The sequence below is a fragment of the Posidoniimonas corsicana genome (assembly GCF_007859765.1).
GTDB lineage: Bacteria > Planctomycetota > Planctomycetia > Pirellulales > Lacipirellulaceae > Posidoniimonas > Posidoniimonas corsicana.
Genome location: NZ_SIHJ01000003.1, coordinates 343611 through 458953 on the forward strand (window position 1 = coordinate 343611; position 115343 = coordinate 458953).

The 115343-nt window shown below is 68.3% G+C and carries 98 protein-coding genes (2 of these 98 cut by a window edge); 48 read left to right on the forward strand and 50 right to left on the reverse strand.

All coding sequences use genetic code 11. The annotated features are described in order from the left end of the window. Both KOR34_RS20775 and KOR34_RS20780 read left to right on the forward strand, forming a co-directional pair. Positions 1-1194, forward strand: the 3' portion of a protein-coding gene (locus KOR34_RS20775; RefSeq protein ID WP_197531634.1) for an AMP-dependent synthetase/ligase. Its footprint begins 330 nt before the window's first position; 1194 of the gene's 1524 nt are visible here — the last part of the coding sequence; its start codon lies off the left edge, out of view; the stop codon is at positions 1192-1194. Between the two features lie 110 nt (positions 1195-1304). Then, positions 1305-2273 carry a C-terminal binding protein gene (locus KOR34_RS20780; RefSeq protein ID WP_146567832.1) on the forward strand — a complete coding sequence of 323 codons (969 nt, stop codon included), beginning with the start codon at positions 1305-1307 and terminating at the stop codon, positions 2271-2273. Here KOR34_RS20780 and KOR34_RS20785 read toward each other — a convergent pair. Both KOR34_RS20785 and KOR34_RS20790 read right to left on the reverse strand, forming a co-directional pair. Further along, positions 2270-2605, reverse strand: a complete 336-nt coding sequence (locus tag KOR34_RS20785; protein WP_146567834.1) for a hypothetical protein — start codon at positions 2603-2605, stop codon at positions 2270-2272. The genes KOR34_RS20780 and KOR34_RS20785 overlap by 4 nt on opposite strands. A gap of 68 nt (positions 2606-2673) precedes the next feature. Next, the gene (locus KOR34_RS20790; protein WP_146567836.1) at positions 2674-4095 is read right to left on the reverse strand and encodes an alpha-L-fucosidase; all 1422 of its coding nucleotides are present in this window, start codon (positions 4093-4095) and stop codon (positions 2674-2676) included. Positions 4096-4322: 227 nt separating this feature from the next. On the opposite strand from KOR34_RS20790, the gene KOR34_RS20795 reads away from it, so the two are divergent. Both KOR34_RS20795 and KOR34_RS20800 read left to right on the forward strand, forming a co-directional pair. After that, the gene (locus tag KOR34_RS20795; RefSeq protein WP_197531636.1) at positions 4323-4709 is read left to right on the forward strand and encodes a hypothetical protein; all 387 of its coding nucleotides are present in this window, start codon (positions 4323-4325) and stop codon (positions 4707-4709) included. A gap of 57 nt (positions 4710-4766) precedes the next feature. Next, positions 4767-5147 (forward strand): hypothetical protein, encoded by a 381-nt coding sequence (locus KOR34_RS20800; RefSeq protein ID WP_146567840.1) that lies wholly within the window; start codon positions 4767-4769, stop codon positions 5145-5147. 69 nt (positions 5148-5216) lie between these two features. On the opposite strand, the gene pheT is transcribed toward KOR34_RS20800, so the two are convergent. The 7 genes from pheT to KOR34_RS20835 form a co-directional block, all read right to left on the reverse strand. Beyond that, positions 5217-7235 carry a phenylalanine--tRNA ligase subunit beta gene (gene pheT, locus KOR34_RS20805; RefSeq protein ID WP_146567842.1) on the reverse strand — a complete coding sequence of 673 codons (2019 nt, stop codon included), beginning with the start codon at positions 7233-7235 and terminating at the stop codon, positions 5217-5219. Between the two features lie 94 nt (positions 7236-7329). Further along, the gene (pheS, locus tag KOR34_RS20810; RefSeq protein ID WP_146567844.1) at positions 7330-8403 is read right to left on the reverse strand and encodes a phenylalanine--tRNA ligase subunit alpha; all 1074 of its coding nucleotides are present in this window, start codon (positions 8401-8403) and stop codon (positions 7330-7332) included. Positions 8404-8520: 117 nt separating this feature from the next. After that, positions 8521-8877, reverse strand: coding sequence for a 50S ribosomal protein L20 (gene rplT / locus KOR34_RS20815; RefSeq protein WP_146567846.1), 357 nt, complete (start codon positions 8875-8877; stop codon positions 8521-8523). A gap of 171 nt (positions 8878-9048) precedes the next feature. Beyond that, a complete protein-coding gene (gene rpmI, locus KOR34_RS20820) occupies positions 9049-9252 on the reverse strand; it encodes a 50S ribosomal protein L35 (RefSeq protein WP_146567848.1) in 204 nt (67 codons plus the stop codon). Positions 9253-9527: 275 nt separating this feature from the next. Beyond that, positions 9528-10565: a hypothetical protein gene (locus tag KOR34_RS20825; protein WP_146567850.1), complete on the reverse strand. Its 1038-nt coding sequence runs from the start codon at positions 10563-10565 to the stop codon at positions 9528-9530. A gap of 112 nt (positions 10566-10677) precedes the next feature. Next, the gene (locus KOR34_RS20830; protein WP_146567852.1) at positions 10678-15060 is read right to left on the reverse strand and encodes a tetratricopeptide repeat protein; all 4383 of its coding nucleotides are present in this window, start codon (positions 15058-15060) and stop codon (positions 10678-10680) included. 380 nt (positions 15061-15440) lie between these two features. Continuing rightward, positions 15441-17162 (reverse strand): TIGR03790 family protein, encoded by a 1722-nt coding sequence (locus KOR34_RS20835; protein ID WP_146567854.1) that lies wholly within the window; start codon positions 17160-17162, stop codon positions 15441-15443. 143 nt (positions 17163-17305) lie between these two features. Here KOR34_RS20835 and KOR34_RS20840 point away from each other — a divergent pair, with 143 nt between their 5' ends. The 5 genes from KOR34_RS20840 (at position 17306) to KOR34_RS20860 (ending at position 22622) form a co-directional block, all read left to right on the forward strand. Further along, positions 17306-18052, forward strand: a complete 747-nt coding sequence (locus tag KOR34_RS20840) for an ABC transporter ATP-binding protein (protein WP_146567856.1) — start codon at positions 17306-17308, stop codon at positions 18050-18052. Positions 18053-18109: 57 nt separating this feature from the next. Further along, a complete protein-coding gene (locus KOR34_RS20845; RefSeq protein WP_146567858.1) occupies positions 18110-20041 on the forward strand; it encodes a UbiD family decarboxylase in 1932 nt (643 codons plus the stop codon). 95 nt (positions 20042-20136) lie between these two features. Further along, a complete protein-coding gene (locus KOR34_RS20850; RefSeq protein ID WP_146567860.1) occupies positions 20137-20478 on the forward strand; it encodes a prepilin peptidase in 342 nt (113 codons plus the stop codon). 159 nt (positions 20479-20637) lie between these two features. Continuing rightward, the gene (locus KOR34_RS20855; RefSeq protein ID WP_146567862.1) at positions 20638-22023 is read left to right on the forward strand and encodes an MBL fold metallo-hydrolase RNA specificity domain-containing protein; all 1386 of its coding nucleotides are present in this window, start codon (positions 20638-20640) and stop codon (positions 22021-22023) included. A gap of 68 nt (positions 22024-22091) precedes the next feature. Continuing rightward, complete coding sequence (locus KOR34_RS20860) at positions 22092-22622, forward strand: hypothetical protein (protein ID WP_146567864.1); 531 nt, start codon at positions 22092-22094, stop codon at positions 22620-22622. A gap of 403 nt (positions 22623-23025) precedes the next feature. Here the strand turns inward: KOR34_RS20860 and KOR34_RS20865 are convergent, their stop codons facing one another. After that, positions 23026-23874, reverse strand: a complete 849-nt coding sequence (locus KOR34_RS20865; protein ID WP_146567866.1) for a phosphohydrolase — start codon at positions 23872-23874, stop codon at positions 23026-23028. Positions 23875-24068: 194 nt separating this feature from the next. On the opposite strand from KOR34_RS20865, the gene KOR34_RS20870 reads away from it, so the two are divergent. From KOR34_RS20870 to KOR34_RS20895, 6 genes are all read left to right on the forward strand, one after another. Continuing rightward, positions 24069-24953, forward strand: a complete 885-nt coding sequence (locus tag KOR34_RS20870) for an LOG family protein (RefSeq protein ID WP_146567868.1) — start codon at positions 24069-24071, stop codon at positions 24951-24953. Positions 24954-25058: 105 nt separating this feature from the next. Next, complete coding sequence (sppA, locus tag KOR34_RS20875) at positions 25059-26105, forward strand: signal peptide peptidase SppA (protein ID WP_146567870.1); 1047 nt, start codon at positions 25059-25061, stop codon at positions 26103-26105. Between the two features lie 173 nt (positions 26106-26278). Further along, positions 26279-26896 carry a hypothetical protein gene (locus KOR34_RS20880; protein WP_146567872.1) on the forward strand — a complete coding sequence of 206 codons (618 nt, stop codon included), beginning with the start codon at positions 26279-26281 and terminating at the stop codon, positions 26894-26896. A 28-nt stretch (positions 26897-26924) separates the two neighbouring features. Then, positions 26925-27980 carry a 23S rRNA (adenine(2503)-C(2))-methyltransferase RlmN gene (gene rlmN, locus KOR34_RS20885; RefSeq protein ID WP_228714722.1) on the forward strand — a complete coding sequence of 352 codons (1056 nt, stop codon included), beginning with the start codon at positions 26925-26927 and terminating at the stop codon, positions 27978-27980. Between the two features lie 142 nt (positions 27981-28122). Then, complete coding sequence (locus KOR34_RS20890; protein ID WP_146567874.1) at positions 28123-29949, forward strand: S8 family serine peptidase; 1827 nt, start codon at positions 28123-28125, stop codon at positions 29947-29949. A 109-nt stretch (positions 29950-30058) separates the two neighbouring features. After that, complete coding sequence (locus KOR34_RS20895; RefSeq protein WP_146567876.1) at positions 30059-30928, forward strand: DUF4142 domain-containing protein; 870 nt, start codon at positions 30059-30061, stop codon at positions 30926-30928. 127 nt (positions 30929-31055) lie between these two features. Here the strand turns inward: KOR34_RS20895 and KOR34_RS20900 are convergent, their stop codons facing one another. Next, positions 31056-31580 (reverse strand): helix-turn-helix transcriptional regulator, encoded by a 525-nt coding sequence (locus KOR34_RS20900; protein ID WP_146567878.1) that lies wholly within the window; start codon positions 31578-31580, stop codon positions 31056-31058. A 182-nt stretch (positions 31581-31762) separates the two neighbouring features. On the opposite strand from KOR34_RS20900, the gene KOR34_RS20905 reads away from it, so the two are divergent. Beyond that, positions 31763-32278 (forward strand): RrF2 family transcriptional regulator, encoded by a 516-nt coding sequence (locus tag KOR34_RS20905; protein WP_146567880.1) that lies wholly within the window; start codon positions 31763-31765, stop codon positions 32276-32278. 88 nt (positions 32279-32366) lie between these two features. Here KOR34_RS20905 and KOR34_RS20910 read toward each other — a convergent pair whose 3' ends face one another. From KOR34_RS20910 to folK, 6 genes are all read right to left on the reverse strand, one after another. Continuing rightward, a complete protein-coding gene (locus KOR34_RS20910) occupies positions 32367-33509 on the reverse strand; it encodes a PDZ domain-containing protein (RefSeq protein ID WP_146567882.1) in 1143 nt (380 codons plus the stop codon). A 70-nt stretch (positions 33510-33579) separates the two neighbouring features. Next, positions 33580-34275 (reverse strand): anti-sigma factor family protein, encoded by a 696-nt coding sequence (locus KOR34_RS20915; protein WP_146567884.1) that lies wholly within the window; start codon positions 34273-34275, stop codon positions 33580-33582. A gap of 32 nt (positions 34276-34307) precedes the next feature. Beyond that, positions 34308-34886 (reverse strand): RNA polymerase sigma factor, encoded by a 579-nt coding sequence (locus tag KOR34_RS20920; protein ID WP_146567886.1) that lies wholly within the window; start codon positions 34884-34886, stop codon positions 34308-34310. Positions 34887-35023: 137 nt separating this feature from the next. Beyond that, positions 35024-36271, reverse strand: a complete 1248-nt coding sequence (locus tag KOR34_RS20925; RefSeq protein ID WP_146567888.1) for a prolipoprotein diacylglyceryl transferase — start codon at positions 36269-36271, stop codon at positions 35024-35026. Positions 36272-36322: 51 nt separating this feature from the next. Next, positions 36323-37171, reverse strand: coding sequence for a pantoate--beta-alanine ligase (gene panC, locus KOR34_RS20930; RefSeq protein WP_146567890.1), 849 nt, complete (start codon positions 37169-37171; stop codon positions 36323-36325). Positions 37172-37245: 74 nt separating this feature from the next. Further along, positions 37246-37983, reverse strand: a complete 738-nt coding sequence (folK, locus tag KOR34_RS26890) for a 2-amino-4-hydroxy-6-hydroxymethyldihydropteridine diphosphokinase (RefSeq protein WP_197531637.1) — start codon at positions 37981-37983, stop codon at positions 37246-37248. Positions 37984-39009: 1026 nt separating this feature from the next. On the opposite strand from folK, the gene hemE reads away from it, so the two are divergent. After that, positions 39010-40905: a uroporphyrinogen decarboxylase gene (hemE, locus tag KOR34_RS20940; RefSeq protein ID WP_146568061.1), complete on the forward strand. Its 1896-nt coding sequence runs from the start codon at positions 39010-39012 to the stop codon at positions 40903-40905. A 69-nt stretch (positions 40906-40974) separates the two neighbouring features. Here the strand turns inward: hemE and KOR34_RS20945 are convergent, their stop codons facing one another. Both KOR34_RS20945 and KOR34_RS20950 read right to left on the reverse strand, forming a co-directional pair. Continuing rightward, entirely contained in the window at positions 40975-41517 is a 543-nt protein-coding gene (locus tag KOR34_RS20945; protein ID WP_146567892.1) for a hypothetical protein, read from the reverse strand. A gap of 265 nt (positions 41518-41782) precedes the next feature. Continuing rightward, complete coding sequence (locus KOR34_RS20950; protein ID WP_146567894.1) at positions 41783-42010, reverse strand: hypothetical protein; 228 nt, start codon at positions 42008-42010, stop codon at positions 41783-41785. 464 nt (positions 42011-42474) lie between these two features. On the opposite strand from KOR34_RS20950, the gene KOR34_RS20955 reads away from it, so the two are divergent. From KOR34_RS20955 to KOR34_RS20975, 5 genes are all read left to right on the forward strand, one after another. Next, a complete protein-coding gene (locus tag KOR34_RS20955) occupies positions 42475-44970 on the forward strand; it encodes a Tex-like N-terminal domain-containing protein (RefSeq protein WP_146567896.1) in 2496 nt (831 codons plus the stop codon). A 335-nt stretch (positions 44971-45305) separates the two neighbouring features. Further along, positions 45306-46265 carry a DUF1559 domain-containing protein gene (locus KOR34_RS20960; protein WP_197531638.1) on the forward strand — a complete coding sequence of 320 codons (960 nt, stop codon included), beginning with the start codon at positions 45306-45308 and terminating at the stop codon, positions 46263-46265. Continuing rightward, a complete protein-coding gene (locus tag KOR34_RS20965) occupies positions 46262-47044 on the forward strand; it encodes a polyphosphate polymerase domain-containing protein (protein ID WP_146567899.1) in 783 nt (260 codons plus the stop codon). Before KOR34_RS20960 ends, KOR34_RS20965 begins: the two co-directional genes overlap by 4 nt. A 13-nt stretch (positions 47045-47057) precedes the next feature. Further along, positions 47058-47720 (forward strand): DUF4956 domain-containing protein, encoded by a 663-nt coding sequence (locus KOR34_RS20970; RefSeq protein ID WP_146567901.1) that lies wholly within the window; start codon positions 47058-47060, stop codon positions 47718-47720. A 104-nt stretch (positions 47721-47824) separates the two neighbouring features. Next, positions 47825-48304 (forward strand): hypothetical protein, encoded by a 480-nt coding sequence (locus KOR34_RS20975; protein ID WP_146567903.1) that lies wholly within the window; start codon positions 47825-47827, stop codon positions 48302-48304. Positions 48305-48308: 4 nt separating this feature from the next. Here the strand turns inward: KOR34_RS20975 and KOR34_RS20980 are convergent, their stop codons facing one another. The 4 genes from KOR34_RS20980 to KOR34_RS20995 all read right to left on the reverse strand — a co-directional run bounded on the left by KOR34_RS20980 (position 48309) and on the right by KOR34_RS20995 (position 59330). Then, the gene (locus tag KOR34_RS20980) at positions 48309-51185 is read right to left on the reverse strand and encodes a sugar-binding domain-containing protein (protein ID WP_146567905.1); all 2877 of its coding nucleotides are present in this window, start codon (positions 51183-51185) and stop codon (positions 48309-48311) included. 108 nt (positions 51186-51293) lie between these two features. Then, entirely contained in the window at positions 51294-55340 is a 4047-nt protein-coding gene (locus KOR34_RS20985; protein WP_146567907.1) for a M56 family metallopeptidase, read from the reverse strand. A gap of 4 nt (positions 55341-55344) precedes the next feature. Beyond that, complete coding sequence (locus KOR34_RS20990) at positions 55345-55737, reverse strand: BlaI/MecI/CopY family transcriptional regulator (protein WP_146567909.1); 393 nt, start codon at positions 55735-55737, stop codon at positions 55345-55347. A 416-nt stretch (positions 55738-56153) separates the two neighbouring features. Next, complete coding sequence (locus KOR34_RS20995) at positions 56154-59330, reverse strand: autotransporter-associated beta strand repeat-containing protein (RefSeq protein ID WP_146567911.1); 3177 nt, start codon at positions 59328-59330, stop codon at positions 56154-56156. Positions 59331-59730: 400 nt separating this feature from the next. Between KOR34_RS20995 and KOR34_RS21000 the strand changes: the two genes are divergently transcribed. The 3 genes from KOR34_RS21000 (at position 59731) to KOR34_RS21010 (ending at position 65076) form a co-directional block, all read left to right on the forward strand. After that, positions 59731-60357, forward strand: a complete 627-nt coding sequence (locus KOR34_RS21000; protein ID WP_146567913.1) for a TetR/AcrR family transcriptional regulator — start codon at positions 59731-59733, stop codon at positions 60355-60357. Positions 60358-60407: 50 nt separating this feature from the next. Further along, a complete protein-coding gene (locus KOR34_RS21005) occupies positions 60408-61763 on the forward strand; it encodes an efflux RND transporter periplasmic adaptor subunit (protein ID WP_146567917.1) in 1356 nt (451 codons plus the stop codon). Positions 61764-61854: 91 nt separating this feature from the next. Next, positions 61855-65076: an efflux RND transporter permease subunit gene (locus KOR34_RS21010; RefSeq protein WP_146567919.1), complete on the forward strand. Its 3222-nt coding sequence runs from the start codon at positions 61855-61857 to the stop codon at positions 65074-65076. Between the two features lie 119 nt (positions 65077-65195). Here the strand turns inward: KOR34_RS21010 and KOR34_RS21015 are convergent, their stop codons facing one another. Beyond that, the gene (locus KOR34_RS21015; protein WP_146567921.1) at positions 65196-65900 is read right to left on the reverse strand and encodes a hypothetical protein; all 705 of its coding nucleotides are present in this window, start codon (positions 65898-65900) and stop codon (positions 65196-65198) included. 341 nt (positions 65901-66241) lie between these two features. Here KOR34_RS21015 and KOR34_RS21020 point away from each other — a divergent pair, with 341 nt between their 5' ends. Next, positions 66242-66427 (forward strand): hypothetical protein, encoded by a 186-nt coding sequence (locus KOR34_RS21020; protein ID WP_146567922.1) that lies wholly within the window; start codon positions 66242-66244, stop codon positions 66425-66427. Between the two features lie 26 nt (positions 66428-66453). On the opposite strand, the gene KOR34_RS21025 is transcribed toward KOR34_RS21020, so the two are convergent. Both KOR34_RS21025 and KOR34_RS21030 read right to left on the reverse strand, forming a co-directional pair. After that, a complete protein-coding gene (locus KOR34_RS21025) occupies positions 66454-66897 on the reverse strand; it encodes a hemerythrin domain-containing protein (protein WP_146567924.1) in 444 nt (147 codons plus the stop codon). Positions 66898-66954: 57 nt separating this feature from the next. Beyond that, a complete protein-coding gene (locus KOR34_RS21030) occupies positions 66955-67176 on the reverse strand; it encodes a hypothetical protein (protein WP_146567927.1) in 222 nt (73 codons plus the stop codon). Positions 67177-67582: 406 nt separating this feature from the next. On the opposite strand from KOR34_RS21030, the gene KOR34_RS21035 reads away from it, so the two are divergent. Further along, positions 67583-68566 carry a DUF1559 domain-containing protein gene (locus KOR34_RS21035; RefSeq protein ID WP_146567929.1) on the forward strand — a complete coding sequence of 328 codons (984 nt, stop codon included), beginning with the start codon at positions 67583-67585 and terminating at the stop codon, positions 68564-68566. A gap of 16 nt (positions 68567-68582) precedes the next feature. Continuing rightward, positions 68583-69020, forward strand: coding sequence for a hypothetical protein (locus tag KOR34_RS21040; RefSeq protein ID WP_146567931.1), 438 nt, complete (start codon positions 68583-68585; stop codon positions 69018-69020). 47 nt (positions 69021-69067) lie between these two features. Here the strand turns inward: KOR34_RS21040 and KOR34_RS21045 are convergent, their stop codons facing one another. Next, the gene (locus tag KOR34_RS21045; RefSeq protein ID WP_146567933.1) at positions 69068-71506 is read right to left on the reverse strand and encodes a hypothetical protein; all 2439 of its coding nucleotides are present in this window, start codon (positions 71504-71506) and stop codon (positions 69068-69070) included. Between the two features lie 289 nt (positions 71507-71795). On the opposite strand from KOR34_RS21045, the gene KOR34_RS21050 reads away from it, so the two are divergent. The 6 genes from KOR34_RS21050 to KOR34_RS21075 all read left to right on the forward strand — a co-directional run bounded on the left by KOR34_RS21050 (position 71796) and on the right by KOR34_RS21075 (position 76867). Beyond that, complete coding sequence (locus KOR34_RS21050; RefSeq protein ID WP_146567935.1) at positions 71796-73661, forward strand: DUF5060 domain-containing protein; 1866 nt, start codon at positions 71796-71798, stop codon at positions 73659-73661. A 94-nt stretch (positions 73662-73755) separates the two neighbouring features. Continuing rightward, positions 73756-74772, forward strand: a complete 1017-nt coding sequence (locus KOR34_RS21055) for an alpha/beta hydrolase (RefSeq protein ID WP_146567937.1) — start codon at positions 73756-73758, stop codon at positions 74770-74772. Positions 74773-74852: 80 nt separating this feature from the next. Beyond that, the gene (locus KOR34_RS21060) at positions 74853-75098 is read left to right on the forward strand and encodes a hypothetical protein (protein ID WP_146567939.1); all 246 of its coding nucleotides are present in this window, start codon (positions 74853-74855) and stop codon (positions 75096-75098) included. Beyond that, on the forward strand, positions 75091-75423 hold the full coding sequence (locus tag KOR34_RS21065; RefSeq protein WP_146567941.1) for a hypothetical protein: 333 nt from the start codon (positions 75091-75093) through the stop codon (positions 75421-75423). The genes KOR34_RS21060 and KOR34_RS21065 overlap by 8 nt, the downstream gene beginning before the upstream one ends. Positions 75424-75530: 107 nt before the next feature. Next, the gene (locus KOR34_RS21070) at positions 75531-76523 is read left to right on the forward strand and encodes a tetratricopeptide repeat protein (RefSeq protein WP_146567942.1); all 993 of its coding nucleotides are present in this window, start codon (positions 75531-75533) and stop codon (positions 76521-76523) included. A gap of 89 nt (positions 76524-76612) precedes the next feature. Beyond that, positions 76613-76867: a hypothetical protein gene (locus KOR34_RS21075; RefSeq protein WP_146567944.1), complete on the forward strand. Its 255-nt coding sequence runs from the start codon at positions 76613-76615 to the stop codon at positions 76865-76867. A gap of 179 nt (positions 76868-77046) precedes the next feature. Here the strand turns inward: KOR34_RS21075 and KOR34_RS21080 are convergent, their stop codons facing one another. The 3 genes from KOR34_RS21080 to KOR34_RS21090 form a co-directional block, all read right to left on the reverse strand. Further along, positions 77047-78198, reverse strand: coding sequence for a DegT/DnrJ/EryC1/StrS family aminotransferase (locus KOR34_RS21080; RefSeq protein WP_146567946.1), 1152 nt, complete (start codon positions 78196-78198; stop codon positions 77047-77049). 152 nt (positions 78199-78350) lie between these two features. Beyond that, on the reverse strand, positions 78351-78767 hold the full coding sequence (locus KOR34_RS21085; RefSeq protein ID WP_146567949.1) for a hypothetical protein: 417 nt from the start codon (positions 78765-78767) through the stop codon (positions 78351-78353). A 15-nt stretch (positions 78768-78782) separates the two neighbouring features. Continuing rightward, positions 78783-79289: a hypothetical protein gene (locus KOR34_RS21090; RefSeq protein ID WP_146567951.1), complete on the reverse strand. Its 507-nt coding sequence runs from the start codon at positions 79287-79289 to the stop codon at positions 78783-78785. 142 nt (positions 79290-79431) lie between these two features. On the opposite strand from KOR34_RS21090, the gene KOR34_RS21095 reads away from it, so the two are divergent. Both KOR34_RS21095 and KOR34_RS21100 read left to right on the forward strand, forming a co-directional pair. After that, positions 79432-79869 carry a hypothetical protein gene (locus KOR34_RS21095; protein WP_146567953.1) on the forward strand — a complete coding sequence of 146 codons (438 nt, stop codon included), beginning with the start codon at positions 79432-79434 and terminating at the stop codon, positions 79867-79869. A gap of 69 nt (positions 79870-79938) precedes the next feature. Next, complete coding sequence (locus tag KOR34_RS21100; protein ID WP_146567955.1) at positions 79939-81090, forward strand: hypothetical protein; 1152 nt, start codon at positions 79939-79941, stop codon at positions 81088-81090. Here KOR34_RS21100 and KOR34_RS26895 read toward each other — a convergent pair. From KOR34_RS26895 to KOR34_RS21120, 4 genes are all read right to left on the reverse strand, one after another. Beyond that, positions 81065-82690 carry an anti-sigma factor family protein gene (locus tag KOR34_RS26895; protein WP_197531639.1) on the reverse strand — a complete coding sequence of 542 codons (1626 nt, stop codon included), beginning with the start codon at positions 82688-82690 and terminating at the stop codon, positions 81065-81067. The genes KOR34_RS21100 and KOR34_RS26895 overlap by 26 nt on opposite strands. A 55-nt stretch (positions 82691-82745) precedes the next feature. After that, the gene (locus KOR34_RS21110; protein ID WP_146567957.1) at positions 82746-83381 is read right to left on the reverse strand and encodes an RNA polymerase sigma factor; all 636 of its coding nucleotides are present in this window, start codon (positions 83379-83381) and stop codon (positions 82746-82748) included. Between the two features lie 353 nt (positions 83382-83734). Beyond that, positions 83735-84301 carry a hypothetical protein gene (locus tag KOR34_RS21115; protein WP_146567959.1) on the reverse strand — a complete coding sequence of 189 codons (567 nt, stop codon included), beginning with the start codon at positions 84299-84301 and terminating at the stop codon, positions 83735-83737. A 51-nt stretch (positions 84302-84352) separates the two neighbouring features. Continuing rightward, positions 84353-84820 (reverse strand): hypothetical protein, encoded by a 468-nt coding sequence (locus KOR34_RS21120; RefSeq protein WP_146567961.1) that lies wholly within the window; start codon positions 84818-84820, stop codon positions 84353-84355. A 318-nt stretch (positions 84821-85138) separates the two neighbouring features. On the opposite strand from KOR34_RS21120, the gene KOR34_RS21125 reads away from it, so the two are divergent. Beyond that, positions 85139-85558, forward strand: coding sequence for an ester cyclase (locus KOR34_RS21125; protein ID WP_146567963.1), 420 nt, complete (start codon positions 85139-85141; stop codon positions 85556-85558). A 130-nt stretch (positions 85559-85688) separates the two neighbouring features. On the opposite strand, the gene KOR34_RS21130 is transcribed toward KOR34_RS21125, so the two are convergent. Next, entirely contained in the window at positions 85689-86036 is a 348-nt protein-coding gene (locus KOR34_RS21130) for a DUF2185 domain-containing protein (protein WP_146567965.1), read from the reverse strand. A gap of 42 nt (positions 86037-86078) precedes the next feature. Next, positions 86079-86828 (reverse strand): sugar phosphate isomerase/epimerase family protein, encoded by a 750-nt coding sequence (locus KOR34_RS21135; protein ID WP_146567967.1) that lies wholly within the window; start codon positions 86826-86828, stop codon positions 86079-86081. Positions 86829-87115: 287 nt separating this feature from the next. Here KOR34_RS21135 and mutY point away from each other — a divergent pair, with 287 nt between their 5' ends. Next, a complete protein-coding gene (gene mutY / locus KOR34_RS21140; protein WP_146567969.1) occupies positions 87116-88216 on the forward strand; it encodes an A/G-specific adenine glycosylase in 1101 nt (366 codons plus the stop codon). A 37-nt stretch (positions 88217-88253) separates the two neighbouring features. Continuing rightward, positions 88254-88808 (forward strand): GNAT family N-acetyltransferase, encoded by a 555-nt coding sequence (locus KOR34_RS21145; protein WP_146567971.1) that lies wholly within the window; start codon positions 88254-88256, stop codon positions 88806-88808. Positions 88809-88930: 122 nt separating this feature from the next. Here the strand turns inward: KOR34_RS21145 and KOR34_RS21150 are convergent, their stop codons facing one another. Next, entirely contained in the window at positions 88931-89332 is a 402-nt protein-coding gene (locus tag KOR34_RS21150) for an SMI1/KNR4 family protein (protein WP_146567973.1), read from the reverse strand. A 215-nt stretch (positions 89333-89547) separates the two neighbouring features. On the opposite strand from KOR34_RS21150, the gene KOR34_RS21155 reads away from it, so the two are divergent. Continuing rightward, complete coding sequence (locus tag KOR34_RS21155; RefSeq protein WP_146567976.1) at positions 89548-89970, forward strand: GCN5 family acetyltransferase; 423 nt, start codon at positions 89548-89550, stop codon at positions 89968-89970. Between the two features lie 115 nt (positions 89971-90085). Here KOR34_RS21155 and KOR34_RS21160 read toward each other — a convergent pair whose 3' ends face one another. The 6 genes from KOR34_RS21160 to KOR34_RS21185 form a co-directional block, all read right to left on the reverse strand. Then, positions 90086-91129 (reverse strand): mechanosensitive ion channel family protein, encoded by a 1044-nt coding sequence (locus tag KOR34_RS21160; protein WP_146567978.1) that lies wholly within the window; start codon positions 91127-91129, stop codon positions 90086-90088. Positions 91130-91293: 164 nt separating this feature from the next. Continuing rightward, entirely contained in the window at positions 91294-92493 is a 1200-nt protein-coding gene (locus tag KOR34_RS21165) for a hypothetical protein (RefSeq protein ID WP_146567979.1), read from the reverse strand. Positions 92494-92687: 194 nt separating this feature from the next. Further along, positions 92688-93872 (reverse strand): 8-amino-7-oxononanoate synthase, encoded by a 1185-nt coding sequence (gene bioF / locus KOR34_RS21170; RefSeq protein WP_146567981.1) that lies wholly within the window; start codon positions 93870-93872, stop codon positions 92688-92690. A gap of 170 nt (positions 93873-94042) precedes the next feature. Beyond that, positions 94043-94240, reverse strand: coding sequence for a hypothetical protein (locus tag KOR34_RS21175; RefSeq protein WP_146567983.1), 198 nt, complete (start codon positions 94238-94240; stop codon positions 94043-94045). Between the two features lie 174 nt (positions 94241-94414). Continuing rightward, positions 94415-97090, reverse strand: coding sequence for a M56 family metallopeptidase (locus KOR34_RS21180; RefSeq protein WP_146567984.1), 2676 nt, complete (start codon positions 97088-97090; stop codon positions 94415-94417). Further along, complete coding sequence (locus KOR34_RS21185) at positions 97087-97473, reverse strand: BlaI/MecI/CopY family transcriptional regulator (protein WP_146567986.1); 387 nt, start codon at positions 97471-97473, stop codon at positions 97087-97089. Before KOR34_RS21185 ends, KOR34_RS21180 begins: the two co-directional genes overlap by 4 nt. A gap of 224 nt (positions 97474-97697) precedes the next feature. On the opposite strand from KOR34_RS21185, the gene KOR34_RS21190 reads away from it, so the two are divergent. From KOR34_RS21190 to KOR34_RS21215, 6 genes are all read left to right on the forward strand, one after another. Then, complete coding sequence (locus KOR34_RS21190; RefSeq protein WP_146567988.1) at positions 97698-99020, forward strand: DUF748 domain-containing protein; 1323 nt, start codon at positions 97698-97700, stop codon at positions 99018-99020. Between the two features lie 472 nt (positions 99021-99492). Then, a complete protein-coding gene (gene glpK / locus KOR34_RS21195) occupies positions 99493-100989 on the forward strand; it encodes a glycerol kinase GlpK (RefSeq protein WP_146567990.1) in 1497 nt (498 codons plus the stop codon). A gap of 197 nt (positions 100990-101186) precedes the next feature. Beyond that, a complete protein-coding gene (locus KOR34_RS21200; RefSeq protein WP_228714723.1) occupies positions 101187-102761 on the forward strand; it encodes a glycerol-3-phosphate dehydrogenase/oxidase in 1575 nt (524 codons plus the stop codon). A 54-nt stretch (positions 102762-102815) separates the two neighbouring features. Next, positions 102816-103328 carry a hypothetical protein gene (locus KOR34_RS21205; protein ID WP_146567993.1) on the forward strand — a complete coding sequence of 171 codons (513 nt, stop codon included), beginning with the start codon at positions 102816-102818 and terminating at the stop codon, positions 103326-103328. A gap of 209 nt (positions 103329-103537) precedes the next feature. Next, a complete protein-coding gene (locus KOR34_RS21210; protein WP_146567995.1) occupies positions 103538-104407 on the forward strand; it encodes a ParA family protein in 870 nt (289 codons plus the stop codon). Positions 104408-104768: 361 nt separating this feature from the next. Continuing rightward, complete coding sequence (locus tag KOR34_RS21215) at positions 104769-106556, forward strand: hypothetical protein (RefSeq protein WP_146567997.1); 1788 nt, start codon at positions 104769-104771, stop codon at positions 106554-106556. A 144-nt stretch (positions 106557-106700) separates the two neighbouring features. Here the strand turns inward: KOR34_RS21215 and KOR34_RS21220 are convergent, their stop codons facing one another. Beyond that, the gene (locus tag KOR34_RS21220; protein WP_197531640.1) at positions 106701-107216 is read right to left on the reverse strand and encodes a TPR end-of-group domain-containing protein; all 516 of its coding nucleotides are present in this window, start codon (positions 107214-107216) and stop codon (positions 106701-106703) included. A gap of 478 nt (positions 107217-107694) precedes the next feature. Between KOR34_RS21220 and KOR34_RS21225 the strand changes: the two genes are divergently transcribed. After that, entirely contained in the window at positions 107695-108042 is a 348-nt protein-coding gene (locus KOR34_RS21225) for a hypothetical protein (RefSeq protein WP_146568001.1), read from the forward strand. 13 nt (positions 108043-108055) lie between these two features. Here KOR34_RS21225 and KOR34_RS21230 read toward each other — a convergent pair whose 3' ends face one another. The 6 genes from KOR34_RS21230 to KOR34_RS21255 form a co-directional block, all read right to left on the reverse strand. Next, complete coding sequence (locus KOR34_RS21230) at positions 108056-108409, reverse strand: hypothetical protein (RefSeq protein WP_146568003.1); 354 nt, start codon at positions 108407-108409, stop codon at positions 108056-108058. A 44-nt stretch (positions 108410-108453) separates the two neighbouring features. Then, a complete protein-coding gene (gene larC / locus KOR34_RS21235) occupies positions 108454-109632 on the reverse strand; it encodes a nickel pincer cofactor biosynthesis protein LarC (protein ID WP_146568005.1) in 1179 nt (392 codons plus the stop codon). Positions 109633-109678: 46 nt separating this feature from the next. Continuing rightward, on the reverse strand, positions 109679-110539 hold the full coding sequence (locus KOR34_RS21240; protein ID WP_228714724.1) for a serine/threonine protein kinase: 861 nt from the start codon (positions 110537-110539) through the stop codon (positions 109679-109681). Positions 110540-110716: 177 nt separating this feature from the next. After that, positions 110717-111946: an efflux RND transporter periplasmic adaptor subunit gene (locus KOR34_RS21245; RefSeq protein ID WP_146568009.1), complete on the reverse strand. Its 1230-nt coding sequence runs from the start codon at positions 111944-111946 to the stop codon at positions 110717-110719. 88 nt (positions 111947-112034) lie between these two features. Beyond that, the gene (locus tag KOR34_RS21250; RefSeq protein WP_197531641.1) at positions 112035-114404 is read right to left on the reverse strand and encodes an ABC transporter permease; all 2370 of its coding nucleotides are present in this window, start codon (positions 114402-114404) and stop codon (positions 112035-112037) included. Between the two features lie 102 nt (positions 114405-114506). Then, entirely contained in the window at positions 114507-115121 is a 615-nt protein-coding gene (locus KOR34_RS21255) for a hypothetical protein (protein ID WP_146568010.1), read from the reverse strand. Positions 115122-115294: 173 nt separating this feature from the next. On the opposite strand from KOR34_RS21255, the gene mddA reads away from it, so the two are divergent. Then, positions 115295-115343 carry the beginning of a methanethiol S-methyltransferase gene (gene mddA / locus KOR34_RS21260; RefSeq protein ID WP_146568012.1) on the forward strand. Its footprint extends 716 nt past the window's final position, so 49 of the gene's 765 nt are visible here — the first part of the coding sequence; the start codon lies at positions 115295-115297; its stop codon lies off the right edge, out of view.

Genomic DNA, 115343 nt, shown 5'->3' on the forward strand with positions numbered 1-115343 from the left:
GGGCAGCGGCGCCGGTTGCTGTCGGGCGAGCTGGTCCGGGTCGCGCGGCTGCCGCCGGAGCATCGCGTCGCGACGCTGGCGATGACCTCGGGCACCTCCGGCGAGCCCCTGGCCGCCATGCTGACGCAGGCCAACCTGTCGTCCAACGCCACCGCCGTGAGCGACGCCGTCGGCGGCGACGGCAGCGAGGTGCGGCTCTCATTCCTGCCCCACAGCCACCTGTACGCCCGGGTGTGCGACCTGTACGCGTGGGTCTACCGGGGCTCCCGATTGGCGCTGGCCGAGCGCCGCGAGACGCTGATGCGCGACATCAAGCTGGTCGAGCCGACATCGCTCAACGGGGTGCCGTACTTCTACCAGAAGGTGCTCGACCACTGGCGGGCGGACCGCGAGGCCGGCGGCAAGAGCTCGCTCCGCGAGGCGCTGGGCGGGCGGGTGCGGCAGTGCTTCTGTGGCGGCGCCGCGCTCTCGCCGGCCGTGCAGCAGGCGTTCGCCGACGAGGGCGCGCCGCTGATGAACGGCTACGGTCTGAGCGAGGCCGCGCCGGTCGTCGCCGCCAGCAGCCTGGCCGCCAACAAGGTTGGCACGGTCGGCCCGCCGCTGGCCGGCGTCGAGGTCCGCGTGGCCGACGATGGCGAGCTGCTGGTCCGCGGCCCGAACGTGATGCTCGGCTACTGGAACAACGACGAGGCCACCCGCCGCGTGCTGCGGGACGGCTGGCTCCACACGGGCGACCTCGGCGAGTTGGACGAGCAGGGCCGCCTGACTGTCACCGGCAGGAAGAAGGAGGCGCTCGTCCTCTCGACCGGCCGCAACGCGTCGCCCTCGCGGCTCGAGTCGCTTCTGTGCGCGTCGCCTTGGGTCGAGCAGGCGTGCGTCGTGGGCGATGGTCGCAAGCACCTGTCGGCGTTGATCGTGCCCAACCCGGACCGCGTCCGCGGCGAGATCCGCCAGCGGCGGCTGTGGGTGTTCTCCCGCCGGCAGGCCCTGCGGCACACGCACATCCGCGAGGTGTTTGCGCGCGAGATCGCGGAGCAGCTCACCGGTCTGCCGCAGCACGAGCAGATCGAGCGGTTTACGCTCATCCCGCGCGGGTTTAGCATCGAACGCGGCGAGCTGACCGCCAAGCTGAGCCTCCGCCGGAGCGGCATCGAGCAAAGCTTCCGCCGCGAGATCGAAGCGATGTACCACTAGCACCGCCCGCCAACAGCACCGCCCGTAGCCCCCGGCTCTGCCGGGGGCTGACAGTCGATAGGCTGGCCCGCAGAGTTGACGGGTACGCTACACCCACAAGTTCACTGCCGATGCCCAAGCACAAAGCCCTCTACACCGACTTCCCCTGGTCCGACCCCGATATCGAGCGCGCCGCGCTCGCCGAGGCCGACTGCGAGCTCGTCCTCTCTCCCGACAACAAAGAGGAGACCCTCATTGCGCAGGCGGCCGAGCTCAACCCGGTGCTGATCGTCACCTGCTGGGCGCCCACCACCGCGCGGGTGATCGACGCCGCGCCCAATTGCCGGCACATCGCTCGGACCGGGATTGGCCTGGACAACATCGATGTTGAGCACGCCACCGGGAAGGGCATCCTGGTCACCAACGTGCCGGACTACTGCGTCCGCGAGGTGGCCGAGCACGCGCTGGCGATGGTCATGGACCTGGGCCGCAAGCTGTCGGTCTGCCACCACGCGACCAAGTCCGGCGTGTACGACCTGGTCGCCGCCCAGCCCATCTACCGACTCAAGGGGCAGACGCTGGGGATCATTGGTCTCGGCGCCACCGGCACGATCCTCGCGGAACTGGCCCAGGCCATCGGCATGCAGGTGATTGGCACGAACCGCTCGCAGCAGGTCCCGCCGGGCGTCACGTGGAAGCCGCTCGACGAGCTCCTGGCCGAGAGCGACTACGTCAGCCTCAACTGCCCGCTGAGCGACGAGACGCACCAACTGATGAACGCGGAGACTTTTGCCCAGATGAAGCCTACCGCGTACCTGATCAACACCGCCCGCGGCGGCATCGTCGACCACGAAGCCCTGGCCGCTGCGCTCGACAAGGGACAACTGGCCGGCGCGGCGCTCGACGTGCAGACCCCTGAGCCGCCCGACCTGTCGCGGCCGCCTTACAATGATCCCCGCGTGATCGTCACGCCGCACTCTGCGTTCTGCTCGCCGCAGGCGATTACCGAGCTCCGCGAGAGGGTGGGGCGCCAGGCAAGGGAGTTCCTGTTAGGCAGGACGCCCGAGTGCGTGGTGAACCCGGAGGTGCTTGATGCTTAGCCAGCGCCGGGTAAATCTTCTACATACACCTCGACAGATCTTGCTTGCACAGCAATTGACTGCGCAACAATGCGAATGAGATTCCCACGGTCGTCCCAAAGCTCTAGATCGACGATTGCTCGTTGTTGATCCAAGGGGTAGGGCAGGCGGCCCTCGTAGACGGTGTCACCAATCCTGGCGACACCGTCTGACAGAGTCGTTGGAAGGGCGGCGAAGGGACGCACGATCGAAGCATCCCCCAGAATAACGTCGAGACTCAGCGAATAGACTTCGCCGCGGTCGATCCCGTCAGCACCTAGTGAACGGTGCAGCACGGCGTAGGCGAAGTGCATTCGGGATTCCCGGTTGAGGACTTCACATGCGGTGACGACAGAGTCGTGCAACTCAATGCAGCTCACCATTACTCTTCGTGCCTATCGCCTTTCGTCAGCTGGATCACCGGGACAAGCGAGTCGCCGGCGCCATCGGGGAGTCTCAGCCGTAGTGTTTCGCCGTCGCGGTCGAATTCGATGTCCATTTCGGTCCCCAAGAGCTTCCCCTGCGAGTACGCCGCCGGGACTCCCTCGATCAGGAGTTTGCCGTCCTCAGGCGTATCAAACACGCACAAAAAGATCGCATCGCCGTCGCGGCTGGCGGTGATCCGGCCCCAGCTGGGGTTCTTGATCTCGCTGAGGGTGGCGCCGTAGATCGCTGGGCTGTTGTCGTCCATCCACTCGCCGATGGCCTTCATGCACTCCACGCTCTCCTGCGGAACCGACCCGTCGCCGGTGGGGCCGATGTTCAGCAGGTAGTTGCCGCCCTTGCTGACGATGTCCACCAGGTTGCGGACGAGCGTCTCCGGCGACTTCCACGCGTCGTCGTGCCGGTTGTAGCCCCAGGTGGTGTTCATGGTCATGCAGGTCTCCCAGTCGAGGCCGGGCATGCCTTCTTCCGGCACGTGCTGCTCAGGCGTGATGAAGTCGCCGTACTTGGGGTCGAGCCGAGCCGAGATGCCCGCCATCTGCATGCTCTCCCAGCCCGCCTCGGGGATCCGGAACAGGCGGTTGTTCATGATCACGCCGGGCTGCTTGGCGCGGACCTTCCGCATCAGGTTGAACGCGTCCCACGCCTCCTCGCCCTGGTAGTCGATGGCGCTGTAGTCCCACCACATCACGTCGACCGGGCCGTAGTTGCTGATCAGCTCGTCGACCTGCGCGTGGAGGTAGTCGACGTACTTGGCGTGGTCGCGCTGGCCGTTGGGGTAGGGCTTCCCCTTCAGCGGGTGGGGCAGCTGCTGCGAGTTGGCGTAGGCGTACTGGTCGTGATGCCAGTCGATCACCGAGTGGTAGAACCCCACCCGCAGCCCCTCAGCGCGGCAGGCGTCGACGATCTCGCGGACCAGGTCACGGCCTAGCGTGGAGCCGGCGTCGTAGTCGCTGACGGCCGAGTCGTGCAGCGCGAAGCCGTCGTGGTGCTTGGTGGTGAACACCACGTACCTGCAGCCCGCCTGCTTGGCCAGCCGCGCCCACTCCGTCGCGAATCCTGGCTTCGGCTTGAACAGCGGGATGGCGGCCTTGGCGTACGCGTCCGTGTCAGCGCGGACGCGCTGCTGGATCCACTCCATGCCGCCGCGGTCGCCGACCTGCTTGCCGTCCCACGTGCCGGCCAGGCCGGAGTAGAGCCCCCAGTGGACGAACATGCCGAACCGGCCGTCACGCCACCACTGCATCCGCTCCTCTCGTTCGGTTGCCTCGGGCGCTTGCGCAGCGGCCGGCGGCACGAGCAGCGTCGCCAGGGCGGCGGCCACGGCTGTGAAGAGCATTGCGCGGGTTGGGTTGGTCATCGACGACTACCTGTGCTTTGTGCGAAACCGAGGAGGCCAGAATGAACGCGCTGCGGCGTGGGTCGTTTATACCGCGGGGCGCGGCCCGACGCCAATTAGCGCCCTGCGCCGCCGCAACCCCTTGGCCGGCAAGATCCCGTACAATGCGGCGAATAGAGCGTGGCGGGGCCCCCGCACCCGCCGCACTTACGATGCTAACGCCAACTCAAACCATGGGGACGATAGCCTTGCCTCGCACCGCGAAACGGATACAGAAGCAAGTGATTGCGGGACGAAGTTCGCTCGAGTCGCTCGTCGACCGCACCGCCTACGTGCTGGCGACCCTCCAGTCGCTGACGGCGATCGTGATCTTTGTGGCGAGCCAAGGCGAAGGTTCGGGCGTCGCGTTTGTCATGCTCATCGGCGCTTTCCTCCAATGGCTGCTGCTGCGCTGCGTGGCCGAACACCTCCGGCTGCAGAAGAAGCTGGCCGGAGTGGACTACGAGGGTAAGATCTCAGGCACCACCTGGGCGAGCGTCGCCTGCTGCAGCCTGTGCAAGAATGTGCTGCACACAGAAGGTAGATGCGACATGTGCGGGCCGACCATCACCACCGACGACGAAGAAACCAAGTAGACCGCCAACCACGCCTCGCGGTAGCCCCGCTTCAGGCGCCCAATCCAAGGAACCACTGTGCCGCGAACCACCCACCGTGTCGAGAAGCGACAGCTCTCACAGTCAGAGTCGGTCGAGTCGCGACTCGACAAGGTCGCGAAGTGGAACCTCACGATCGGGATCGTGTCGGCGGTCATCTCCTTGGCGTTGCTATCTCCGGTCGCGTGCGGCTTCTTGCTGATGTTCGGCTTCGGTCAGTGGGCGGTGCTCAGAGCGTTCGCCGAGCAACTGAGGATCCAGAAGAGGACCGCGGGCCTCGACTACGACGGCGCTATCTCTGGGGCGCGGTTGGAGGTGACGCACTACTGCGGCTACTGTGGGCAGCTGCTGCACTCGGAGCACCGCTGCGACGCCTGTGGGGCGACTGTCGTCGATGAAGGCGCCCCAGACAGCCTGTAGCCCGCGAGCCAAGCATCGCGCGGTCTTTGACGATGCGTGGCTGTCCGGCCGCACTCGCCAGAAACGCTGCTAGGCCCGCAGCTTCCCGCCGAGCTCTTTGCCGAGCTGCGCGACGATCTTGTCGCGCACCGCGTCGGCCTCTTCGCTGGTGAACGCGCCGTCGGGCTTGCGGAGCACGATGCTGAATAGCACGCTCTTCTTCCCCTCGCCGAGCTGCTTCGGGTCGCGGTACGAGTCGTCCTGGAAGCTGATCGACTCGATCAGCGCGCCGGCCTCGGCGCGGGCGATCCGCTCAACGTCGGCCCAGCGGACCGACTCGTCCAGCACGACGTTCAGGTCGCGCGAAACCGGTTGGTGGCTCGACAGCGGGCCGGCGGTCGGCACCAAGCGGGCGGCGGTGACAATCGGCGCCAGGTCGATCTCCGCGATGGTCGATCCGCCGCGGAGGTTGAAGCGGTCCATGCCCGGCTGCGAGAGTTCCCCCAGCACCCCCAGCTGCTCACCCTCCACCATCAGCTGGCAGCTGCGGGCGGCGTCGAGCAGCTCGTGCCCGGTCGACTCGACGCTCCACGCCAGGTCCGGCGCGATGTGGGCGAGCAGCGTCTCCACGACGCCCTTCACCTCGCGGAAGCCGCCGCCGGAGGTCAGCGCCAGCACACGCTTCTCATCGGGCAGGGCGCCCGGCTTGGGGAGGTAGACCTTGGCGATCTCGAACAGCTCGATCGTGGGGTTGGACTGGGTCTCGTTGGTGCGGCGGCACTCGAGCAAACTCGGCACGACACTCTGCCGCAGGCGGTTGGCGCGGCGCAGGACGGGCGTGCCGGTCGCCAGCGGCGCCTCGGTGGTCCAGGGGGCGAACGCCTCGGAAGTGTTCTCGTCCACGGCGCTGAGGGTGAGCGCTTCGTCGAAGCCGGCGGCGGTCATTGCGTGCCGCACCCGCTCGAGCACGACGTCCTCCCGCGTGCGGTGCGACGGCGCCATCCGCACGCCGACGTCCTCCGGGATGCGGTCGTAGCCGTGGATCCGCGCGACCTCTTCCAGCAGGTCGGCCTCGCGGGTGAGGTCCGCCCGCCAGGTCGGCGGGACCGCCTTGACGCAGTGGTCGCAGTTGTGGGTCTCCTCGCAGCCGAGGTCGGTGAGGATCCGCCGCACCTCGTCCCGCTCGACTTCGATGCCCAGGATGCGGGGGATCTGGTCGTAGCGGAGTTTGATGGTGGGGCGGTTGTCCTCTTGAGTCCCCTCGTCGATGACACCCTCGCACAGCTCGCCGCCGGCCAGCTCGAGGATCAGCTCGCAGCAGCGGCGGCTGGCCCAGTCGATCCCTTCCGGGTCCACGCCGCGTTCGAAGCGGTAGCTGGAGGGGCTCATGAGAACGTGCCGCCGTGCGGCGCCGCGGACCGCCATCTGGTCGAAGTCGGCGGCCTCGATCAGCACGTCGACTGTGTCGTTGGTCACTTCCGTGTCGTAGCCCCCCATCACGCCGCCCAGGGCGACCGGCCGCTCGGCGTCGGCGATCACCACCTCCTCGCCGGTCAGCGTGTAGGTCTTGTGGTCGATGGCGGTGAACGCTTCGCCCTGCTCGCTATGGCGGACGACGATCTTGCCCCCCTTCAACTTCGCGAAGTCGAACGCGTGCAGCGGCTGGCCGATCTCCATCATCACGTAGTTGGTGATGTCCACCACGTTGTTGATTACCGCGATCCCCAGCGAGCGGAGCCGATTGGCCAACCAGTCCGGGCTGGGGCCGATCTTCACCCCCTTGATCACCCGGGCCGTGTAGCGGGGGCAGAGGTCGTCGGCCTCGATCGTGACGCTGGTGAGCTTCTCAACCGGAGAGCCGGTCGCGTTGGCGTCCGGAGCGGCAACCTTGAGCTCCTTCCCAAAGATCACCGCTACCTCCCGCGCCACGCCGATGTGCCCCAGGCAGTCGGGCCGGTTACTGGTGACCTCCAGGTCGATGGCCGTGTCGGCGCCGACGGTCTCAATCCCCTCGAGGTTGAGCCCGGTGATCGTAAGCCGGTCGGTTAGCTCGTCCATCGGCATGGAGAGGTCCACGTACTCGGCGAGCCATTCTTTGGAGACGATCATTTGTATTGAACCGCCAAGCACGCGAAGAACGCCAAGAGAGAAGATGCTTGGCGGCTACTTGGCGTTCTTGGCGTCCTTGGCGGTTAGAAACTCGTCAGAACTGCGACAGGAAACGCACGTCGTTTGCGTAGAGGTCGCGGATGTCGCGGATGCCATGCTGACGCATGGCGATCCGCTCCACGCCCATGCCGAAGGCGAAGCCGCTGACCTCTTCGGGGTCGTAGCCCACGGCCCGCAGCACGTTAGGGTCGACCATGCCGGCGCCGCCGATCTCCATCCAGCCGCCCTGCCAGTTGATGTCGACCTCGACGCTCGGCTCGGTGAACGGGAAGAAGCTGGTGCGGAACCGCACGTGCACGTCTTCCTGCTCGCCGTAGTACGCCTGGCAGAACATCCGCAGCACGCTCTTGAGGTCCGCCATCGTGACCTGCTTGTCGATCAGCAGGCCCTCGATCTGGTGGAACATCGGGTAGTGCGTCGCGTCGGCCGTGTCGGGCCGGTACACGCGGCCGAGGGACACAATCCGCACCGGCGGCTCTGTGTCTTCCATCACGCGGATCTGCACCGTGGAAGTCTGGCTGCGGAGCAGCAAGGGCTTGCCGTCCGGGCCGTGCGCGGCCCTGGTCGTTCCTGACCCCTGACCCCCAACCTCTGACCCATTCTCAGCAACGCCGAGATAGAAGTTGTCCAGCGGGTCCCGCGCCGGATGGCTCAGCGGGATGTTGAGCGCCTCGAAGTTGTGCCAGTCGTCTTCGATCTCCGGGCCCTCGACCGCGGTGAAGCCGAGCCGGCCCATAATCTCCTTCATCCGCTCGATCGTCTGCGTGATCGGGTGCAGATGGCCCAGCCGGAAGGGGCGTCCGGGCACGGTAGGGTCGAAGGCTTCGGTCGCGCCGCCGGACTCGCCACAGGCGAGCCGCTTCGTCGAAGCCTCGAACGCCGACTCGATGGACTGCTTGACCGCGTTGAGCTTCTGACCTGCGGCGGGCTTGTCGGCCTTGTCGACCTTGCCCATCCCCTTCTGCACGGCCTTCAGCCGGCCCGCCTTGGCGCCGAGGAACTCGACCCGGGCGACCTCGAGCGCATCGGGGTCGGCGGCCGCGTCGAACGCGGATTGCGCGTCCGAGGCGAGCGACTCGAGCTCGGCGATGAAGTCAGAGAGGGCCACGGTTGCGACGACGGTGGGCGTAGGGTGGCGCCGCGGGCTCGTCCCGCAGTGGGCGCCTGGTACTCACTTCGCACTGCCTGGCAAGCCGGCAGTGGCGTCCAGGGTGCTGAGCTGCGCCTAGGCCGCCAGGACCTCTTTGACCTTCGTGCAGACCGCGGTGAACGCGGCCGGGTCGTCGATGGCCAGCTGGCTGAGCGTCTTGCGGTCCATCTCGATGCCGGCCTGCTTCAGGCCGTGGATGAACTCGCTGTAGCGCAGGCCCTCCGCCCGGCAGGCGGCGTTGATGCGGATGATCCACAGCTTGCGGAACTCGCGGGCGCGGGCCTTGCGGTCGCGGAAGCTGTAGGCTCCCGCCTTGACCGTGGTCTCCTTCATGGTGCGGAGCAGCTTGCCCCGCCCGCCGCGCCGGCCCTTGGCCTCTTTGAACTGACGCTTCTTCTTCTTGTGCCGTGCGGCGCCAACGGTGGTGCGCATTTCAAAACTCTTTCTGCTTGGCTCGCTTCCAGGCCGCTGTCAGTCTGACAGCCGTTCTACCGCCCGAGGAGCTGGGTTCGTTGGTATGTGGGAGCTGGTGTGTCGTTAGTGGTGCTGGCGGGGCGATCCAAGATCGTCACCACGCACTACCTACCACACTCCACCCACCAATCAGTAGCTGTTGCCGGCCAGGGCTTCGCGGATAGCGCGGGCAGAGGCCTCGGCGGTCACGGTGGTGCCGCGGAGGTTGCGCTTGCGCTTCTGGCTCATGCGGCCAGCCAGGTGGCTGGTGCCGGACTGGCGGTGCAGCGCCTTGCCCTTGGCGGACAGGCGGAACCGCTTCTTGGTCCCTTTGTGGGTCTTCTGCTTGGGCATGACTTCACTCTAGTTTCGTTGCAGCGGCCGAGGGTGGCCGCTCACTAAATCGGCCGAGAGCCCCGCATTGTAGCAGGATCTCGCCACGGGAAAAGGCGTGCTGCCGGCGGTGGCCGGCCCGCGGTGGGGCGCCAGCTAACCGATTGACCGCTAACGGCTTACGGCGAAACGGCCCGGATTCTCGCTATCGGCGTGCGGGACCGCCAGATTCCAGCAATTCGGCCGGGCGGATTGAACGTCGGCGTGGCCGCGCCCCCTTGGGCACATTGCCGACGCTAGAACGGGTCTTCGCCATCGGTTGCGAACGGGTCCTCGGCGTCCGAGCCGAACGGGTCGCCGCCCCCATCGCCGAATGGATCACCGCCGTCGTCGGCGAAGGGGTCTGCCGCCGGGTCGGTGGCCTCAACCTCCGGCTGGACCGGCTGGTCCCCGAACGGGTCGCCGTCGGCCGGCGCCGCCCCAAAGTCGCCCGGAGCAGCTCCAAACGAGTCCCCCTCGCCCATCGAGTCGCCGAAGGGGTCGGCGTCGGCTGGCTGGCCGCCGAACGGGTCGACGCCGGCAGGCGGCCCAGCGCCGAAACCGCCGGGTGGGGTGGGCGTTTGCGGCAGCAGGCTGCCGACAATATCGCCGAACACACCGACCAGCTCCTGCACGGTCAGAGCCCCGCGGGCGGATTCAGGGATGTCGATTGGGGTGGGCTCGCGTGCTGAGGCGTCCATTGCGATCCCCGGGGCGGCACCCGCCGGCTCATCCGCGAAGGGGTCGCCCTGGGACTTGGCCTGCTCGACCACCAGGTCCGCAAGCGAGTCGGGGTGGGAGTCGCCCGTCAGGGCGCTGAGCGGCAAGCGGAACTCGGACCGCAACGCCTGGGCGCGGCGGTCATGGGTCGGCTGGTAGCGGGCCTCCAGGTCCTCGACCACGGTGGCCTCGTACCCTTCACGGGTCTCGCGGCGGATTTGTTCCAGCAGCAGGCGGTTCCCGCCTTGGACACGCTCCAGCGCCCGGCCGATGCCGAGCGAGCCGCTAGGGCGCTGGGCCTCGAACATGGCGCCAATGCGGAAGTCCTCGGTCGCCTCATGACGCCGCCCCTGGCGGAGCTTGGCAAGCCCGCGGAAATAGTACACCAGGGGGTTCCTCGCTTCCGCGCCGGCCGCCTGGTCGAGCAGCGCCTCTGCGCGGGCGGCGCTGGAGTTGAAGTACGCGTTCACCCCCTGGGCGTAGGCGTCCGCCGCGGCTTGCGCGCTGGCCGGCCGCTGGCTGGCCAGCGTCAGCAGGGCGGAGAGGGCAATCAGCCAGAGGGTGCGGGTCGCCATAGTACGGGTCGGTGGGTGGTGGCAGGGGTCGCCGCGCGGCGCGCGGCTGCCCTGCCATAGTAATCCGACCGCCGGGCGATCTCAAACAGGGCGACGCGCCGGCCTTGTCGGGCTAGGCGGCCGGGCGGTCGGCCCCGCTGGACGACTTCAGCCGGTTGATCTGGCTCTCGACCTTGTCGTAGGCCTCCCGTTCGACCAGGTCGATGTCCTTGGGGTCCAGACCCATGTCGACCGCAGTGTTCCAGGCCGCGACCGCCTTTTCCGTCTGACCGGCCAGCAGGTGCGCCCGGGACTTGTGGAAGTACTTCGACGCGGTTGGCCCGTCGGTCACGGCCAGCTCCATATCGGCCACGGCCTCGTCGGCGTGGCCCATCGACATGTGCACGACCGCCCGCGTGTCGAGGATGTCGGACCTCGGCCCCAGGATGTCCGCCGCCTCGGCGACGTAGCCCATGGCGGTCTCCATGATGTTCTGGTCATCGGTGGTCATGGCGAGCTGGTAGGCCAGGTTGTTCAGCACGATGGCCCGGTCAAAGCCCTTCACGTCCTGGCGGTTGAGCAACGCCCGGTAGACGTCGGCGGACTCCTCGTACTGCCGGTGCGTGTCCAGCAGTTCGGCCTTCTGCATCAGCAGGCGGATCGACTCGGGGTCCTCGCGGAGCGACCGCTCGAGCCACCCGTAGACGCGGTCGAACTGTTCCTCGCTGGCCTCGTCGCCCTGGAACTTCAGCAGGGCCGACGCGTACTGAATGGCCGGGACCTCCAGCTCTTCTTTCTCGGTGCGGGCGTTGTCGAGCAGGTCGAGCGCGGCGTCCAGGCTCTGGTGGCGGCCCAGGAAGTCGGCGTACTCCAGGTTCGCGGCGGGCGCCATCTGGGACGCAAACTGGAACAGCTTCTCGGCGGTCTCAAGGTTGTCGAGGTCGGCCAGGAGCTTGGCGATGCGGACGATCACCTGCGGGTTGCGGGCGTTCTCTGGCCGCTTCAGCAGCTTCTGCAGCACGGGGCCAACCTCCTGCTTACGCCCCATCTTGCTGGAGATGCGCACCAGGAGCTCAAGCGTGCTGGGCTCGGTGGGCGCCACCCGCTGCAGGTTCCGTAGCTGGTTGGCCGCGGTCTTGAGGTCGCCGGGCGCGTCGTGCACCAGCAACATGCGGATGTAGGCGTCGCGGGCGGCGACAAAGTCGCGGTTGCGGCTGGTGACCTCGGTCATCACCCGCTCACAGTTCTCCCAGTTGTTGGTGGCGAAGTAGAGCTGCCCCAGGGTCAGCTGGTCGAGCGGCGCCAGGTCGCGGGTCTCGAGGATGTTCTCGTAGAGCGCGATGGCCTTGAGCTTCGAGGCCGGTTCGGGGCGGGTGGCGAGGATCTTGGCCATCGTCAGCTTGTCCTGGCTGGTGAGCTGGCCGTTGACCAGGTTGGACCGCAGCAGCCGTTCGGCGTCCAGCGCCTTCTGGTAGTCGCCGGACTGGGCCAGGATCTTCGCGGCGGTGCGGCGGGCCCACATCACCTCGGCGGAGCTGGCAAGCTGGCTCTCTTCCTCGCCCTTCTTGATCAGGGCGTTGACCAGCGGCGTGGCCTTTTCGAGCTTGTCGGGCTGTGGGTAGCCGTTGCCGAGGTAGAACGCCGCCAGCCGCTGCATGATTTTGAGGTTGTTGGGGTTGGTCTCGAGCGCGCGTTTGTAGACGTTCTCGGCGTCAAACCAGCGGCTCTGCAGCTCGTAGCCCGGGGCCAAAACCATCGGCACGACGTCCTCGTCCAGGGCGAGCTGCAGCTCTCGGACTGCCTCTTGGGCGGTCTCGGATTGGTCGGTGGTCGACAGGTAGCCGATGTAGGCCAGCCAGGCCTCTTCCGACTTGGGCATCAGCTCTACGGCCTTGCGGAAGGCCTCGCCGCTGGCCTGCTTGGCGGCCTCGCGGGTCGATTCGGCCAGGCGGTTGTGGCGGGCGGCCCGCATCATGAACCGGCCCAGCCAGAGTTGTGACTCGCCGCTTTCGGGGTTCAGTTCGGCCGCGGCCTGGGCGGCCTCGATCGACTCCTCCCAACGCTTGTCACGCTCGGACAGGTACCGGCTGTTCAGCAGGGCTTCGGCGTACTGCCGGCCCAGCAGGCGCTCACGGAACTCCGGCGAGGCGCGGTCCAGTTGTTTGCGGGCGTCGTCGTAGCGACCCGCCTGCATCAGCAGCGAGACGTGCTGCAGCAGCGACCGCGCGGTCGGAGGGCCAAGCGACGCCGCCTTGTCGAGGTTCTCGAGGGCGAGCAGCGGGTCGTTCTGTTCGACGGCGAGGTCGGCCAGCAGCAGGTACAGCATGTGCCACTCGGGACGCTGCTGACGGGCCTTCTGAACAAGCTGCCGGGCCTGCTCCAGGGCAGACTTGGGCTCAAGTCCCCGCTGGTAGAGCGAGATCAGCCGGTGCGCCTCGGTGTAGAGCCAGTTGGCGTCCTGCTGGTCGCCGACCACTTTGAGGATCTTGCCCTGGACGTCCGCCATGCGGGCGTCGTCGTTTTCGGTGCGGGCGGCGATAAACATATCGAGCAGGTTTGAGAGCTCACCCGGCGCCAACTCGGCAACGCGTGAGCGGGCCGTCTCGAGCTCGCTGGCTGCGCGTAGCGCTTCGAAGCGGGTGGCCAGGCCCTGCCAGATCATGACCTGGTCTTTCTTAGGCCAGTCCTCGATGCCGTCCGCGACCGCGAGCATCCGTTCGTTGCGCTGCTCGTCGTTTAGGGTCATGTAGAGGTCGGCCCGGTCCAGGCGGAGCAGCGGCTGGTCGCCGAACTTCTCTTCGACCTCGCCAAGCATCTTGAGCGCTTTGACGGCGCCGCCGTCGGGGTCAACCGCCGTCAGGCGGCAGGCGAGCCGCCAAGTGTTGATATTGTCGGGTTCCGCCGTGATCGCCTCGCGGATCAGCTTGATGGCGCGTTTGTACTCCTTGGCCCGCATGAGGATCTCAGCCAGCAGCAGCTTCTTGCCGGCCGGGGTCATCATCTCCGACTCGATCATCTTGTCGGCATACTCGCCCGCGGCGGCGAGGGGGGCGTCCCAGTTACGCTCATCGGCCGGCTTGCGGAGCACTGCGGAGACCATCGAGTTGATCGAGCCGCCGTCGCCGGCGTTGGGGTTGCTAGGCTCCTGGCCAAGTTTTCGCTGCGCGTTGGCTTGCAGGTCCCGGGCGATGCGGCTCGTGGGGTTGAGCTGCAGCACCAGGCCGGCGGAGTCGATCGCCTCCTGCCACATCTCCAGGCGGGTGTAGCAGAGCGCCAGCATCCCGTTGAGCTCCTCGCTGATTTCCACGTTGGACTGCATCAGCGGCCGGATCTTGGCGAGCGCCTCGGCGGCCGGGTACCACTTCTCCTGCGAGACCATCAGCCGGGCCCGCAGGTACTCGAGCATTGTCTTCTGCAGGTTGGGGAGCGCGGCCAGTTGGTCGATCTGCTTCTGCGCGTCTTCGAGCCGTCCGGCGTTGATCTGAGCGCGGGCCTGGGCGACCTGCAGCGCGATCTGCTCGCCTCCGGTGGTCTTCGCGACGCCGTCCTCGTACCATTTCAGCGCCGCGTCGTAGCCGTCTTCCTTGGCCGCGACAAACGCGCCGGTCATGTACAGGGTCCCGGACTCGGGGTGGGACTCGAGCCCGCGTTCTAGCAGCTCCCTGGCCTCGGCGTACTGCTCGTCCATGGCGAAGAGCCGGGCGCGGACCAGCAACGCGTCGAGGTTGTCGGCGTCGAGTTCGAGCGCTTTCTCCAGGTCGTCGATGCCTTCCTGCTTGTGTTCATCCCCGTCGCTCAGCTGGTACCGGGCCCGGGCGACATAGGCGTCGGCGCTCTCCGGGTTGATCTCGATCATGTAGTCCATGACCTCGTCGGCCTTGGCCGGGTCGGCGTTGCTGCGGATCAACGCGGTGGCGAGCTGGGTGTAGAGGCCAACCTGCTCGGCGGCGACCGCCTTCTCCGGATCGAATTCGTTGCTCTGCGGGTCGTAGCCCAGCGCATGGCTACAGTTCTTAAGCGCTTTTTCCTCCTGGGCCATCTGTAGGTAGCAGCGCCCCAGCAGCTCCAGCAGCTCCGGGTTCTTGGGGTCGTTGGCGAGCATGATCTCAAGGTGCTCCGCCGACTGCTTGGTGGCGCCGAACGTCATCAGCAGGTCGACCAGCCGCTTGCGCAGCTCTGGGTTCTTCCGCCACTTGCGGACGGTGCCCTCCATGATGCCGAGCGCCTTCATGCGGTCCTGCGGCTCGGTCTCCTCGTCCTCAGCGATCTCGGCGAAGGTCATCGCCATCTCGACGGCGTGCTCTTCGTCGTTCTTGCGCTTCTGGGTGTAGCGGTAGAGGTTCCAGGCGGCGGCCTCGATGTCGCCTTCGGCCCGCTCCTGCTCGGCCATCACCAGCAGCTTTTCGGCGCCGCGGTAGCTCTGTACCAGCAACAGCCCGTACAGGGCGCCCCCCACGACGATGGCCCCAACGACCAGCCCAACAAGCAGCTTGTAGTTAACTTGATAGCGTTGCATGACGTTCTCGTTTGATCCGCTTGAACGGCGCCGGCCTGACTCTAGTCGGGCGCCCTGGCGTTGGCGGGGTGATGGCTTGTGGGTTGGCTCTCGCGACGGCGGCTGCCATTCGGGGTGGCGCCGCGGCGATCGGCTGGATGTTCCTGAGCTGAGAAAAGGCGCCGGACGAATGCCCCGGGGGCGAAAACTAGCTCCCTAGCAGGGCCGACACAGCCCCCATCGCTCCGCGGGGCCGGCGGTCTCCCCGTTCATCGTATCTCCGCCGTGGGGTGTGTCAACGAATGGGGCAGCGGCGTAAGGCTTGATGGGCGAACGGCTTGTGCTGGCTGTAGAGCCTGGTCCGCATGCACTACGCGGCGGGGCCAGCGATGGTTCGCCGGCTACTCAACCCACACCCAGATGGGCGCCGAGCGGCTGGATGTTACCGGGTCGACCGCCTGCAGGCGGACTGGGCCCCTGCCCAGGTCGCCGGCCTTCACCTGCAGCTCGGGAGGCTCGCCTTTAAGCTGCCCGATGACCCGCGAGTTCTGCATAACCACACCGAGTTTCACATCGCCGGCGACCCGCAGACGGAGCGTTTCGTCCGACGCGGCCCGCTGGTCGGGGAAGCTGGTGAGCGTGAGGTCGCCCCCCTCGGTGTTGTCGACCAAGATCTGGGCGGATGTCGACCCGCGGGTCTCGATAGGGTCGTCTCGAACGGCGACCAGCCGCACCTCGTGCCGGCCGTCGGGCAGCTTGGTGGAGTCGATGGTCATCTCGCCTCCGCGCCGGATCATGGCGAGGAGCCTGCCGTCGATATGGACCTCGCATTCCTGCGACGCCCCCGAAAGGCGGGGGCGGAGGGTCAGCGGCCCTTTGACTACCTTGCCGTCCACCAGGTCCCCGGCGCCGCACTCGGGGGGGTCCGCCCAGGGCTGGCAGAGCGGGTCGCCGACGATCAGCAGCTGGTAGGGCGCCGCCACCGACTGATAGTAGGCCTCCGCGAGCGAGCATCCTCGGTAGTAGTGCAGGTGGATCGTGGCCAGCGGGAACTTGGCCTGGATGGCGAGCGGTTCGGTCACGGTCCCCGAGGCGCCCGCCGCGCCGGCCCGGATGAACTCGGGCAGCGTGGTCTGCCCGAGGTCCTTCTCAAGGACTCCGCCGAAGCTGGTCAGGTTGTCGCAGATGGCGCCGGGACGGACCGACAGGTTGGCCGGCACGTTGGCCTTGCGGAAGCCGCTGGTGAGCCCGACTACATCCCGTTTCCCCGTGGGGAGCATCCCCTTTTGAACGGCCACCTTGGCGCCCTCGTCCCGCAGCACGGCGGCGACCGGCGCGAAGCACTGGTCGCGGGCGCGCGACCGGACGTCGGTGTTGTGCATGTAGTAGAACGCGCCATCGGGACGCGACGCGTCGGCCGAAGTGGCGGTGACCAGGCAGCGGGCGATCTCCTCAACGCTGTTGCCCATTGCTTGCGTCACGCCCAGCACGGTCGACAGGAAGTACCGCGGCCCCTTGGTCAGGTCGTCGGTCCGCTTGCCGCCCCGCTGCCACGCGTACCGCGATCGGAAGCCCTGCGACGGCGCGTTGGCCAGCGCCGTGCACTTGGCCAGGTTCTGGGAAGTGCCGTCGGGCACGTACCAGTTGGTGTTCATGGCCATCAGGGTTGGGCTCTCCTGCAGCACGTACTGCCACAGGTAGGTGGCGCCGGTGATCGACGCGATCGGCCGCATCTGCTTGGGGAACTTCTCGTCGGGGAAGAAGTCCTGGAAGTTAACCCGCGTCGGCAGGTCGCACGAGTACACGACGTAGTCGATCTGAGCTACCAGCCGGCGGCCCTCGATCGCGTCGATCACCGGCTGCAGGATCTTCTCGCGGAACGCTTTGCCGTTGATCTGCACCGCCGACCCGGCCCAGTCCAGGTACAGCACGTTCTGCGGCGGGATGTTGCGCAGCCGGGTGTAGTAGTTGGCGACCGTCAGCGAGTCTTCGCTGTTCTGGTTCACCACCAGCAGCACGTTCTCAGGGCCGCCTCCGGCGGAGCAGGGCGCCGGCGCTAGCAGGCCGGCCAGCAGCACCAACGGGACAGCGAAACGAGACAGCTTGGAGTGGCGGGCAGGCATGCTGTCGTTGTAGAGGGTCGGGCGGCGCGGGGCAAAGGGCGGCGCGTCGCCTTTCGGCTGGCCGGCCGAGCCGCCATACTGGCTGGGGCCTATGGTGAAGCTACGCAAGCCGCGGCGCTGTTGTTCGACACCCGCAGACCCACATGCCCCCCGCCCAGCAACCCGAACCGCCCGCCGCGCCCGAGCGTGAGTTTGTCTTCGCCGCCCGCGACGTGACGAAGGTCTACCACATGGGCGAGGTCGACGTGCACGCGCTGCGGGGGGTGACGATGGACCTCTACGCCGGCGAGTTCGTCGTGCTGCTCGGCCCCTCGGGGAGCGGCAAGAGCACGCTGCTCAACATCCTCGGCGGGCTCGACGCCCCGACCACCGGCAGCGTGCACTACCGCGGCAGCGAGCTGACCGATTTCGACGACGCCGCGCTGACCCGCTACCGGCGCCGGCATGTCGGGTTTGTGTTCCAGTTCTATAACCTCATACCGAGCCTCACCGCGCGGGAGAACGTGCAGCTGATCACCGAGATCGCCGACAACCCGCTCGACCCGGCCGAGGCGCTAGCGCTGGTGGACCTGGAAGACCGCATGGACCACTTCCCCTCGCAGCTTTCCGGCGGCGAGCAGCAGCGGGTGGCCATCGCGCGGGCGGTTGCCAAGCGGCCCGACGTGCTGCTGTGCGACGAGCCGACCGGCGCTCTCGACGTGCACACCGGCGTGCTGGTGCTCGACGCGATCCAGAAGATCAACCAGGAGATCGGCAGCACCACCGCGGTGATCACCCACAACGCGGTGATCGCCGACATGGCCGACCGCGTGATCAGCGTCTCGGACGGCAAGATCCACGACGTCCGCCAGAACCAGCAGAAACGCACAGCGAGCGAGCTGGAGTGGTAGGCAACCGGCCACCGCAGCAGCTTTAACCGCCGCAACCAGTCTTAGCAGCAACTCTCCATGGGCTACAAATCTCTCCGCCAGTGCGTCGACGACCTCGAGCAGCACGGCCGCCTGCGGCGCATCGACGCCCCGGTCAGCGCCTACCTGGAGGCCGCCGCCATCCACCGCCGCGTCTACGCGGCGGGCGGGCCGGCGCTGCTATTCAGCAACGTCCCGGGCTGCCGGTTCCCGATGGCCAGCAACCTGTTTGGAACCCTCGAGCGGTCGCGCTTCATGTTCCGCGACGCCTACGAGCGGGTGCAGCGGCTGATCGGGCTGAAGGTCGACCCCAGCGGCGCGCTGCGTTCGCCGTTCGCGGCGGCCAAGGCGTCGTACTCCGCGCTGCACATGCTGCCGCGGATGGTCCGCACCGGGCCGGTCATGGCGAACGAGACCACCGTCAGCCAGCTCCCCCAGTTGGTCAGCTGGCCCCGCGACGGCGGCGCCTTTGTCACTCTGCCGCAGGTCTACACCGAGGACCCCGCCGCACCCGGTGTGAAGCGGTCGAACCTTGGTATGTACCGTATCCAGCTCTCCGGCAACGAGTACGAGCAGGACAAACAGATCGGGCTGCACTACCAGTTGCATAGATCGATCGGCGTGCACCAGGCCGCCGCGATGCGGATGGGAAATCCATTCCGCGTCAACGTGTTCGTCGGCGGCACGCCCGCCATGAACCTGGCGGCGGTGATGCCGCTGCCCGAAGGGATGAGCGAACTCACTTTCGCCGGCGCACTGGGCGGCGGGCGCATCCGTATGGTGCACCGGAGCGACGGGCTGCCGGTGCACGCCGACACCGACTTCGCCCTCTGCGGCACGGTAATCGACGGCCGGATGCTCCCCGAGGGGCCCTTCGGCGACCACCTCGGCTACTACTCACTGAGGCACCCGTTCCCAGTGCTCAAGGTGGAGCACGTCTTCCACCGCGCCGACGCCATCTGGCCGTTCACCGTGGTGGGCCGCCCGCCGCAGGAGGACACGGCCTTCGGGCAGCTGATCCACGACCTCACCGGTCCTGTGATCCCGACCGTGCTGCCGGGCGTACACGGCGTGCACGCGGTCGACGCGGCGGGCGTGCACCCGCTGCTGCTGGCGATCGGCAGCGAGCGCTACATGCCGTTCATGAAAGAGCACCGCCCGCAGGAGCTGCTCACCCAGGCGTGCGCCATCTTGGGGCAGGGGCAGCTGTCGCTGGCCAAGTTCCTGATGATCATCAACCGGGCCGACGCGCCGAACCTCAACCTGCACCACATCGCCGACTTCTTCGCGCACGTGCTGCAGCGGGCCGACTGGACGCGCGACCTGCACTTCCACACGCAGACCACCATCGACACGCTCGACTACTCGGGCGACGGGCTCAACGCCGGCAGCAAGGTGGTCATCGCCGCCGCCGGCCCACCGAAGTTCGACCTTGCCACAAGCGTCGACGGCCACGTCGACCTGCCCGAGGGTTTCTCCGACCCGCAGGTGGTGCTGCCCGGTGTGGTCGCCGTCCGCGGCCCCCAGCTGCCCGCGCCCACCTTCGACTACGACGCCAGCCGCCGCGACCCGGCCGCCGGCGCTGGCGTGGAACAGCAGGGCCTCAGCGAGTCCGCCGCCCGGGCCGCCGCGGACGTCCAGCGGCTGTGCGATGCGATCCCTGTCGGCAGCCCGCTCCGCAAGTTCCGGTTGATCGTTGTGTGCGACGACCCCGGATTTGTTGCGTCCGCCAGCGGCGAATCTTCGATTGATAACTTTCTGTGGGCTGCGTTCACGCGGGCGAACCCCGCCGCCGACCTGTACGGCGTCGACGCGTTCACCCGCCAGAAGCACTGGGGCTGCCACGGCCCGCTGGTGATCGACGCACGGATCAAGCCGCACCACGCGCCGGTCCTGGAGGAAGACCCCGAGGTAACCAAGAAGATCGAAGCCATGGCCGCCAACGGCGGCCCGCTGTCTGGGCTGTTTTAGTTGGAAGCTGGAAGTTGGAAGCTAGTTAAACGCGGCGACTTCTCGCGGTCCCACCGCAGCGAATCCGAAATCCCCAATCTGCAATCCGCAATCCCATGTGGGACTGGCTCAACACCACCGAAGTGCCAACCTGGCTGGAAGTCGCGCCGGTCGTGGCGTTGGTGTTGTGGTTCTTTGCCGTGGGCGCGTGCGTGGGGAGCTTCCTGAACGTGGTCTACACCCGCGCGCCACGGGGCGAGGATGTGGTCGTGAAGGGCTCGCACTGCCCGGTCTGCAACCACCCCATCCGCTGGCGCCACAACCTGCCGGTGATCGGCTGGTTGGTGCTACGCGGCAAGTGCTACGACTGCAAGGCGCCAATCCCGATCCGCTACTGGCTGTTCGAGCTGGTCTTCGGAACGCTGTTCGCGCTTGTTGGCTGGTGGATATGGGGGTAGCCAACCGACCTAGAGCGTAGTCCTCGGCTACGGTGAAGTTGGCATTCAGCCAACGACCGCCATGGCCAGCGGCCTTGCTAACCGTAGCCTGGGGCATGACCCCAGGTGTAGAATACGCGCTGCCCTGATCTCCGACCCCTCACTCCTCACCTCTCCTCTATGATCCGACTCACCTTCCACGGCGCGGCGCACACGGTCACCGGCTCCAAGTACCTGCTCGAGGCCGACGGCGCCAGCGTGCTGATCGACTGCGGGCTGTTCCAGGGCCTGAAGAAGCTCCGCGAGCTCAACTGGGCCGGCACGCCTTTCAAGGCGGGCGAGCTGGACGCCATCCTGCTGACGCACGCCCACCTGGACCACTGCGGCTACCTGCCGAGAGTGGTGAAGGAGGGCTACAACCGGCGGGTGTTCTGCACGCCGGCCACCGCCAAGCTGGCCGAGATCATCATGCTCGACTCGGCCAAGATCCAGGAGCAGGACGCCGCCTACGCCAATAAGAAGGGCTTCAGCAAGCACAAGCCGGCGCTGCCGCTCTACGACGGCCGCGACGTGCTCGAGACCGTCAAGCTGCTCCGCGAGTGCGACCGCGAGGACTGGATCAACGTGGCCGGCCCGGTCTGGGCCCGCTTCCACGACGCCGGCCACCTGCTCGGCTCCAACATGATCGAGGTCGAGGTCCGCCAGCACGACAAGGTCACGCGGATCCTGTTCTCCGGCGACGTCGGGCGCTACGACGGCCCCCTCTACCACGACCCCACGCCCCCGCCGGAGTGCGACTACCTGATCTGCGAGAGCACCTACGGCAACCGCGACCACCCCGACGTGGACCTCAGGGCTTCGCTCGGCGAGGTGGTGAACCGTGGGATCGAGCGGGGCGGCGTGATCCTGATGGCCTCGTTCGCGGTAGGGCGTGCGCAGCAGCTCATCTACCTGCTGCAGCTGCTCAAGTGCGACGGCGTCATCCCCGACCTGCCGATCTACCTCGACAGCCCGATGGCCTGCAACGCCACGGACATCTACCGCGAGCACAGCATCGACCACGACCTCTCCGAAGGCGAGCTGTGCGGCGACCGCCCCGTGCTGGGCGGCCCGGCGGTGCACCTCTGCCGGTCGGCGGACGAGTCCAAGGCGCTCAACCACCTGGACCACCCGGCCATCATCATCGCCTCGAGCGGCATGATGACCGGCGGCCGCATTATCCACCACCTCAAGCGGCGGCTCTCCGACCCCCGCACCACCATCATCATGGGCGGCTACCAGGCGGTCGGCACCCGCGGCCGCCGGCTGGAGGAGGGCGCCGAAACGCTCCGCATGCACGGCCAGGACATCGCCGTGAACGCGGCCATCGAGAAGGTCCCCGGCCTGTCCGGCCACGCCGACCGCACCGGCCTGCTGCGGTGGCTGCAGGACTTGCCCGCCCCCAAGCAGACCTTCATGACCCACGGCGAACCCGACAGCGCCGACGCGCTGGCCGACACCCTCCGCACCGAACGCGGCTGGGAGGTGATGGTGCCGGAGCTGGGGGACTCGGTGGAGCTGGGGTAGCGTCTGCCGTTCTCCATGGGTCTGACAGCGCTAGGCAGCCAGCATCAGCGCTAGCAGGATCAACCGGCATGATCATCTCGGGCGACGACACACGCCGAAGGGGCCTGCTTCTCCTCCTCCGGCTGCCGTGGCTGCTGGTCAAGCAACGGCCCCGGTTCTCGATATCCGGAATGCTGCTAGTAGTGGCTGTTGCGGCGTGCTGTGCCGCCTACGTCGGGGCGGAGGTCCGCCGCGAAAACCGCCTGCGCGAGTGGGCTTCCGATCTGCAGCAACGGGGTGTGAATGTAATGGGACTCGCTGGCAGAAGCGTGTTTGTCGACTTCTTCGGCGTCGCACCGACTGATGAAGACTTTGCTAGGCTGCGAGACTTGCGAACGGACCGATGTATTCTGAGATTCCGTCGGGGCTACCTAGACGACGAGCGGTTGTTGTCGCTAGCTCCCGTCAGCGGGCTGGTGAGGCTTTCTTTTTCCGCCGAAGACGTGTCGCTCTCCGCCGTTCAGGAGTTCGAACGGCGAACGCCCGGCTGCGAGGTGCTAGTCGATCGGGAGCAACTCTGGTCACGTCGAACAGCCGAAGCGGCGGCAACTGCCCGATAGGCTGCCGTGCAGCACGCTGAAGCGTGGACTCCAACGGGGCTTTCTCGGCACTTTTCCGTAGAAACCAGGCCACCCCCTGTGCTCCAATGGAGTCGTCCGGCGGGGTCTGCCGGCCGCTCTTTCACAACTCACTTCCGGGCAACGGCGCCGCCGACCGGCAGACTTTTGTCCCTATCGGCGCACCGTGGTGGACAAAAGTCGCCCGCCGCTTGCCCAGCCCGGTTGCGGAAACGCTGCGATCGCAACGCCTTAGGGAAATCAGCGAGCGAAGAGTGGGCCGACTTTTGTCCCTAAGGTTGCGTAGCGCCAAAAGGGACAAAACTCCAGCGGCCGCAACGCACCAGAGTGTGTTAGTGAGCTCCCAACTACCTACCACCTGCCACACTGCACCCACCAAACTCCGCTAACGCAGGTACCGCCGCTCCGGCTCGCCGGTCACGCGGACGTTGATCTCCAGGAAGCCCTTGATGGGGCTGGCGTCGACCTTGGGCATCAGCACCTGCTCCACCTGGAAGATGCCGGCGTAGTCGTCCATCAGGATCGAGATCGCCACGGGCTTGTTCTCGCCGGTCTCGATGCAGACCTTGGTGACCGCGTCGGCGGAGATCTTGTGCATGTCGCCCACGGCGGGCTCCTTGTGCAGCATGCCGACCAGCCGCGACCGGCCGGAGGTCATGTCGGTGCCGTCGGCCACGAGCAGCGCGCCGGCCTCGACCGAGTACACCTTCTCGTTGCCCATGTGGCCGATGATGATCTCGCGGGCCAGCGTGCGGACCATCACCTGGCTGGCGATGTCGTCCGGGAAGAACTTGGGCAGGTAGCGGTCGAACATCCGGTCGGCCATGGCGGCCGAGTGCCACTCGTGCTTCTGCCGCGTGACGCCCATGCCGACGTCGTGCATCAGGGCGCCGAGCACTAGGGCCACCTCGGCGTGCACGCGTTCGCCGTAGCCCTCGGTCACAACCGACGGCTGCACGTTGCCCTCGATCAGCTTGTTGAGGATCCGCAGGCTGTGCAGCGCCGCGATCCGCATGTGCACGGGGCCGTGGTCGTTGTGCCGCAGCCGCTTCACCGCGACCGAGTTGGCCCACTTCTGCATGGCCAGCAGCTCGGCGTCGACCAAAAACTCCTGCAGCATGGGCGCCCAGGCGGGCGAGATCTCGGCCATGAGCTGGTCGTCCAGCTTCTTGGCGGTGCTGCCGTACTTCTTGGGGTCGAACGGCGAACCCTCTAGCTCGGGGCGTTCGATCATGGGGAACTCCTAATCCTCGTTGCCTGGGTAGCGGCGCCTGACGCGTAGCTAACGGGAATCCCTAGGCCCGGCGGGCGTGGGAATCGAATATACTTGCGCTCTCAGCGGCAAGGGTATGTCAGTCTGGGCGGATTCTCGCCCGGTTCTGCCGCCTTTTCTTGTTCTAAGCAGACCTTATCCCCGTCACGAAACGCATGACCTCCCCCAACGAATTCTCCCTGGACGCCCACCACGAGCAACTCCCCGAGGAGGTCGAGAAGAACCGCCAGGCGATCCTCGGCTCGCCCAGCTACGTGCTGGCCGAGAAGGACGTGCTGTTCCTCGCCGAGCCCGAGATGCGCCCCGTCCGCATGCAGTTGGAGCTGCAGAAGACCGAGCAGGCGATGGTCCGCGAGGGGGTCGACTCGACCGTGGTGGTGTTCGGCGGCACCCAGATCGTGCCCCAGCACGAGGCCGAGAGCCGGGTCAAGCTGGCGAAGCTGGAGCTGGAGGGCGACCCCGACAACGAGCGGCTGCAGCGGGCCGTGCTGCGCGCCGAGAAGCAGCTCGGCAAGGCCCGCTACTACGACGAGTGCCGCGAGTTCGCACGCATCGTGTCGAGCACCTGCCAGATCGACGGCAAGTGCGAGTTTGTGGTCACCACCGGCGGCGGCCCCGGCATCATGGAGGCCGCCAACCGCGGCGCGTTCGACGTCGGAGCCAAGAGCATCGGGCTGAACATCGAGCTGCCGCACGAGCAGGAGCCCAACCCCTACATCACGCCCAGCCTGTGCTTCCAGTTCCACTACTTCGCGATGCGGAAGTTCCACTTCATCCTGCGGGCCGCGGCGCTGGTGGTGTTCCCCGGCGGCTACGGCACGCTGGACGAACTGTTCAACACGCTCTGCCTGCGCCAGACCGGCCGCATGCAGGCGATCCCGATCATCCTGTACGGCCGCGAGTACTGGGAGGGCGTCATGAACCTGCAGACCCTGGCCGACGAGGGAGTCATCGCCGACGAGCACCTGGATCTGGTCAGCTACGCCGAAACGCCTGAGGAGGCGTGGAAGATCATCAGCACCTACCACGGCGTGGACTAGTGCGCCCCGGGTAGCACCTCTCGGCGAGCCGTGAGTTCACGGCTCGGAGAGCCGTGCTACAATTTCTCGATTCCGGATTCAACCGCCCCGACCTAGGACCCCCGCATGTCCCCCGACGCCCAGCCGACGCAGACCATCGTCATCCAGGAAAAGAAGGAGAGCATGTTCGGCCGCTTCGGCAAGGTGCTGATCGCGGTGGTCGTGATCCTAGTGATCGCTCTGATGGGCCTGTCCGCGCAGTACCAGAGCTACTTCAGCGAGCCGGGGGGGCCGCAGGAGAAGTACCACTCGCTCAGCAAGACCGCCACGGACAAGATCGCCATCATCAGCGTCACCGGCACGATCATCGAGGGCGACGACTTCGCCAAGAAGCAGATCGACCTGGTCCGCAAGGACGACAGCGTCCGCGGGCTGGTGCTGCGGATCAACTCGCCGGGCGGCACGGTCACCTACAGCGACTACCTGCTGCACCACCTGCGCGAGCTGCGCGAGGCCAAGGGCGATTCGTTCCCGGTGGTGGTCAGCATGGGCAGCCTGTGCGCCAGCGGCGGCTACTACATCGCCATGGCGGTGGGCGACGAAGAGGACGTGATCTTCGCCGAGCCGACCACCTGGACCGGCTCGATCGGCGTGGTGATCCCGCACTACAACCTGGTCGGCCTGATGCAGGAGTACGGCGTCGAGGAGGACTCGATCACCAGCGGCAAGTTCAAGCGGATGGGATCGCCCACCCGCGAGATGAGCCCCGAGGAGCGCGAGCTGTTCCAGGAGCTGGTCGACGAGACCTACGAGGACTTCCTCGACATCGTGCGGTCCGGCCGGCCCAAGTTCCGCGAAGACGACGCCGCGCTCAAAGATGTCGCCCAGGGGCAGATCTTCACCGCCACGCAGGCGGTCGACAACGGCCTGGTCGACAAGATCGGCTTTATCGAGGCGGCCATCGAGCGCACCTGCGAGCTGGCGGGCGTGTCCACCAGCTCGGTCCGCTGCGTGGAGTACAAGAAGCAGCTTACGCCGTTCGACGCGCTGATGAACGCCCAGGCCGCCAGTCAGAGCCAAGGCCCGCTGGGCGAGCTGCGGGCGTTCTTCGACCTGACCACGCCGCGAGCCTACTACCTTTACACCACGCTGCCGGCGATGATTCAGCGGTAGGAACTGCGAATGCCTACGACGCCTGCCAACTTTGGATGCTTGTTTTTTTGGCCACTGGCTCTGCCAGTGTGAAACGCGATGAGCCGTCGCCATTAGTTCATACTGGCTTTGCCAGTGGCACATGGCTCACGACGAGAGCGTGTTTCGAGTACCTATATTGAGACAGAACACGGATGGCAACTGACGCGGCGCAGTTCTGGACGTGGTTCAGTGAGCAGCATGAGCGATTTCGGAGCATCAATGCTTCTCTTAACGGTGAATCTCTGCTCTCTGAGCTGCAATTGCATCTGCACCAATACGATCCCGATCTCTGGTTTCAGATTTCGGAGCCGCTGTCTGAGGGCTACAACGAGTTGATCATCACCGCCGATGGCGTCAAATCCAAGTTTGCTCTAGTTGATTCGTTGGTGGCGACGGCGCCGGAGATTCCAAAGTGGCATATCATTGCATTGAAGCCACCTTATGGATTCGATTTCGTACACGAGTTTGGCGAAGTGAGCCTGAACTCCAGTGAACTATGGTTTCTTCCACTTCGCTCAAAAAGCAATCCATCGCTTGTAGGACTACGTATCGGAGTACCCGATCTATCGCCACATTTACGGGAGGAAACGGAGAACTCCCTATGGCTTGTGCTTGAAGGTGGGATTGGTGAACGAGCTTGCGCGGAGAGAATCCACCATATTGAAGTAGTGATGCTCCCAGCTACGCCCGAGGACGAGGGGTACATCAAGCTACCTGAGCTTGGCGACTATCTCGACTGGTTATCGAGGAATTCGCAGTCTAGCGTCTAGTACACACTCACATTTCCGAAGCAGCACGTTGCCTCACCTCCTTTCCAACATCGACCAACGCCTCGACGAGATCGCCGCTGCGCACTCGCTGCCGGGCTACCGCCGCAAGCAGATCCGGCAGTGGCTGTTCGAGAAGCGGGCCGAGGGGTGGGATGCGATGAGCAACCTCTCCAAGCAGCTGCGGGCGGAGCTGGCCGCGGAGCTGCCGCTGTGGAGCTCGCGGGTCGACCGCCACACCGAGGCGGCCGACGGCACCGAGAAGCTGCTGCTGGGGCTGGAGCAGGGGGGGCAGATCGAGTGCGTGCTGCTGCGGGACGAGCACCGCCGCACCATGTGCGTGAGCAGCCAGGTGGGCTGCGGCATGGGCTGCGTGTTCTGCGCCAGCGGCCTGGACGGCGTCGACCGCAACCTGACCACCGGGGAGATCGTCGAGCAGTTCCTCCGCCTGCAGCGCCACCTGGCGCCGGAGGAGCGCATGAGCCACATCGTGATGATGGGCATGGGCGAGCCGCTGGCGAACCTCGACGCGGTGCTGCCGGCGCTCGCCGAGGCGACCCGGCCCGATGGTCTGGGGATCAGCCACCGGCGGATCACGATCTCGACGGTTGGCCTGCCCAAGTCGATCCGCCGCCTCGCGCGGGAAGAAACGCAGTACCGTCTGGCGATCTCGCTGCACGCGCCCGACGACGAGCTGCGGAACCGCATTGTGCCGACCAACAACAAGATCGGCATCGACGAGATCCTGGCCGCCGCCGACGAGTACTACGACGCCACCCGCCGGCGGCTGACCTTCGAGTACGTGCTGCTGGCCGACCTGAACGACCAGCCCGAGCACGCCCACCGACTGGTGCGGCTGCTCAGGGGACGCGAGGCGCTGATCAACGTGATCCCGTACAACCCGGTCGAGGGGCTGCCGTACCAGACGCCCAGCATGGAGGCCCAGAAGGCGTTCCGCGCGGTGCTGGAGGGCGGCGGCCTGGCGGTCCGCTTCCGCCACCGCAAGGGCGACAAGATCAACGCCGCCTGCGGCCAGCTGCGGCGCAGCCAGGCCGGCTCGCAGGATGTTGTGCAGCTGGAAGTCTAAGCCGACTCCGGTTTGCTTCTAGGGCCCCACCGGCTTAGGGTAGGGCCTGGCGGACTTCGCGCGGGGGGCTCTTTCCCCGGCCGCGAGCGGACTCGTCGAACGCTGCTGCCCTGACGCACCTATCTTGACCGGGAGTCCGCTAGTGATCCGTTCGCAATCCGGTTGCTATTCTGCGCTGGCGGGCCTGTTGGCCTGCCTGATGGCGCCTGGAGTTGGCGCCGCGGGCGCTGGCCGCAACGCATCGGCTACCGGCCTGCCCGACAAGCCGCCGCTGAAGGTTATCGGACCGCTGGGGCCGCAGGTCATGCCGATGCCGGAGGGGAAGGTCGCGGCCACCGCGCACCTGGTCACGAGCATCCCGTCGACCTTCGCCGGGCCGAGCGTCGCGACGCTCCTCGGTGCGGACGCGTTCTATGATCGGGGAGTCACCGGCGCCGGCGCCCGGCTGGCCAATGTCGAAGGGGGCCACGTCTGGAGCGGGCACGAGTCGTTAGGGCACGTCGGCCCCTTCGTTCACGACGCAGCCGCGTGGGACGACCCGGGCACGCGGGGCGACCAGCAAAGCGACTTGTTCGACCGCCATGCTACCTGGGTTGGCGCAATCGCCGCCGGACGGCTCGGCGGCGCGGTCCCGGGCGAGCACCAACGCGGGATCGCGCACGGCGCGGCGCTGCAGTCGGGCGCCATCGCCACCGACTGGACCGGTCCCGCCTACTCGGCCGCCTTTGACATCTCGGCCGACACCTACTTCACCGCCTACGAGCACTCGTTCAACACGGCGGACATCATCAACAGCAGCTGGGGGTTCACCGACCCGACCGGCGCGGACTCGGGCCTGACCGTGCTAGGCGACGCCCTCGCCAGCCAGAATCCTGGCGTCACGTGGGTGGTGTCGGCCGGCAACACCGGCCCGGCGGGCGGAACGGTTGGCTCGCCCGCTTCCGGATTCAACGCGATCTCCGTCGGCGCCCTGCAGAATGACGGCTCGAACCGGTACGACGCGGTGGCAGCTTTCAGCAGCCGCGGCCCGCAGGACTGGGCCGGCGGCGGATTCTTCTGCGCGGAGTGCCGTGCAGCGGTCGACCTGGTCGCTCCGGGCACGGACCTCACCGCAGCGTTCCATGGTTTGGACACCGGCGGAAACAATCCGACGCTCGTTGGCGCTGTCGACAACGTGGCGGACAACTTGTACGCGGCGGGCCTGGCGGGGACCAGCTTTTCCGCGCCGATTGTCGCCGGCGCCGCGACGCTGCTGGTCGCCGGCAGCTACGCCGACCCTTCGCTCGCCACGAACCCCGCCGCACGCGACGCGTTGGTGGTGAAGGCGGTGTTGCTGAACAGCGCCGACAAGCCCGACGGCTGGAACAACGGGCAGGAGTCCGTAGCCGGGGTGATCGAAACCTCGCAGTCGCTTGACTACGCCAGCGGCGCGGGAGCGCTCAGCATCGGCGGCGCGTACCATCAGTACCTGCAGGCCGGCACGCAGGACGTGCCGGGCACACCGATTGGCGTGCAGGGCGCTATTGACGCGGTCGGGTGGGACTTTGGCTCGGTGGCCCACGGCGTTGACAATGTGTACGTGCTGGAGGAAACGGTGCAGGCCGACACGCCGGTGACGATCACCCTCGCGTGGCGACGCGAGCGGAGCGAAACCTTCCTAATCAACGGGCTCGTGCAGGACGATGCGCAGGCCGACCTGGACCTGATCGTCCGCGACCGGGAAAGCGGCCAGGTGGTCGCCCGCTCGATCAGCGGCGTCAACGTGGTGGAGCACCTCAGCTTCCGCGCGCCGGCGACTTCACGCTATCAGTTCGAGGTCAACTACTTCGGCGACATTTTCGGGAGCCAGGCCAGCGAGGAGTACGGACTCGCCTGGTCGGTGGCGGTGGTCCCCGAGCCGACTACTGCGCTGCTCGTCGGCGGGGCGGCTGCGTTGCTAGCCGCCGTTCGCCCGCGTCGCGAATGCTGAGTAGCCGCCTCGTTCTTCAACGGCATAGCCTTTGCGGATGCTTCTTCGCGAACCCGCGTCGGTGTGACAGCGGGCGACCAATTCACTTCTCAGGAAGGGAGCAGCGACGATGAGTAGGTCATTCGCCATGACGATGGTGGTCACGATGGGGCTTCCCGTCACGGCTGTGGCTCAGCAGCCCACTGCCGAGCCGGACGCATATTTGCCTAACAGGAACCAGCCGACCCAGCAGAGCACCGCCGACTCGGCGGACACGCCGCAGCGGCGCGAAGCAAACTACCGCGGCGACCAGCAGCAAAAGGGCGCCAGCCAGCAGGCTAATGCCGAGCTCGTGAACTACTTGGCCGCCAAGATGATGCTCGCCAACCAGTGTGAGATCGAGGCGGCCGACCTGGCCGCGCAGCGGGCGGAGAGTTCGGACGTCAAGTCGCTGGCAAACAAAATCCGGCAATCGCACGACCTGCTGAACAAGCAGCTCGTCCAGGCGATGCCCGGGCTGAAGTCGGTCGAGGGCCTTGCTTCGACTAGTTCCGGCGCAGAACGCACCAATCGGACTAACGCGGCCAGCAGAGAGTACGACGCAGAATCCAATGCCCGCAATCGGGTGGCTGGCGCCGACAGCACCGCTCGCGATCCGTTTCTAGACGGCGCCGCTCAGCAGCTGATTGATATCCAGCGCCGCGCGGTGCAGAACAACCACCAGATGGTGAAGACCGAGCTCAGCGAGAAGCAGGGAGCGGAGTTCGATCGCTGCTTTGTGAACCAGCAGGTCGGCGCTCATATGTGGATGCTGGCCGAGCTCAAGGCGATGCAAGACGTTGGCCCGAGCCAGTTCGCCAGCCTCGTGCAGGAGAGCGAACGCCAGGTGAAAACGCACCTCGACGCCGCGAAGCAGCTCGCCAAGCAGTTCGAGCAGCAGGCCCAAGACGCTCAGGCGGGCGCTGCGTCGGAGCCCCGCACGCGCGTGAGGAACTTCTAGGCTTTATGCAAGCTGATTAGTCCTGAGGCGCGTCTCGCCAGGCGGCGACGCGCCCCCCAGCCAGGCGGCCGCATTTCGGCCGTCTGGCTTTTTCTGTGCGCGTGCCCTTCGCTGTGCGGCGCTGCGGCTACTCCAGCAGACCGTGCTGCACCGCGAACAGCACGATACCCGCGGTTCCCTTGACCCCCAGCTTCTGCCGGATGTTCTGGCGATGGGTCTCGACGGTGGAGCTCTTCACGCCCAGCTCCTCGGCGATCTCCGCCGAGCTCATGTCGCGACAGATCATGCGGACGATCTCGGTTTCGCGGTCGCTCAGGTCGATCGGCTCGGGCAGGCGGAACGTGATCGCGATCGCCACCACCTCGTCATCGGAGTGCAGGTGCCGGTCGGAGTGCTGCTCGACGGTCTCAAACCGGGCCCGCAGCAGCTCGCCGTACTCGCCGCGCCAGGTGCAGTACTGGGGCTCGCCGGTGAACAGGCACTCGGAAAACGCGGCGCGGATGCGGCGGGCCTGATCTTGATCGTTGAGGTGCTCGCCCATCGTTTGGCCGAGCAGCCGGTTCGGGTCGTACTGCAGGCTGTCGGAGCACTGAAAGAACGACACGAATCGCGCCCGGCGGTCAAAAGCCGAGACATAGTGGATGTTCTGCATAGACGTTTCCTCTAGCGGCCCCTAAACCCTCCAGAAAAACGCGTCAGAACCTGGTCGGACGCTGGCGGTTCTCACGATACTCCATATCGCAGGCGGAGCATAGAAATGAAGTGAACGGCGGACGCAACCGGATTGGCGTCGCCGCACGGAACATTTCTACGATAGAGAAGGTCGAGGCACAGATGAAACTTACCCGCACGGCCGAGTACGCGCTAAGCGCGCTGCTCCAATTGGCCGAACACCCCCCGGGCACGCCCGTATCGTCGCACCTGCTCGCCCGCGAGGCCCAGTTCCCGGAACGCTACTTCCTGCAGGTGCTACGCAGTCTTGTGACACACGGGCTGCTCAAGTCCATGCGAGGCGTGGACGGCGGCTACACGCTGTGCGTGCCGCTCAGCGAGATCAGCCTGCTGCGCGTCATCGAGATCACCGACGGCCCGCTGGACTCGGCGCCGGTGCAGTCGGCGGCCCTGCCCGGCAGGGTGCTCGATCGCGTGAACCAGACCATGGCCGGGATCGCCGCGGGCGCGAAGAGCCGGCTGGCGATGGTGTCGCTCGCCGACCTGGCCGCCGAAGAGACCCCCGCCGCGCTGACGCCGGTCAGCAGGGCGGACGGCGCCGACTTCGGCCCCGAGTTCCACCTGCCGGGCTGCGGCTGCAGCGGCGGAGTGGAGACGCGACAGACGGTGGACAACTGAGGCAGCGCAACAAAAAACCGGTCACGGCCGTTGGGCCGTGACCGGTGGGATTGTTAGCACGTCTGCGGCGTGGTGAAACGCCGCGTGGCTACTCTTGGTCGGCGGGTTCTTCGACCGCCGGCTCGGCCGGCAGCTCAATCTCAGCGGCGGGCGCCGGCGGCGGCACAAAGGCCGGCGCCTCGTCGTCCGCGGCGGGGGGCGCCTGGCCGGCCTCCTCACCCAGCCGGCCGCGGAGTTGCTCGATCTGCCGTTCGAGCAGTTCCAGCCGGCGGCGGATACGCTCGTCACGGCGACCTGCCCAGCGTTCGCCGAAGCCCTCGAACATCCCTTCCAACTGCGGCAGCAGCTCCTGGACATCCACGGCCACGTTGACGCCCCCCTGGCCGTTCAGCATGCCCTCGACCATCGGACGCATCTCCGGCGGCAGCTGCTCGAGCGACTCGGGGTCGTCGGCGTCCACCTCCCAGGTCTTGTCCCCCTGGGTCACGACGACGCGCGACTTGCCGTTGTGCGTCTGCACCTGCACGGACGCGGCGCCGGGGCCGCGGATGTCGACGTTCGCGCCGCCCACGGCGACGCCCGGGCCGAACAGCCGAAACTCGGGCCCAACACCAAAGAGTTGAAGGTTCGGGCCGTCAGCAGCCAGCGGCTCGTCTTCGGGGCCAAAGAATTGCTCGAACACTCCAGCGCGCGGGGCCGGCTGCATCGGACGCGGAGGCGCTGCGGGCCGGGCGGCGGGCACAACGGTCACCTCCTGGTGGCCACCGGCGCGGAGCAGGTCGAGCTTGATCTCGCCGGGCTCGGCGCCGCCCACCTCGCGGACCACCCCGGCCAGCGTGGCCATCTCGGTCACCGGCTTGCCGTTGGCGGTGAGCAGCACGTCAAACTTTTTGATGCCCGCCTGGGCGGCCGGGCTGTCTGGCACGACCTCACGGACCAGCACGCCGGCGCCCTCGAGGCCGAGGTGCGCGCGGAGCTCTTCGCTCACGTCGCCGCCGAGGATGCCGATCCAGTAGGACGGGGCGGGAGATTGGGCCTGGGGCTGCGCCGGGGCGCCGGGCTCCGGCGGCGGCGCGGGGGCCGCTTCGGCCGGGTCGTCGCCGACGCGGACGATCACTTCTTGCGAGTCGACGTTCACGTCCACCGGCTGCTGCGCTAGCGTGGTGCACGCGATCCCCGGGATCAGCGCGAGCGACATCAGCCGCCCGCAGGTCTTGAAGTGTCTTACCATGGCTTGTTCCTTCCTTTTGGAATCGTTGGATTGGCCGGGCGCGTCGGGCCGCGGCTACGGGGTTGGTTGACTACAGGTAATCGTCGGCCGGCGGTTTGACCTGCAGGTCCTCGACCGGCACGACCAGCACGCGGCCGTCGTCCATGTTTAGCGGCGCGTAGCGCTGACGGGACTGGAAGCGGTAGCCCTGATCCTCGTAGCGCTGGCGGACCTCCGGTGGGATCGCCGAGCGGAACCTCACACCGAGCCGCTCGTCGAGCTTGTCGGCGTCCACCAGCCGTGTGCGGAGCGACCGTCGGCCGCCCGAGTCGTCGCTCGTCCAGAACGTCACGACGTCCTCGTCCGGCGCGTCGGCGCGTTGCTGCCGGACAGCGATAGCGGACTGGACGTCGTCCGGCGAGGGCAGCTCGACCGTGGGCATCTCTTGCTCCTCTTCCACGCCCGCCATCGTTGTCGCCGCCGACGGCGACCAGACTCGGCCGCTCAACGACCCGGCGCCAAACGCCACGAGCACCGACGCCGCCAGCGCGAGCCAACCGCCCGGTGCGAAAGGCGTCCGCTGCCGTTCGGCGGGGGCGACCGGCGACCCGTCGGCCCCGGCGGCGACCGCGCCAAGCTCCTCGCGCAGCACCTGAGATTCAACGAACGCCAGCGCGCACCGGCGCCAGTCGCCGGGGGAGGTCTCGAGCGCCTGGAGCAGTTCGCGCCGCTCGGCGGGCGAGAGCTCTCCGTCGGCGAGTCGGTCGAGGTCTTGGTCGAGGATCATGGGGCGCGTACGAAGTCGGATAAGTAGAAAGGTCAGTGGGCCAGCGTTGGGTCGGCGGTCACCAGCGCCCTCCGCAGCCGCCCGCGGGCGCGTTGCAGCCGCCCATCCACAGCGGCTTCGCTGACTCCCAGGTGTTCGGCCAGTTGGCGGTAGGTCCAGTCTTGCGTGTGCTTGAGCAGCAGGATCTCGGCGTCGCGGCGGGGCAGCAAGGCCAGCGCGCGTCGGACGAGCGCCTGCTGCTCGGCCGCCAACAGCCAGTCGAGTGGGTCGGGTTGGTGGGGGTCGTTCTCGCCATGGAGCACATCGCGTTGGAATCGTTTCAGCAGCCCGCGCCGGCGGCCCTGTCGGCGGCGGTGCAGCAGCGACTCGGTCACCGCCACCCGGTACAGCCATGGGGCGACGCGCGCCGGGTCGCGCAGCTCCCCGCCGCGTTTGGCCGCGGCGAGCGCCACCTGCTGCATCACATCGGGCACGGCCGCGGCCTCGCCCAGGCGCGCCAGCACCACGGTCCGCAGCCACGGTCCGTGCTCCGCGAGCGCGGCCTGCCAATCGACCGCCTGGCCGGTGGCCGGCGGGGTCGTGGCGTCGGGCTGGTTACGGCTGGAGGGCATCGGCGGGGTCGCTGCGTTGGGGGTCCGCTGGGCCGCCCCGCGTGGGGGCCCGGCAGCGGCCTGCTATCGCCCTTACGCAAAGAAAGCTGCCGCTGAGCGGCGTTGCCTGCGCTGGTTCTTGGAAAAAGAGTGAAAAACTACGCGAGTCCCGGGTTCGCCCCGGAAAACGCCAGCTTGGGGGGCCGGCGGAGCAGGATAAACCAGTACACGGCGACCGCCGCTAGCAGCCCCACGCTGACGTTCTGAGAGATGCTCAGCCCGGTGCCGAAGATGGCCGCCTCGTCGGTGCGGATATCCTCGAGCAGGTACCTCGAAATCGGGTAGAGCGTCAGCAGCAGGCCGATCACCTCGCCGTCCCGCCGGCGGAACGCGTAGTAGGTCCACGTGATCCACGCCAGCAGCGCGGCGTTGACGGCGCTGTACAGCTGAGTGGGGTGGACCGGCAGGCTCTGGCCGGCGCCGATCACCCGACGGCCGTCGCGGAGGGCGACCGTCACGTCCTCGCCGCTCCAGTACGCGCGGCTCAGCACCCGCTGCGCGCCAGCCATGTCGTGCACCTCGGCGCCGTTGATCGTTGCGACCTGCTCGCTGTCGGGTTGGCCCGCGATCAGCGCCCCCCGCACGATCAGCCGCGGCGGTTGGGTGCTGGCGTCCTCCTGCAGTTGCAGGCCACGCTCCAGGTCGCCGGCGTAGAGCTGGTCCTGGTAGGCCGGGCTGCCCATCGGGAAGGTTACCGCCCAGACGCGGTCGCACTGGCCGCCGTAGCAGCAGCCGTTCAACAGGCAGCCGACCCGGCCCAGCGCGAGTCCCACCACCAGGCTGGGGGCCAGGATGTCGGCCAACGCGAGCATCGGCAGCTTGTGCCGCAGGCAGAACGCCACGAAGGCCAATGCCGCTCCGATCAGTGACCCGTAAACCACCAGGCCGCCCTCGGTGAACATCAGCATCTGAACCACGTTGTTCGGAAAGCCCAGCGTGGCGAAGCGGGTCTCCCAGTACTCGATCACGTAGAACAGGCGCGCGCCGAGGATGCCGCACACGAACAGCCACACCGACAGTGAGAAGATGACGTCCGCCGACAGGCCGTTCTGGCGGGCGCGGTGCGCCGCCATGCCGACGCCGCACACCGCGGCGAGCAGCAGCATCAGCCCGTAGCCGCGGATCGGCAGCCCGCCGGGAAACATCCGGGGCAGCGCGACGATCACCACGGCCACCATCAGCCCGACCGGCAGGTAGCCGCGGGCCTCGGCGGTCGGCATGCCGCGGTTGGTCTGCCGCCACAACCACCCGCCCAGCCCGACGACCCACAGAGCCAGCAGCACGCCGAACCCGAAGATCGGCACGCCCCCCAACTCAACGGGGATCCTGAGCAGCTCGCTCTGCATGGCTGGTTGCGCGCTTGGGGAAGGGTGGGGAGACGGACGCGGGCCCCAAGCCTACTGGAGGATCAGGTTGTCGATCAATCTCGTCTTGCCGACCCGCGCGGCGATGGCGATCACCGCGGGGCCCTCCACCACCTCCAGCGGCTCGAGCGTGCCCTCGCGGACGATCGCGACGTACTCCGGCGTGATGTCGGACTCGGCGAGCAGGGCGAGCGCCGCCTCGCGGATCTGCTGGGCGTCGCGCTCGCCGCGGCCAACCAACTGCTCCGCCAGCCGCAAGCTAGCATGGATCGCCAGCGCGCGGCAGCGTTCTTCGGGGGACAGGTACGCGTTGCGCGAGCTCATCGCCAGGCCGTCTGGCTCGCGGACGATGGGGCAGACCGCCAGCTCGATCGGCACGTTCAGGTCCCGCACCATCCGCTCCACCACCAGCGTCTGTTGGTAGTCCTTGCGGCCGAAGTACGCGGCGTCGGCGGGCGCCAGCTGGAACAGCTTCATCACGACGGTCGCGACCCCGGCAAAGTGGGTGGGGCGGGACTCGCCCTCCAGCGGCCGGGCCACGCTGCCCACGTCGATCGACGTCTCGCTCCCCGCGGGGTACATCGTTTCGACCGACGGTGCGAAGACGATCGAGCACCCGGCCGGGCCGAGCAGCGCGCAGTCGCCCTCCAGGTTGCGCGGGTAGCGTTCGTAGTCCTCGCCCGGAGCAAACTGGGTGGGGTTCACGAAGATGCTCGTGATGACGACACCGCAGTCGCGGCGGGCCGCTTCCACCAGGCTCACGTGCCCGGCGTGCAACGCGCCCATCGTGGGGACCAACGCCACCCGCTTGCCGGCGGGGCGGGCGGCGGAGATCCGCTGGCGGAGCTTCGCGGGATCGGTGATGACTTCGGGCGGGCTCATGGCGCGTTGAGGGCGATGCGGGGGAGGGGGCAGCCCAGCATTCTACGCCGCGTCGGCCGCCCTGGCCCAGCCCGCTAGTGGCCCTCAGCGGCCGGCAACCCCGGCCAGACGCACTCCACGGCGGCGTGCACCTCCCGCTGCTGCTCCTCGGCCGTGGCGTCGGCGGCCAGCCACAGCGTGGGGCCGGCGCCCGGCAGCGGGGCCGGCGGACCGCAGCAGATGGTCAGGCGGGCGGGTGGGTCCTCAACTCCAGCTTCGGTGACGACCGCAGGTCCGTGGTCGGCGACGCACCGGCGGACGGCGTCGCCGAGCTCCGCCGACGCATCCCGCAGCACTATTTGGTTGCCGCCGGCGGTCCGCAGCTGGTCGAGCTCGGCGAGTGTCTTACCGAGCAGGGGGTGGACCCAGTCGCCCGCGATTTCGGCCGCGGGGATCATCACGAACGGGCGGAATGTCATCCGCGGGTGGGGCGTCTGGACGCCGGCGTCGGCCCCGACGTGGTCGTCGTAGAGCAGCAGGTCGAGGTCGAGCGTGCGCGCGTCCCAGCGTTCGCGGCGGCGTCGGCCGAATCGCTGTTCGACCGTGTGCAGGCCGAACAGCAGCTCGTGCGGCGGGGTGGAGGTCTCGATGGTCGCCGCGGCGTTAGCAAACCGGGGCTGACCGGGCGGCCCGCCGATCGGCTCGGAGTCGATCATCCGGCTGACCCGCAGCAGCTGCACGCCCGGCAGCGCGCCGACCGCGTGGGCGGCGTCCATCAGCGTGCTCAGGGGGTCGCCAAGGTTAGCGCCGAGGGCGATGAGGCAAGCGGGCATCGTGGCACGCGCGGGGAAGAGGTCGGCAACAAAAACGGCTGGCGCCCCTTGAGGGGGCGCCAGCCGGGCTCGATGAGTTGGGGTTGTCGTGTATCAGCAAGCTTGAGGGGGCCATCCCTGAGCGCGGGCGGTGCCGCCGGTCGACGTCCATATACGTCACCCCTCAAGTATGCTGATAGATCCCAAACAATACGGATGGTCTATGGGTTCGATCAGGACTCAAGCGGGTGACGCCGTGATCACCTTGGTCATAGGTCCTTTGGGTCGATTGAAACACTATTTGCAATAGCCTGTCGCGGCGCGACTCGTGTTCGTTCAAGTCGCCCGCCACTTCCTGCGGCGGCCTCGCCTGACTCGAACGAACTCGGTGCGGTGCAACAAGGTGTCAAACAACACGTGGCGGTCGACGGCGCTGGTGGCGTCGGCGACACACGCCGGCGGTGCGCGGCGCAAACTCTAAGGAGTTGATGGGCAGACCGGCCGTACGGCCAACGGTGTGGAACCAATGCGCGGACGACGATCGAAGGGACCGCCACCGTAGAATGGCTCAAGCGCACGCCGGGGAGGACGCCTGGTCGCGTTACGCGAGCTCCAGGTAGCCGCTAAGACCGACAGTCGCGTCGACCACTCTCACCCGATAACACCCGCCGGAAAGCGGCGCCAAACCGCCGGCCCGACAAGCCCGCACGTCACACAAATGAGACTGCCCACTTACCAATCGAGAGCGTCCAACCACGCCGCCGATCAGTGTGACGCAGTGTCGCGAAGTCGTGGGCATGTGTCAAGCAGCTTTTCATTCTTCTTGCCGAACGCGCGGGGCGGCTTGCAGTATCCGCGCACGCGCGTCGCGTTTCTTCGCGGGCGCTTGGGCAGGCGAAGTCGCGCCTCTACAATTTCGGGGCAAGGTGCTCGCCTCGCAGCGACCATTTTTCGTTCCGCACACGCCGAAGAATTCCGTTGAGCAACCGCCCCGCTACAGAGGACCGTTTGAACGTCGTTGCGCTCGAGAGCCGCCGCGCCGACGACATGCAGCGGATGATCGAGAAGCAGGGCGCCGCCGCGCATGTTAGCCCCTCGATGCGTGAGGCCCCGATCGAGGGCAACCGCGACGCAATCGAGTTCGCGCACCGAGTGCTAGCAGGCGAGGTCGACGCGCTGGTGCTGCTGACCGGCGTGGGCGTGCGTCTGTTCATGCAGGCGGTTTCACGCCACGTCGACCGGCAGCGGCTGATCGACGCGCTCTCGGACATACCCACCATCGCGAGGGGGCCCAAGCCGGTCGCGGCGCTGCGCGAGCTTGGGGTCAAAGCCACGCTGCGCGTGCCGGAGCCGAACACCTGGCGCGAGCTGCTCAGCACGCTCGACCGCGAGATGCCGGTCGCGAACATGAAGATCGGCCTGCAGGAGTACGGCACCACCAACCCCAGCCTGATCGCCGGGCTCGAGGCCCGCGGCGCCACGGTGGACCCGCTGCGGATCTACAGCTGGACGCTCCCCGACGACGTCCGCCCACTAGAGGAGAACGTCACGCGGCTGGCGCGCGGCGAGGCCGACGTGCTGATGATCACCTCGGCTCAGCAGATCGAGCACCTGCTGCAGACCGCCGAGCGGATGGGCGAGGCCGACGCGCTGCGCGCCGCGCTCGGTGAGACGGTCGTCGCCTCGATCGGCCCGACCACTTCCGAGCGGCTCCGCGCGCTCGACCTGCCGGTCGACTTCGAGCCGTCGCACCCGAAGATGGGCAACCTCGTGGTCGAGGCGCTCCGCGATGCGCCCGCGCTGATCGCCCGCAAGCGCGCCGTGCTATCGCCGACGCTCCGCGCCCGCGCGGCGCCGCGGCCGGCGACCACCGGCGAGCGTTCGCAAGAACTGATCGACGCGACCGCCGGTCAGCCGTGGCACGACAGCGCGTTCCTCAAGGCGTGCCGGCAGGAGCCCACCGACTTCACACCGGTCTGGTTGATGCGGCAGGCGGGCCGGTACATGCCCGAGTACCGCGCGGTCCGCGCCAAGACGAGCTTCCTCGATCTGTGCCGCAACCCTCAGCTCTGCAGCGAGGTGATGTGCACCGCGGTGGAGTTCCTGGGCGTGGACGCGGCGATCATCTTCTCCGACCTGCTGCCGATCCTCGAGCCGATGGGACTGGACCTGGAGTTCGCGCCCGGCGACGGCCCGGTGATCCACAACCCGGTGCGCGAGTCGACCGACGTCGACCGCGTCGTGGACCTCACCAGCGTCGAGTCGCTGCACTACGTCATCGAGACCGTCCGCCAGACGCGCGCCGACCTGCCCGACAGCATCCCGTTGATCGGTTTCGCCGGCGCGCCATTCACGCTGGCCAGCTACACCATCGAGGGGGGCGGCAGCCGCAACTACCTGCACACCAAGACCCTCATGTACCGCGACGAGGGCGCGTGGCGGACGCTCATGGAGCGGCTGGCCGACGCGGTCACGCTCTACCTGAACGCGCAGATCGACGCCGGCGCCCAGGCGGTGCAGTTGTTCGATAGCTGGGTGGGCTGCCTCTGCCCGGCCGACTACTGCCGGTACGTGCAGCCCTACGTCAAACGCATCATCGACAACCTTTCGCCCGGCGCGGCGGTCATCCACTTCGGCGCCGGCAACCCCGAGCTGCTCGGGCCCATCGCCGAAGCCGGCGGCGACGTCATCGGCGTCGACTGGCGGACCGACCTCGACCACGCCTGGTCCCGCGTCGGCGGCCGGGCGGTGCAGGGCAACCTCGACCCGGCCAGCCTGCTGGGGTCGCTCCACACGCTCAAGGCGGGCGCCCAACGCGTGCTCGACCAGGCCGCCGGCCGGCCGGGGCACATCTTCAACCTCGGGCACGGCATCGTGCCCCCTACGCCGCCGGAGCACGCCAAGGCGTTAGTCGAGATGGTTCACGAGCTGAGCGCCAGGTAGCCCAACAAAAAGAAACCGGCCACGCGACGCCGCGTGGCCGGTTAGTGGAGTCGCAATTGTCTCTTGTGATCAGAAGCCGAGCCGCAGCGTGAATCGCGGGCTCGCGTCGCGACGCCCGTACGGCACGCGTGGCGCCGGGGCGTAGCCGCGGTAGCCGACCGAGTGCGGGACGACCCGGGGCGTGACGACCACCGCCTTCGGGGTGATCGGACCGACCGGCCCTTCGATCACGTTCCCGTACGGGTCGAGGTCCACGTGACGCCTCACGATGCGGCCGGTGCGACCGTCACGCACCCGCAGCACAATGTGGCCGCCGTCGGCCATGGCGTGCGACAGGGCGTCCTCCCACGAGCCGTGGTACGTCAGGCGGTCGTGGTTGAGCCGCGTCACCACATCGCCCTCCTCAAGGCCGAGCTGGCACGCGAGCCCGCCGTGGCGGACGCGGACGATTACCTCGCCGTAGCCGTTGTTGTAGCTGTGCATGCCAAACACAGGCAGCCTCGGCTGGCAGTACGCGCCGTGGTGGCTTGGGTGGGCGGCGTGGGCGGCGGCGCCTAGGCCGAGCGAAGCGATGACAGCAGCTAAGGCGACACGCAGGGGCTGGGCGATCATGGCAGGGGTCCTTCTAAGCTAAGGGGCGGGAGACGGCTGCGGGGCCGTCGGTTGTTGGTTGCCCAATAGCTAAGGCACGCCCGGCGCCAATCGACGCATCCACGTACGAACAATATGCGTAAGTTGATTCGCAGCAGTGCCTTAGGTGAAGCTCGACTGCTGCGATCGGACCGCTGCGCGATGATCGCACACGGACGAAATGTCATCGATGTGATATCTCATCACGCGCGGATGAGACACTATGACGACAGCACCGTACGCCGCGCTAGGCGGAAGGCCGGTTGAGAAACCGGTAGGCGCTCAGCACCTGGTAGAGGTCCGTGCTGAGGGTGATCTGGTCGTCCTCGAAGTCGTCTAACCACGTGCGGTTGTTGAGGATAGCGTCTGCCAGCAGCGGCAGCGCCTCGCCCAGCGGCACGGTGACGGTCTCGACCTGATCGTTAGCGGGGGCAGCTTCGGGGCCGTGGTAGATCTTCAGGTGACTCTTAAGCATTCGGTGCATCCTTGCAACAGAATCCGGCCCGCCCCTAGCGACAAGTCGGGCGCCGGTAACGACGCCGTCTGTGTGGTTATCGGTGGGCGCGGTTGCCACGCTTGAGCCGGTCTTGGTGAGAATGCAGATTTTTTCTGCTCGGGCGCCGCCCCGCGGTTGTCCGCGCTCAGCCCCCCGCGCATGCTTGACACGCTATCACCCGGTTTCTGAGAATACCCGCTTGTTTCGGCGCAAGCTCAATCGCTGCCGATCCTTGCACCCGAAATGAAAACGCGCCGCCAGCTCTTCACCCCATGACCATCCCCACGCCACGACGCCCCCGGCGCCCCGGCGTGACCATCTCCACGAACGCCGGGCGCTTGTAGCGCGGGTGCGTGCCGCGACGCCCGTCCTCGCGGCGCGGCAACGGCCGCCGCCCGCGTCGTTCTCCGCCGACCAATCCACCCGCGATCAGACAGTAGTCGATGGACCAAAACGCCATCAATCTCAAGGCGATCGCCAACGAGCTCGGGCTCGACCCAGGCGGGGTCGCGCAGACCGTGCAGCTGTTGGACGCCGGCAACACGGTGCCGTTCATCACGCGCTACCGCCGGGACGCGACCGGCGGTTTTGACGAGCAGCAGATCGAGGCCGTCCGCGACCGCGTGCACCGCGCGCGGCAGCTAGAGGAGCGGCGCGAGTCGATCCTCCGCTCGCTCAAGGGCCAGCGCAAGCTCACCGACGAGCTGCAGGAGCTGATCGCCAAGGCGTCGTCCGTCGCGCAGCTCGAGGACCTCTACCTGCCGTTCAAGCCGAAGCGGCAGTCGCTGGCGGAGAAGGCCAAGGCCCAGGGCCTGGCGCCGTTGGCGGACGAGATCTTCCGCGCCGCCGAGAGCTGCGCCGACCTGGACGCCCGCGCCGCGGAGTTCATTGACGCCGAGCAGGAGGTGCCCGACGCGGCCACCGCATTGGTTGGCGCGGGGCACATCCTGGCGGAGCGTTTCGCCGAGTCGACCACGCTCCGCAAGCGCGCCCGCCGTGTGGTGGGTGATAGCGGCTTCCTGGTGAGCAAGCAGGCCGACGGGCTGTCGGAGAAACGCAAGGCGGCGTTCAAAGACTTCCTCGACTACCGCGAGAAGCTCAGCCGCGCGCCGACGCACCGCGTGCTGGCGATCAACCGCGGCGAGCGCGAGAAGGCGCTGAAGGTGAGCGTCGAGTGCGACGCGCCGGCGATCGAGCAGGCGGCGATCGAGCTGCTGGTCCCCGACGAGCACGCGCACCGCGAGTTCCTGCTGGGCTGCGCGCGCGACGCCGTCCGCCGGCTGCTGATCCCCAGCCTGCAGCGCGAGGCCCGCCGCAGCCTGACCGAGAAGGCCGAGGAGCACTCGCTGACGGTATTCGCCCGCAACCTCCGCCGGCTGCTGCTGCAGCCGCCGATCCGCGGCAAGCGGGTGCTGGCGCTCGACCCCGGGTACAAGAACGGCTGCAAGCTGGCCGCGCTGGACGAGTTCGGCGGCGTGCTGGCGCACGACCTGATCCACCTGGTCGGCGACGACGCCAAGCAGGCCGACGGCCGCCGCCGCCTGGCCGAGATGATCCGCGAGCACAACGTCGAGCTGATCGCCATCGGCAACGGCCGCGCGTGCCGCCCCAGCGAGCAGCTGGTCGCCGACCTGCTGGCCGACGAGCTCAAGGACCACGACGCGCACTACGTCGTGGTCAACGAGGCCGGCGCCAGCGTCTACTCCACCAGCACCATCGGCCGCGAAGAGCTGCCCGACCTGGACGCGTCGCATCGCAGCGCGGTGTCCATCGCGCGGCGGCTGCAGGACCCGCTCAGCGAGCTGGTGAAGATCGACCCCGCCAGCCTCGGCGTGGGCCTGTACCAGCACGACTCGCGCAGCAAGCCGATGCGCGACACGCTCAACCAGGTGGTCGAGTCATGCGTCAGCTTTGTCGGCGTCGACCTCAACAACGCCAGCCCCACACTGCTGTCGCACGTGGCCGGCCTGAACCCGCTGACCGCCCGCCGGGTGTACGACCACCGCGTCGAGCACGGCCCGTTCAAGAGCCGGCAGTCGCTGCTAGAGGTGAAGGGCGTCGGCGAGTCGGCGTTCGTGCAGTCGGCCGGCTTCCTAAAGGTCGAGGACGGCGAGAACCCGTTGGACTCCACGTGGGTCCACCCCGAGAGCTACGACGCGGCCGCCAAGCTGCTGGAGCTGGTCGGCGTCGACGCGGCAGAGCTCCGCACGCCCGCCGGCGGCGTCAAGTTCCAGGAGGCGCTCGAGCAACGCAACCGCGACGAGCTGGCCGCGTCGGTCGGCGTTGGGCGGCTGTCGCTCGACCAGCTTGTCGACTCGCTCGCCCGGCCCGGCCGCGACCTCCGCGACGACCGGCCGCCGCCGGTCTTCCGCCGCGACGTGGTGAAGCTGGACGACCTCGAGATCGGCGCCGAGCTGGCCGGCGTGGTGCTCAACGTGGTGGACTTCGGCGCGTTCGTCGACATCGGCCTCTCCGAGAGCGGCCTGGTGCACGTCAGCCAGCTCAGCAGCGGCTACGTTCGCGACCCGCACACCGTGGTGGCGGTGGGCGACCGCGTGCGTGTATGGGTCACGTCGATCGACGTGCAGCGCCGCCGCGTGGCGCTGACCATGATCAAGCCGGGCACGCCGCGGCAGGAGGGGCCGCGCAAGAAGGAGCGGCCCCCGAAGGAGAAGGAGGGCGGCGGCGACCGCCGACCCCGCGCCAAACGCGCCCGCGCGGAGCAGGGCGGCAAGCAAAACGACCGGGCCAAGCCGCGCCGCGGCGGCCGACGCGAGGAGCGGCAGCCACAGGGCCCGCGGGTGTTCGAGCAGCGCGCCAAGAAAGAGACCCGCTCCCTCTCCAAGGAGATGGAGGAGGGCAAGGAAGCGATGCGCTCCTTCGGCGACCTGCTGCAGTTCCACCGCAAGAAGTCGTCGGACGACAACGGCGACAAGTAGCCCGCGAGGCCTAGCCGGCGGGCGATTCCGTCGCACCTTTTCTTCAGCGGGCGCGTCGTCGGCGGGTCTGCTCTTGTCACACACCTCCCCGGGGGGCGACGCGTTCTTGTGCCCGCTAGCAGGGCTGCGCGGCGCCTCGGCTACGAAGGAAAACCGCCATTTCCGGTAGAAAATGTCGGAAACCGACCGTTTTCTACGCCATCGGCGATACCTGGCGTCCGCCAACTGGTTCATCAAGTTGGCTTTTGTGTGAAGAATCGGTTAATATACGGGTAGCCCCAGCGCTCCTCCCTGCAGTCCCTCCCCCTCTTTCCCGCACAATTCAGGCGCCCCCCTTGAAGATTCATCCTGTACGCCGTCGCCGCCAAACGGGCTTTACGCTCGTCGAGCTGTTGGTGGTGATTGCCGTGATCGGCGTGCTGATTGCCCTGTTGCTGCCGGCGGTGCAGTCGGCCCGTGAGAGCAGCCGCCGCGCGGCGTGCCAGAACAGCCTGCGGCAGGTTGGGATCGCGATCGTCAACTTCGAGAGCACCCAGAATCGGTTCCCGGCCGGCAAGAAGTGGTCGTCGGCGCGGAGCAACCCGAACTCGTTCGACTACTCGTGGTCCAGCTTCATCCTGCCGCACCTGGAGGAGGGGGCGATCTACCGCGAGATCAACTTCAGCCGCGCCGCGACCGATCCGGAGAACATCCAGGCCGCCAGCCAGCTGATCCCCGCCTACCTGTGCCCCAGCGCGGTGCAGTTGGAAGCCCACCGGTCGGCCGAGGGCCGCCTGATCAACCTGGGCGGCCAGCCGGGCGAGGGGATGGCCTGCATCGACTACCTGGGCATCAGCGGCCCCGACAAGGACAAGGCCAACCCGGTCACCGGCGAGGACTACGGCCGCCAGCGGGGCGTGCTGCTTGGCACCAAGGGTCTGCCCAACGAGGACACGATCACCGAGCCGCCCAAGGTCACCACCGCCAAGATCACCGACGGCCTGTCCAAGACCATCATGGTGATCGAGTGCTCCGGCCGCGGCGTGGACATGAACAAGCACGGCGAGATCAAGAGCTACAACGGCGCGTGGGTCTCGGGCGACAACATCAGCCACATCAAGAAGGGCATCAACGACGAGGTCCCGCCGGCCGTCTGGGAGGACGAGCGCGTCTTCTCCGACCACCCCGGCGGCGCCCACGCACTGGCGTGCGACGGGTCGGTCCACTTCCTCAACCAGGGGCTGGAGCCCGAGATGCTGCGGTCGCTCTGCTCCCGCGATGGAGACGAACTAGTCGAAGGACTCGGCGAGCTATGACCCCCACCAGAGCCGAAAAAACCCAACCGGCGCCGGAGATCGTCCAGGCGCTCACCCGGCTGGCGCCCATCGACCTCAGCGAGATGGACAGCGTGAGCCTGATGAACCGCGTCGACACGAAGTTCGTCATGGCGGAGTCGACGCTGCTCGACCTGCTGGACGACGCGGCCGACGACTACCGCGTGCTGGAGGTCGGCGGCGAACGGCTCACCCGCTACTCCACGCTGTACTTCGACACGCCCGCCCTCAACTGCTACTTCGACCACCACAACGGCAAGTCGATCCGCCGCAAGTTCCGCATGCGGGCGTACGGCTCGTCGGGCGCCTCGTTCTTCGAAGTTAAGCAGCGGACCAACAAGGGCCGCACCGACAAGCGGCGGATCCCCATCAACGCGATCACCAGCCGCCTGGAAGGCGAGTCGGCCGCGCTGGCCGAGGCGATCGCCGGCGCCGACCTCGGCCTCGAGGCCCGCATCTGGACCGAGTTCTCCCGGATTACGCTGGTTGGCCGCCACGCGCCGGAGCGGGTCACGCTGGACGTCGACCTGCAGTTCCGCGTGGGCGACCGCCGGGTCGGCCTGCCGGGTCTGGTCATCGCCGAGGTGAAGCAGGAGCGCGACTCGCGCGACTCGGTGGTGCGGCGCCGTCTCCGCGAGGCCGGCGTGCGGCCGCTGCGCGTGAGCAAGTACTGCCTGGGCAGCATCCTGCTGGACCCGGCGCTCAAACGCAACCGCTTCAAGCCGAAGCTGCTCGCTATCCAAGCCTACTCTCCCTGCTGAAAGCCTCCCCCGAATGCCGTCCGAGTTACTTGGCTACCCCCTCTACGATGACGACCTCATAAAGTTGTCGGTTCGGTTCGCTGCGAACCTCATCGTTCTCGTGCTGATCGTGCACTTCGTGTACAGCAAGCAGTCGCGCAGCAAGGACTACCTGTTCACGTTCTACATGCTGAACATCGTGGTCTTCTTCATCTGCTTCACGCTCAAGAAGCTGGAGCTGGAGCTCGGCATGGCGTTGGGCCTGTTCGCCATCTTCGGCGTGCTCCGCTACCGGACCGACGCGATACCGGTGCGCGAGATGTCGTACCTGTTCATTGTGATCGGCCTGGCCGTGATCAACTCGCTGGCCAACAGCAAGGTCAGCCTGGCGGAGGTGGGGTTCGTGAACCTGGCCATCGTCTGCCTGCCCGCGCTGTTCGAGTCGCTGCCCAACCTGCGGCAGGAGTCCCGCGAGGAGATCCTGTACGAGAGGATCGACCTCATCCGGCCCGAGAACCACGACCAGCTCATCGACGACCTGCAGAAGCGGACCGGCCTGAACCTCTCACGGATCGAGCTGGGCAGGATCAACCTGCTGCAGGACACGGTCGCGATTACCGTGTACTACTACCCGCACGATCAGGACCGCGAGCCGAACCACGACGTCGAGATCAACCGCCGCCTGCGTCGGAAGTAGCCCCCCTCTTGGGCTGCCCTCCCTCCGCGGCCCCGCCTATTGCCGCCCGGCGCCCGGGCTATAATCAGGGTCCGACCAGCCGACCCTCCCCAGCCCGGTGCGCGATGGATTTCCGACAACGACTTCAGAAGGCCGCCAGCCGCGGCGCGCGCTCGCGCGCCGAACGTGAATTCGAAGAGGCCGCCGAGGCGATCAGCGAGGAGGAGTGCCGCCGGCTGCACTCGCGTCTGCGGCTGGCGCTGACCGAGCACATCGAGAAGTGCCTGGCGCAGCTGGCCGACAACTTCCCCGGCTTCAAGCCCGAGACCATCGTCGACGAGCGGGGCTGGGGCGCGGCGGTTTCGCGGGACGACGTGTCGATGTCGGGCGGCCGGCGGAATAACCTGTTCAGCCGCCTGCAGGTGGTGGTCGGCCCGTACAACGAGTACAAGGTGCTGGACGTGTCGGCCAAGGGCGCGGTGCACAACAAAGAGACCTTCGTTCGCAACCACCACCAGCCGCTGGCCGACGTCGACGAGGACCACTTCCGCGAGCTGATCGAGATGTGGATCCTGGACTACGCCGAGATGTACGCCGCGCGGTAGCGGGCTACTCGTCTACATCGCCGCACTCCACCGCCAGCCGCGCCGGCCGCAGGCCGTCAGCCTCAGCGGTGAGCGTGATCGGACCCGCGCCGCCGGTCGGGCGGAGGATCGCCAGGCAGCGGCCGTGCCGCGTCCGGCAGGCGGGCGCCTGGAAGCTGGCCGGCTGGTTGGGCGAGCCGTTCGCCTGGCCCGCCAGCTCGCCGACGCCGCCCACGCTGAACCGCACCTCGGCCTCGGCGGTTGGCACGCGGGCGCCGCTGGCGTCGACTACTTCCACTGTGATGTACGACAGGTCGTTCCGGTTGGCGTTGATCGCCCCGCGGTCGGCCGTCAGCCGCAGCGCGGCGGGCGGCCCGGCGGTGCGGAGCGAGTTCTCCGCGACCACCCTGCCGTCCACCAGCCCCACAGCCTTCAGCTCGCCTGGCTCGTAGGGCACGTTGAAGCGGGCGGTGAGTTTGGTGGCGGGCGAGACCGGCTGCTCGCCGATCACGCGGCCGTTGAGCTCCAGCCGGACGCGGTCGCACCGCGAGTAGACCGCCGCCTGCAGCGGTTGGCCCTCGTGCCCGTCCCAGTTCCAGCTCTTCAGCTCGTCGGGCCAACCCCACCAGCTGAGCGACTCGACCGCGTCGGGCGGCATGGGCGTGTGCACTAGGAGCTCGATCGGGCTGCGGCGCCACACCACGTCGCGGTAGAACGACTGCGGCTTCTTGAACCCGCACAGGTCGAGGTCGCCGCACCAGGCGTTGATCCACGGCCACGACAGGAACCACGGGCCGGGGTCGGGGCCCAGGCTGGTGTGGGCGATGCCGGCCTCGCCCAGGTAGTCGAGCGCCGTCCACACGAAGTCGCCGATCACGTAGGGGCGCTCCTCAACCAGCGTCCAGTAGGCCAGCGCGTCCTTGGGGAGCGACTCCGACCCGTACATCACGCGGTCCGGGCGCCGGGCGTGGTCGGGCTCGTACATCTGCGGCAGGTAGTTGTAGCCGGCCACGTCCAGGTGGGGGAAAGCGGGGTCGGAGAGCTCGCCCCAGTTCTCCATCACGGGCCCCCAGTCGGTGCAGATGGCGGCGGTCACGGGGCGGGTGTCGTCGTGGCGGAGGACCTCGTCCCGCAGCCGTTGGCCGGTGTCGCCGGCGCGGAACTGCTCGGGGATCTCGTTGCCGATCGACCACATAATGACCGACGGGTGGTTGCGGTCGCGGCGGACCATCGCGGCGATGTCGTGGGCGTGCCAGTCGTCGAAGAACCGGTGGTAGTCCTGCTGGTTGTTCTCCTTCGACTCGTTCCACTGGTCGAACGCCTCGACGATCATCAGCACGCCGAGGCGGTCGCAGGCGGCGATCATCGCGGGCGAGGGCGGGTTGTGGGACGAGCGGATCGCGTTGAAGCCATTCGCCTTGAGCAGCTCGACGCGGCGCTCCTCGGCGCGGTCGATCGCGGCGGCGCCCAGCGGGCCGTTGTCGTGGTGGATGCACCCGCCCTTGAGCAGCACCGGCCGCCCGTTGAGCCGGAAACCGCGCTGGGCGTCGACCTCGATCTTGCGGACGCCGAACGGCGCCCGCACGCTGTCGACCAGCCGGCCGTCGACCAGCACCTGGACGTCGGCCGAGTAGAGCGTGGGCGATTCCAGCGACCAGAGCTCGGGCTGCGCAGCGTCGATGGTCTGCTGAATCAGTTCTGTCGTGCCGGCGGCGATGTTGAGCTCTTGTTCGGACACGCCAACGGAGGCGCCAGCGGCGTCGCGGACAGTAACGCGGACGGTCGCCACGGAAGGGGCGTCGGCAGCGTTGCGGACCTCGGTCGAAACCCGGACCGACGCGCTCTCGGCAGAGACCTCGGGCGTCGTGACGAACACGCCCCAGGTCGGAATGTGTACTTCGCCGGTCGTGGTCAGCCAGACGTGCCGGTAGATGCCCGACCCGGAGTACCAGCGGCTGTTGCGGCCCTCGTTGCGGACGCGGACGGCCAGCACGTTCTCCTCACCCGGCGGGCGGAGGTGCGGCGTGAGGTCGAAGTGGAAGCCGGTGTAGCCGTGGGGGTGCTCGCCCAGCCGGCGGCCGTTCAGCCACACCTCGGCGTTCATGTAGACGCCGTCGAAGCGGATGGTCGTCTGCCGCCCGGCCTCCGGTGATTCGAACGCCTTGCGGTACCAGCCGATCCCGCCAACCGTGTACGCGGTGAAGTGGCGGTTCTGGGCCTCGGCCGGGTCGAACGGCCCAACCCGCTGGCTCTTGGCGCCCGCCTGGTAGATGCCGCCGTTGTTCTCGCCGTCAAACACGCGGACCGCCACCAGGTCCGAGCCGTCGCCGCGCACCAGCCCGGCCGGCGCGCGGTAGCGGCGGTCGACATCCCACGCGCTGCGGTAGTCGGGCGGGAACGACCCCGAGCCGCCGATCCGCTGGCCGTTGAGCCAGACCTCGTCGGCGTCATCGATGCGGCCCAGCAGCAAGTCGATCTCCTCGCCGGCGAACTCGGCGGGGATCTCCAGCCGCCGCCGGTACCAGCCGTAGGCGTTGTTTTCGCTGTAGCCGGAGTGGCGCTCCCAGTTGTCCGGCAGGGTGACGTGGCGCCAATCGGCATCGTCGGTGCTAGGGTCGCTCCAGGAGGGGGCATCGCCGCGGTGGAATCGCCACTCGCCGGTAACCGCGTCGACTTCCGGCGCAGCATCGGGCCGTGGCGGCAGGTCCTCGATGCTCCAGTCGTGCGGCAGGTCGAGCGTCCGCCACCGCGAGTCGTCGAAGCCGGGTAGCTCGGCGCCGGCCGCGTCGCCGCGGTGGAAACGCCAGCCGCTGTCGAACAGCTGGTCGCGCGTGTCGGCGGCGTTCAGCGGGCCGGCCGTTTGAGTGAAGACGCAGAGGGCTAAACAGAGCAGGAGACGCATCGAGACTACCCACGGGCGCAAGACAAGGAACCGATAACTCGACCTTGTAGTCTAGCCGCCCGCGGGTGGGGCGTCACGAATGGGATTCCCGCCAGCGGGCGGGGTGCGCTAGAGCTCGCCGTCCAGCAGCGTGGCGATGGCCTCCCAGTGGTTGGCGGAGCCAACCAGCTTTCCGTCGGGGCCGATGAGGTAGTACGCCGGCGCCGTGCTGATTGCCAGCTGCCGCATCAGCTCGGAGTCCGTGCCCAGGTAGTTCTGGGCCCAGGCGAGGCCCTGCGCGGCGGCCACCGCGCGGGCGGCGTCGGCGTCCTCGTCGATGTTGAGCCCGACGACCGTCAGTGGTTTTCCCTCGTGCTGCTCCACGGCCGCCTTGAGCGACGGCATCGACTGGATGCACGGGGCGCACCACGTGGCCCACGCGTGCAGCAGCACGTGCCGCCCCTGGAGGTCGTCGATCAGGCGGACGCGCCCGCCGGCGTCGGTGATCTCGAACGCCCGCATGTCCGACCCGACGCGGGGGCCGATGCGGCAGTGGACGTCGATGTCGCCCAGGTCGAGGTCGCCGTCGGCGGCGACCGTCACCGGCACGACCTTCTCGCCGATGGTCTCAACCAGGCAGCCGGCCGGCTCCTCGTAGAGCTGGAGGACCAGGTCGTACTCGCCGGGCGGGACGCCGTGGACCCGCAGGCCGCCGTCGTCGGCCAGCTTCACGAAGTAGTTGTGCCGCGTCGCGACCCACGATTGGAAGTCCGGCTGCCCGAGCCACTCCGACTGCAGCGGCCCGGTCGGGTCGAAGCTGAGCGGCGCCTCCTCAGGCGGGTAGGGCAGGCCCTGGTCGCGGCTTACCAAGTAGTTCAGTGACCACTGCTTGCTGAGTTGGTCGTTGCTGCGGCCGGTCGCCACGACCCGCCCGGTGACGGTCGCGCCGTCGCCGTTGAGCTGCACCTCGCGGTGCTCGCCGGGGGCGAGCTCCAGCGGGACCGACTCGCTGGAGCTGAGCGGCGAGTCCCGCCACGGCCCGAGCGACGCCCTCAGCCCGCCGCTTACCGGCGGCAGGCGGTCGAAGCGGAACCGCCCCAGGGTGTCGGTGCGGGCGCTGTACGAGTCTTGGAACCGCGGCTCCAGCAGCCCCCGCTGCCCAAGCGGTGAGAAGTAGACCCACTGATCCGCCACGGGGCGGCCGTCCTGCAGCAGCACGCCGCTGACCCACGCCCACGGCGCGAGGCGGAGGTCGCCGATGGCGGTCTCGTCGGGCGCCAGGGTACGCTCGGCGAACCCCTTCTCGTGGTAGGCGCGGACCAGGGTCGGCTCGCTGGTCGCGGGCAGGCTGAAGCGGCCGCCGGCCTCGGTCGGGACCGGCCGCGACCCGTACGACTCGGGCTCGCCGTTGGACGTGCTGGGGACCATCGTGGGCGAGGCTTCCAGCACAACGGCGTCGACCACCGGGCGGCCCGCGGAATCGAGCACCCGGCCTTCTCGCGCCGGCGCCGGCGTCAGGCGGACGTCGAGCGTCGCGCGGCCGTCGCGGGGGCCGAACGACTCCTCGCTGATCAATGAGCGGTAGCCGGGCGCCTCGAACCTCACGCGATAGTCGTCGTTGGGGTCGGCGCTGCCGGTTAGCGGCAGCTCGTAGCGGCCGTCGCGGCCCAGCTTCGCGTCCTCGCTCCGCGTGTGGTAGAAGTCCGGGCGGAAGACGATCACCGGCATCGCCTGGAAGTTCTCGATCGGTTTGCCTGTTTCGGCGTCGGTCACCTCGCCGACCACAACACGGCGGGGGGCGAGGGTCACCACGTGCGGCTCGCTCTTGGCGATCAGCGTCAGCTCCTGACCGGCGTGCCCCTTGGCGCTGATCCGGTAGCCCACGGCGTCCTTCGGCGCCCAGTCCCACGCGTAGACGCCGTTCTCGTCGGCGTGGCGGGGCACGCCCGACAGCGGCACGTTGGGGTGCTTCTCGTTGTAGATCGCCTCGGTCCCGCGCCACTCGCCGATGCCGACGTAGGCCTTGGGCACCGGCTCGCCCTGCGTGTTGACGATGTGGATCCGGATCGGGTGGCCCGCCGCCAGCTGCAGGTCCAGGTCGCCCATGCCGTGCTCGACGGTCACCATCTTCCGCTGGGGCGCGAAGCCGGGCGCCAGCACGGTGATGGGGTACTCGCCCGGCGTCAGGCGTTCGGTCTGGTAGCGGCCATCGGCGCCGATGGCAGTCTCGTTCACGCCGGTCGCCCAGTAGGGTCGGTCGTGCCAGACTACGAGCCCTTCGCTGACCGGCGAGCCGTCCGGCCCCGTCACCACGCCCGTCACCGCCACGCCGCTGGCGAGCACGAGCTTGGCGTCGCCGCGGCGGAGGTCCTGCGTGGTGACGCCCTGCTCACGCTGCAGGCCGCCCCACTCGGCGTCGCCGGCGTAGTCGGGGTGGGTGACCAGCAGGCGGAACTCGTAGTCGTCCCGGCCGTTGCTGCGGGGCGGCGGGGCGTTGGTGATTGACCACGCGCCGTCGGCGTCTGTCCGTGGGGGCGCGCTGTTGAAGTCGGAGTCGGTAAGCCAGGTGCTGATCATGGGCTTGGCGCCGCGGCCCCAGGCGGGCTCGTCGACCTCCACTCGCACCTGGACCAGGGCGCCCTCAATCGGCTGCCCCGCTTCGTCCACCACGCGGCCGCCGAGCGTCACCCCCTTCTGCAGGCGGAACTCGTACTCGTCGGGTATCAGGCGACCCTCCTCGTGGGTCCCCTCCGAGAAGTTCATGAACTGCGGCACGTAGCCCTCCTTCGAGGGCCACAGCCGCAGGATGTTGAGTCGGTGGGGGATCGCGATCCTGGCCCGGGCCTGCTCGTCAGCAGCGTTGCTGCGGCTCGGGAAGTCGGGCTCGCCTTGCATCTCCCAGATGGCGGAGTAGACCCGCGCGCCCGGCAGGGGCTGGCCGTCCTCGTTGAGCACGCGCACCACCATGGTGCGGTGGTCGACTGCGGGCGGAGCGTCATCGGCGGCCTGAGTCGGTTCGGTCGGGGCGGTGGCGGCCGGCGGATCGGACTCGGGTTCGTTCGCCGTGGCGTCGCGGGTGGTGAGCTGGCAGGTGGCGACTACGGCCGCGCCGATGGCCGCCGCCGCCGCCAACGCCCTTGCCGCCCGCGCTGTTAGCGCCGCGCGGCTGCGGCCGGAGCTGAGTATGGCGGCGATGCGGCCCTCGACCTGCGGCGAGGCCGCCATCGCGACCGCGCCGGCGGTCGGCCGGCAGCGGTAGCCGCGGGCGATCTCCAGCAGGGTCTGCGCGTAGTCGGGCGCCGCGCCGCCGTGCGTGACCACGGCGTCGTCGCAGGCGATCTCGCGGAGCCGCTTCATCCGCCGGGCGGCCCACCACGCCAGCGGGTTGAACCAGTAGACGGCGCACGCCGCCGTGGCCATCAACTGGGTCAGCAGGTCGTGGCGGCGGACGTGGGCCAGCTCGTGCAGCAGCACCTGCCGCCGCCGCTCGGCCGGCCAGGTGGGCGCATCGGCCGGCAGCACCACCACCGGGCGGGCGAGCCCCGTGACGATCGGTCCGGGCGCGGCGGTGTGCGTGGCGAGCGACACGGCGCGGCGGAGCCCAAGACGCTGGCAGAGATTGTCGCAGAGCTGGTTCCATTCGCCGTCGGCGAGCGGCGCCGCCCGGCTTGTCAGCCGGCGCACCATGGCGACCTGCGCCAGCAGCCGCAGCAGCACGATCAATAGCCCGAGGGTCCAGCCGGCCAGCAGCAGCGTGGAGAGCGACGGCCCCTGGAGTGCGGGCGCCGGCGCGATGGCTGCGGCCGGCGTTGGCTTGACGATCGGCTGTGGGCGCTCAAGGGCGGGTTGTGGCGCCGCGGGCGGGCGGGCGATTGTCCGCGTCCCCGGCGCAATTACGCCGCGGCGGGGCGTGTCTGCCGCCCTCGTCGGGACGGCCGACCGCGCGACGGCATTCGAAGCCCGCGCCGGCAGCACGGCCGCCTGCCAGCCCGGCGAGAGCCACCCCACCACGGGGACCGCCAGGCAGGCGGCCAGGCCGACCGTCCAGACCGCGTGCAGCAGCGCCGCCGAGCGGCGGCGGAGCGTGTACGCGACCGCGGCGGTCAGCGCCAGCAGCACGAGTGACCGGCTCGCTAAGCCGAGGAGAAACTCACCGCCGTCGAAGGGCGTAGCCATGGCATTAGTCTCCTGTGCGGGCGCGGCGGATTGCCTGTTCCAGCCGATCGATGTCCTCGTCCGAGAGCCGCTTGGCGGAGTCGTCGATCAGGGCGGCCAGGGCGTCGCCGGTGGACTGCGGGAAGAACGCGTCGATCAGCCGCGAGAGCGCCGACAGTCCGGCCGCGCGGCGTGACTTGACCGGCTTGTACAGGTGGGTGACGCCGCTGCGGTCGCGGACCACGTGCCCCTTCCGCTCGAGCTGGCCCAGCATGGTGCGGACGGCGGAGTAGCTGGGCGGGTCGCTGAGCTGCTCACGGACCTCGGCCACCGAGGCCTTCTGCAGGCGGTAGACCACCTGCATGATCTGCTCTTCACGGGGCGCCAGCTCGCGGGCCACTTTCTTCTTGCGGGCCATCTGGATCTTGCAGGGTAGGGAGGCGGGTCGGGTGTTAAAGCGTTAGCAGGTGTCAATGTATTGGCATTGGCGCCCGTGGTCAAGAAGAAACCTGCCGCCCGCTGTTCTCGCGGGATTCTGGTAGAAACCGGCCACTCAGCGCGGTCGAATGGAGGGTTGCTCGAGGTCCCATCGGGGGAGACTGCGTCGCGTCTTCCGCTTGCGCGTCCGGTTTGCTGCGGAGCTACTTTTGTCCCTATCGTCGCGCTGCGGTGGACAAAAGTCGGCCCTGCCCAATCAGAAGGATCCCGTCAGACACTGCTATACAAGCGTGAGACGAGCCGTGGGGCCCGACTTTTGTCCCTAAGGATCGATAGCGCCAAAAGGGACAAAAGTCGCGCTGCACTCTTGGGTTGTCGCCGGCGGGCGAGGTCGGCCTAGCGCCGGCAGAGGAGGGGCAGCAGCGCGAGCGCGGCTAGCAGCAGTGCGGCGGGCTCGGGCGCGGCGGCGGCTGCGCCGGGAGCAGGGGCCGTGGCGCCGTAGTTGTTACGCCAGAGCAGGTAGCTTGCCTGGTCGCCCATGCTGTCCCGCCAGACGGTGTAGTCGGCCGCGTTCACCACGCCGTCGGAGTTGAAGTCGCCGGCCAGGCCGGCGGCGAAGTCGGACAGGGTGACGAGGTCGTTGGCGTAGTCGTAGCCGACGAGGAACGAGCCCAGGCCGCCCGCGGTCGTGAGCCGCGCGCCCGGGGCGGCGTTGGCGAACTGGCCGGTGAGGGCCGTGGCGTCGAGGATCTCAAACACGTCGGACGCCTGCGGGGTGAAGCCGTCCGCCAGCGAGACCGACAGGTCGCCGCTGAGCGTGGCGGTCCCGGCGACCGAGAGCCGGCCGGGCGCTTCGCTGCCCAGTTGCAGGTCGAACAGGGCGTCGGCGGCGAGCGTGAAGCCGCCGTTGATGGTCAGGTTCTGGTCGCCGGATGCAGAGAGGGCGGCCTCGAGCTGCTCGGCGGTCAGGTTCTGGTTGGCCAGCACGAAGCCGTCGATCACGGTCCCCACCTCGCGGCCATAGATGGTGAACGTCCGCGGGCCGGCGCTCAGCGAGTAGTCGATGCCGGCGTTGAGCGGCGACACCACGCCGTCGAGCGACGCGAGGCTCGGCGACACGCGGTTCCAGGTCGCGGCGTCGCCCGGGTTGGCGTAGGTTTGCACCTCTTCGAAGTTGGAGGTGGTCGCGTGCACGTTGTTGGAGGAGCCCGAGGCCCAGAAGCTGTTGTTGCCGCCCTGGGAGGTGGAGGAGTCGCCGGGGATGGGCGAGTTGCTCGGCTCGGCGATCTTGGCGAACAGGTAGTAGGTCCCCGCCTGGGGGATGTCGATGGTCGCGGTGGCGGAGCCGCTGGCGGACGGCGCGGCGAGGCTCTCGCCGGCGATCATCACGATGCCGCCGCCGGTGAGGTCGGCGCCGTTGTAGGACCCGCCGGCGCCGGTCCCGTGCGTGGCGTTGCTGAACACGGCCCAGTCGGCGCCGAGCGACAGGTCCTCGGCCTGGATGCCGACGGCGCCGTTCACGCCGACGCCGCCCGCGGCGCCCTCGGGACGCACCACCGATCCGGCTGCGGCCACCACGCTGCCCACGACCGTGCCGCTGCCGCTCAGCGTCTTGCCGGACGCCAGGTTCAGCGGCCCGGAAGCGGACGCGACGTCGAGCGAGGCGCCGGCGGCCACGTGCACGCTGGTGGCGCCGAGCCCCGCGCCCTGCACGACGAGCTGGCCCTGCTCGACGACGGTGGGGCCGGTGTAGGTCTTGCCGCCGGTGAGCGCCAGCGCGCCGCCGCCGCGCTTGGTCAAACCGCCGACGCCGGATATCGAACCCGACACGGCGCCGGAATAGCCCGCGGTGTCGACCACGCCCCCGCCGGCGCCCAGCGAAACGGGCACGGCGATGCTGGGCGCGTCGAGCGCGTGGAACTCGCCGCCGTCGAACGACAGGCTCGGCGATCCGGCGCCGTCGGCCGCGACCGCGGCGGTTCGCAGCACGCCGCCGGAGGAGAGGGCGATAACGCCCGACTGACGCGAGGCGGCCATCACCACCCGGCCCGCCGAGACCACACCGCCGCCGACGTCCACCGCGCCGTTGGCGTACAGCGTGTCAAACACGTCCAGCGTGCCGCCGCTGACGCTCAGCCCGGCGCCGGCGTGAAGCCGCCGCGCGAACGCGTGCCCGGCCGAGTGGGTCACGGCGCCGTCGGTTGTGGCGTCGTCGGCCAGGGTGGGCACGCCGCCGGCCCACGACGCCGCGGAGGTCCAGGCGCCGCCGGTCGACGCGACCGGCGCGCCGTCGGCGCCGAGCTCGTTGAGGTAGTGCTCCAGGCTGGTGTAGCCGCGTGAGACGTTCTTCCAGTCGTTGGGGTTGGTCGGGCTGAGGCCGTTGGCGGACTCCCAGTTGTCGAGCATGCCGTCGTAGTCGGCGTCGACGAGCCGCGCGCGGGGGTTCAGGTAGACCGGGTCGGAGCCGAAGCCGGGGAACAAGTCGGTCTCGCGCTGGATCACGCCGCCCAGCGTGCCGTAGCTGCCGACCTCCTGCATCAGCCGCGCGTCGACCGCGTCGCGGGTGATGTTGGGGCCGGCGTTGGCCATCACGTGCGACACGGCCTGCTGCGCGGTGAGCCCGGCCGTGGTAGGGAACGCGTGCCGCGTCGACACCACGTCCGCCCCCGGGTAGCTGGTGTTGAGCGAGCCGTCCAGCACGCCGTCGCGGTCGCCGTCGACCCAGTTGTCGTTGGCGTAGATGTGGAACCGGCTGGTGCCGCTGGTGAACGGCGAGCTGCCGTTCACCGGGCCCTCGATGAAGTAGTTGCCCTCGACGTTGGCGTACGAGTCGGCGTTGCTGGTGTCGCCCATGATGTAGCCGGCGTTCTCGTAGCCGTACACCACGTTGTTGATGAACTCGTTCTCGAACCGCACCTTCGGGTTGCGGGTGACGTTGTCGGCCCACAGGCTCTTGATCACGCTGACGCTGCCGCCCTCGCCCGGCTGCATCAGCCCGCCGGTGCTGTGGCCCAGCCGGTCGAGGCCCTGGGCGATGATCGAGTTCTGGATGGTGATGTCGTCGATCACGTGGCCGCTGTCGTGGTTGATATCGAACGTGCCGTCCACGCCCCAGGTGATCGACATGTGGTCGAAGATCATGTTCGTGCCGCGGGCGATGCTGGCGGCGTCGTCGCGCACGCCCGGGTCGCCCTTGCGGACGGCGAAGTGCCGGCTGATCAGGTTGTGGGAGTTGGTGAAGCTGATGCGGTCGCTGTAGAGGGTGAACCCGCCGGGCGCGGTCTGGCCGGCGATGGTGATGTTGCTCGCCACGGTGACCACCGACTCGATGTTGGCGATGCCGCCCACGTCGAACACCACGAACCGGTTCGACTGGCTGACCGCGTCGCGGAACGAGCCGGGGCCGGAGTCGTTGAGGTTGGTCACGTGGTACACGCTGGCGGCCGACAGGTTGGTGCGGGCGCCGGTGGCGTACCGGCCGAAGCCCTCGGCCTCGGGGAACGCCAGCGTCTGCGCGGCGGCGGCCGGGCCAAGGAGCGAGACGGCAAGGAGGGTGGCAAACGCTCGGTTCAAGGTGCGCTCCGGTAGCTCGGGATCGACGGCTGGGTAGCAGCCAAGTCGGGGCGTTCTCTGGCGGAGAACCTGGCGCCGGCCGCAGGACCGCGGCCTGATAGCCTGATAGGTAGGGGGGATGCGCCGATGCTCAAGAGTTCAGCGTAGTCTGGCAGCTAAGCGACCGTCAAAGCATTGGCGGTCAGCGCAGCGGCCGACCGCTCATTTTGCGTAAACGGATTCCTTGCTTGCGTTTAGGCACTGTAAGTCGGGGTGCTAGAGGCGCTGTTTTGGAGGCATTGTGCCGCGGCCGTCCGCGTTCTCCAGGCAGCTGCTCTTGACCGATTTTGACCGTCTTGGAAGAATCGGTGGAGCAGGGGACGGACGCGTCCGTCCGTTTTGACCGAAAGGACCAAAGCAGATGAAGGCCGACTCGCCGAAGACCGATCAGAAGGGCCGCAAGATCCTCCGCGAGGCTCTTAAAGTCTTTGCCAAAGAGGGTTTCCGCAACGCCGATGTGCAGGTCATCGCCGACCTGGCGGGGGTGGGGAAGGGGACCGTCTACCGGCACTTCGGCAACAAAGAGCAGCTGTTCCTGGCCACGTCGCGGCACTGCCTGACCGAAGCAGGCGAGTTCATCCAGCGCGAGGTTCTGTCCGGCCGCGACCCGATTGGGTTCGCCGACGAGATCGGCGCCGTGCCGCTGCTCCGCCGGATCGCCACGGCCTACGCCCAGCACTACCAGCGCCAGCCCGAGGCGGTGGAGATCATGATCCAGGAGCGGTCGGAGTTCCGCGAGACGGTGTTCCCGTCGCACCTGATGCACCGGGCCGAGCACCGCGAGGGGCTCGACGAGCTGCTGCGGCGGGCGGTCGAGCGGGGCGAGCTCCGCGCGGTCGACGTCACCCAGGCGACCGACGCCTTCGCCGACCTGCTGTTCGGGACCGTGGTGAACGGCTGCCTGAGCGGCGGCAAGACGAGCCTCGTGGCGCGCGTCGAAGGCGCGGTGGAGCTGTTCCTCCACGGGCTGGCCGCGCGCGACGAGTAGCCTCAGCGTGCGTCCCCCTAGATTCATCCCTCCAGGTTTGCTGACCAACCATGCGCTACCTACGGTCCCTCGGCGTCCTCTCGATCCTCGCGCTGCCGGCGCTGGTTGGCTGCAATCAAGCCGCGCCGGCCAACCCGGGAGCGACCGCCTACACGCCCCGGCAGACGCGGGCGGAGGTGCAGGTGGTCGCCGCCGAGCGGCGGCCGCTGTCGGCGGTCGAAGAGTTCACCGGCGACCTGCTGCCGCGCCGCCGCACGCGGATCGTGGCCGAGGTGGAGGGCGTGGTCAAACAGATACCGCAGACCGGCGCGCAGTTCGACATCACCATCGACGGGCGCCGGTACTCCGAGAAGCTCGGCGTGTCGTACGGCCAGAAGGTCGCAGCGGGCGACGTGCTCGTCCAGCTCGATACGAGCGACTTTGAGGTCGCGCTGCGGATGGCCAAGGCGAAGCTCGCCAAGGCCTCCGCGGACCTGGCGGAGCTGAAATCGTGGGACCGCCCGGAGGAGGTCCGCCGGCTGTCGGCGCTGCGTGACGAGGCGGCCGCGCGGCTGTCGCAGGCGCACCGCGACCTGCTGCGGATGCGGTCGCTGGTGGCGTCGCGCGCCATTACCGAGGCGGAGCACGACGAGGCGGCGATGAAAGTGGCCACCGCGCAGGCCGTGGTCGACAGCGCTGAGGCGAGCCTCGCCGCGTCGACCGCCGGGCCTACCGCCGAGGCGGTCGCCGTGCAGGAGGCGCTGGTGTCGCAGGCCGCCGCCGAGGTGGAAGAGAAGCAGCGCCAGCTGGAGAAGGCGACGCTCCGCGCCCCGTACGACGGCGTCGTCACGGCTGTCGATGTCGAGGTTGGCGAGCGTGTGGCGCCCTCCAGCGACCCGCTGGTGGAGGTCATGGACCTCAAGTACCTGATCGCCGAGTTTGGCGTCCCCGAGTCGTACGTCGGGGCGTTCGCGCTCCGCAACGAGGCGCAGGTGGTCGCGGCCGGCGCCGCCCAGCCGGTCACCGGCGTGGTGGTGGCGATCAACGAGCTGGTCGACCCCAGCACGCGGACCTTCCGCGTGCGGGTGGCGATCGACAACGAGATCGCCCGCCTCAAGGCGGGGCAGTTTGTCACGGTGCGGCTGCCGCTCAAGACGCCCGGCGAGGCTTCGCCGGTGGTGCCCAGCCGCTCGCTGGCGTTCGTCGAGGGCGAGCCGCACGTGTTTGTCGTCGAGGGCGACGTCGCCCACCGCCGCCGCGTCGAGACCGGCCTGACAAGCGACGGCTGGGTCGAGGTGCGTAGCGGCGTGCAGGCGGGCGAGCGGGTGGTGGTCGACGACCCGGCGCTGATCTCCGACGGCATGGCCGTGACGGTCGTGCCGTCGGCCGCCGAGGTGGCCGCGGGCGACTCCACTCTGCAGCGTTAGCGGCAGTGGTCCAACCGCCGATTTTTTTTGAACCACCGCGGACGGACGCGTCCGTATTCAGCCCACAACTTCTTGGTGCAAGGCCTCCCTCATGAAGCTCTCTCAGACCGCCATCGAGCGTCCGGTGCTGACGCTCATGGCGTTCACCGCGCTGGTGGTGTTTGGCCTGGTCGCCTACGGCACGCTCGGCATGGCGCTCTACCCGGACGTCGACATGCCGATGGTCACCGCCACGGTCACGTACGAGGGCGCCTCGCCCACGACGGTTGAGACCGAGGTGACCGAGGTGCTCGAGGAGGCGCTCAGCACCATCAGCGGCATCAAGAGCATGCGGAGCGACACCAGCGAGGGCGTGTCGCAGGTGTTCCTGGAGTTCGAGCTGCAGCGCGACATCGACATCGCCGCGCAGGACGTCCGCGACAAGATCTCCGGGATCCAGAACGAGCTGCCGGCCGACGCCGACGCGCCGGTTGTGGAGAAGTTCGACCCCGACGCGGCGCCCATCCTGGGCATCGTGCTGGCCGGCGACGCGTCGATCTGCGAGCTGACCCGGGTCGCCGACGACCAGGTGAAGCCCCGCATCGAGGGCGTGTCCGGCGTGGGCGGCGTGCAGCTGTCCGGCGACCGCGAACGCGAGATACGCATCTGGCTCCGCGTCGGCGACCTCCGCGCGCACAACCTCTCGGCCCAGGACGTGGTCGATGCGCTCCGCGAGGGGAACGTGGAATTCCCCGGCGGCCGCGTCGAGACCGGCCGGCAGGAGCTGGTGGTGAAGACCCGCGGCCGGTTCGCCACGCCCGAGGGCTTCCGCCGCCTGGTGGTGGCCCGCCGCGACAACCGCCCGATCCGCCTGGAGCAGGTCGCGTACGTCGAAGACGGCCTGGAGGACGAGCGGAGTCTGGCGCGGCTCAACGGCCAGCCCGCGGTAGCACTGTCGGTCCGGCAGCAGTCCGGCGCCAACATGGTGGGAGTCGCCCGCGAGGTGAAGGCCCAGCTCGACGGACTGCGCGAGTCGCTGGGCGACCGCTACGAGCTGCTGGTGGTGCAGGACAACTCGTCGTTCGTGGAGTCGAGCGTGGCCGAGGCCCAGGGCGAGCTGGTCCGCGGCGCCGGCCTGGCGGTGCTGGTGATCCTGCTGTTCCTGCGCAGCCTGCGCGGGTCGCTGGTGGCGGCCGTGACGATCCCCGCCACCATCATCGCCACGTACGCGTTCCTGCTGGCGATGGGCTTCACGCTGAACACCATGACGCTGCTGGCGCTGACCATCTCGGTCGGCATGATCATCGACGACTCGATCGTCGTGCTGGAGAACACCTGGCGGCACATGCAGGAGGGCAAGACCCGCGTGCAGGCGGCCGTGGCGGCGATGGACGAGATCGGCTTCGCGGTGATCGCTACGTCGCTCTCCATCGCGGCCGTGTTTGTGCCGGTGGCGTTCATGGACGGCATCATCGGGCAGTTCTTCTACGAGTTCGGCATGACCGTCACGTTCGCGGTGCTGGTCTCGACCGTGATCGCGCTGTTCCTCTCCCCCATGCTCTGCTCACGGCTCCTCAAGGTCGGCGCCGGCAACGGTTGGCTGTACCGCGTGAGCGAGCGGCTGCTGACCGCGGTCGAGTCAGCCTACGGCCGCACGCTCGGATTCGCGCTGCGGCGCCGGTTGCTGGTGCTGGCGGCGTCGTTCGCGCTGTTCGTCGGCAGCATGATGCTGCTGCCGCTGATCGGCAAGGAGTTCACCCCCGCGGCCGACGAGGGCCAGTTCCAAGTGCAGGTCGAGGCGCCGGTCGGCTCTTCGATCCAGCAGACGTCGCGCATCGCGGCCGAGGTGGAAAAGGTGATCGCCGGCCTGCCCGCGATCAAGGACATCTACACCACCGTGGGCGGCCAGTACGATGGCCAGACCACCGTGGCCAACGTGATGGTCAAGATGGTCGCCCGAGAGGAGCGCACGGTCTCGCAGGCCGCCGCGATGAAGATGGCCCGCGCCGGGCTGTCGCGGTTCGGCCACATGCGGATCAGCGTCGACCCGATCGCCCGCATCGGCGGGGGCGGCATGCGGTCGGCGCCCGTGCAGTACAACCTGCGGGGCGACGACCTCGCCGAGCTCAACCGCATCGCGGAGACCCTCGTCAGGCAGATGAAGGACACGCCCGGCTTCGTCGACGTGAACACCACCAGCCAGTCGGGCAAGCCGGAGATCTCGGTGTCGATCGACCGCGACCGCGCCTCGGACCTGGGCGTGAACGTCGAGGACCTGGGCCGCACCATCAGCCAGCTGGTCGGCGGCCAGCAGGTGTCGACCTTCGAGACTAGCGGCGAGAACATCGACGTGCGGGTGCGGCTGGTGGGCGCCGACCGCCAGGACTCCCGCGCCATCGAGACCCTGCCCGTGCGCTCCGGGTCGGGCGAGCTGACCGACCTGCGGACGCTGGCGTCGGTCGAGAGCACCTTCGGCCCGGTGAACATCGAGCGGCAGGGTCGGCGGCGGCAGGTCACCGTGCTGGCCAACCTGCAGGACGACAAGCCGCTGGGCCAGGCCGTGGCGGACGTGCAGGCGATGGTCGGCCAGATCGGCCTGCCCCCGGACGTGGCGGGCGTCTTTACCGGCACGGCGGACAGCATGGCCGAGTCGTTCGCCAGCATCCTGTTCGCGCTTGCGTTGGCGGTGCTGCTGACCTACATGGTGCTGGCGGCCCAGTTCGAGAGCTTCCTGCACCCGCTGACCATCATGTTCTCGCTGCCGCTGTCGATTGGCGGCGCCTTCGGCGGCCTGTACCTCACCGGGCGGACGCTCAATATCTTCAGCATGATCGGCATGGTGATGCTGATGGGCCTGGTGACCAAGAACGCCATCCTGCTGGTCGACTACACCAACCTGCTGCGCCGCCGCGGCGTCGGCCGCGAGGACGCGCTCCGCCAGGCCGGACCCACCCGCCTGCGGCCGATCCTGATGACGGCCCTCTCCACCATCGCCGGCATGACGCCTATCGCGCTGGGCCTGGGCGACGGCGCCGAGTCCCGCGCGCCCATGGGCGCGTGCGTGGTCGGCGGCATGGTCACCTCTACGCTGCTGACGCTGATCGTCATCCCGGTGGTGTACAGCCTGGCCGACCAGTGCTGGGAAGGGGGCAAGTCGCTGATCGTGCGGCTGACGCCGAAGGGTCGTGCCGAACCCGCCGCGCCGCAGCAGACCGACGCCGACATCAACGAAGAGCCAGCCCCCCGCTCGCATGAGCGGCCGCTCTCGCTGCCGGTCGCGACCGCCCGCCCGGACGACCTGCTCGACCGACAGCCGGGCGCTCAGGCGATCTAGCGGAGGCGGCTAGAGCGGCGCACAAAAAAACCGGGCGCCGGAGGGCAGGTTCCGGCGCCCGGGGTGTCGCCACGGGGGTGGCAACGGGCCTTCATCTAGTCGGGATCAAGCGGTCGCGTTCAGCCCAGCTCGGTGGGGTACTGCACCTCGTACATCAGGCCGCGGACAAACTTCTGGGCGTCGGCGTAGTCGGTCGGGTCCATGTCGGCCAGCTGCTCCTTCAGGTCGGCCTTGAGCTGCTCGGTCAGCTTCAGGATGCGACCAGCGAAAGGATCGTCACTGCCGGCGGGGTAACGCGACCGCTGACGGAACAAGAAGTCGATCTGGCTGCGGGTCGAGGCGAACTGGTCATGGTCCAGCGACTCGGGCCAGGACACGCGGCCGGTGGTGCGGTTCAGCTGGTCCGCGTCCAGGCGGTAGGTGTCGCGGTAGTAGGTGGCCCGACGCTGGGCTAGCAGCTCCTTGCCGAGCGCGTCACGCTGGATCTCGCGGGCACGCTCTTCTTCGCGGTGCTGGCGCCACAGGTACTGCTTGCGGTAGAGGGTTTCGGTCTGCTTGACGTCGTTCTCGTACGACAGGCCGCGGGCCTGCTGGTTGAGGATGTTCGCCTGGGCGTCGTACACGCGGTACTTGCCGAGCGACTCGATCACCTTGGCCCGACCACGGAGGGCGCCTTCCAGAGCGGTCGAGGAGTGACGCGGCTCCACCGAGAAACCCGACGACAGGTTCACGGGCTGGAAGTAGCCGGCGGTCTGGGCGGCGGCGGGAGACGCGGCGATCAGCGAGGCAACGGCAACGAGCGACAGGGTGCGTGAGGCGGACATGATTCGACTCCTGCAGGCGGAAGTTTGTAGGGTGAGGTGAAGGTGCGTTCGTGCTCGTTGACTCCTACGCCGGATTGGTAGAACTGTTACGCAAGCGGGGCGCCATTTATTTCAGAAGCCGGAATATGGGGATTTGTGCAGCAGGGGTGTCTTCGGCACGGCGACACCCTGTCTCAGAGCGGGACGCGCGATCCCCATGCGAGACTCCCCGAACGGGGGGCGCCTGCGGGGCGACGCTGATTCGCATCCCTTTGGCGCCCGCCGATCGGGTGGTTAGACTAGGGGCGTAAGAATGACGTCCCGTCCCCGCGCACGCCCGCGACCAACGCGAGTCCTACCCGATGAACCTGCTCGACCTGCTGGCCAACCTCCCGCTTGGCGCCCACAACCTGCTGATGCTGGCGCAGGCGGAAGAAGAAGCCAGCACGTCGTATGGCGTCGCGTTCTTGTTGCTGGTGCTGTGCCTCGTCGGCGGCGTGATGGCCGCGGTGAAGGTTGACAAGCGGGACTCTGAGATCAAGCGGTAGCCCGCGTCGTCGAGCTGTCGATCGGCTCAGGCGTGCTGCTTGAGCGACTTGCGGTGCTGATCGAAATCGTCGGCCAGCGATTGCTTCTCGTCGTCCTCGAGCGCCTTGCCGGCCAATTGGAACACCTCGTTCTCTTCCTCGTCGAGGTGATGCAGCAGCTCGTCGCACAGCTTCTTGGCGGTGGGCAACCAGCCGGGCGAGTCGTATGGCGTTTCTTCGAGCTTCTTAATCAGCTCGTCTAGCTCGTGGTGCTCGGCCACGCTGTGCCGCGCCTTCTCCTGCGTCAGGTCCTTCTCCATCAGCGGCACGTAGAAGTGCCGCTCCTCGGCCATCGCGTGCTCTTCGAGCTCGGCCTTCAGCCGCTCGAACAGCTCCTGTCGACCGCGGCTGTCGCCGTGGGTCTTGGTGAGCAGGTCGATCAGGGTGCGTTGCTTGTCGTGGTCGGCGCGGATGCGTTCGAAGATATTCATTACAGATCGTGTTGGAGTTGGGGTGAGTTGGTGTGAAGTAGCGTGCTGCCCGCGGCGTTAGCGTACCGGCTCAGCAGTGGGCGGCTTCTCGCTCGAGCCTTCGGCTCGCGCCGGCTTGCCGGCGACGAACATGTTGCAGCCGCCGTTACCGGTGATGCGGATCTTGAACTGCTGCAGGTCTTGCTCGATGCAGAACCCAACGGTCTGGTCTTCGACGGTGGCGTCGGGTTCGATCTGCCACCACTTGCAGCCTTTGCACAGGCCCCATTGATCGGACATGACAGGTTCACCTCGTGTGGTTTCGTGGCTCACCGCTAGTCGCCGCCGCGGCGTTTCGTTGAGAAGTACAATTCCGGCGCCAAACGCGAACGCGTGCGTCAAACATGCAGAAACAAAGGCTTCTGACGGGTTGCTGACGCTGACAGCGCGTTGCAGGCGGGCAGGTTGGTCGTTGGTCGGCCAGCACGTTGGGGTGCGAGTTGGTCGCAGCCGATGATTGCAGCGGCGACTGCTTCTAGTGCAAACCCAGCTCCGCTTACGGCGCTTCTTGCGACGCGCACTTGACGGTCTGCGGGCGCCGGGATAGCGTGACCCTGCTTGTCACGCGGCGGTCTTTTCTCGTCTTGTTTGCGTGCCCGGCCCCCCGCTCGAGGGCCGGCGGACGCCCGGCTGTGGGGGCCTCGTCATGAAGCTTCGGCGTGGTTTCACGTTGGTCGAGTTGCTGGTGGTGATCGCGATCATCGGTGTGCTCATCGCGCTGCTGCTCCCCGCGGTTCAGTCCGCCCGCGAGGCGGCCCGACGCGGACAGTGCGCCAACAACCTGAAGCAGATCGGGCTGGGCGCGTTGAACTTCGAGTCCTCCTACGACCGGTTGCCGGCCGGCAGCACCACCGCGTCGGCCAGCTCGATCGGCGGCCCCTACCTCAGCACCTGGACGGTCGACATCCTGCCGTACATGGAGGAGCAGCCGCTGTACGACCGGTGGGACCAGAGCGTGGGGTTCGTCCACGCGAACAACCGGCAGCTGCGCGAGACCATTGTCACCGCCTACACCTGCCCCAGCGACATCGAGATCGGAACGCTCGCCAACCCCGAGTCCGGCCCGCTGACCAGCCAGCCTTGGGCGCCCGGGTCGTACCGCGCGATGTCCGGCCACTCCTTGGGCCAGAGCAGCGAGCACTACTGGGACGACCCGCGGTCCCAGCTCAAGTCGAACGAGTCCTCCATGCCCCGCTGGTCGCGCGGCATGATGCACTGCGTTGTCGACGGGCCGGGAGACTACCGCAAGCTGCACGCGGTGAAGGTATCGCAGGTGACCGACGGCCTCTCCAAGACCCTGCTGGTCGGTGAGTACCACACCCTCACCAGGCAGCCGCGGCGGACCTTCTGGGCCTACGCCTACACGTCGTACAACCAGTCCAGCGCGTTCGTCGAGAGCCGCACCCTGACGCCCGACTACGACCGCTGCGTCGAGATCGGCGGGGGCGGCGTGCACACCTGCAAGCGGTCGTGGGGCAGCCTCCACGCGGGCGGCATGATCCAGTTCGTCCACGGCGACGGTTCCGTGCACGGCGTCCACCCCGACATCGACATCAACCTGTTCGCCGAGATGGGCAGCATCGCCAGCGAGGGGGCCTCGCTCGCCCCCCCGACGCGGGGCTCCCGGTAGCCGCTTGGAGCACTGCATGCCGCGTCACCACCGCCTGTCCGTCTGCCTTGTCGCGCTGATGATCGCCCCGCTGGCCGGGTGCGGCTCGAAGGGCTACCAGCTCGCGCCGGTTAGCGGCGTGGTGACGCTCGACGGCAAGCCGGTCCCCGGCACGCTGGTTAACTACCAACCCGTGGGCAGCGAAGGCGTGACGCCCGGCCCCGGCTCGACCGGCCGCTGCGACGAGAACGGCCGCTACACGCTGTCGACCATCCGCGACGAGACCGGCGCCGTAGTCGGCCTGCACCGGGTCCGCATCTACTCCTACAGCCCCGAGTCCCCGGTCGAGCAGGACACCGACGAGGGCCTGCCGACCGAGCAGTTCCCCGAGCGGTACAACTACCGCAGCGAACTGGAGATCACCATCGAGCCCGGCGGCACCGACGCGGCCGACTTTGCGCTGACGCGGGGGTAGCGCCACAGGCGGCGCGGCCGACCTGTGCGGGCGTGGCCCGCTCGGCGTTACTTTGCGGCCGGGTCCGGGAGCGCGGTCACCCGGGCGTGCAGACGGCCTGCGGCTCCCATGACGCTGAACAGCCGGGCGCCATCGGACGACAACGCACTGGGGTGATGGCTGGACAAACCGTTGTGGGCGAAGTACCGCTCATCGGGTTGGTCGCCTCCTAGCCCCCACAGGACGCTATTGTTGGCATCGGCAGTCACCAGCCACTGTGCGTCAGCCGACGCGACAAAGTTGTAGGCCTCGGCAAAGCTTGCAGTCACGCGACCAGCCTTGATGTCGAAAACGATTGCTTGGTTCGGGTTGTACCCCGGGTAGGACATCTCAGCCGACACAATCAGCTTGTCACTGTTGGCAGAGAAGCAGGCGCCCTTAAGCGCTTTCACGTTGGCCTGGTGCGTGAATGCCGCTGGGCCGCTGGGGCGCGTTCCGTCGGCGGGGCAGACGGTGGTGCGAGTCTGCTGCTCAAGGTCATAGAGCTGCACGCCCGAATGCTCCATACCGACGACCAACCGGCCGTCGGGCGACAGCACGAGTGGTTCGTAGCTCTTGAGCATCGGCAGCGGGTCAGGCCAGGCGCGGGCTGTCGGCAGCCCTTCCACTACCTGCAGCACTCCTAGCCGCGCGTTGTCCGATTTGCCCTTGCACACCGCCAGCGCCTTGCCCGACGAAGAGAGCGCCAGCGCGTGGGGTTGGTGGAAGAAGTACCGCTCGGCGACTAGCGCCGCCTCGGTTTGGACGCCGGTGGGCATTCGCCACACCGCCACCCGCCACTTCTCCCCCATGCCTGCGGGCTCACCGGGGGATGTCGTGGTGCTCTCGGGCGGCAAGCAGACCGCGAAGTGCGAGCCGTCCCGCGCCAGGCTCGCCCGCACCGACCAGCCATCGCGGTCGAAGTCGAGACCCGGGAGCTCTACCTCACGAAACTCCTTGGCGGCGAGGTCGACGGTGTGCAGGGAACGCCTGATCCCTCCGCCGTCGTTCCTGAGGCAGAGGACCGTGAGCCGGGACTCGTCGCCCGAGAGGCCGATCGCGGCTACACTCGAATGGCCGTCCAACTCGCCGCTGGCGAATGTTTCAACGCTCAATCGAATGTGCAGATCTTTCGTGTATTCGGGTTGATGAGTGAAAAACCTGGGTAAGCGGTTGGCGAGCAGTTCGCGATCTTCTTGCCGGTTCGGGTATCGGTCGAGCCCAACGGTTTGGAGTGCGGGCATCGCTTGGAACACGTCGCACGTTTGCTCCAACGACAGGTTGGGGCCCGACAGGCCGAGCGTGGTCAGCCGCTCGTTCTTGGCGAGCTGGAGAGCGGTTGCAGACGTGAGCTGGGTACCTCGCAGGTCCAGGACCCGTAGCTTCTCGCAACGCATCAGCGCGTCGACCGCCGCGTCGGTGACATCGGCGCCGTTCAGGTAGAGCGAACTGAGTGACTCCGCCGCCGCCAGCGAAGCTACGCCGCGATCGGTGACGTCTGTTGCGGCCACGCCTAATGATCCGAGTCCCTTGATCTGGGCGGCGTGAGCCAGGCCGTCGTCGGTGATGCGCGTCGCCGACATCTCCAGATGTCCGAGACCGTTGAACTCCAGACCTAGCAGCAGGGCGGTCGGGGACCCGGACTCGGAAACCCACGTGTGCGACAACAGGTGGGGGATCTGGGTTGGGCGCGGAACGCCAAAGAAGGACTGCTTCCTCAGTTCGGCAACGCGTGCTTCGAGATCGAAGCGTTGCGCGATATCGACGCAGTCGCCGCCACACTCGAGGGGCTTAACCAGCAGCGGGCGCCGAGACTCGCCGGGGCGGAGCTGCGGCCGAGTGCGCGTCGATGTCAGGTAGAAGTCGACCCGCTGCCCGGGTTGGAGAGCCTGCTGCAGGTCGTGCGGCAAGCGTAGCGGCCCCTCGACAAGGCGCTTCTGCGTCGCTGCGATCCGTTCGATCGTGGCGTCGCCCAGCAGCGACCCGTTGGCGGACAGGGAGGTCATCGGGCGTGACGCCAGCTCGGCGAACCCGTCGTCGGTAACCTGGCTGCCGACCGGGAGTCGAAGGTTGAGAGGCATCGAGGCAGGAAGAAACGCCGCCAGCCGGCTCAGGTCGGCGTCGGTGGCGGGTTGGTCGGAGGCGAGCGTGACGACGCCGTTGCGGATCTGCCAGCCGTCCCCCTTAATCTCTCCCATCGGCGGGGGAGACAGGTAGGAGCTAGCGTTGAGAATGCTAAGCCCCAGCATCCACTCCGCGCACCCTTCGACATGCTCGTCGGTCGCCGCTTGCAGCAGACGGGCGACTTCTTCCCCGTTGCTAGCCGGAACCTCTTGTCCGCCGCGCAGGTACGCATGCAGGTACAGCGTGCCGTCTTGATCGTCCTGGGGTGGCTGCCCGCTGGCCGAAAGAACGGTCGCGAGGAATGTCGCCAGCCCGATTGAGAGCGCAGTTGCTTGGCGATGCATCACACAGCCGCCTTGTGGTTCGGGGCGAGTGGACCGCTGAGCGGGGGCCTTCGAGGACCCGGGCTTCCGGGTTCAGTATACGCGGGTCGTGTTAGCGGTGCGGTCCCCCAGGCCGACGCCCGGGGATCGTCCGCCGCGGTCCGCTTGCCCGCCCCGGCCCAAGATTTGGCGCCGGCGCGGTGGCTCGTGTAGTCTGTTAGGGCCCGCACGGCCGGTCTGCTTCTAGACGAGCCGCGCGGGCGAGGTCCCTCCACGCCTGTCTTTTCCCCTCACCCCACCGTGTGTCCCTATGTCGTCACGCCAGTTGTTGGCCTGCACGCCCCGATCGGTGGGCGTGCTTCTTGTTCTTGCGGCGGCGACCGCCGCGGCCGACGGCGACGGTTCGGTGGAGGTGTCTGGCGAGCTGAAGCAGTGGCACAAGGTGACGCTTACTGTTGACGGCCCGCAGGCGGACGAGCGCGACACGCAGCCGAACCCGTTCACCGACCACGCGCTGTCGGTCCGGTTCCGGCACGAGTCGGGGCGCCCGACCTACAACGTCCCGGGCTACTTCGCGGCCGACGGCGACGCAGCCGAGAGCTCCGCCGGCTCGGGGACCAAGTGGCGGGCGCACCTCGCGCCGGACAAGCCCGGCGTGTGGGCCTACGAGGTTTCGTTCCGCACCGGCCAGGGCGCGGCGTTGGACAGCGGGGCGGACGCGCAGCCGTTCGCGCCGGCGGACGGCAAGCGGGGACGCTTCACCGTCGCGCCCACCGACAAGCCCGCCCCCGATTTCCGCGCCCGCGGGCGGCTGGCCTACGTCGGCCGCCACCACCTGCAGTTCCAGGGCGACAAGTCCTGGTTCCTCAAGGCGGGCGCCGACGCGCCCGAGACGCTGCTAGCCTTCGCCGACTTCGACGGCACGCGGGCGCTGAAGGACAGCGTGCCGCTGAAGGCCTACCGGCCGCACCTCGGCGACTGGTCGGCCGGCGATCCCACCTGGCTGGGCGGCAAGGGGAAGGGGCTCATCGGCGCGCTCAACTACCTGTCGGGCAAGGGCATGAACGCGGTGTCGTTCCTGACCTACAACGTCGACGGCGACGGTTCAAACGTGTGGCCGTTCGTTGATCCCCGGCAGAAGCTCCACTACGACTGCAGCAAGCTCGACCAATGGGGGATCGTGTTCGACCACGCCACGGCGCGGGGACTGTACCTGCACTTCAAGCTCCAGGAGAACGAGATCGACGACAACCGGCTCGGCGCCGGACGCAAGGGCGGCGATGTGCCGGCGGCGCTGGACGGGGGCTCGCTGGGGCCGGAGCGGAAGCTGTACCTCCGCGAGCTGGCGGCCCGCTTCGGCCACGCGTTGGCGCTCAACTGGAACCTGGGCGAGGAGAACACGCAGAGCACCGACGAGCTGACCGCGATGGTCGAGTACCTCCGCGCCACCGACCCGTACCACCACCCGATCGTTGTGCACACCTTCCCGAGCCAGCAGGACGAGGTCTACCGGCCCCTGCTGGGCAAACAGCTCTTGAACGGCGCCTCGCTGCAGAACGAGTGGGACCAGGTGCACCGCCTGACCGCCAAGTGGGTCGCCGCGTCGAGCGAGGCCGGCGACCCGTGGGTCTGCGCCAACGATGAACAGGGCAGCGCCAACATCGGCGTGCCGCCCGACCCCGGCTACGCCGACAGCGACCACGACCACCCCTCCATCGACGATATCCGCAAGCTCACGCTGTGGGGCAACCTGATGGCCGGCGGCGCCGGCGTGGAGTACTACTTCGGCTACAAGCTGGCCCAGAACGACCTGACCGCCGAGGACTGGCGGTCGCGGGACCGCTCGTGGGACTTCGCCGGCATCGCGCTCAACTTCTTCCGCGACGAGCAGATCCCGTTCCAGGAGATGAGCTGCCACAGCGAGCTGGTCGGCAACCGCTCGCGCGACAACTCCCGGTTCTGCCTCGCCAAGCCGGGCGAGCTTTACCTGGTCTACCTGCCGGATGGCGGGGCGACCGGCGTCGAACTGCCCGACGGCCGGTTCTCGCTCTCTTGGTTCAACCCGCGCACCGGCGAGTCCACGCCCGGGGATGAGCTGAGTGACCCCAAGCTGAGCGCGCCCGACGACCACGACTGGCTGGCCGTGATCCGCCGGAAAAGGGGCGAGCCGGAATAGCCGCCGCACGGTGGACGCGCGCCCGGCCGTGCCAGCCCTGGTATCCTGACCTGCTTCAACCTCTTCTCTGCACTGACCCTCGGGGGACCCCGTTATGCGTTCTTATCCACTCCTGATTGTTGCCGCTCTGGTGTTGTGCCCGGCGCCGGACGCTTGCGGGCAGCGGGGCCGCGGCCCGAACCACGACAAGTTTTACGCGCCCGGCCCGTTCTCGCAGCGGCACGACGACGTGCCCCACGGCGAGCTGGTCGGCCCGCTGGCGCTCAAGAGCGAGGTGTTCCCCGACGCCGAGCACACCTACTGGGTCTACGTTCCCGCCCAGTACGACCCGGCCGAGCCGGCCCACCTGATGGTGTTCAATGACGGGCACGCGTTCATGGCGCCCGAGGGCGACATCCGCGCGACCAACGTGATCGACAACCTGATCTACCTGCGCGAGATCCCGGTCATGATCGCCGTGTTCGTCAACCCGGGGCGGATGCCGGGCCAGCCGGAGCCGACCGCCCGCGACTGGGGCGACCGCAACACGCTCCGCAAGTCGGAGTACGACACTATGGACGGCAAGTACGCGCGGGTCATCGTCGACGAGCTGCTGCCGGCGCTGTCCGCCGAGTACAACCTCTCGCCCGACCCCGAGCACCGCGGCATCGGCGGCTCCAGCTCGGGCGGCATCGCCGCGTTCTCGGTGGCCTGGAACCGCCCCGACGCGTTCCGCAAGGTCGCCAGCAACGTGGGCTCGTTCACCAACATCCGCGGCGGCCACGTGTACCCGGAGCTGGTCCGCGAGGCCGACCCCAAGCCGATCCGCGTGTTCATGGTCGACGGCCGCAACGACAACCGCGGCCTGCGGCGGGGGCGTTACAACCAGGAGATGGACTGGTTCCACCAGAACGTCCGCCTGAAGGACGCGCTGGAGGAGAAGGGATACGATGTGAACTATGTGTGGGGGATCGGCAACCACGGCCAGAAGCAGGGCGGAGCGATGCTGCCCACCATGATGCGGTGGCTGTGGCGGGACCACGCGGTCAGCACCGACCCGCACAACGAAACCGAACGCACGTTCCACGGCGCGGCTGCGCCTGAACCGGGGGACGCCGGGTTGGCGTCGTGAGGGTGAACCCGTACGATTCGCCACAGTCCTCGCCAGAGTCCGCGCCTCGAGAGCGGCGGCCCGTGTGGGCCAAGTGGCGGATGGCCTGTATCTTAGCCTGCTTCTCCTACAGCGCGGTATCCGCCGTGGCCGCCGGCGTGATGTTCCGCCCTACCGGCCGAGTCGCCCACGCGCTGGGCCTGTTTCTTGTCGCCGGGCTTGGCGTGGTCGACCCGGCCGTCGGTGGCGCGGGCGCGGTGGTCCTGCGGGCGTGCGGCTACGCCATGCACGTGCTAGGTTGGGTGTTCGTGCTGAGCCTGTGGAGGAGGCTGCGAGCCGGTGGCTGAGAACCCTTATCAATCGCCGATAGGCGAAGGCACAACGCCGAAGCGAGACTTGCCGCTGGTGCGATGGTGGCTCGTCGCGCCTTTGTTGGGTGTCGCGTCCTACTTTCTGTTCGGCTTCGTGGCGGTCGCGTCCGGGGTCGATAGGGCCTCGCTGGTCGGAAGACTTCTCTTGGCTCTCGTCAATCCGCTGGATGCCATGGGGGCGGTTGTGCCAGGACCCAACCGGCATCGCCTGAACATTGGTGTCGCGTTGTTGCTGCACACGACTGTCTGGACGCTGGTGCTGGCTTGGTCGCGAAGGCCGAAGTTGACGAGGTCTCCGTAGGGTAGGTGCTCGCACCGACCTTGCGTCTGGGATAAGCTGCCAACCGTAGGTGCGAGCACCTACCCTACTACAAGACTGTACCGGTTCCTCCTCGAATGCTGGAATCTATGGCGGAACATCCCGCGTGTGAGATTACCCACCGCCAGATCCGTGTTGGCACGTGCAGCTGGTGCCAGACAGCTATCGGCGACTCTGCCGGGATGGGTCCCATCGGGGACGAGGGCGTCTCGCTCACGGAGTGGGATCTCGATGCAATGCGGCAGACTCTGCGGGAGGGAGACTGCGACGCCCGCTCGTATACGCTCAACAACCTCGAGTTCGATGGTGCTCCCGCGATAGGCGAGTCGCTTCCGCTGCTGGCGTTGGTCCTCGACGACCCCGACAGCCAGCTGCGGCTCATGGCGGAGTTTGCGTTGTCTCACCACGGCAGAAGCGTAACGTCAGACGAGGCAGAGGCGCTCGAGCGGCGGTTAGCGGAACGCCCCGATCAGCTCGCGGCTAGGATCGTCTTGTTGTCGTACTACTTTGGTGGCCGGCGGCTCTCGCCCGGCTTCAAGCGAGCCCGACAAGAGCACCAGCTGTGGGTAATCGAGAACGCTCCGGATTCGCACACCGCCGGCGCCCCCGAGGCCCGCGTCATGGCGCGAGACGAACCCGCTGAGTACGCCCTTGCGAAGCAGCTTTGGCTCCAGCAGGTAGAGCGGCGCCCGGGCGAAGCAGCGGTGCTGGGCAACGCAGCAAGCTTCTTTCAGTTGAATGATAAGGAGCTTTGCGAAGAGTTGTTGCGGCGGGCACAGAGGCTGGAGCCGAACAACCCCGCATGGTCGGAGCAGTTGGCGAGGCTGTACACACTTCAATCTCGCGGAGATGACGAGCAGTCTGCAGAGAACGCCCGCCGCGCGTACACTGAGCTGCGGGCGGCGGAATTGAAGCGGGATGCGTCGTTGACAGGTTCGGAGGATAGTGCGGAATCGAAAGGGAGGCGGCTGAGCACGCCGCTCTTGAGCGGACCCACTCGCTCCCGAAATTGGCGAGAGCGGCGTACAGTGCTGGCGAGTACGAAGAGGCGCGCCGGCTTGCCGAAGAACTGCTCACGTTAACTCAGGGCGACCGGATCTCAGAGTTCTTCCGCAACGACGGCAATGCGATCCACTACGCCCACTTGGTGCTGGGGCTTTGTGACCTTGCAATGGGTGACACCGAGCGCGCCAAGCATCACCTGGCAGAGTCGGGCAAGACCAAGGGCTCGCCCAACCTCGGATCGTTCGGCCCCAACATGTCGCTGGCCTTAGGGTTGCTAGAGCGGGGGGAGAGCGACGCGGTGCTGGCGTACTTCGATCAGTGCCGCAACTTCTGGAAGTCGGGTGGCGATGAGCTTGATCGGTGGTCGGAACAGGTTCGCCGCGGCCAGACTCCGGGCTTTGGCGCAAACCTCGTCTACTAGCCGGGTGGCATGCAGAGGTGGCAGAGAGACGCGGAGGGTGTCGTCGGGGCTGAAGATTCGCGTGCAGCGTTCGTGTCGCCACGAGCCCCCGGCGTTCGCCGGGGGAGCAGCGCAACAAAAAAGCCCCCGGCCGAAGCCGGGGGCTCGTGGATTCACGTTGCTGCTGCGCGGGGCCGGCGTTAGGCGGCGTCGCGCTTGGCGCCGGTGCGGGCCTGGGCGGCGAACGCGGCGATGGCGTCGATCACCTCGCTCTGCTCGGCCTTAGTCAGCTCGGGGAACACCGGCAGCGACAGCACCTCGCGGGCGGCCTGCTCGGTGTGCGGGAGGTCGCCCTCCTGGTAGCCGAGCTCGGCGAAGCACGCCTGCAGGTGCAGCGGCACCGGGTAGTAGATGGCCGAGCCGATCTTGCGTTCGGCCAGGTACTGCTGCAGCGCGTCGCGCTGGCCGTTCTCGACGCGGACCGTGTACTGGTTCCAGACGCTGCGGCGGCCCTGGGCCACGCCGGGCACGCCGATCACGTCCGACAGCGAGAGCTTCTTGAAGCGTTCGTTGTAGCGGAAGGCGTGCTTCTCGCGGGCCTCGGCGTAGGAGTCGAGCGAGCGGAGCTTGACGCCCAGCGCCGCGGCCTGGATGGTGTCCAGGCGGCTGTTGACGCCGACCATGTGGTGGTAGTAGCGGGGGTCCTGGCCGTGGTCGCAGAGGATGCGCATCTTGTGGGCCAGCTCGGCGTCGTCGGTGGTGATCATGCCGCCGTCGCCCATGCCGCCCAGGTTCTTGGTGGGGTAGAAGCTGAAGCAGCCGATCGTGCCGAGCGAGCCGACCCGCTTGCCGGCCTCGGTGGCGCCGATCGCCTGGGCCGCGTCCTCGATGACGTAGAGGTCGTGCTTCTTGGCGATGCGGTTGAGGGCGGTCATGTCGGCGGCCTGGCCGAACAGGTGCACCGGCATGATCGCCTTGGTGTGCGGCGTGATGCGGCGCTCCACGTCCTCGGGCGAGAGGTTGTAGGTGCCCGGCACGATGTCGGCGAACACGGGCGTGGCGCCGACGCGCCAGACGCTGCCGGCGGTGGCGAAGAACGTGAAGCTGGGGAGGATCACCTCGTCGCCGGGGCCGATCTCCAACGCCATCAGCGCGACCAGCAGGGCGTCGGTGCCCGAGGCGCAACCCACGGCGTGCTCGGCGCCGCAGTACTCGGCCACGTTCTGCTCGAGCTGCTTGACGGCCGGGCCCTTGACGAAGGCGCCGGTGGTGCAGACCTCGGTGATCGCGGCGGTGATCTCGTCCATCAGAGGCTGGTTCTGACGGTTCACATCAAGCATTGGGACGGGCATGGGATGCTCCCCTTGGTGGTCGGTAGTTGGGTCGCCGGAAAGCGGGGTCCGGGCTTGTGGCGGCGGTGCTCCGCCAGAGTGGCCAGGAGATTAGGCCGTTCGCCAAAAAGCGTCAACGTCGAAGGAGCGCGAAATAGAGGCCGCGCCCAGCATTAGTCACGGTAAAGCTGGAACTCGCTGAGGTGGATGTCGGCGATGTCCAGCTCCGGCAGCGAGTGCTTAAGCCGCAGGTGGATGCGGCGGCGCAGCATGCGGAGTTCCGGGTCCTGCAGCTCCTCGCTCGACGCCAGCCGGGCGGCGGTCAGCACCTGGTCCCGGACGCGGTGCGTGCGGGATGCTAGCAGCTTCGAGAAGTCGGTGGCGATCTGCTCGCTGACGCTGGCGTGCACGGTGAAGATCAGCCGGGTCGTGACGTCTTCGAGCGGCTGGTACTCGCGGAGCACGAACGAGCCGAGCTCGAAGCCGACCAGGCCGGGCTCCTCGGGCGGCGCTTCTTCGGCGGCCCGCGCAGGGGGCGCCCACGACAGCAGGCAGGACAGCAAGCAGAGGGCGGACGCTCGGTATCGCATGGCGGTCGGCAGGGGTTACATCGGGTCGGTGAGCACTTCGGTGATCACCAGCCGGCGGACCAAGTGGCCCTCGAACAGCGGCTGGATCTCGTCGAGCACCCGCGCGCGGAAGGCGGTGAGTTGGGGGTCGAGCAGCTCGTTGACGCTGGAGTTGCGGCAGGTGGTCATCACGCGGTCGCGGAGCGAGTTCTTGTTCCGGTCGATCAGCCGGGCGGTCGAGCCGCTCTCGTGCGGCTCGACGAGCGCGTCCAGGCGGAAGCGGAACAGGAGCGCGGTCTTGTAGCGGGTCTGGGCGCTGTCGTCGGCGTAGGGCGCCGGCACGGGGACCTCGTACTGGCCGAGCGGGATCTCGACCAGTTCCTCGGCGATGCGGCCCATCTCCTGCTCGTTGATGGTGAACTGCACTGGCGCATCGCCGCCGCAACCAGCCAGCACCGCCAGCACCGCCACGCACGACAGCACGGCGCCCCACCGGAGCGGGCGGCGGTCCGGGTGGTTCGGGTTGTAGCGGCGGTCGGTCACGGTGGACGCGTTCCAGTGGGGCGGAAAGATGTTCTCAAGGCTAGGTCGCCGCCCGGCCGCGCGGCGAGCTATCCTTGCCCGGCAGGCGGGCGCCCGGCGCGCCCCGCCGGTAGTGCTGATGAACAGACGGGATCCAACGATCATGACGACCAGCCTGGCGGCCCGATTGGTCTGCGTGCTGCTGTTGCCGGCCGTAGCAGGCTGCTACGACCCGGCCGCGATGATCGAGCGCGTCCGCAACGACGCCATCCAGTCGCGGCTGGAGGAGGTCAGCCTGGGCGACTTCCACGTCACGCTGCCCCGCGACGTGGCCAACAGCGAGACCACCGAGGTGTACGTGGAACTGTTCGGCCGCGCGGTCCGGTACCGCCTGGCCGAGATCGAGCAGAAGCTGGCGGAGAACGACCACGCGTACCGGCAGGACGTGCTGCTGGCGATCCGCAGCACGTCGAACGAGGAGCTGGCCGAGCCGAACCTGACCAAGCTCCGCGAGCGGGTGTTTGAGGCCGCCAACGCCACGCTGGGCGACACGCCGGTCGAGAAGGTCGGCATCTCGTACATCCGGCTGGTGCGGCACTAGACCGCCGCGTTTGTCACGGCCGCCGCGGGCGCCTATCCTGGTGGGGTCCTCCACCCCGCCGAGTAGCCCGTGCCCGACGCCAACGAGTCCTTCGCCCACCTCCAAGCCTACGCCGACGAGCCCGGCGAGCTGCTCGCCCAGTTCGCCGAACGCTGCGCTGCCGCCGGCGACTGGGGCCGGCTGTTCGAGGCCCGGCTGATGCAGGCGCGGCTGCGGCTGGGCCTGCCGATCGACTGCACGCTGCTGGCCGACCGCTCGGCCGCCGTGCGGGATGAGTTGGAGAAGGCGTACCACGAGGCGTGCGTCGAAGCGGGCGAGGGGCTGATCGCCGCCGGCCGCCCCGTAGACGCCTGGCCGTACCTCAAGGCCGCGGGCGAGCAGCAGCGCATTTCGGCGGCGCTCCGCGGGGTCACCCCTACCGAGCACGACAGCGAGGAGCTCATCCAGCTGGCGCTGCACGAGGGCGCCGACCCGGCGCTCGGGTTCCGTTGGCTGCTCGAGCAGTCCGGCACCTGCAACGCGGTGACCACGCTCGACGGCCTGGCCGGCTACCTGGAGACTGACGAGCTGCGCGGCTGCGCCGAGGTGCTCGTGGGCTGGCTGCACCGCGATCTGCGTGACAGCATCGCCGCGCACATCGAGCGGCAGGAAGGCGCGCCGCCCAGCGGGGACGACTTCGCCGAGTGGTACGAGGGCCGGCCGTGGCTGTTCGAGCACGAGTCTTCGCACGTCGACGCCTCGCACCTCGGGTCGACCGTCCGCTGGTCACGGCTGATGGAGGACCGCCCGCTGCTGGAGGAGGCGGTCCGGCTCGCCGACTACGGCGCGCGGCTGCACGAGTCGCAACGCTTCCCGCAGCCGCCGCCGTTCGAGGACGCCTACACCGCGCACCTGCTGTGGCTGCGTGCCGTGCTGGGGGACGGGGTGGACCAGGCGGTCGCCTACTTCCGCCGCCAGGCAAAGCACGCCGACGAGTACGCCCGCCCGGCCTGCGTCGAGGAGTACGTGAACCTGCTCGCCCGCTGCGGCCGCGGCGGCGAGGCGCTTGGCGAGCTGACCAAGCTTGTGCCCGCCGACTTCCCGCTGCCGCCGGGGGCGCCGACGCCGCTCGAGCTGGCCCGCGTCAGCGGCGCATGGGACGCGTACGATCGGCTGGTCCGCCAGCGGGGCGACGTGGTCGGCTACGCGGCGGGGCTCATCGCTCGCCGCGCGGATCCTTAGGCGGGCCGCGGCGGTCGTCGTCGGAGTCGCGGTCCCGATCGTCGCGGCCTCGGCGGTCCTTGTCGGGCCGGCCCCGCCCATCGGGTCCGCGGCCGTCCCGCCCGCCCAGGGCGCGGGTCATCTCTTCCAGCGTGCGGGGGTCGACGCCGCCGAGCTGCCGCTCGACGTACAGGTGGCGGATCCGCTCGTCCATCTCGTTGCGAGGCAGGGCGAGCAGCTCCATCCGTTCCTTGTCGGTCAGCGCGTCGCTAGTGAAGAACCCCTCCATGCTGCTGGGGTTGATGTCATCGGAGGCCAGCTTGAGGATCCACTGCCGCATCTTCGACGCGCGGCGCTCGGGCGGGTCGTCCGACAGCCCCTCGAGCACGGGCTCCCCCAGTTTCCTGGTGAGCAGCGGCTCCATCTCGGCCCACTCTTCGCGGGCGCGGTCGCGGAGCTCGTCGCGGATGCCGGGCCAGGGCCTGCCGCCGCCGTTGCGGTCGCCGCCGAACGCCACCTGGGGGATCATGGCGACCCGCAGCGCCGGCTGGCTCTCGATCGCCGCGTCGAACCGGTCGCTCCACTCGCGGACTTTCTTGCGGAACTCACGGGCGTGGCGCGGTTCGTTTGTGCCACCACGCGCTTCCCACGCGTCGAGGCGCTGATTCCTTCCGCGCCGAAGTTCCGCGTACAGGTCGTTGAGTCCGGGGCGCTGGGCGACTTCGGCAATCGCCTTGCGGAGCCGCGCCTCGTCCCTGGTGGTCAGGTCGCGGCGGGCGCGGGCGAGTTCCTGCCGCCGCAGGTCCGCAACCCGGTCCACCCGCTCCTCCGGGTCCGCAATCTGACGCAACTCGAACTGCGTGTTGGGGGTCAGGCCGGCGGTCCAGTCGGCGTAAGCGAGCGCGACCCGGCGCAGGTCGGGCGTCTGCGAGGGCGCCTGGGCGATCGACTCGTACCGGTCGCGGAGCGCCTGCTGCCGCGTTTCGGAGAGCGACAGGAAACGCCGCTCGGCCGTCTTCAGGCGGTCCTGGTCCACGCCGGAGAGGTCGCGGAGGCGGGCGCGTCGTTGGGCGCGGCTCTCGCCCGCGATCTTGGTCCACTCGGCGGCGTCGTCCTGCACCTGGCAGCAGCCGTGCCGCTGCACCAGGTCGGGCTGCCGGCTGGCCAGCAGGGTGAGGAACTGCGCGTCGGCGTTCTGCGACAGCGGCTCGATCCCCCACAGCACCGGCAGGTCCTGCACCAGCTGCCGGTCGGGCGTCGAGACGAAGCCGCGGACCATCAGGAAACCGGCAACCGCCGCCGCGGCGCCCAGCAGGGCCACGCCCCACCACCGCCGCCGCCGCGTGACCGGCATCGCCGCGGTCAGCTCGGCCACTTCGCGCTGGGCCTCGACGGCGACCATCTCGATCGTGGTGCGCGAGAAGTCCTCGTCGACGGTCGACTTCGGCAGGTCGTCCAGCGCGTTCCACGCCTTCTCCAGCGACTGCATCTCCTGACGCAGCTCGGGGTCCTCGCTGATCCGACGCTCGACGTCGCGCGCCTCCTCCGGCGACAGTTCGCCGTCGAGGTACGCGACCAGCATCTCGCGAGACGCGTCGTCGGATTGGGAGGGGGAAGACATGACGGGGTAGCTGTTGGTGGTTGGTGGTGAGTATTAGGGGGTGCGGTTGGCTGGGCTAGCCGTCTACTTTTTGTCCGTGGTCGACGTACGGCGTCAGCGCCTCGCGGAGCTTGCCGCGGGCGCGGGCCAGCAGCGACTTGATCGCCTGCGGGGTCATCTCCATGACCTCGCCGATGTCCTCGTAGCTCATGTGTTCGAATTTGGCGAGCAGCACCGCCAGGCGTTGCCGCTCGTTGAGGGTGTCGATGGCCGCCAGCACGGCCTCCTGCATCTCCGACTTGTCGAGCTGCCGGGTTGGCATCAGCGCGCTGGCCGCGGTCGCCGAGGCGACCACCGGGTTGAAGCTGCTGTCGTCCGGCTTGGCGGTGACGTTCACCTCCTTGCGGCGCGACAGCGTCCGCAGCGCGTTGGACGCCACGTTGTTGGCGATGGTGAACAACCAGGTGGAAAACTTCGATCCCGGCACGTACCGCTTGCGGGCGCGGTACACACGCAGGAACACGTCCTGGGCCAGGTCCTCGGCGATGTCCCGCTTGCCGGTCAGGTGCGCCATGAGCGACACCAGCCGGTTCTGGTAGCGGAGCATCAACTCCTCGAACGCCGCGGCGTCGTCGTCGCGCACGCGCAGCATCAGCCGCACGTCCGGGTCGGCGTGCGTGTAGCGCTGGATCGTGCTGTCGCTGATCGACAAAGGGGTCTCCGGCGTGGGGGCCGCGCGGTGGCTGTGGGTGCTGTCGCAGGGGGTGCGCCCGGCGGGACGCGTCCCGCCAGCCCTACCAGTTTAGGTGGCGGGGCGGCCTTGAGCCAGCTAGCCGGTTCCTCCACGTGGCCTGCAATGATAAACCCCGCTCCCCGCGGCAGGTTCCTCCGCTTTGCGGGCCGGTGAAGCGGCTGATCGGGTGACCACCACCGGCACGGGGTGCGCCCCGATCAGGGCGCCGCCCGATTCTCGGGAAACAGCGATTCCGGTGCAGGTCGGGTGGGGCGAGCAATCCGGTAGGCGGGGCAGGCTGCCGGATTCCGACGGATTGGTTTTCACGCCGGCTAGCGGCGATGCACGTCGCACCCGGGCAGCAGCTCTTGCAGCCGTTCGAGCCCCTCGGCCGGGAAGTCGGTGGGCAGCCACAGCAGCTTCAGGCTGGTCAGTTTGGCGAGCTCCGGGATCGACTCCTCGGACACCGTGGTCGACGCCAGATCGAGCGTGTGCAGGTCGGGCAGGTTGTGCAGCAGCGCCACGTGACGGTCCGCTTCGCGGCTGAGCGGCGTGGGGGTGGCGACCGGGCCCAGGAAGTGCATGAAGCCCGGCTGCTGGGGGATGGGGGTCTCCTCCACGAACCTCACGTAGTAGACCCGGTTGAAGTAGTCGTCGCCCACCCACCGGCGGGCCCACCGCCAGGTCTGCGGCTTGCGGCTTCCGCTGAGCACGCCCCCGAGGTCGTCGTCGACGTAGTGGTGGAAGTCGTAGTAGACCGTGCCGCCCAGCTCCTGCAGCCGCTCGACCGCCCGCGCCTGCCGCCGCGCGTCGGCCAGCTGCAGCGCAAACCAACCCGACAGCAGGCTGGCCAGCAGCACCACCAGCAGTAACGCGCGGAGGTTGAATCTCAGTCGCATGGCATCGTCCGCTACAGCGCGAAGCCCGTGGTGCGCCGTCGCCCGCCGAGCCTACAGGCTGGGCGTCTCCTCGCCGACCATGTGCAGGTGGTTGTGGTCGACGGTGATGATGTACCGCCCGTCGGGGCGGTAGGCGCCGCGGCTGAAGTAGATCGAGCACCGGTAGTGCGCGTGGTGCTGCTGCCCGGGTCCGATCATCGGGTACACCCGCACCGGGTCCACGTAGTCGGCCACCTTTTCGCGCACGATGCGGACGTTCATGGTGGGGGCCTTCGCGCCCCGGGGCAGCGCCCGCTGCAACGCCCGCATCACCTCGGCGTCGCTGGGCGGGGGCAGGGCGGTCGTCTTGCCGCCGTCGGTGATCGGCCCCAGCACCGGAACGACCGCCGTCGACGCCCGCGGCGAGGGCCACAGGTAGAGCGCGGCGCCGAACCCGATCGAGAGCACGGTCATCACCGCCAGCAGCGTGCGGGTGCGGAAACGCGGCCAGCGGAGTCTAAGCCTTGACGTCGTGATCACCGGTCGGGCCTCAGGGACGCTTGGTTTGCCTGCCTGCCGTTCGGGGCTTGGCGTTGGCGGGGCCCCTGTGTGACGCCTTGGTGAACGCTGTGAGGAACACCCCGATCAACGAGCTGCAGTCTACGGATTCCGGCAGCGGAAATCACTAGAGAACGCTCGGATCCCTCGGTGTGAGTCCCAGGTGAGCAAATCATGTGGCCACATGACGCGCATCCCGGTCTGGCGTTAACCCCGTCACCCCCCTGGAGATGGTTGTGGCCGTGGGAGAAACCGGCTACCGTCCGCGGGTTGCGCCTTCTCTAACCTAAGGGGTCTCACATGTCTGCGAGCCACAAAGCCACGTCGAAGCAGCTCCTGGAGCTCTGGGGGGACAACGCGGTTCATCAGGCCGCCGATTTCTTGTCGGACGGGTACATGAACCACCAGATGCCCGACGCCGGGGGCGGCGCCTCGGCGAAGTCGCTGGCGGAGTGGAAGACGCTGGTCACCGAATTCCACAACGGCTTCTCGGACGTGCGGATGGAGGTGCTGCAGCAGGTTGAAGAGGGCGACTACGTCTGCTCGCGGTGGAAGATGACCGCCAATCACACGGGCCCGTTTGCGGGCTACGAGCCGACCGGCAAGACCACCAGCTGGACCGGCGTGCACACCGACCGCTACGAAGGAGATGCTCTCGTCGAGTCCTGGGTCGACTGGGACAAGTACGGGTGGCTGGAGGGGCTCGGCCTGGTGGGCTGATGTCTGCCCGCGACATGCACGACGACCCGTTGCCGTGTGCTGAAACAATGCGAGTGCTGTGAGTTACGCGGCCAGCGAGGACATCGCTGGGGTCTTCTCAGTCGGGGGTCGCGCCGACACGCGTAGGTAATCAGTCTTCAGGCGGGCCAAACTCAACGGCCTCGAACGCGCCGTTATGTTGATTCCTCTCGTACGCAGAGCCGACCGGCGCGCCCAAGAATGGGATAATGTCCTGATCGTAATTGGCGATTGTATTGACGTCGTAGATGCCGTGATTAGTTGGCTCGTTCATGTACTCGTCGGACTCAAAGCCCGACATGAACCTCCAGCCGCTGTCATGTTCGCGGTCCGTCGCTTCCCGGTACATGAAGTTGACTCGCTTGCCATCCACCGTGATCAAGTCGGTAGCGATACATCCGCCGAATCCCTCTGCTAGCGGTGCAATCTGTTTGGCAGTGAGTTTGTAGTGCTTGGCCACGGGTGTGGGGGCTTAGTTAGTAGGTGGCTTGCGCTGACTACTCTACAGCAAGCTATCCAGCAGCAACCGGATCTTCCGCATCTCGCCCTCGTGGTCGACGTCCGCCATCGGGGTCATGTTGACCGACAGGGCGCGGTTGTAGCGGGCGGCGTTCAGCTGGCTGACCAACTTGCCGTAGTCGATCTCGCCCTGGCCGACGCGGACCTGCAGCTCGTTCTTGCTGGTGTCTCGCAGGTGCACGTGCTGCACGTGCTCGATCAGCTTGTCGTAGCCGCGGTTCTGGTTGGGGCCGAAGATCATGCAGCTCGGGTCGAGCGTCAGCTTCAGGCCCGGCACGTTGTTGCAGAACATCTGCGCGGTGTCGACGTCCTGGCTCATGCGGTCGACCTGGGTCTTGAGCGCGGCCACGGCGCCCTCCAGCGAGGCGATGGCCGACAGCTTGCGGAGCCGCTCCACCTCCTCGTTGAACGGGGCGCCCAGCTCGGCCGACGGCACCACCATGGTCACCACCTTGATCGCCTTGGCCAGCTTGCAGCACGCCGCAAACTGCTCGTAGTACGCGTCGCCCTCGGCCTCGATGTTGATGGACAGCGCGGCCACCGACATGCGGTGCGTCTCGCGGCACAGGTTTACCGCCCGCTCCAGGTCTGCTAGCACCTCCGATGGCTTGAGCCAGCCGTCGGTCTCGTGGATCGCCAGCTCGACAACTGTGTACTCCAGGTCGACGAGGCGCGCGAGCGTCTCTTTGGGGCTGAGTTCCGGGAAACACTCCGTCGAGGCACAAACAAACACGAAAGGCTCCTTCCAAGGCTGGCGCCAACCGGCGCGTTACAACCCGCCTACTTTAGCGACCTTACGCGAAAGCCTGCAATGGCGATAGCAGCACTCTCTAGCCGGCGAGCTACGCCTCGCCGGATGCCCCGGAGCCGATGCTCCTGACGAGCAAGCTCCACACCGGGTTCCCCGCCGAGGCGTAGCTCATCGGCTAGGGACTGTCGCCGACCAGCGGCTTCCATCGGGCGCCCCGCTCTGGCATGCTAGCAGACAGACCCACGCCGAACCCGCACCTACTGCGCACGATGCCCGTCACGGAAGACGCCCCGCCTTTCACGCCCGCCCGGCTGCGGACCCTCCGCCGGCGGCTGCTGGACTGGTTCGCCGAGCACGCCCGGGACCTCCCCTGGCGGCAGAACCGCGACCCGTACCGCGTCTGGCTCAGCGAGGTGATGCTGCAGCAGACGCAGGTCGAGACCGTCAAACCTTACTTCGCCCGGTTCCTCGAGGCGTTCCCCACGGTCGTCGACCTGGCCGCCGCGCCGGAGCAGGAGGTGCTGCGGCTGTGGGAGGGCCTGGGCTACTACCGCCGCGCCCGCGGGCTGCACGCGGCCGCCAAGGTTCTCGCAGCCGAGCACGAATCCCGCTTCCCGCGCGACGTGGCGGCGCTGCAGAAGCTGCCGGGCGTGGGCCGCTACACGGCCGGCGCGATCGCGTCGATCGCGTTCGACCTGCCGGCGCCGATCCTCGAGGCCAACACCATCCGGCTGTTCACCCGCCTGGCCGCGTACCGCGGCGACCCCACGTCAACCGCGGGACAGAAGTATCTGTGGGGCGTGGCCGAAGAGCTAGTCCCGCAGCAGGGCGCCTCGCGGTTCAACCAGGCGCTGATGGAGCTTGGCGCGCTGGTCTGCACGCCCAAGGCGCCCAACTGCCAGGCGTGCCCGCTCGCCCGTCAGTGCGAGGCGAACCGCCAGGGCCTGGTCGAGCTGCTGCAGCCCACCACCAAGAAGCTGAAGTTTATCGACGTCAGCGAGGCCGCCGTGGTCGTCTTCAAGGGGGGCGAGGTGCTGGTCCGCCAGTGCGGACCCGGCGAGCGGTGGAGCGGCCTGTGGGATTTTCCAAGGTTCGCTGTTGAGAGCGAAGGGCCGCTGTTCGCGCAGGACGAACTCGCCAAGAAGGTCGCCGAGCAGACCGGCGTTCAGGTCCGCGGCGCGTCGCACCTCAAGACGCTCAAGCACGGCGTCACCCGCCACCGCATCACGCTCGACTGCTACACCGCCCAGCGTTCGGGCGGCCGCCTGCGTTCCACGGCGGACAGCCCCACGCGGTGGATCGACCCCGCCGAGCTAAGCGAGCTGCCGCTGAGCGTGACCGGGCGGAAGATCGCGAAGCTGATTGCGTAGCCTCGGACAGCCTCGCGGCCGTCACAGGAATCCGCGGATGAACGTCGAGCTCAAGCTGACCGACCGGCAGGACGCCTACGTGGTCCAGAACCTGTGGCCCCTCTACCGGCACGATGTCTCTGAGTTCGACGCGAGCTTCGTGGCCAACCGCCATGGCCTGTTCGACTGCGGCGACCGCCTGCCGACGCTCGCCGAACACACCCAGCACGAGACCGCCCGCTGGTGGACCGACCCGGCGGCGCTGTTCCCCTACCTGATACTGGTTGACGGTCGCCCGGCCGGGTTCAACCTGGTCGCGGCGCGGTCGAGCCTGCCGGCCGGCATCGACGCCGATTTTGTTGTGCACGAGTTCTTCGTGCTGCACGCGCACCGCGGGCGGAAAGTCGCCGAGAGGGCCGCCGTGCTAGGGTTCGATGCGCACCCGGGCAGTTGGGAAGTGGTGACCTGGCCTACGCACACACGGGCAATCCACTTCTGGCGGCGGACGGTCAGCGGCTACGCCGCCGGAGAGTACCGCGAGGACGAGGTCGATCACCCGTGGGGCAGGCGGGTTGCCTTCCGGTTTGAAAGCCGCGGCGGGCAGGATGCCTAGGCGTGGCGCGGCGGCGCCCTTGCGAGCGTAGTCATGCAGGGTGGGCGGCAGCGAAGCGGATGCCCATCGTTGGCGAATTCACGGCCTTAAGCGGCGGTGGGCTGTTAACCCATCCAACACATCTAGGCATCAGGAAGGTCGCCAAGATCATCCGCCACCTTTTCGACTGCCCCTGTCTCGTGGTCCCACCAGTAGACTTCGTGTGTTAGTAGGGACGGATCACTCGACTGCCGCAGAAAGATAAGCTGGTCACCAGTGCCGTTACCACCGATTGCAACGGCGCTGGGAGGGAAATCGGGCCACTCGTTTGCCGACTCTGTTTCCCGTACGACGTCGTTACATGTGCGTTTGAGGCGTTTTTTGTCGCTGGTATCAAGTATTGGGTACAGCAGCCATACATCTGGCGGAGCCTCAACTCCCCCGCCATTGGCTTTCACGATTCGAACTACGTACGACGGCGGGAACATAACGCCTAGCTTGCGTTCTGTTTCTTTCAAGAACCGGATGTCGACTCGAAACGGCATCGAGGATCGTTCCCTCTCGAAAGTCGTAGAGTGAGCGGCAGCGCAGGTACGCCCACCATTTGCAAGTTCGCCAACGCATTCGTCGGAGGGGTGCACTCCAACAGCCAAGTAGGGTGGGCGGCAGCGAAGCGTACGCCCACCATTGGCGAGCTGGCCAGGTTATTCGGCGGTGGGCCTATCGGTCCACCCTACATCCAATAAATGGAGGACTTGCGATGAATCCACCTGCCGTACTAGACCCGGACGCCGTCGGCACGTATCCCGCATTGGCCAAGGCTGGCGGCGGGTACGTGTGGGACGAAGTGCTAGAGTACCGGGTGTGGTGCTACCCGGCGAAGGGCGCCGCGGATGAATGTAATGGCTCGGACTACTACTACTCGTTTGGAAGCTATGATGAAGCGCACCGGTTTTGTCAGCAAACCGCCGGAGCCGAAGAGGTGCTGGCGCTGGTGCTGCAGCGTGAGTACCTCGATGAACCAGCTCCCGGGGAGTTCATTCACGTCGCACAGGAGCGAGTGACAGAATGGCCGGTGGAATTCCTCTCTCGGCCGAGAAGGACCGCCCAAACTATCCCTGATTTCCTATCGCCGTCTGCTCCGCCGAACCGGTTGGACATACTGCGCGGACTGGTGGAGTGATAACTCGTGGTGGCCGGCAGCGCAGCGTACGTCCACCATTGGCGAGCTGGCCAGCTCATTCGGCGGTGGCCTATCGGCCCACCCTAAAGCCTGAAGGCTGGACCTCAACAGCCGGCTACGCCGCGTTCGGCTGATCGATGTGCACATCCATCTGCGGGAACGGGATCTCGATCCCCTCGCCGTCGAGCCGGACCTTGATCTCGCGCAGCAGCCGCTGCTTGATGGTCAGGAAGTCGGCCGTGGGCGCCCACACGCGGACCGACCAGTCGACGCTCGAAGCGCCCAGGCCCATCAGCACGACCGCCGGGTCCTTGCCCGGGTACACGCCCTCGATGCTGGCGGCCACCTGCTCCAGCACGGCCCGGGTCTGGTCGATGTCGGCCGAGTAGCTGACGCCGACGTCGCCGTCGCAGCGGCGGTAGGAGTGGTAGGTGATGTTCTCGATCACCGCGCCGAAGATCTCGCCGTTGGGGATGATGATCCGCTTGTGGTCGAACGTGTCCATCGCGGTGGTGAAGATCGAGATCTCGTCGATCACGCCGGTCTGCCCGGCCACGTTCACCGCGTCGCCCACCTTGAAGGGGCGGAACAGGAGCAGCATCGCGCCCGCCGCGAAGTTGGACAACGTGCCCTGGAACGCCAGGCCGACCGCCAGGCCCGCGGCGCCGATCAGCGCGGCGAAGCTGGTGGTCTGCACGCCGAAGTAGCTCAGGCACATAAGGCCGGCCAAGAGCAGCACCAGCCAGCGGACCAGCCGCGAGAGGAACTTGGTGAGCGTGGCGTCGAACTTCAGCCGGCCGAGGGTGCGGTCCACGGCCATCGAAGCCCAGCCCGCCAGCGTCCACGCGATGTAGAAGACGATCAGCGCCAGGCCGATGCGCGCGCCCCACTGCACCGCGTAGTACGTGACGATCTCGGTCCACTCGCCCGCGTCGAGCCGGGTCCACTTGAGGGTCATGAACTCGTTGTACGCCTCCTTCGACACGCCGGGCGGCGGCGCCAGCAGGTTCTCCTTCACCGCGTCGACGGCGGCCTCCTCGGCGGAGACCGGCGGCCTGTTCGCCGCGGCCTGGGCCGGGGCGGCGGGCGGCTGGGGGGCGGCCGGTTGCGTGGTGGGGGGCTGAGCGGCGGGCGCTTGGGCAAGCAGCAAAGACAGCATCCTCGGCTCCGTCCGGGCGGTGCTGGGGGAGGGGCACAAACGGCGCGACTTCTAGCAGACGCGCGGCGGGCCCGCAATGCGAACGCGGGCGGCTTGGCTGGCGGCCCCCAGGCGGCGGCGCAGCGGCCCGCTAGCAGGAGAACGGCGGCCGGGGCGGCCGGGGTTTACAGCGCGTGGCTGTCGATGGCGCCGCGGGCGGGCGTCGGGTTGCTGTCGAGGTCGGACGCGCCGATCAACGCCGCCTGCACCGAGGCCAGCCGCTGGGCGGTGCTGACGTTGGCGGCCAGCGTCTGCGTCAGCAGCTGCTTGGCGCGGTCCGCCTGCCGCTGCACCGCGGCCAGGTGGTCGGTGATGGTCTTGAGGTCGCGCTGCACGCCGGCCAGGTCGTGCTTGAGCTTGCGCTGCTCCTCGTTGCGGAACTCGCCGTGCTTCTTCGCGCCGTCCAGGGCCGCCTGCATCTGCTTCAGGTTCGACTGCATGGCCAGGCCCTCGCTCCGCAGCTCGCGCTGCCGCTTGGCCTGCTCCTGGAACTCGAACGCGTAGTCGCGCAGCTGGCGGAAGTAGATCTTCTGCTGGGCGGTGTCCATCGACTCGGGGCCGACCAGTTTGCCGTCGGCGTCGATGCCCATGATGCGGCGGGGGTCGTCGTCCGGCTGGGTGGGGCCGCCGTGGCGGACGTACTCCTCGACGCTGCCCTCCGGCAGGATCGCCTGCAGCTGCTCGTCGGTCAGGTCGGCGAACATCTCGTAGTTGTCGACCGGCATGGTCTCGTGGAGGGTCCAGGGGCGGCCCTCCGCGGCGCTGTTGAAGTAGCGGTCGAGGTCGGCGTTGTGCATCTGCAGCACCGGTTCGAGCTGCAGCTGACGCGGGGCGGCCTGCACCACGCGGAACTCGCCGATGTAGCTGGCGCCCTGCGACGGGTCGCCCCGTTCGAACGCGTAGAGGATGGCGCCCTCGCTCACGTTCATCGGCGGCGCGTCCTCCGCCACGCCGACGGTGACCATCAGCGTGTCGTTGTTCGGGGCGCCCAGGGCGCGGACGTCTTCCCACAGGCGGCCGCGGACGCGGTTGACCATCCGCAGCTGGAACTCCAGGTCGCCCAGGCTGGGCGTCGAATCGGACCCGCGGTCGATCGCCTCGATCTGGCGCTCGACGTTCTCCAGCTGCTTGAGGCTGTTGGCCTCGGCCCTTTGGTACTTGGCTTTGTTCTCGAGCACGCGGTAGCCGAGGTTCGAGTAGCCGACGGTCGCCAGCACCAGGCCCGCCACGACCAGCACGTGGGCCCAGTGCCACACCTTGCTGGCGAAGATCGCCAAGACGATGGTGGCTATCAGGACGACAACGACGACTATCAGGCCGATCATGCGCTCAACATCCGAGGCCGGCCCGCGCGGACGCGGGGGGCGCAGCTAGGGGGTTTGGGTAATCCGTGAACCTTGATCTTAAATGCCGGCGGGCCAAAGATCAACGAAACGGGCCGCCCAGCCGAGCCGCAAATCCTTGCGATTATGCCGGTTACACGCCCTGGCGGGACTCCGTGCCCCTGCCGGAAGGGGGCTTACGAGCTCTCCCCCAACACGTCGATCAGCCGCTCCAGCTGCTGCTCGCGGTGGTCCGCCGACAGGCTGATCCGCAGCAGCGACTCGCCCGGCGGCACGGTGGGGGGCCGGATAGCGGGGACCAGCAGGCCGGCCTCCAGCAGCCGCGCGGCCGCCTGCATCGTGCGGTCGACATCCCCTAGCACCACCGGCACGATCTGGCTGACCGACGCGCCGCAGTCCCAGCCCCGCGCCCTCAGGCGGCCGCGGAGCGAGTCGGCCAGCGACCGCACCCGCCGCCGCCGGGCCGGCTCGTCCCGCACCAGGCCGAGCGCCGCCAGGGCCGCCGCGCAGTTGGCCGCCGGGTGCGCGGTCGAAAACACGTAGCTGCGGGCGCGGTTCGCCAGGTAGTCGATCAGCTGCTGCGACCCGGCGACAAACCCGCCCGCGCAGCCGAGCGCCTTGCTGAGCGTGCCGATCTTGACGATGGCCGCGTCGCGGATGCTGGGACGCTGGTCGGCGAAGTGCTCGACGCAGCCGCGGCCGGTCGCGCCCCACACGCCGGTGGCGTGGGCCTCGTCGACCAGCAGCACCGCGTCGTGCTCGACGGCCAGCTCCGCGATCCGCGCTAGCGGCGCAAAGTCCCCGTCCATGCTGAACAGCGTATCGGTCACAATCAGCCGCCGGCGGCGGTCGGAGGACTCGGCGAGCAGCCGCGCCAGCTCTTGAACATCGTTGTGGGGGTAGACCCGCGTGTCGGCCCGCGACAGCCGGCAGCCGTCGATCAGGCTGGCGTGGTTCTTGGCGTCGGAGAAGATGGCGTCGCCCGCGTCGGCCAGCGCCGGGATCACGCCCGCGTTCGCGGCGAAGCCGGACGGGAACAGCAGCGCGGCCTCCTCGCCCTCAAACTCGGCGAGCCGGCGTTCCAGCTCGGCGTGCAGCGAGCTGCGGCCGGTGACCAGCGGGCTCGCGCCGGCGCCCCAGCCGTGATGGGCGATCGCGTGGCGCGCCGCCTCGGCCAGCAGCGGGTGGTTGGCCAGGCCGAGGTAGTCGTTGGCGCTGAAGTTCACCAGCCGCCGGCCGTCGATCTCCACTTCGCTGGTCTGCGGCAGGCCCCGCTCCCGCAGCGCGCGTCGCAACCCCCGGGCGTCGAGGTCGGCGAGCGCGTCGGCTAGCCAGGACAGGGGGGACGAATCAGCGGGCATGCCGCCGATTATAACCGAGCGGAGTCCTTTCGGGTGGCGGGGGCGCTCCGCGACAGCGGAAGCCCCCGAGGAGCGCTTGCTCCGCCCAGTACATCGCGGGGGCTTCCCTTCGGGAGCGCCCCCGGCACCCGACGATGCGTAGCTGCCGCACGGCGCCCAGAGTTGCGTAGCTACCCCACCGCGTCGAGCTGCTGACCCTTGCCGGCCGCCTTGCCGAGCTGGCCCGCGGCTTCGATCAGCTGCACCGCGGCGTCCCCCGCGGCCTGCTGGGCGTCGAGCGACTTCCTCGCCACCGCGAAGGCGACGCGGCCGTAGCTCTCGGCCTGCTTGGCGGCCAGCACGCTATTGATGGCGGAGTCGGTGCTCATAAGGGGGTTCTATCGGCCAGGGCGGTAGGCGAGCCCGAAACCGTAGCACGAAAAACGGCGGGCCGCGGCGTACCTAGCCGCCCGACCCGCCGCAATCGTTGTAACCCGTCGGGCCCCGTGGTGGCCCATTAGACTGTGGCGGCCCACTATCCGCGGGAGCTCAGTCGCTGGCGGCTAGCGGGGGACGCGGAACGTGCTCAAGTCATAGTCCTCGCGGCCGTCCCTCGTGAACATCGCCCGCAGGATGTCTTCCGGCATGTCCTGAGAAAGGGTGTGGGCCGACCCGTCGATCAACGCCACGAGGAAGACGCCCTGACTGAAGCCCCCTAGCTCGGGCAGCTTGCCATCGGCGGTGACCTCAATGTCTTCGGGCTTCGTCCAGGGGGTGTCCCTCTTAGCCTGGACGAACAGAATGGTCTTCGACGTGCCGTCGCGGATGTCCATGAACGTGAGCGCCCTGTCCTTGGGGAACGCCGTGTCAGGGCCGACCGGCATGAAGTACGACGCGTTGGTCGAGGAGGTCGAGTTCGGGTCGACCATCACCGGGACCAGCGTATTGGCGATCCGCATGTTCGCCTCGCTGTCCCATGGCTCGTCGAATCGGTACGCGTTGTACAAAGCCTGCTGTTCCAGGAACGGCAGCAGCGTCACCCGCCAGCTGTGGGGGTGCTCGCTCTTTCGCCACTGCTTCGCTTCGTAGTCGTAGTAGTCGGTGCTGCTCGCCTGGGGGAGCCGTTCGTGGACGCTGTAGAAGTTGTGCATCGCCAGCCCGAGCTGTTTCAGGTTGTTCAGGCCCTGTTGTCGGCGGGCGCTGGCGCGGGCGGCGTCGACCGCTGGGAGCAGCGTCGTGGCGACCTCGGCGATCTGCGCGACCGACTGGTCGGGCTCATAGGCCATGCTGGCTGACGAGCCGTCGGCCTTGATGTCGAGGCCAGCCACCGCGGCGTCGATTACGTCCAACGCCTGCATAATCATCTCACGGTGCTCCTCCGGCGCGTTGTTGCGTTGCTGAGCAAGCCCGTTCTGTGCCAGCACCCGCAGCGCTTCGAGGGTCGCCGCGACCTGCTTGGCGGATTGTTCGCTGTCGGTCGATGCGGTCAGCTCAAACCGTGCATTGTCATCGATCGAGAGCGAGCCGACGATATGCCGGATCTTTTCGATCAACGGGGCGATCATCGCCGCCTGGGGATTCTCTTGCAGCTCCTGCCGCAGGCCCGTCGCCAAGATCTTCTGGTTGTCGGCCCACAGGTTCACCGCCAGATTGCGCTCGCCCCAGGAGTCGGCCCATTCGGGAAGGGGGTTCAGCAGCTCGGGCGGCTGGCCGTTTTCGGTGGTGGCGTAGTGGTCGATCACCAGCGTAGCTGCGTCGTACCGGGTGAGTTGTTCAGAGGCATCCCTCCATGTCTGGTGCTCACCGCCGGACACTTCTTTCAAGTTTGATTGCGCCGACAGCTTCTCGATAAGCGTCTCACAGGTCTTGGCGTCATGGAGCCGGACAACGATGCGGGGCGCGAGCCCGCGCCGTGGCTCGGGAACGATGACAAGCAGCTCGGCGACGTCCTTCGCCCGCAGGCCGGTTTCCTTCAGGGGCGGGAGGCTGTTGAGGTACTCGGTCAGGCTGGCAAACTCCGGCCGTTCCACCACGGACGCCGGCCTCACCGACAACGCCGCCATCGATCCCTCCGGCGCCAGCGTCAGCGGCAGCGGTTCGTGTTCGGCGATCGTATACGACAGGACCTCAATCGGTTCCTCGGCGACCAGCGTAGGCGGCCTCAGCCCCGCGATGCCCACGGCGGCGAGCGCGAGCAGGCAGCCGGCCGCGACCTGCAGCCGGGAGGTCAGCGGTCGACTCTTCAGCGTAGCAAGCGGTGAACGGAGCATCTCGACTCTCCTCATGAGCAGGGAACGAGTGGGGAACAGCGTGCGCGCGGGGCCGGCGACCCGCTGCGGCGGGGTGGCGAGCGCCAGCGCGGCCAGCGTCTGCAGGTAGCCCTGCCGATCGCCCACCGCGCGGGCGGCGGCCGCGTCGGCGGCCAGCTCCTGTTCGAGCTGCAGCCGCGCCGCCAGCCACCGCACCAGCGGGTTGTAGAAGTGGACAGCCACGGCCAGCCGCGCCACGATCCAGCCGAGGTAGTCACGGCCGGCAATGTGCGCCAGCTCGTGAGCCAGCACCGCGTGCCGCTCACCATCGGACCACGTGCGCCAGCCGGCCGGCAACAGGATCTGGGGACGCCGCCAGCCGATCGTGGCCGGCGTCGAGAGCGAGGCCGATTCGCGCACGGCGACCGGAGCGTCGAGCGCCAGCTCGGCTCTCAACCGGTGGAGCACCGCCAGCAGCGGCTCGTCGGTAATCGGAGTGCTCTCCCGCGACAACTTCCGCACACTCACCAGCCCCAGCGCGAGCCGCAGCACGCCGAACGCCACGCCGGCGGTGGCGGCCAGCACGATCCACGACCACTGTACGCTGTCATTACGATCAACGGGCCGTGGCTCGGTCAACGCGGCGGTGAACTCCGCCGCGTAGTCCGACAGGGTGAACTGCTGGATCGTGGCTGGGGCGATCTCCACCGGTGGGTTCTGCCCCACGGCTCCCGCCGTGGGTTGCGGCGTGCTGGCCGCAGGCGCGGGGGCGGGCGAGGCGGCGCGTTGCGTGGCGCGCAGCTCCCACCGCGGCCAAGGGCTGCCTACCAGCAGGGTGAGCCCGAGGGTCAGCACCATGCCCCACAGCAGCGTCGCCGCCGCGGCGCGGGCGCCGAGCCAGCGGGCGCCGGCGTAGATGACCGCGAGGGCAATCGAGAAGAACGCCACCTGCAGGGCGCCACGCAGCAGCATCGCATCAAGCGTGATCATCGCTTGCCCCCTTCGTCGAGGATGTCTTCGAGCACCTGCCGCTCCTTGGCGGACAGCTTCCTCCCGTCCAGGAGCCGCACTAGCAGTTCTTCGCGGGAGCCCTGGAACACACGCTTCACCAGGTCGGTGACCAGCCGCCCCGAGACCTCGTCGAACGAGCGGATCGGCTGGTACGTGTAGGGCCGCTGGTCGCCGGTCTGCTTGAGGAACTTCTTCTCGACCAGGATCTTGATCAGTGTGGCGACCGTGGTGTAAGCCAGGTCGCGGCCTTGTTCGGCCAGGGCGGCACGCGCGTCGACCGCGGTCTGCGGTCCCTGGTCCCAGAAGACGTGCATCAGCTCGAGCTCACGTTCGGTGAGCTCCGATGCCTTGGGTCGGGCCATGGTGAAGAGGTCCCCGATGGGTTGTGTTTGGTTAACTAGATTTGGTTTTATAGAGTTCGGGGTCGCGCGTCAAGAAAAAACCGACAGACTTTCCATCCGAGCCGCGCCCGGCAGTCAGCGACCTGCGCATTTCGACCCACGTTGTGTCCTAGCTACGCATTTCATTCGGCTACAATCGCACCGTTGCCGCCGCCACCGCACCCCGTAGGATCCGAGCCCGCCCCATGGAAGTCTTGCTGCCGGCCCTCGCCGAACTGTTCGTGCTCATCGCTCCAGCGCTGATGGGCGTGGTGGGGCTGATTGGGTCACTGGTCGCGTGCGTGTTCGAACTGCTGCTCTTGGGAGCCGACGTTGTTGTGCACGGTTCGATCGCGGCCGCTAGCGCTGCGCGGAGAACCACCCGCGAGGAGACCGACCGTGCGCCGAGCTGGCTCCGTCGGATGGCGGACTCGCCCGCTGTGCGGAAGTGGGCCCACCGGCTGCTGTTCGGCTTCGCCGGTCTGCTCGCGGTAAGCGTGCTGCTGCTCTTGCTTGTCAACTTCGTGTTCTTTGAGTCGGCCGTGAGGTTCGCGCTGTCCCGCGCAGGCGCGGCCACAGGCGTGGTCGCGTCGTTCGAGAGCGCTGAGGGGAGTCTGATCACGGGGCGGCTGAGGCTTACGGGCGTCAAGGCGTCGCGGGCGGATCACCCGGTCTCTGACCTCGATGTGCAGGTCGACGACTTCGACGTCGACCTCGACGTGTTCTCGCTGCTGGGGAGCGAAAAGCGGGTGACGCGCGTTGCGGTGTCGGGCGTGACCGGCAGCTACGAGCGGAAGCAGCGGGCGAACCAGCCGCAGGAGTCGGGCGCCAAGGCCCGGCTTGTGATCGGAGAGCTGCTGCTGGAGGGCATCGCCCTCGACTTCCAAGACGTGAGCCTAACCGGCCAGCCGGTCGAGATTGCGTTGGCGGTCGACAAGCTGGAGGTGGAGGAGCTGCACAGCTCGCGCGCGGCGTTCGAGCTGCTGTTCAACGCCAACGGCGCGGGCGCCATCGACGGGCGGCCGTGGAGCATCGAGACCTCCCACGACGATGGCGGCCACATCGCCAACTGGCGGGCGGACGGCCTGCCCGTGGCGACCGCGGCCCAGTACCTGGGCGGGCCGCTGGCGTGGATGACCGACGGGACCCTGAGCGTCGACACCCGCTCCGACTGGTCACTGGAGGGCGAGCCGCACCTCCGCATGGACTGGAAGCTCACGATCTCTGACCTGCGGGCCGAGGCGCCGGACGACCTGCCATGGCTCAAGCAGGGCGTGGTGAAGCCGATGGTCGCGTTCCTCAACCGGAACCCCGGCGAGCTGCCGCTCGAGTTCACGGTCGACCTCGACCCGACCGGGTTCACGGGGACCGCGTCGCCGTTCGCGGTGGGGCTCGGTCAGGCGGTGCGCGAGAAGGCGGTGCAGGAGCTCGCCCGGCTCGCGGGCGCCCAGCCCGCCGAGGTCGAGCAGGCGGTGAAGGACCTGGGCAGCAAGCTGCGCGGCTTCCTGAAACGCCCCGACGAAGAGTAGGACGGCTCGCGAATGAGCCCACGCTTCTCAACATTTCATCGTAGAAAACGGCCACACGCCGTGGTCAAATCGGTGGGGACATAGATGTGCAAGCTTCAGGCGGAGGCGCCCCGCCTGGGTGCTGATGGTGGGCGCGGAATAGTGGTGCGCTCGCGCCCGTTGGATGAGTCCAACTCGGCGGCGCAAATCGGACAAAACCCCGGGCCGCTGCGGCCGCGCGGCGAGCAAAACACTGCTATAGAAGCCTCAAAACAAGGACGTAGGGATGATGCGGCCAGGGTTTTGTCCCCTCCGCGCGTGTTTTTGGACAAAACCCTTGGGACAGAACTTGGGCGCGGGATTCTGAAGCGTGCGTTGGCGCTTTAAATCGTGTTGGCCGGACCGTGGCGGAACGTCGGCGGCTGGGGTAGGTTGTCGAGCGTAGGGAAGGCCGGGGGACTACTTTCCGAGATAACCTTCAGGCGAGGCGGCCATGGCTTATCTGCTAGCTCTCGATCAGGGCACCACGAGCTCGCGGGCGATTGTGTTTGACGCGGACGGCGCAATGGTGGCCGTCAGCCAGCAGGAGTTCGAGCAGCACTACCCGAAGCCGGGCTGGGTCGAGCACGACGCCGATGAGATCTGGCGGACGCAGCGCGACGTCGCGGTCGAGGCGCTCGCCAAGGCCAAGCTCAAGCCGGCCGACGTGGCGGCGCTCGGCATCGTGAACCAACGCGAGACGCTGGTCGTCTGGGACCGCAAGACCGGCGAGCCCGCGTGCCGGGCGATCGTCTGGCAGGACCGCCGAACGGCCGCCATGTGTCGGCAGCTCAAGGACGCCGAGCCGACCTTCCGCGCCAAGACCGGGCTGCTGCTCGACCCGTACTTCACCGGCACCAAGCTGACCTGGCTGCTGGACAACGAGCCCGGCCTGCGCGAGCGGGCCGAGGCGGGCGAGCTGGCCGCCGGCACCATCGACAGCTGGCTGGTCTACAAGCTGACCGGAGGAGCCCGGCACGTAAGCGACGCCTCGAACGCGTCTCGGACGCTGCTCTTGAACCTGCAGACCACCGAGTGGGACCACGAGCTGCTGGACATCCTCCGCGTGCCTGAGGCGATGCTGCCGGAGGTGGTCGACTCGAGCGGCGTGTGCGGCGAGGCGGCCGGCGTCGACGGGCTTGATGGGATCGCCATCGCCGGCCTGGCGGGCGACCAGCAGTCGGCTCTGTTCGGCCAGGCCTGCTTCGAGCAGGGTGGCGCCAAGAACACCTACGGCACCGGCAGCTTCCTGCTGGTGAACACCGGCACGGAGGTCACCGCGTCGCAGCAGCAGCTGCTCTCCACCGCCGCGTGGCGGATCGGCGGCGTGACCGAGTACGCGCTGGAGGGGAGCGTGTTCGTCACCGGCGCGGCCGTGCAGTGGCTGCGGGACGGGCTGGGGATCATCAAGCAGGCGCCCGACGTCGAGGCGCTAGCCAACCAGGTTCCCGACACGGGCGGCGTGTACCTGGTGCCGGCGTTCGCCGGGCTGGGCGCGCCGCACTGGGACCCCGACGCGCGCGGCGCGCTGGTCGGCCTGACCCGCGGCACGACCGCCGCCCACATCGCGCGGGCGACGCTCGAGGGCATCGCGCTGCAGTCGGTCGAGCTGGCCGAGGCGATGCGGGCCGACACCGCGCTGCCGATCGACGAGCTGCGCGTCGACGGCGGCGCCGCGGCCAACAACACGCTGATGCAGATCCAGGCCGACCTGCTGCAGGCCAGGGTCATCCGGCCCAAGGTCACCGAGACCACCGCCCTGGGCGCCGCGTACCTGGCGGGCCTGGCGGTCGGCGTGTGGTCCGACCGGGCCGACCTGGCCAAGCACTGGCAGGTGGACCGGGAGTTCGAACCGCAGATCTCCGCCGACGAGGCGGCCGCCAAACGCGAGCGGTGGACTCACGCGGTCGAGCGGGCCAAGGGCTGGGCGACGGATGAGGACGGTGGGTAGAGCGGGTTGGGTGAAGCCGGTCTAGGGCGACGCCCTAGGCTACGGTGAGGTTGGCCGTTGGCCAACGTAGTAACCATGGAACGAACGTCCACAGATCGTAGGCCGGAACAAGCGCAGCGCGGTTCCGGCACAACCGGCCCGAGCTGCCGGAACCGCGCTGCGCTTGTTCCGGCCCACTTGTTGCCCCAGGGAATCCCTTGAAACACCTGGACCTGATCCCGAAACAGACCAGCCGCGCCAATCAGATCGAGCGGCTGGCGGAGCTCGAGCCGCTGGACATCGCGGTGATCGGCGGCGGCGCGACCGGCGTCGGCATTGTGCTGGACGCGGCGGCGCGGGGGTTCAAGGCGGCCGTTTTCGAGCGGGACGACTTCGGCCACGGCACCTCCAGCCGCAGCACCAAGCTGGTGCACGGCGGCGTGCGGTACCTGGAGCAGGGCAACGTGAGCCTGGTCCGCGAGGCGCTGCACGAACGCGGCCTGCTGCTGAAGAACGCGCCGCACGTGGTGCACCCGCTGCCGACCATCGTGCCGCTGTATCAGTGGTGGGAAGGCCCGTACTACGCGGCCGGCATGAAGGCCTACGACCTGCTAGCGGGCAAGCTCGGCATCGAGCGTTCGCGGTGGCTGTCGCGGGAACAGACGCTCGAGCTCGCGCCGACCCTGCCGAAGCAGAAGCTACGCGGCGGAGTGCGGTACTTCGACGGCCAGTTCGACGACACCCGGCTGCTCATACACCTGGTGCAGACAGCCGTGCTGCACGACGCGGTCTGCCTGAACCACGCCGAGGTCCGCGAGGTGACCCGGCAGCAGGGCAGGGCGTGCGGGCTGGTCGCCGAGGACAAAGAGACCGGCGCCGAGCTGCGCGTCGACGCGCGGGTGGTGATCAACGCCGCCGGGCCGTTCTGCGACGACGTGCGCCGGCTAGAGACCACCCCCGACGAGCCGCTCAAGACGCGCTGGATCGCCGCCAGTCAGGGCGCGCACATCGTGCTGCCGCAGCGGTTCCTGCCGGGCGAGTCGGCGATCATCGTGCCCCGCACGCCGGACGGGCGGGTGGTGTTCGCGATCCCGTGGCTGGGCCGGGTGCTGGTCGGCACCACCGACATCCCGCTGGACCACGCGCCGCGCGAGCCACTGGCGATGCCGGCGGAGATCGACTACCTGCTCGAGACGGTCGCCGGCTACCTGGACCCCGCGCCCACGCGGGCGGACGTGCTGGCCTGCTTCGCGGGCGTGCGGCCGCTGGTGCAGGCCGACCCGGACGCCGCGACCAGCAAGCTGAGCCGCGAGCACGAGATCCGCACATCGCCGCACGGCATGCTGTCGGTCATCGGCGGCAAGTGGACCACCTACCGCCGCATGGCCGAGGACGCGGTGGACCACGCGATCGACGCGGGCGGGCTGCCGAGCCGCGCCTCGCCGACCGCCGAGCTGCCGATCTTTGGCGCCGAGCACCAGGCCGAGTCGCCCTTCGACTGGCCCGGCGTGCGGCAGCTGCAGGCGGAGTCGCCCGAGCTGGCCGAGCCGCTCTCGCCGAACCTGCCGTACACCGCCGCGCACGTGGTGTGGGCCGCCCGCGGCGAACAGGCCCGCACCGTTGAGGACGTGCTGAGCCGCCGCGCGCGGGCGCTGTTGCTGGACGCGCAGGCGGCCGCCGACTGTGCGCCGCGTGTGGCCCAGCTGCTGGCGGCCGAGCTGGGCCGCGACGAGCCGTGGCAGACCAACCAGGTCACGGCGTTCCGGGAGCTGGCGGAGAAGCACAGGTGCTGAAAGTTGTCGCGTCGGCACCGCGAACAAGACGCAGAGATAAGTAGGCTCCACGTTGTGAACCCTAGCTACTTTCGTGTCCGCATTCCGTTGACGGATGCTATGAAGCGATTCGGCACATGGTTTGGTGCGTCAGAGTTGATGGCTCCGACCCCAGTGGCCTTTTCGGAAGTCGTTCCCCTGTCCTGCGACGAGAATGGGCAGTGGCGTGGTCTCGCGCTATACGTGTATTCCAATGCATGCTGGACCGTCTTCGAGGACCTCACAGGTGCGGTCGCCTCGACTCCAGCAGCGGATTGGCTGGGATTCTCAGAAGCAGACGAGTTCATATACGCGGGGTACAACGACGCTATTGGCTACGGCGAGTTTGTTCACACACGCGATGCCAATATTCTCCGCGAGTACCTCTATGTGGAAGATGACCCAAGTGCGAACATTGATCGTGGTTATCCGTCTGACACCGCAGTCGAACCGCTGACAACATGGATTGAAGTTGCTCGATTCGTGGATGACGATGAGTTGGCGTGTTCAGAGAAAGGGTTGCTGTGGATTCTGGGACCGGGAAAGTAGCGAGTAGATGGCCGCGGTGTATTGACTACCCGGAGGTTGGAGCCGCTGCGTTGAAGATGGAACACGCGCACCAGTATGTTTCAGGCTGCTAGCACCGCTGCGTGACTGCTCTGGGATCAGCAAGCAGGTTCCCCTAGACTCCCCGCCCATCGTTTTGCGCGCCTGGTGCGCGCCGGAAGTTTCTCCCTCCGCACTTGCGGGAGGTCAGCATGCGCTGTTTGGCGGTCATGAATCAGAAGGGTGGCGTCGGTAAGACGACCACCACGGTCAACCTGGCGGCCGGGCTTGCGCGGTCCGGCAAGCGGGTGGGGGTCCTCGACATGGACCCGCAGGCGCACGCGTCGCTGCACCTGGGCGTGGACCCGCAGCGGCCGCTGACCACCATGTACGACGTGCTGAATAGCGAGGCGCCGCTCTCCGAGGCCTGGCAGGACGCCGGCGAGCGGCTGCGCGTCGCGCCCGCGCACATCGACCTGGCCGCCGTCGAGGTGGAGCTGGCGGGCGTGGTGGGCCGCGAGGTGATCCTGCGGGACAAGCTGGCGGCCTGCGCGGGCGAGTTCGACTACGTGCTGATCGACTGCCCGCCGTCGCTGGGCGTGCTGACGATCAACGCGCTGACCGCCGTGGACCACGTGTACCTGCCGCTGCAGCCGCACTTCCTGGCGCTGCACGGCCTGAGCAAGCTGATGCAGACCATCGCGCTGGTGGCCGAGCGGCTCAACAGCCGCCTGCAGATGGCGGGCGTGGTGATGTGCATGTACGACTCCGGCACCAAGCTGGCGGCCGAGGTCACGGCCGACGTCGACCAGTACTTCCGGGCGCTCCGCTCCAAGGGCGGGGTGTGGGAGGGCGTGCGGCTGTTCGAGACCCGCATCCGACGCAATATCCGCCTGGCCGAGGCGCCCAGCTTCGGGCAGTCGATCTTCGGCTACGCCCCCGAGTCGCCCGGCGCCGAGGACTACGGCGCGCTGACCGGCGAGCTGCTGGCGTACTACGCCGGCCGCGAGCTGATGGGCGGCGGCGCGACCGCGCCGCGTCCCCCGGCCGAGCAACCCGCCGTCGACCGACGCGCCGCGTAGCGGCTTCGCGTTGAAGCCCGCGGCGGCGGGGGACCGCGACCCTCACTCTTCAGCGGCAGGCCGGCGTCGCCGAAGCGCCCCCGGCGCGCCTTCTGCCTGCTAGCAATCGCCGTTAAGCCGGGCAGGCTGCGCGGTGTTTTCTCACGCCGGTGACCTTGCGTCGATTTCCGGATGCGCGTGCGCGGTTGTGCCGATCCGTATGGGTTAGCCCTGATTCTCCGGATTGTATCCCGTCGGTAGTCGATGGTTGATCGTGAAGCGCGACCCTACCCGGCGGGCCTGCCGTTCGGCGGCACGCCGTCAGGCGGCGTCCTGGATACACCGTGTCCCATGGCCGGGACGCACAGACCGGAGATCACGGATGAAACTCAACTTTCGCTTTCGGCGAGCCTTCATGGCGGCTGCGGTGATGGCCGCGCCATCGCTGGCGGTCGGGGCCCCGTTCGGACCCAGCCAGACCCAGCCCGCCGCGCAGCAGCCGGCCTACGGCTACCAGCCCTACACCGCCCAGGCGGCGCAGCAGCCAACCGCCTATGGCTACCCGGCCACCGCGCCGCAGGCGCAGCCCGGGTACGCCGCCGCGCCCGGCTACTCCGCGACGCCGGCCTACACCTATCCCCCGGCTCAGGCGGCGCCGACCCAGACCGCTCAGCGGGGCTACGAGCAGCAGCGCTACGCGTACCTCGGCGCCGACTCTCAGGAGCTGCCCACGCCCGGCGAGCCGGTCAGCCCGACCCCGGCCCCGGTGGACGAACCGTCGTACGACTCGATGCCCGCCTACAGCTACCCAGCCGCCAGCGCGACGCCGGCCTCCGCGCCCGCGGCTGACTGCAACTGCAACACCGGTGCGGCGGGCGGCGTTGGCTGCGACGCCGGCGGCTGCCAGACCGAGACCTGCGACCTCGGCTGCTACGACTGCGGCCCCCGCCGGCAGTGGTTCGGCGGCCTATACGGGCTGTACATGACGCGCGACAGGCCGTACCGCGTGCAGACGGGGGTGCTCACCTCCGACCTGCCGCCCGGCTACTACCCGATGCCGACCGACACCTACCTGTCGAACACCGACGCGGACGTCGGCTACGCGGCCGGCGCCGAGGTCCGCTTCGGCTGCACGTTCGGCCACGCCGGCTGCGGCTGCAACACCTACCAGCCGTTCGCGTGGGAGGTCGCCTACTGGGCGCTCGACGACGACGACTCGCAGGGCCTGATGGTCGACCCGCTCGGCGGCGGGTTCCGCATGTACGGCCGGATCAGCTACCACGGCCTGATGATGGACCGCTACGGTGACACCTCCGTGGTCCGTCCGGTCAACGAGTACGGCGACTACCAGCCCCGCGCCGACATCCCCACGCCCGACGACGTGCGGGTGCTGGCCAACCGTGTGCGTCAGTCGTTCAGCGCCCAGAACCTGGAGCTCAACTTCTGGCGGTTCGGCGCCCCGGCGGCCTGCGGCGTGGCGTCGTGCGGCCCTGCGTGCGGCGGCTGCGACACGGGTTCCTGCGCCCCGGCTTGCGACGTCAACGCCTGCTGTGCCCCGCCGCAGCGGTTCTTCATCAGCGGCCTGGCCGGCGTGCGGTTCGTGCGGTTCGACGAGTACTTCCAGAACGGCCTGTACTACACGCTCGACTCCGACGACGACGGCGTGCAGGACGCCGGCGAGTCGGCCTCGTACCCCAACGGCTTCCCGGTGGGCGACAACAACCACTTCCTGCACGACATCGACGTCGACAACGACCTGGTCGGCTTCCAGCTGGGCTGCAGCATGAACTGCCTGGTGGGCTGCCGCTGGTCGCTGTTCTGCGACACCAACTTCGGCATCTACGGCAACGACGCCGACGTCTACCAGCGGGTGTACAACCTGGGTGACGGCGACGTCTACTTCGCCAGCACCGGCGGCGCCGCTACGGTCCGCACCAGCAAGCAGGACGTGGCGTTCCTGGGCGAGGCCCGGCTGGGCGTCGGCTACCAGTACAGCTGCCACTGCCGGCTGACCGCCGCGTGGCGGGTGCTGGGCGCCACCGGTATCGCGATGGCCGGCGACCAGATCCCCGACGCCGGCTGGACCAACCCGGGCGCCGTCGGCTACGTGGACACCAACGGTTCGCTGATCCTGCACGGCCTGCAGCTCGGCGTGGAGTGCAAGTATTAATCCGAGGACGCGTCTGAGCCCCGCGTCCTGCGTCACCGAAAGCGGCCCGGCAGAAACCTGCCGGGCCGCTTTTTTTTGTGCGTTCGAGAGTACCCAGCCTGTGCGGGGTGGGCTAGCAGTCTGATGCTCTGGCTGGCGGCCCGCTCACACGATCACGCCGGTCAGCATCTTGAAGCCGGGGTCGTTGCGGAGCGGCTCGAAGTCGGACTCGCCGTCGACTAGGTCGAGGAAGTTGCTGTCGAGCTTGAGCGCCTCGGCCAGGTGGTTGAGCGCCGGGCGGCGCTCGCACGCCAGGCTCCAGTAGCAGGCCAGGTTGTAGTGCAAGAGCGCGTCGTTGGGGGCGTAGCTGAGGGCGCGGTCCAGCGAGTCAATCGCCCGCATCAGCTGGCCGGTCCGCTTGTAGCACCAGCCCAGCGAAAGCCAGACGTGCAGGTCGTCGGGCTTGATCTCCGCGCTGCGACGCAGCGGGATCAGCGCCTCGCGGTAGCGGCTGAGCTCGCGGAGCGACTCGCCCATCAGGAAGCAGGCGCGTGAGCTGCCGTGCGTCAGCTTGCCGCGCCGCTGCAGCTCGCTGAGCGCGTGCGATGTCATGCCGAGTTCGAGGTAGCCCTCGGCGGCGGCGATGGTCTTCTTCAGCCGGATAGCGTCGGCGGTTGCCACGGGTAGATCCCTTGTTGGGCGCTTGCTTGACGGGTGGGTGCCCACTCTTGTCCCGTTTCCTTGAGCGGGGCCGCGGTCCTCCTGACGCTGGCCGAATTGTATCCGGGCGCCGCCGACGGCCCAATCATTTGGCGCCAAAGTCGCGCCGCAACCCGTTGGTGCTGCGGGACTAAGACGCGGCATTTTGAGTCTGCCGCCTGTGCGGCAAACAGCGCCTCGGCAAGCTCGATGGCGCAGCGGTCAACCACGTGGCCGCAAGGCGGGACGGGTGTTGGCTTTTCGAGACACCTGGGTTGGTCCGCGTGTTGCCGAAACGCCACGCGGCGATTGGCGGGCGATCCGCCGCGATTGCGCAGCCGCCTGCTGGGAAAGGGGTTAGGACGCGCCGCCGACAACCAATCGGCAGGACGGCGCGGGCGTTGCAAACCTGGGGAGTCACTCCTCCCTGCTGGTTCAGCAACCCCGCCGAGGCGCCTCCTTGCGAAGCCCCCTGATCCTCATCGCCCTGCTCGCCGCCGGTGCGGCCGCCGCTTCGCGCTGGCCGGCCACGCCCGACCAGCGTACGCCCGCGTCGCTGGAGTGGGTCCGCACGGCGGACGGCTGGGAGCGGTCGGCGCTGCTAAACGCCGCTCCCCGGCGGGGTGAACGCCTGCACCCGCTAACGGTCGCGGCGATCCAGGTGCTGGGCGCCGGCGTGGCTCTGGCGGCCGGCTGGAGGGTCGTCCAGGTCGCCGAGGACGAGTGGCGGCCGGCGGTCGACGCGCCGCCCACACGCCGACGTGCGAGTTCGCCCGTGGCAGAGCGCTCGCCCGCGCAGGCGAGCTAAGCCCCGCCCGGCGTCAGCGCTTGGCGTCGATCTCCCGCAGCAGCTCTTCCATGCGGTCGATCTGCCGCTGGCTCTTCGCGCACAGCTCCTGCAGGACCACGATCTTGTTGTCGAGCTGCGCCTTGAGCTCACGGCCGGAGTTGTGCAGCTCGACCATCTGCCGGTCGATCATCGCCGACGAGTCCTTGTAGGCGCCGGACCACTCGCCGGTCGGGCGGGGCTGCTTGGCGATGGGCGAGCTGTCCTGCGACGCGCGGTTGCGTTTGAAGTAGCGGAAGTTCCGCCGCAGCAGGAAGAACGTCAGCATGGCGCTGCCCGCCAGCAGCATCAGGCTCGTGAGCAACTGATTGTCCGCGAGCGGGAGCATGCCGATTCCTCACCGGGGCCGGCCCGCTGGGAAACAGGGGCCTATCAGGATTGCGCTCGGCTGAACGCCTGGGCCGCGGCCAGCGAAACCTGTGCAAGCGTGACGCCGTGCGCCTGGGCGGCCGCGTTACAATCGTCGTATTCGGGAGTGAACCGCTCCGACCCGCCCGGCAGCGTGGCGACCATGCCGCCCACCCGCCCGTAGTCGGTGTCCACCTCGGCGCGTCGGCGGGGCAGCACCATCCGGGGAATCGTCTGCCGCCGCAGGCCGAGCGCCGTGGTGTTGGCGAAGACCACCCCGGCCAGCTTGTCCGCCTGGTGCGGCCGGGCCTGGACCGACAGCAGCACGCCGGGGCGGCCCTTCTTCATCTGGATGGGCGTCAGGCAGACGTCCAGCGCTCCGGCGTCCCACAGCCGCTCGACGCATGCGCCGACCGCCTCGCCGGTGGAGTCGTCCAGGTTGGTCTCGAGGAGGACGATCGCGTCTGCCCCGCCGGACGCTGCGGTGTCGGCGGCCTCGCCCACCAGCAGCCGGACCAGGTTCGGGTGGTCAAAGTCCTTCTGGCCCGAGCCGTAGCCGATGGTCTGGATGGTCATCGCCGGCAGCGGGCCGAAGCCCTCGACCAGCGTCGACACGATCGCCGCGCCGGTCGGCGTGGTCAGCTCGCCCTCGGGGGAGAACGCCGCCAGCGGCACGCCCTTGAGCAGCTCGGCGGTGGCGGGCGCGGGGATAGCGCAGCGGCCGTGGGCGATCTGTACGAAGCCCGTGCCGGTGGGGATCGGCGAGCAGTAGATCTTCTCCACGCCCAAGAGGTCCCAGCCGATCGCCGCGCCGACGATGTCAGCGATCGAGTCGACCGCGCCCACCTCGTGGAAGTGCACCTTCTCGATCGTCGAGCCGTGCACGCGGGCCTCGGCCTCGGCCAGGCGGGTGAAGATGCGGGTCGCCAGGTCGCGCTGCCGCTCGGAGAGCGTGCTCTGGTCGATCATCGCGGTGATGTGGTGCAGGTGCCGGTGCGCGTGCTCCGGCTCGTGCTCCACGATGATCTGCGTGGCGCGGAACCCGCGTTTCTTCACCGTCTCCTTCACTAGCCGGCAGCTCGGCAGGCCGAGCGAGTCGATGCCGCTCTGGACGGCGTCGAGGTCCACGCCCGCGTCCACCAGGGCGCCGAGCGTCATGTCGCCGCTGATGCCGCTGGCGCAGTCGAGGTAGGCAATCTTCATGAGAGACTTCGTGTCTTTGTTGGGGGTGTTCCGGCGGCCCGCCCGGTTAGGCGGCGTCCTCGCTCTTGAGCCGGCGGAGCTGCTTTAGGATCGACTCCATCGAGGAGGGGCGGTCGCCCGGCTCGGCCTCGATGCACTTCATGATGATCGCTTCCAGCTCCGGGTGGATCTTGGGGTAGTACTGCGACAGGGGCGGCGGCTCGCTGGCGCCGTGCGTCATGGCGGCCAGGCCGTCCGCGCCGCGCACCCACGGCAGCTCGAAGGCGAACATCTCGTACATCGACGCGCCGAACGCGAAGATGTCCAGCCGCTGGTCGGTCGACCGCCGCCGCACCACCTCCGGCGCCATGTAGTTGGGCGTGCCGGTGCGGTTGCCGGGCTGCTGGAACGGCGGCGTGGCGGGCACGGTGAGCCCGAAGTCGATCAGCTTGAGCGACGCGCCGTCCTTCGCGCACACGAAGTTCCGCGGGCAGACGTCGCGGTGGATGTAGCCGGCCTTGTGCACCGCGTCGATCGCCTCGGCCGCCTGCGACATCAGCGTCAGGCGGTTGCCGTCGAGGATCTTGCTGCGGCCGATGATGCAGGAGTTGAGGCCCGGCCCGTCCAGGAACTCCATGACGATGAACTGCTCGCCCTTGGTGGTCATGCCGTAGGAGTGGGTCACGACGATCCGCGGGTGGACCATCGACATCGAGATCTCGCCCTCGGACGGCTTGTCGAGCCCCTTGAAACGCGCCTCGAGCTGCTCGGTCTTCTTCTTGTCGAGGATCTTCAGCCCGACGATCTGGTCGGTCTTCCGGTCGCGCGCCATGTGGAAATCGGACATCGTGCCGGAAACGGCGGCGCGCAGGATCTCGTAGCGTTTCTCGATGTCCACTTTGCCCGAATCGAGCATGGACTTAAACATCTGGCCGATGCCCATGTTTCGCAGCGCCTCTGGGGATGGGTCTGTTCCTCATCCACTATATCTAGGAACCCGCGGGCGGGCTATCAGGAGGGTTTTTCCTGGTCCCTGCGACGCGGCCGTGCGTGCGGCGAACGCCCTGGAACCGTGGAGCACGGTTGGGGCGGTTGTGCGGCGTGGCTAGTTGCCGGTGCGGGAGCGGACGGCCGAGGCGTCCCGCACACGGTCGCTGGGGTGGAGGATCACGCGGTCGCCCTCGGACAGCCCCGACAGCACCTCGGCCAGCAGGTCGTTTTGCTTGCCGACGTCGACCGGCGTCTGGACGGCCAGGCCGTCGACCACCTTGAACACGACCCAGTCGCCGCCCGATCGGAACAGCGCGCTGGTCGGCGCCACCAAGGCGTCGTCGGCGCTGGCGGTGACGATCCGCGCCTCGACGCGGAAGCCGTCGCCCAACTGCTGGCGGGCGGCGGGGTCGTCGACCAGGTCGACGATCACGTTGACTCGCTGCTCTTCGACGCCGAGGGTCGAGATCTTGGTGAACCCGGCTGGCTCGACCAGCCGCACCCGGCCCTCCAGCGTGTTGTCGCCGCCCCAGTGCTCCAGCAGCACCCGCGCGCCCGGCCGGACGCGGACGGCGTCGCTGGACAACACGTCGATCTCCACCTCGAGGTCGGTTGGGTCGCCCAGCTCCAGCAGCGACGTGCCGGCGGTCACAACCGCGGCGCTCTCCTGGAACACCCGCAACACCCGCCCGTCGATCGGCGAGCGGATGGTGATGTTCCAGCCGTTGGCGCCGTCGGCCCCGTCCGCGGCGTTCTCCTCCGCGGGCCGGGTGCGGAGCAGCGCGGCGCGGGCCTGCTCTAGTTCGAACTCGGCGATCTCCTGCGAGTACCGCGACGCCCTCAGCTCCTCGCTCGCGAATTGGTAGGTGGCCTCGATGTCCTCGAACTCTTCCTGCGTGACGCCGCCCGACGAGACCAGGTTGCGGTAGCGCTGCAGATCACGCTCAGCCTGCGCCTGGCGCAGCCGCGCCTGCTCCAGCACCGGCTCGGCACGCTTGAGCGCCGCCTCGGCGGCCTGCACGCGGGCCTCGGCCTCGCTGACGGCGCGGGCGTCCAGCAGCTCCGGGTCGCGCGGCTCCACAACGGCCAGCACGGTTTGACCGGCGGTGACCGTGTCGCCCGGGTCGTGGTCGATCCGCAGCAGCCTTCCGGACAGCGGCGTGCTGACGACGTACTTCTCGCGGATGCGGGTCTTGCCGTCCTCGTCGACCGTGACCAGCAGCGATCCACGCTCGATGGTCGCCATGTCGACGTCCACCGGCTCGGGCAGGAACGCCACCACCAGCCCGCCGACCACCGCCAGGCCGACCGCGAGGAAGAACAGCTTGCTGAGCCAGTTTTGCATGAGGCGAGGAGACGGGGCGGAATGGTCCGTAGGGGGATGTGATCCTGTGTTTGCTGCTAGAGCAGCGATCTGATGCCGCGGCCCAACATTAGTCACGCGCCTTCAGCACGGCGATCAGGTCCAGGTGGTCCAAGCTCCGCCGGACGAGCAGGCCGGAGAGCGTGGCGGCGGTCAGCACCACGCCCGAAGCGATGCCGTAGGTGGACCGTTCTACCACCAGCGGGAAGCGGAAGGCCTCCATCTGGTTCATCAGCAGGTTCAGCCCGGCGGCGAAGCTGTAGCCCATCATCCACCCCAGCGGCATCGCCGCCAGGGTCAGCAGGCCGAGCTCGCCCAGCAGGATCGCCGAGATCTCGCCCCGTGTGAACCCCACGACCCGCAGCGTGGCGAGTTCGCGGCTCCGCTCCGACTGCGCGATGCGGGTGCTGTTGTACACCACGCCAACGGCGATTACGCAGGCGAAGAACAGGTTGATCTTCTTCATGGTGCCGAGGTTCTTTGCGAGCGTCTCGGTGAAGCTCTCGATGGCGCTTGACTTGAGCGTCACGCCGGTCACCTTGGGCGTCTCTTTGAGCGCGTGGTAGGTCTGGGTCTGCTGGGCCGAGTCGGTCATCAGGAACGCGCCGGTGACGCGTGGGCCCTGCCGCATCAGGCGGTTGAGCGAGTCGATGTCCATGTACGCGTTGAGCCCCTGCAGGTCCTCCAGCAGCGACACCACCGGCAGCATCGCCGCGGGGCGTTTGCCCTCGAGGGTCTCAACCCGCACGAGCTGCCCGACCTCCACCCCCAGCCGTCGGGCGAGCGACGCGGACAGCGTCACGCCGCCGGGTGGCGGGCGGTACAGCGCGCCGGAGTCGTCGGCCATGCGGTACAGCGTGCCGTCGCGCGGCAGGCCCATCAGCCCCACGCGGCGGCTGCGGGGGCCGAAGCGGATCCGCGCGGCGACCGTCCGCACTGGCTCCACGCGCATCACGCCCGGCATGTGCGACAGGTCGTGCAGGATGTCGGTGGAGCTCGCCTCGAGCGTGCTGACGGCCATGTCGTACCGCTGCACGCGGAAGAACTGGTGGTCGAGCGTGTAGTCCATCGAGTCCTGGATGAACTGACCTACCACGATGATCGCCACGCTCAGCGCGATCGCCAGCACCGACAGCCCGCTCTTCACCGGCCGCCGTTCGATCTGCCGCAGCACCATCCGCGCCGAACTGGGCAGCACCCTGCCCAGGCCGAGCCGCTCCAGCAGGGTGGGTCCGAAGCTGGCCGGCGGCTCGGGCCGCATCGCCTCGGCCGGCGGCACGCGGACCGCGCGGCGGACCGCCCCCACGGCGCCCAGCAGCGCGGCGCCGGCCGCCACCGACACCGCGGTGGCGACCACCGAGGGCCGCATCCGGATAATCAGCTCCGGGTACTGGTACAGCTCGGCGATCATCACAGTGAAAGTCCTCGCCAGGAAGAACCCGCCTACCATGCCTAGCAGTGATCCGAAGCAGATGATCACCAGCACAAACTTCAGGTAGTGCCAGCCGATCGCCACATTGCTGTAGCCGAACGCCTTGAGCGCGGCGATCTGTTCCCGTTGCAGGGCCAGCAGCCTGGCCAGCACCACGTTGAGCAGGAACGCCGCCACCGCCAGGAAGATGCTCGGCGCGACCAGGCCGGTGGTCTTGAGGCCCTGGATGTCGCTCTCCAGCAGCATGTGCGACAGCTGGTCCTCACGGCCGTAGGCGCCAAGGCCGCCGTACGGCACCAGCAGCTTATCCAGGCGGAAGATCACCTCCTCGACCTCCGCGCCGCGCATCAGGCCGATCGTCAGGTCGTTGAACGCGCCCTCCATGTCGAACGCCATCTCCAGCGCCTCACGGTTCATCCAGAACACGCCGAAATGCTCTGGGTCGGGCACCAGGTCGCCCGGCTTGACCTGGAACACGTACTCCGGCGACAGCACCACGCCGACTATCCGCAGGTCCTTCTTACGACCGTTGATGATGGCCGTGACCGAGTCGCCCACGGTCAGGCCGTTCGCCTCGGTGAACTTCTCGCTGGCGAGCACCTCGTCGTCGCGTCCCGGCTCAAGCCGGCGTCCGCGCCGCAGGTAGACGCGGTTCAGGGCGGGCTCGCCGGAGACCGGCATCGAGATCAGCTGCGCGACCGCCGGCTCCTCCATGCCCGGCACGTCCAGGTTGACCATCTCCACAACCCGCGACTCGACACGCGCCACGCCGGGGATCTCGGCGGCGCGCTGCTTGATCGACTCCGGCGCCCGCTTGACGCCGGCGAACACGTCGGCGAAGTAGAAGCGGTCGTAGAAGCCGGCGCGGGTGGTCTCCAGCGAGTAGAGCATGGTCCGCGAGTTGATGAAGGTCGCCACGCCGGCAGACACCACCAGCGCGATCATCAGCGCCTGGCCCCACATGCCAGCGAGGTCGCGGATCAGCTTGCGGTCGAGTGGGGCGATCATCGGGCGGTGAGCACGGCTGAAGGGAGCCTGATTGTACCGCACCCTCGGAACGCATGGCGGAGCAAGCCATTTCTTGCCCCGCGTGGCTGTGTTCGGCCGCCGCTACCGCACCCGCCGGTGCAGCTGCATGCCGTCCTGCCCGTGGTAGGTCAGCAGCAGGGCTCCCTCGGCCGCGCGGCGGCGGAACAGGTCGAACACGATCTGCTCCTCGCCGGGCCAGGGGTACGCGAAGATGATGTCGAAGTCGTCCGGGTCGAGGTCGATCTCCTCGTAGGCCGACGCGGCGTCGGTCCGCAGCCAGTTGATGTCGCGCTGCTCGTCGATCTCGTCCTCGTAGCCGTCGGGCACGAAGCTGCCGCAGACAAACTCGACCTCGACCCCGTAGTCTTCGGCCAGGTCGACCGACAGTTCGACCAGCGGCGCCTCCACCTCGATGCCGATGGCGTCGAACCCCAGCATGCCGGCCAGGCAGGTCACCACGCCGGCGCCGCTGCCCCACTCCAGCAGCCGGTGCCCGGGCGCCAGGTTCACCTCCGACAGGTAGGCCAGCACCCGGTACGCCTCGACGAAGTCGCACGGCACAAACGCGGCGATCGGGCGGTCGCGGTGCTCGAACTGCAGCCGCTCGATCCGCGCGTCGGCGTCGTCGAGGAGCTTCTCAACCCGTTTGGGCAGCCGGCAAGCCGGGTGGGCGAGTTCGATGGGGGCCAGGCGCACGGCGGGGCAGCGGGAGGGCGGGGCGGGGGGACGCCGGATTGTACCGACTCCGAGAGGTTTTTGCGCCCGGTTTGTAACGCCCCGCCCCGACCCCCGTAGGAGGGGCGTGCGGCGGGGGTCCCGCGGCGAGAGAATCCTAGAGAAACCATTGTCAGAAAGCAGAGGCGAGCGAAATGACGCGGCGGGTCGCAGTGTTTGTTTATGGGGTGTTGAGCTACGCGG

Bases quoted from the DNA above. Each gene is read 5' to 3' on its own strand.
- KOR34_RS20780 (WP_146567832.1), top strand. From the start codon at position 1,305: ATGCCCAAGCACAAAGCCCTCTACACCGACTTCCCCTGGTCCGACCCC.
- KOR34_RS20785 (WP_146567834.1), bottom strand. From the start codon at position 2,605: ATGCACTTCGCCTACGCCGTGCTGCACCGTTCACTAGGTGCTGACGGG.
- KOR34_RS20790 (WP_146567836.1), bottom strand. From the start codon at position 4,095: ATGACCAACCCAACCCGCGCAATGCTCTTCACAGCCGTGGCCGCCGCC.
- pheT (WP_146567842.1), bottom strand. From the start codon at position 7,235: ATGATCGTCTCCAAAGAATGGCTCGCCGAGTACGTGGACCTCTCCATG.
- rplT (WP_146567846.1), bottom strand. From the start codon at position 8,877: ATGCGCACCACCGTTGGCGCCGCACGGCACAAGAAGAAGAAGCGTCAG.
- rpmI (WP_146567848.1), bottom strand. From the start codon at position 9,252: ATGCCCAAGCAGAAGACCCACAAAGGGACCAAGAAGCGGTTCCGCCTG.
- KOR34_RS20825 (WP_146567850.1), bottom strand. From the start codon at position 10,565: ATGGCGACCCGCACCCTCTGGCTGATTGCCCTCTCCGCCCTGCTGACG.
- KOR34_RS20830 (WP_146567852.1), bottom strand. From the start codon at position 15,060: ATGCAACGCTATCAAGTTAACTACAAGCTGCTTGTTGGGCTGGTCGTT.
- KOR34_RS20835 (WP_146567854.1), bottom strand. From the start codon at position 17,162: ATGCCTGCCCGCCACTCCAAGCTGTCTCGTTTCGCTGTCCCGTTGGTG.
- KOR34_RS20840 (WP_146567856.1), top strand. From the start codon at position 17,306: ATGCCCCCCGCCCAGCAACCCGAACCGCCCGCCGCGCCCGAGCGTGAG.
- KOR34_RS20845 (WP_146567858.1), top strand. From the start codon at position 18,110: ATGGGCTACAAATCTCTCCGCCAGTGCGTCGACGACCTCGAGCAGCAC.
- KOR34_RS20850 (WP_146567860.1), top strand. From the start codon at position 20,137: ATGTGGGACTGGCTCAACACCACCGAAGTGCCAACCTGGCTGGAAGTC.
- KOR34_RS20855 (WP_146567862.1), top strand. From the start codon at position 20,638: ATGATCCGACTCACCTTCCACGGCGCGGCGCACACGGTCACCGGCTCC.
- KOR34_RS20860 (WP_146567864.1), top strand. From the start codon at position 22,092: ATGATCATCTCGGGCGACGACACACGCCGAAGGGGCCTGCTTCTCCTC.
- KOR34_RS20865 (WP_146567866.1), bottom strand. From the start codon at position 23,874: ATGATCGAACGCCCCGAGCTAGAGGGTTCGCCGTTCGACCCCAAGAAG.
- KOR34_RS20870 (WP_146567868.1), top strand. From the start codon at position 24,069: ATGACCTCCCCCAACGAATTCTCCCTGGACGCCCACCACGAGCAACTC.
- sppA (WP_146567870.1), top strand. From the start codon at position 25,059: ATGTCCCCCGACGCCCAGCCGACGCAGACCATCGTCATCCAGGAAAAG.
- KOR34_RS20880 (WP_146567872.1), top strand. From the start codon at position 26,279: ATGGCAACTGACGCGGCGCAGTTCTGGACGTGGTTCAGTGAGCAGCAT.
- KOR34_RS20895 (WP_146567876.1), top strand. From the start codon at position 30,059: ATGAGTAGGTCATTCGCCATGACGATGGTGGTCACGATGGGGCTTCCC.
- KOR34_RS20900 (WP_146567878.1), bottom strand. From the start codon at position 31,580: ATGCAGAACATCCACTATGTCTCGGCTTTTGACCGCCGGGCGCGATTC.
- KOR34_RS20905 (WP_146567880.1), top strand. From the start codon at position 31,763: ATGAAACTTACCCGCACGGCCGAGTACGCGCTAAGCGCGCTGCTCCAA.
- KOR34_RS20910 (WP_146567882.1), bottom strand. From the start codon at position 33,509: ATGGTAAGACACTTCAAGACCTGCGGGCGGCTGATGTCGCTCGCGCTG.
- KOR34_RS20915 (WP_146567884.1), bottom strand. From the start codon at position 34,275: ATGATCCTCGACCAAGACCTCGACCGACTCGCCGACGGAGAGCTCTCG.
- KOR34_RS20920 (WP_146567886.1), bottom strand. From the start codon at position 34,886: ATGCCCTCCAGCCGTAACCAGCCCGACGCCACGACCCCGCCGGCCACC.
- KOR34_RS20925 (WP_146567888.1), bottom strand. From the start codon at position 36,271: ATGCAGAGCGAGCTGCTCAGGATCCCCGTTGAGTTGGGGGGCGTGCCG.
- panC (WP_146567890.1), bottom strand. From the start codon at position 37,171: ATGAGCCCGCCCGAAGTCATCACCGATCCCGCGAAGCTCCGCCAGCGG.
- folK (WP_197531637.1), bottom strand. From the start codon at position 37,983: ATGCCCGCTTGCCTCATCGCCCTCGGCGCTAACCTTGGCGACCCCCTG.
- hemE (WP_146568061.1), top strand. From the start codon at position 39,010: ATGCAGCGGATGATCGAGAAGCAGGGCGCCGCCGCGCATGTTAGCCCC.
- KOR34_RS20945 (WP_146567892.1), bottom strand. From the start codon at position 41,517: ATGATCGCCCAGCCCCTGCGTGTCGCCTTAGCTGCTGTCATCGCTTCG.
- KOR34_RS20950 (WP_146567894.1), bottom strand. From the start codon at position 42,010: ATGCTTAAGAGTCACCTGAAGATCTACCACGGCCCCGAAGCTGCCCCC.
- KOR34_RS20955 (WP_146567896.1), top strand. From the start codon at position 42,475: ATGGACCAAAACGCCATCAATCTCAAGGCGATCGCCAACGAGCTCGGG.
- KOR34_RS20965 (WP_146567899.1), top strand. From the start codon at position 46,262: ATGACCCCCACCAGAGCCGAAAAAACCCAACCGGCGCCGGAGATCGTC.
- KOR34_RS20970 (WP_146567901.1), top strand. From the start codon at position 47,058: ATGCCGTCCGAGTTACTTGGCTACCCCCTCTACGATGACGACCTCATA.
- KOR34_RS20975 (WP_146567903.1), top strand. From the start codon at position 47,825: ATGGATTTCCGACAACGACTTCAGAAGGCCGCCAGCCGCGGCGCGCGC.
- KOR34_RS20980 (WP_146567905.1), bottom strand. From the start codon at position 51,185: ATGCGTCTCCTGCTCTGTTTAGCCCTCTGCGTCTTCACTCAAACGGCC.
- KOR34_RS20985 (WP_146567907.1), bottom strand. From the start codon at position 55,340: ATGGCTACGCCCTTCGACGGCGGTGAGTTTCTCCTCGGCTTAGCGAGC.
- KOR34_RS20990 (WP_146567909.1), bottom strand. From the start codon at position 55,737: ATGGCCCGCAAGAAGAAAGTGGCCCGCGAGCTGGCGCCCCGTGAAGAG.
- KOR34_RS21000 (WP_146567913.1), top strand. From the start codon at position 59,731: ATGAAGGCCGACTCGCCGAAGACCGATCAGAAGGGCCGCAAGATCCTC.
- KOR34_RS21005 (WP_146567917.1), top strand. From the start codon at position 60,408: ATGCGCTACCTACGGTCCCTCGGCGTCCTCTCGATCCTCGCGCTGCCG.
- KOR34_RS21010 (WP_146567919.1), top strand. From the start codon at position 61,855: ATGAAGCTCTCTCAGACCGCCATCGAGCGTCCGGTGCTGACGCTCATG.
- KOR34_RS21015 (WP_146567921.1), bottom strand. From the start codon at position 65,900: ATGTCCGCCTCACGCACCCTGTCGCTCGTTGCCGTTGCCTCGCTGATC.
- KOR34_RS21020 (WP_146567922.1), top strand. From the start codon at position 66,242: ATGAACCTGCTCGACCTGCTGGCCAACCTCCCGCTTGGCGCCCACAAC.
- KOR34_RS21025 (WP_146567924.1), bottom strand. From the start codon at position 66,897: ATGAATATCTTCGAACGCATCCGCGCCGACCACGACAAGCAACGCACC.
- KOR34_RS21030 (WP_146567927.1), bottom strand. From the start codon at position 67,176: ATGTCCGATCAATGGGGCCTGTGCAAAGGCTGCAAGTGGTGGCAGATC.
- KOR34_RS21035 (WP_146567929.1), top strand. From the start codon at position 67,583: ATGAAGCTTCGGCGTGGTTTCACGTTGGTCGAGTTGCTGGTGGTGATC.
- KOR34_RS21040 (WP_146567931.1), top strand. From the start codon at position 68,583: ATGCCGCGTCACCACCGCCTGTCCGTCTGCCTTGTCGCGCTGATGATC.
- KOR34_RS21045 (WP_146567933.1), bottom strand. From the start codon at position 71,506: ATGCATCGCCAAGCAACTGCGCTCTCAATCGGGCTGGCGACATTCCTC.
- KOR34_RS21050 (WP_146567935.1), top strand. From the start codon at position 71,796: ATGTCGTCACGCCAGTTGTTGGCCTGCACGCCCCGATCGGTGGGCGTG.
- KOR34_RS21055 (WP_146567937.1), top strand. From the start codon at position 73,756: ATGCGTTCTTATCCACTCCTGATTGTTGCCGCTCTGGTGTTGTGCCCG.
- KOR34_RS21060 (WP_146567939.1), top strand. From the start codon at position 74,853: ATGGCCTGTATCTTAGCCTGCTTCTCCTACAGCGCGGTATCCGCCGTG.
- KOR34_RS21070 (WP_146567942.1), top strand. From the start codon at position 75,531: ATGGCGGAACATCCCGCGTGTGAGATTACCCACCGCCAGATCCGTGTT.
- KOR34_RS21075 (WP_146567944.1), top strand. From the start codon at position 76,613: ATGGGTGACACCGAGCGCGCCAAGCATCACCTGGCAGAGTCGGGCAAG.
- KOR34_RS21080 (WP_146567946.1), bottom strand. From the start codon at position 78,198: ATGCCCGTCCCAATGCTTGATGTGAACCGTCAGAACCAGCCTCTGATG.
- KOR34_RS21085 (WP_146567949.1), bottom strand. From the start codon at position 78,767: ATGCGATACCGAGCGTCCGCCCTCTGCTTGCTGTCCTGCCTGCTGTCG.
- KOR34_RS21095 (WP_146567953.1), top strand. From the start codon at position 79,432: ATGACGACCAGCCTGGCGGCCCGATTGGTCTGCGTGCTGCTGTTGCCG.
- KOR34_RS26895 (WP_197531639.1), bottom strand. From the start codon at position 82,690: ATGTCTTCCCCCTCCCAATCCGACGACGCGTCTCGCGAGATGCTGGTC.
- KOR34_RS21115 (WP_146567959.1), bottom strand. From the start codon at position 84,301: ATGCGACTGAGATTCAACCTCCGCGCGTTACTGCTGGTGGTGCTGCTG.
- KOR34_RS21125 (WP_146567963.1), top strand. From the start codon at position 85,139: ATGTCTGCGAGCCACAAAGCCACGTCGAAGCAGCTCCTGGAGCTCTGG.
- mutY (WP_146567969.1), top strand. From the start codon at position 87,116: ATGCCCGTCACGGAAGACGCCCCGCCTTTCACGCCCGCCCGGCTGCGG.
- KOR34_RS21145 (WP_146567971.1), top strand. From the start codon at position 88,254: ATGAACGTCGAGCTCAAGCTGACCGACCGGCAGGACGCCTACGTGGTC.
- KOR34_RS21150 (WP_146567973.1), bottom strand. From the start codon at position 89,332: ATGCCGTTTCGAGTCGACATCCGGTTCTTGAAAGAAACAGAACGCAAG.
- KOR34_RS21155 (WP_146567976.1), top strand. From the start codon at position 89,548: ATGAATCCACCTGCCGTACTAGACCCGGACGCCGTCGGCACGTATCCC.
- KOR34_RS21160 (WP_146567978.1), bottom strand. From the start codon at position 91,129: ATGCTGTCTTTGCTGCTTGCCCAAGCGCCCGCCGCTCAGCCCCCCACC.
- KOR34_RS21165 (WP_146567979.1), bottom strand. From the start codon at position 92,493: ATGATCGGCCTGATAGTCGTCGTTGTCGTCCTGATAGCCACCATCGTC.
- bioF (WP_146567981.1), bottom strand. From the start codon at position 93,872: ATGCCCGCTGATTCGTCCCCCCTGTCCTGGCTAGCCGACGCGCTCGCC.
- KOR34_RS21175 (WP_146567983.1), bottom strand. From the start codon at position 94,240: ATGAGCACCGACTCCGCCATCAATAGCGTGCTGGCCGCCAAGCAGGCC.
- KOR34_RS21180 (WP_146567984.1), bottom strand. From the start codon at position 97,090: ATGATCACGCTTGATGCGATGCTGCTGCGTGGCGCCCTGCAGGTGGCG.
- KOR34_RS21185 (WP_146567986.1), bottom strand. From the start codon at position 97,473: ATGGCCCGACCCAAGGCATCGGAGCTCACCGAACGTGAGCTCGAGCTG.
- KOR34_RS21190 (WP_146567988.1), top strand. From the start codon at position 97,698: ATGGAAGTCTTGCTGCCGGCCCTCGCCGAACTGTTCGTGCTCATCGCT.
- glpK (WP_146567990.1), top strand. From the start codon at position 99,493: ATGGCTTATCTGCTAGCTCTCGATCAGGGCACCACGAGCTCGCGGGCG.
- KOR34_RS21210 (WP_146567995.1), top strand. From the start codon at position 103,538: ATGCGCTGTTTGGCGGTCATGAATCAGAAGGGTGGCGTCGGTAAGACG.
- KOR34_RS21215 (WP_146567997.1), top strand. From the start codon at position 104,769: ATGAAACTCAACTTTCGCTTTCGGCGAGCCTTCATGGCGGCTGCGGTG.
- KOR34_RS21230 (WP_146568003.1), bottom strand. From the start codon at position 108,409: ATGCTCCCGCTCGCGGACAATCAGTTGCTCACGAGCCTGATGCTGCTG.
- larC (WP_146568005.1), bottom strand. From the start codon at position 109,632: ATGAAGATTGCCTACCTCGACTGCGCCAGCGGCATCAGCGGCGACATG.
- KOR34_RS21240 (WP_228714724.1), bottom strand. From the start codon at position 110,539: ATGTTTAAGTCCATGCTCGATTCGGGCAAAGTGGACATCGAGAAACGC.
- KOR34_RS21245 (WP_146568009.1), bottom strand. From the start codon at position 111,946: ATGCAAAACTGGCTCAGCAAGCTGTTCTTCCTCGCGGTCGGCCTGGCG.
- KOR34_RS21250 (WP_197531641.1), bottom strand. From the start codon at position 114,404: ATGATCGCCCCACTCGACCGCAAGCTGATCCGCGACCTCGCTGGCATG.